Raw genomic sequence first — 83627 nt, forward strand, 5'->3', positions numbered from 1 at the left:
CACCCGTTGGACCGACAATGGCAATCTTCTGTCCAGCTTTGGCCTGGGCTGAGAAATCATGAATAATGGTCTGGTCCGGCTTGTAGCCAAAGAAGACCTCTTCAAAGGCAACATCCCCCTTGACAGTAGTAAGCTGCTGCTCTTTATGCTGGTCGTCCTCCATATCAGGCTCAGCTAGAAATTCAAAGACACGAACCAGTGCTGCACCAGCCTGCTGCAAGACTGCAATACCTTGGGCAATCTGTGATAAAGGCTGAGAGAAGGTCCGCACATAAACCATAAAGGCGACAATAATTCCGATGCTAATAGAGCCATTAATTGCCAGAGCAGCACCGACCAAAATAACCAGCACATAGGCAAAATTCCCCGTAAAGAACATGAGTGGCATCATCATGCTAGAGATAAATTGTGATTTCCAAATACTGTTATAGAGATTGTGATTGAGAACTGCAAAGCGCTCCTTAGACTTCTCAATGGCATTATAGCTGGTAACAACATTATGACCAGAGTACATCTCCTCCACATAACCGTTTACCGCAGCCAGATCGTTTTGCTGGGCGGTGAAATAGCCCTGAGACTTGCCCATGATGAGGCCGACAAAGACAAAGCCGACTACAGTAGCCAAGATGGTTACCAAGGCCAAGATCCAGTTCATGAAGAACATGGTCAAAACCACAGCCACCAAGAGCAGGCTGGCAGAGATAACATTCCCCAGACTCTGGTTGAGGGATTGGCCGACCGTATCCACGTCATTGGTCACGCGCGATAGTGTATCTCCCTGAGAATGACCATCGAAATAGCCCAGCGGCAGCTTGTTAATTTTCTCTGCAATGGCCGTCCGCAGCCGCTTGGAGAAATACTGGATAACCGTACTGATGATAAAGGACTGCCCGTAGTTGAGCAGAGCTCCGACTGCATAGAGCACGGTCAGCAGAAGGGCAATCTCAGACACAGCTTTTAAATCAATACTGGTAGCCAGACCATCAGAAATGAGATTGGTAATTTCTTTTAATTTATTTGGCCCATAGACCGTGATAATGTTTGACAAGACAGCTCCCACAAATGCCAAAGCAAGAGGAAGCTGGAAGCCTTTGAGATAAGGCCGTATCTGGCTAAATAATGAAGGCTTCTTATTTCCCATTTTCTAATTCCTCCTTGGATAATTGTGAGTAGGCAATTTCTTGATAGACTTCGTTGCTGGCCAAGAGCTCTCTGTGGGTCCCTTGACCGACCACCTTACCAGCATCCAAGACCAAGATTTGATCCGCATCCATGATAGTAGAAATCCGCTGTGCCACGATCAGCTTGGTCATATCCTGCGTCCGCTCAGCCAGTTCCTTGCGCAAAATGCGGTCTGTCTTATAGTCTAGCGCTGAGAAAGAGTCGTCAAAGATGAGGATTTCTGGCTTACGAGCCAAGGCTCTGGCAATGGCCAAACGCTGACGCTGGCCACCAGAGAAGTTGGTCCCGCTTTGAGCCACTTCTGCTTTCAGCCCCTTTTCCTTCTCTTGGACAAAGGGCTTAGCCTGTGCTAGGTCAAGAGCCTCCCACATTTTCTGCTCATCCAGCGGGCTTTCTTTGCTTTGACCGAAGTCCAGATTGCTCTCAATATCGCCAGAGAAAAGCACCGCCTTTTGCGGGATGTAGCCGACCTTATTATGCAGATCTTCCAGCTGGTAATCCTGAACATTGACACCATCTACCAGAATCTCTCCTTCAGTCACATCATAGAAACGAGGGATGAGATTGACTAGAGTGGATTTCCCTGAACCGGTTGAACCGATAAAGGCCACGGTATCACCAGCCTGCGCTGTAAAGCTCACATGCTCAATGACCGCTTCTGAATTATTGGAATAGCGGAAGGACACATCTCGAAAGACCACCTCTCCCTTGCTATCCGCTGCTGCCTTAGGCTGTTCCGGACTGGTGATAGAAGAATGCAGGTCCAGTACTTCATTAATCCGGCCAGCCGATACAATGGTCCGAGGCAGGACAATGAAGAGGGCACCCATGAGCAAGAATCCAATCACAATCTGCATAGCATAGGACATAAAGACGACCATATCACTGAAGAGTGGGAGACGCTCCTGCAGCCCAGCCTCCTGGATCAAATAAGCACCAATCCAGTAAATAGCCAGTGTCAATCCGCTGGAAATCCCCATCATAACTGGATTCATCATGGCCATCAGACGACCGATAAAAAGATTGAGCCGGGTTACTTCATCATTGGCCGCCGCAAATTTCTCATCCTGATAATCCTCAGCATTGTAAGCCCGGACCACGCGAATCCCAGTCAGACTCTCTCTAGTGACACTGTTTAGCTTATCGACCAAGCGTTGCGCAACTGACTGTTTGGGAAAGGCCAATGTCACCAAAACTACTGTCAGCAGGATATTGACTATAACAGCAATAAGAACTGCTATCAGCCAGTTCTCGGACTTGCCAATAATCTTGGTCATGGCCCAAATCGCCATAATCGGTCCCCTGGTCACCACCTGAAGCCCCATGGTAATTAAGGTCTGTACCTGGGTAATATCATTTGTCGTCCGAGTCAGCAGACTAGGGATTGAAAATTTCTTAATCTCCGTCTGCGAATAGTCTAGCACACGGTTGAAAATATCGCTCCGCAAGCTCTGGGTAAAGCTGGCTGCTATACGAGCGGCAAAAAAGCCAACCACAATAGCTGACAGCAAGCTAGCAAAAGACAGGCCGATCATTTTCAGACCTGGCTCCCACAAATCTGCCAAACCAGTCCCTGGTGTTTGCAGCAACTCTGTAATCGTCGAAATATAGGTTGGAACTTCTAATTCCAGATATACCGTTAGGAAGGTGAAGAGCACACTGAGAACAATCATGCTCACTTCCCTTACCGTCAGCCGTTTAAATAACTTAAACATCTTTCCCTCCATTTTCTAAACTTTCGATATTCTGATAAAACTTGGCCATGACTTGAGAAAAAATCAGCAGTTCCTGCTCAGAAACACCATTCAAAATAGAAAGGTTCATTTCATCAAAAAAGTCACGGATTTTTTTCATTCTTTCCTGCGACTGCGGAGTGAGACGGATATATTTAGCCCGCTTGTCTGTCTTGCTAGTTTCCAGTTGGATAAAGCCATTCTTCTCCATCCTTTTCATTAAGTTAGAGGCCACCGATTTGGAAATATCCAACTCCTGCTCAATATCCTTGATAAGGGTATCCTTCCCCTCTTCCATACGACAGGCGACAATATGCAAGACCTGCCCCTGAGGCCCAGCCATGGACTCAATCCCTTGCTCCTTGGCAAGCTTTTCCGCTATGAGATGAATCTTTCGTCCAAAACGCTTCAATTCCAGTAAAGGCTTATCCATACCTGTATCCTTTGTAAAAATAGTTTTCGTGAGAACTATTTTAACACAAGAAAAAAGAAAGTCAAGAAAAAAGTTTCCATGAGAACTATTTTTTCAACAAGAAAAAAAGCGAAGAAAATTTCTTCACCCTTCCTTTCAAACTGACAAACAGCCTAAAAATTGATTGGTCCCGCATTAAAATTTTGAAGAAGAAGCGAGGAATAGAGCCCCTCCAATGATAAGGAGAATGCCTGCAATCCAGCCTATAAATGGAATGGGCGCGATGTTGCTGCTTCCGACGATAAGGAGGACGCCCGCTGCGACACTGAAACGCATTTGACCTTTGTAATAAGCCAAGGAAGTAATTCCCAAGCCCAGAGCTGCCAATTTAATCACCGCTCCCAGTAAATTCAGGCCAGAATCACCTAGTAGGGCTGAAAAAGGAACAAAAAAGATATTCGAGAGCAGCAAAATAGTCCCTCCAATCAAACCAACCAGACCGCTTATCAGTGCTAAAGTTTTTGTTTTCATTTACATCTTGCCTCCTTCAATATTATTCTGCTAATTATCTCTAATTTTAGACATTTTTGCAATTTTGTCAAATTTTTCTAAATGATAATCCCTTCCAAATGATCCAATTCATGCTGGCAGATTTGGGCAGGCAGGCCTTTCAAGGTCATGGTCTGCTGCTGCCAATGTTTATCCAGATAATCAATTGTGATTTCCTGATAACGTTGGGTAGGACGGCTTCCAACCAAGGACAGGCAGCTCTCTTCTGTCTGATAAGGGCCTGACTTAGAGCGCAGCACCGGATTAAACATGACTACCGGCACCAAACCATATAGAAAGATAATGACTCGCTTACGGACGCCAATCATATTGGCTGCGAGTCCTATACAGTTTTCTTGATTTGCCTGCAGCGTATCCTGCAAGTCTTGAGCCAGATAAAGGTCTTCTCTGCTAGCCTGCTCTGATGGCTGCTGTAGGAAGAAAATATCTTTGACAATTGCTTTTTCCATTACTTTTCCTCATAGAGAAGGGCCTGATAAATCAGACCCTATAAACTTATTTTGCGTGGCGCTCACTAACTTCTTTAGCCAGTACAAAGTTGCCCAGCGTTGCGGAGCCATTTCCAGCCACAGCTGGTGTCACGATATAGTCACGAACATCGGGAACTGGCAAATAGCCATTCAGGAGAACTGTGAATTTCTCACGAACCCGATCCAGCATGTGCTGCTGAGCCATAACACCGCCACCAAAGACGATGACATCTGGACGGAAAGTCACTGTCGCCTGAATAGCCGCCTGAGCGATATAGTAAGCTTGAATATCCCAGACAGAACTATTGAGTTTAATATTTTCCCCACGAACTCCGGTCCGCGCCTCTAAGCTTGGTCCAGCCGCCAATCCTTCCAAACAGCCATTGTGGAAAGGACAAACACCATTGAACTCTTTTTCCGCATCCATAGGGTGCTTAGCTACATAATAATGCCCCATTTCCGGATGACCTGTTCCGCCGACAAACTCACCTCGCTGGATAGCACCAGCACCGATTCCTGTCCCAATCGTATAATAAACCAGATTTTCAATACGACCGCCAGCATTGTTGCGGGCTACCACTTCACCGTAAGCTGAGCTATTGACATCCGTCGTAAAGTAAATAGGCACATTGAGAGCACGGCGCAGAGCGCCAACAATGTCCACATTAGCCCAGTGCGGCTTAGGAGTAGTCGTAATAAAGCCGTAAGTCTTTGAGTTGGGATCAATATCAATCGGCCCGAAAGATCCAACAGCTAGACCAGCTAGATTGTCAAAACGAGAAAAGAACTCAATCGTCTTGTCTAGCGTTTCAATAGGCGTGGTCGTTGGAAACTGTGTCTTTTCAACAACTTCAAACCGTTCATCGCCTACAGCACAGACAAACTTAGTGCCGCCCGCTTCCAAACTTCCATACAATTTTGTCATTATAAATCCTCTTTTAACATTTGATTTTTACTCTATTCATTATAGCATATCTCTTGCAGACTTCTTGCTAAAAATAGTCTTTTTAAAGCTTTTTCAACAAGGCTGCAATTATGATATAAAAAACGAACAAAAGCTGATTTGTTCGTTTTCTAAATTCCATTAGGCTTTCACTTCGATAATTGCGTCTCCTTTCGCAACAGCTCCTTCTGCTACTGGAGTCACAGAAGCGTAGTCAGCTGTGTTGGTAACGATGACCATAGTCGTATCATCCAGACCAGCAGCTGCAATTTTCTCAGCTTCAAATATTCCCAGAACATCGCCAGCTTTGACCTTGTCACCTTGAGCAACCTTTTGGTCAAAACCTTCGCCGCCCATAGATACTGTGTCAATTCCGACGTGGATCAGAATTTCAGCACCATTGGCTGTCTTCAAACCATAAGCATGTCCTGTTTCAAAAGCAATAGTCACTTCAGCATCAGCCGGTGCATAAACCACACCCTCACTAGGCTTGATAGCAATTCCTTGTCCCATCGCTCCGCTAGAGAAAACAGGATCATCAACATCACTCAAAGCTACTGCCTGACCAACGATTGGAGAAACAATTGTTTCGTCTTGGAGGGAAGCTGGCACATTACCAGTTGTTTCTTCTTCGACCAGTTTTTCGGTTTCAGCTTTTTCTTCAGCAGTTTCTTCGTCTTTGTAACCAAACATATAAGTCAGAACAAAACTCAAACCAGTTGTCAAAACAACCATAAAGATATATTGCAACAATTGACCATTCAGGTAAAGGAGAGTACCTGGAATAATTGTGATACCGAAACTTGTACCTGCAAGCCCCATAATAGAAGCTAACCAACCACCAACGGCACCGGCACCCAGTCCAATTACAAAAGGTTTAACAAAGCGCAAGTTAACCCCGAAGATAGCTGGCTCAGTAATACCCAATCCTGCAGAAAGTGCTGCTGGGAAGGCAAGAGCCTTGAGTTTTTTAGATTTTGTCTTCACAGCTACAGCCAAAGTCGCACCAGCTTGAGCTGTCATAGCAGCAGTGATAATCGCATTAAATGGATCTTTCCCAGTTTGAGATACCAACTGAGATTCCAGTAAGTTGAAGATGTGATGAACACCAGTTACGACAATCAGCTGATGCACAGCACCGATAATCAATCCAGCAAGACCAAACGGAAGGCTAAGAAGGAACTCTGTTCCATTTAAAACATATGACTCTACAATGTGGAAGACTGGGCCAATCACAAAGAGTCCCAGAATAGACATGACAAGGAAAGTAAGGAATGGAACAAGAAGAAGATCCAAAACATCTGGAATTTTCTTGTGCAGCCATTTTTCAAATTTTGCACCAAACAAACCTACAAAGAAGGCTGGAAGCACAGAGTTTTGGTAGCCAACTACTGGAATAAAACCAAAGAAGTAAATTGGGTGAACTTTTGTTGCTGTAACTTCGCTGGTAAATTTCAAACTTCCTAGAACATCCATATTAGCAATTTTGTCTAAAATGTCCTTAGAAGGATCAACAGCAAATTTAGTAGCCTGACCAGCTACCTCCCAAGCATTTGGAAGTGCTGAGTTAACCATCATTAGACCAAGAACCAAACCAATGATTGGGTTTCCGCCAAAAACTCTAAAAGCCGACCAGCAAATCAAAGCCGGGAAGAAAGCAAAGGCAGTATCAGTTAAGACTACTGTATAAGTATAGAAGTCAGTTGCTTTAAATGCATCTGCTGTGGTACCAAATAAAGATAAAACTTGATCCTGAGCAATTGCTCCACGAACTCCCATGAAAAGTCCTGTCGCAACAATAGCCGGAAGAATTGGCACAAATACGTCACCAAATGTACGGATAGCACGTTGGAACCAATTTCCTTGCTTGGCAGCTTCTGCTTTCATGTCATCTTTTGATGAAGTTGGTAATCCTAAGGCTACAACTTCGTCATAGATTTTATTAACCGTACCGGTACCAAAGATAATCTGGTACTGGCCTGAGTTAAAGAAGGCACCTTGAACTTTTTCCAGATTTTCGACAGTATTTTTGTCGATTTTACCTTCATCTTTTACCATCACGCGCAAGCGAGTCGCACAGTGAGCCACACTGTTGACATTCTCACGTCCGCCAAGGGCTTCGATGACTTTTTTTGCAATTTCAGTATTATTCATTTGCAAAAATCTCCTTATAAATATTTTTAACTTTTTGAAAGCGATTTTATCGCCTTTACGAATATTATTTTACCATGATTCAAAAATATGTCAAGCGTTTTACAGAAAAAATATTTTTTCACAGTTAAATGTTGATTTTTCAGCAGAAAACGTTTACTATAGTAATAAGAAATAATATGATTCGGAGGACAAAAGATTGGCTTGGACGACTGAAAAACGCTACAAACGCTATGAAGACTGGACTCAGGAAGAGCTACAGCACATCAAAGAAAACATCGCTAAATCTCCTTGGCGGGCTAACTACCATGTGGAGCCTCAGACAGGTCTGCTCAATGATCCCAACGGTTTTTCCTATTTTGACGGCAAGTGGGTGGTTTTCTACCAAAACTTTCCTTTCGGAGCAGCTCACGGTCTCAAGTGCTGGGTCCAGATGGAAAGCAATGACCTAGTTCACTTCACGGAAACTGGTCTTCGGGTGCTGCCAGATACTCCTCTGGATAGCCACGGTGCCTACTCTGGCTCTGCCATGCAGTTTGACGACAAGCTCTTTCTCTTCTACACTGGCAATGTTCGTGATGAGAACTGGGTGCGTCATCCCTATCAGATTGGTGCCTTGTTAGATAAATCAGGCAAGCTGGAAAAAATTGACAAGGTCTTGATTGAGCAGCCTGCTGAAGCGACCGACCACTTCCGCGATCCGCAGATTTTCAACTACAAAGGGCAGTTCTATGCCATTGTTGGTGGGCAAAATCTAGACAAACAAGGCTATGTCAAGCTTTACAAGACAGTTGATAACGACTATACCAACTGGGAAGCCGTCGGCTATTTAGACTTTGCAAATGACAGGACAGCCTATATGATGGAGTGCCCTAATCTAGTCTTTATCAATGACCAACCAGTCCTGCTCTATTGCCCTCAAGGTTTGTCTAAGGACGTACTGGATTATGACAACATTTATCCAAATATGTATAAAATAGGTCAATCGTTTGACACAAGCAAAGCTGCTATGATTGATCCTAACCCTATCCAAAATCTGGACTACGGCTTCGACTGCTACGCGACACAAGCCTTTAATGCACCTGACGGTCGTGCACTGGCTGTCAGCTGGCTAGGCTTGCCTGATGTGGAATACCCATCTGACCGCTTCGACCATCAAGGGGCCTTCTCCCTCGTCAAGGAATTAACCCTGAAAGACGGCAAGCTCTACCAGTATCCAGTGCCTGCTATCAAGAATTTGCGAGCAGAAGAACAACCTTTCGCTAATTTGGCAGAAAGCAAGAACAGCTACGAACTAGAACTGAAGTTTGCTGCGGACACCGAACATGAAATCGTCCTCTTTGCAGACAAGGATGGCAAGGGGTTACGCATCAACTTCGACCTCAAGGCAGGTCAAGTGACCGTTGACCGCAGTCAAGCGGGTGAGCCATTCGCACTGGACTTTGGAACCAGCCGAAGCTGCAATATTGACAAAGAAACTACAAATGCTAGTATATTTATAGATAAATCAATTTTTGAAATTTTCATCAATAAAGGAGAAAAAGTATTTTCCGGCCGTGTCTTCCCGAGAGAAGACCAGACAGGCATTGCCATTACTAAGGGCAATCCAACCGGTACTTACTATGAATTAGATTATGGTCGCAAAGCTAACTGATGTAGCAAAACTAGCAGGAGTCAGCCCCACAACTGTTTCCCGCGTCATCAACAGAAAAGGCTACTTGTCTGACAAAACGATTTCGAAGGTTGAGGCAGCCATGAGAGAATTGGCCTACAAGCCTAACAATCTGGCACGCAGCCTACAAGGAAAATCAGCCAAGCTAATTGGACTCATTTTCCCTAATATCAGCAATGTCTTTTACGCAGAATTGATTGACAAGCTGGAGCACGAGCTCTTTAAACAGGGCTATAAAACCATCATCTGCAATAGTGAGCATGACTCAGACAAGGAGCGTGAATACCTTGAGATGCTGGAAGCCAATCAGGTGGACGGCATTATTTCCGGCAGCCACAATCTGGGCATCGAGGACTACAATCGCGTGACTGCGCCAATTATTGCCTTCGACCGTAATCTTTCGCCGGATATTCCTGTCGTCTCTTCAGACAACTACGGAGGCGGAGTGCTGGCAGCTCAGACCTTGGTCAAGGCTGGAGCGCAAAACATCATCATGATTACTGGCAATGACAATTCCAACTCACCGACCGGCCTGCGCCATGCTGGCTTTGCTTCCGTCCTGCCAGACGCACCGATTATCAATGTATCCAGTGATTTTTCTCCCGTCCGAAAGGAAATGGAAATCAAGCAAATTCTGACTCAGACCAAACCTGATGGCATTTTTACATCAGACGATCTGACAGCCATTTTAATTATGAAGGTCGCACAGGAGCTGAACATCCAGATCCCTGAAGATTTGAAAATCATTGGCTACGATGGCACCTACTTTGTGGAGAACTACTACCCACAGCTAGCAACGATCAAGCAGCCGATGAAAGATATCGCTCGTCTCTCTGTAGACCTGCTCCTCAAAAAAATTGCCGGCCAAGAAGTCCAAACAACTGGCTATTTCCTGCCAGTCAGCATCTTACCTGGTAAGAGTGTTTAACGCAGATATAAATAAAGACGACTCCATTGTGGAAGTCGTCTTTATTTAGCCATAGTCTAAAAAATTTCTCACAGGGCAATAATCAATTATTACTCTTTCTTTCTAAAGGTTAACAAACCGGCCAGGAAAGCAAGGAAGCCACCTAACAGTGCCAGCAGGGAAGTGCTTGTTCCGGTTTTTGGCAAGGCTTTTTCTGTTTGGCTAGCCGCTTCTTTTACTTCTGAAGCCTGAGTTTTTTGCCCATCCAAGGATAAAGCCTGAGGCTGAGCGTTGGCTGCAGAAGGGGCAGACAGCTGCTCTTTTTGAGCTACTGGAGCTTGAGATTTTTCTTCCTGAGCTGGGGTCACTTTTCGAAGTCGCAAAATAGTCGCTGTCAGCGGAGCTAGGGCTAAACCATTGCTGTTTCTGGTGACACCTGCTGGATCAGAAATGGCAGTCACTCCTGCGGTATTGCCATCTGCCACAACCTCTGCACCTGCTAGATGCTTGTAGGCTTCACCAAAGTTGAATTGTCGTTCCTTGGTGTCCGCATTGACAAAGACAGCATAAATATCGCCATTCGACGCAACCACTTGGTAGCCGAGAACAAGGTCTTCTTTCTCAACACCATCCTTGCCAGGCTGGGTGATGAGGGTCACATTTTGCTCCACTTCATCTTTGGAGCTGCGGGTAAAGGCATCCGTTGATTTCCGCAAGGCAATCAAGCCTTTCATATAGGCACGACTCTTGGCATTTTCAGGGAACTTCTCTGAATCAGTCGCCTTGGTCCAGTCAAAGTGGTTGACCGCGTCGCTCGAATCATAAGAATCATGAATGAAGTATGGATAGTCAAACGGCGTGCCGTCTTCATTGGTCAACAAATGAGCTTTGTTTGGAACCTTGTCTTCGGAGACAGGATATTTATAGGCAGGATCACGGAATTGCTTGGTCCGGCCGTACTCTTGACCAGAGTGGATAAATGGTGTTCCTTGCGAAGTCAGAATCATCAGATTTCCCAGACGCAGGCGGCGATGAATCTCCTGATAATTGGCAGCCACTGCCGGATCTTTCTTAATTGACTGGGCAATGATATCAAAGAGTGTCAGATTATCATGGGCTGCGATGTATTGAATCACATCCCCTGGGCTATCTGCCTCAAAATTGGTTGGCTGCGCCTTGATGTTTTTGAAGACATTTTCCACACTGCGTTTGCCATCGGTGATAAAGGCTGGTGTCCCCTCATTTGGATAACCTGATTTTAAGGTATTGCGAATATCATCTGAGAAGACCGCTACCGTGTCTGTTGACTTCATCCAAGATTGGTCAGCAGGCTGGACAGCTTTATTTTCATCACCTGCATAAGTCTTCCAGCCCTCACCCAGCATAATGAGATTTGGATTGAGCTTCTTGGCTTCTTCAAAGGCTTTTTGGATGGACTCAGCATCGTGATCCCCCATCATATCAAAGCGGAAACCATCTACCTTGTACTGCTCTGTCAGATACTTGATCGAATCCACCAAGACCCGTCTGCTCATATAGTGAGTAGTACCCAAGCGACCGCCGCCAAAGCTGGATCTCGGTGTACCATCCGCATCCATAAAGTGGTAGTAATTGGGCTCCAAATCCTCAAAGATAGAGGTTTTAGCCGTATGATTATAGACCACATCCAGGATAACACCCATGCCACGCTTGTGAATTTCGTTGACAAGGTTTTTGAATTCCTCAATGCGCTTGGCTGGATCTGTTGGTGTGCTGGAGTACATACCTGTCAGCGAGAAGTAGTTTTGCGGATCATAGCCCCAGTTATAGTTGCTGTTGCTAGAAGCGTACTTGTCCATGCGCTCAGCATTTTTCAGCTCATTTACAAAGTAATAACTCAGAACTGGCAAGAGCTGAACGTGGGTCACTCCCAAGTCTTTCAAATAATCCAATTTCTCAATGAAAGCTGAGAAAGTTCCAAATTGAGATTTCAAATCCTTTGAAATAGCTGGATCAGAGGTGAAATCACGAACATGCGCCTCATAAATCAAAGCATCTTCCCGCTTCTTAAAGTTCGGAATAGTAGCATAGGTCAGGTCTTTCGGTCCGTATTCACTTGGATCTACAAAGGCTGCCTTGGCAATCTTGTAAGCATCCCCCTTGTCCGCATCTTCACTGTTCCAAGCGGCTAAAGACTTGGCATAGGGATCCAGCACAAGAACCTTTTTGCCGCCGCGAGTAATTTCATAATGATAGAAATAGCCACGATAGTCAGAAATCCCCAGGCCGCTCTCAGGCGTTAAGCTGCTGGTCCATGTGCCAGACTCCCCTTTCTGCATAGCCAAGCGTCCAATAACCTTGTTCTGATCTTCTTTGTCATAGACCACCAAATCAACTTGGTCCGCACTTGGTGACCAGAAGGTTAGGTCCACTTGTTTGCCCGCTTGAGAAACACGTGCTCCCAAATCACCATCATACTTGTAGATACTATCCTTCAGCTGCCAGTTCATGCTGGTTTTGAATTGATCATTGCCATATTTGATAAGGTAAGGTGACTGGGCTTGGTTAAAATCACCAATGAATTTGGCGCTTTTAGTCTTAGGATCCAGAACTACATCTTTAACAACGACTTCATGGCCATCTTTGTCTGTAATCTTTAAGTTCTTTAAAATATCTTCTTTTTTAGCACTCTCTAGGGTAGAAAAGCTGGCTTCAATCTCGGTCAATCCTACATGCTGTGCTCCCGTCATACGAATATCGTTGACAAAGTAAGGGTTGGTATAAACTGTCGGATCCGCATCACGCAAGAAAATTTGGCTGTTTTTCTCCAAATTCGTGAAATTATAATCCTGATTTTGAATCTTCACATCGTCTCCTGATTTGCTTTCGTCTAGAAGTAAAAAGCCAATCATCTTAGTAGCATCTTTCAAGGGAACATCTACATAGCGACCGTATTTCCCAGTCTTCTCGAAGTCCACTCCGTCAGGCCAATTCTTGCTTGGATTTTGGACATCTCCCCAGAGCCAGAGCGACTTCTTATCATATTGCCCATCTGTACGATAGTAGTTGATTCGAACCATCCCTTTTTTCAAAGGCTCATAAGTATGAGGTTGATAGTCTGTGTCAAACCAAACCTCATTCATCTGAGGACTGAGCAGTTCAACTGTCTTGTCTCCGGTAATATTTTGACCAGCTGTATTATTGATGAGAAGGCTGATTTTGCTTCTTTTCTCAGCCATTTTAACATCAAGATAATAGCCGTAGTCATCTTCTTTAGCAGTCGCAAAACTAGTCGCTCCGGTCGGCCAACCTCCCTTTTGGCTAGAAGGCGTCTCAACATCATCCCAAGTCCACAGGCCCAAGCTGTCTAGATTCTGTGAGGGTAAAGTTTTGAAATGAAAGCGAATATTGCCTTCTTCAATAGCATCTTTCGCTGAAGCTTGCGGCTGACTAACTGGTTCTTGCTTGTCTTTTTCACTTGGATTCGCAGTTTCTTGACCTGCTTCTGAACCTGCACCAGCTGGAGCTTGATCTGCTTGCACACCAGTTGGAGCAGCCTGCTCTGAAGCACCCGCTCCTGAACCATCTGCCTCTCCAGTTTTTTCTTCATCTGCTGACTTAGGTTGGGCTGCCGCATTTGCATCAGAGACTGCTTCTGTTGCTGGGCTGGTAGCTGTGCTCGCCTCATCCGCTTGGACTAGCTGAGCATTCCCCAGTAGGAATCCTGAGGCAATGACAACAGAGGCTACTCCTACTTTTAAGCGACGGATGCCGAAATAATGACGCTTTTCCCCCATCCGAGACTGTAGGTGATAGTTATTTTTCATAAACAGAAAACTCCTTTATTTTTTCTTATAGAGAACATCTATGCAAACGTTTTCTGTATTTATTATACCGATTCTTTTTCAAGTTGTAAAGGCTTTCAATAAGAGTTTTTCTCACTCGGATATTTCATGTTCTCTGAGCGGATTTTAATAATTCGATAAGCTATTTGCGATTCAAACAACAATAGGCAAACAAAAAGGCCAAGACACTTATCTCGACCTTCATTTTATTCAACGATAAATTGACTCAAAATCCCATTAATGAACTTACTGGACTTTTCGTCAGAGAATTGCTTGGAAAGCTCGATGGCTTCGTTGACTGCTACCAGCTGTGGGGTGTCAAACTCTGTAATCTCAAAGATACCCAGACGCAGGATATTTTTTTCGACCAGCGTCAAACGATCCACAGTCCAGCCCTTTTTGAGGTGCTGGGCAATTTTCTTATCCAAGTCGTCCTTGGACTGGACCACACCGGAGACCAGATTGAGCAAGAAGGCTGGAATATCAGCTTCCGTTGCTTTGTCAGCCCCTTCGTCCTTATCATAAGAATAGGCAAAGCGACAAGCTTCTACAAGATCCCCTTCATACTCTAGGCTCATCAGGGCCTGAAAAGCCCGCTGGCGCAGACCTCTTCTGGATTCCAACAATATATCAGTCATTGAGGAAGTCCTCATCAAATAGATCTTTCAAGTCTGGCTTTGGTGCCTTTTCTGGAACAATGCCTGCCACATGGATATTGACCGCAGACAGCTCTACCTCAGCCATATCAAAAACAGCGCTTTTTACAGCTTTCTGGATAGCTACTGCAACAGTCGGAACACTGACACCGTATTCCAAATACAGATAGATGTCTACAGTCACATCACCTGTCTCATCGGTATGAAGCGATACTCCGCGACCGAGTGAGCGCATGGAAAGACTGTCTGACATACTCTTATTTGCGAAGGAATAAACACCTTCTACCTTTGCCGTTGCAATGGCAATGATTTTTTCCAAAACACGTGGCGCAATGACGATTTCACCTAATTGTTCAGCTACCATAGTTATTACCTCTTCTATATTATGCGCGAGAAACGTAAGTTCCTTCTGCAGTGTTGATGATTAATTTTTGTCCAACTTCGATGAAGTCTGGTACGTTGACAACAAGACCTGTCTCAAGTGTCGCTGGCTTACCAGATCCGGTAACAGTAGCTCCCTTGATAGAAGGCTGAGTATCTGTCACGACCAATTCAACTGTTGTCGGTACTGTCACACCAATCACTTCTGTTCCGTAGAACTGGATTTTCACATCAGAGTTTTCAAGGATGAATTTCAATTCTTCTTCTACATTGACTACTGGAATTTCATATTGATCGTAAGTCTCAGTATTCATGAAATAAGCAGTGTCATCCATTTGGTACAAGTATTGAGCTGGAACAGTTTCAATAATGGCTTGTTCAAATTTTTCTTCTGGACGGTAGCTGGTATCAAAGGTAGAGCCAGTACGAACATCGCGCAGTTTCATACGCATAATCGTATTTCCCTTACCTGGCTTGTGGTGGCTCGCTTCCAAAACACGGATGAGTTTTCCATCAGCTGTTTCGAAGGTCATTCCAGCTTTCAGCTTACTTGCTTCAATCATTCTATATTACCTCTTTTTAAAATTATATTTCTACTTATTCTATCATAAAGCCTGATAATTCTCAAATAACAATCAACTCTTTCGGCGCAAGAGTTAGGACTTCACAGCCTGTTTCTGTGATGAGGAGATCGTCTTCGATGCGGACGCCGTATTTGCCATCCAGATAGATACCTGGCTCATCAGTCAGGACCATGCCCGCCTCAATCGGCTCTTCCGACTTGCCGAAGTATGGAATTTCATGGATATCCAGACCGATACCGTGACCAATCCCGTGGCTAAAGTAAGGACCGTAACCAGCATCGTTAATAATCTGGCGCGGAATCCGGTCAAAATCAATTCGGCTAAGCCCAGCCTTAGCAGCTTCTATCAGGGCTTGGTTGCTGCGAAGGACAATATCATAGATTTCCCGCTCTTCATCTGTCACCTGTCCCACATGAACAGTCCGCGTCATATCGCTGACATAGTGATTGTAGTAGCAGCCAAAGTCCATGGTCAGGGTTTCCCCTTTTTGAATGACCTTGTCACTAGCCACGCCATGTGGCATAGCAGAGCGGTAACCCGAAGCGATGATGAAGTCAAAAGAGGCGCCTGAAGCACCTAGCTGCCGCATACGGGCATCTAAAAAGTTCATAACAGCCAGTTCTGTCGTCTCACCAGGCTTGATAAAATCCAGCACATCTAGGAAAGCTTGATCCGAAATCTGACAGGCCTTGCGAATAGTCGCGATTTCTTGCTCATCTTTAATCATGCGCAGATTTTCAATAAAGCCCGTCATGGGAACCAACTCGTAGGCAGAGAAGACACTTTCCAGCATTTTGAAGTAGGCATAGGAAATCTCATCCTCAAAACCGATTTTTTGCAGCTTGTCATCCGCAATAATCTTGACAATCTCTCCAATCGCGTCACGCGTTTCCACAATATCAAAACCTTGGACTACTCCCTTGGCAATCAGCGTATAGCGTGCATCCGTTAGAAAAATTCGACGATTCTTGCTGATGAAAACCGTCGCTTCTGTCCCGCTGAAACCAGTCAGATAGTAAATATTTTTCAGATTAGTTACTAAAACAGCATTGCAGTCTGTCTGAGCCAATGCTGCTTCAAACTTTTCAACTCTTGATAACATGAGGCACCTCCGTGAAATAACTAAGCTTATTATATCAAAAAACCAGTCAAATAGGACATTTTTTGACAAAACTTATCTAGGTCTTAGAATCCAACGAGCACTCTCTGACATGAAAAATCCCTGTTTTTAATATCTAACAGGGATTTGATGTATTATTTCACATGCAGCTTGCCTTTCAAGTACTGGCCGGTATAGCTGGCTGGATTGGCTGCGACTTCTTCTGGTGTACCCGTCGCAATAATCTTACCACCACCGACACCGCCTTCCGGTCCTAAGTCGATGATATGGTCAGCTGTCTTGATAACATCCAGATTGTGCTCGATAACGAGTACTGTATTGCCATCGTCCACAAAGCGTGATAGCACTTGAAGGAGCTTGGCAATGTCCTCAGAATGCAGACCCGTGGTCGGCTCATCCAAGATATAGAAGGACTTACCAGTCGAGCGCTTGTGAAGTTCGCTGGCCAGTTTCATCCGCTGAGCTTCACCACCTGACAAGGTCGTGGCTGGCTGCCCTAGAGTCACATAGCCCAGCCCTACGTCCTTGATAGTCTGGAGTTTGCGGGCAATCTTAGGAATATGCTGGAAGAATTCTACCGCATCATTGACTGTCATGTCCAGAACCTGAGCGATATTCTTCTCCTTGTAGTGGACTTCCAGAGTTTCACTATTATAGCGAGTGCCGTGGCAGACCTCGCAGGCCACATAGACGTCAGGCAGGAAGTGCATCTCAATCTTGATAATCCCATCACCCGAGCAGGCCTCACAGCGACCGCCCTTGACATTAAAGCTGAAACGGCCCTTCTTGTAGCCGCGAATCTTGGCTTCATTGGTCTTGGCAAAAAGATCGCGAATATCGTCAAAGACTCCAGTATAAGTAGCGGGATTAGAACGCGGTGTCCGACCAATTGGACTTTGATCAATATCAATCAGTCGATCCACATGCTCAATACCACTGATTTTCTTGAACTTACCTGGCTTAGCAGAATTGCGGTTGAGTTTTTGAGCAATGGCCTTTTTAAGAATCGAGTTGACCAGTGTTGACTTACCCGATCCAGAAACTCCTGTCACAGCGATGAATTTGCCCAAGGGGAATCTAGCCGTGATATTCTGCAAGTTATTTTCCTGAGCACCAGTCACTTCGATAAAGCGGCCATTGCCTACACGGCGTTCCAATGGTACTGGGATCTCGCGCTTACCTGACAAGTATTGGCCTGTGATAGATTTCTTGCTCTTGGCCACTTGTGTAGGAGTGCCGGCTGCGACGATTTTACCACCGAAAACACCGGCTCCTGGTCCCACATCAATCAGCCAGTCAGCCTCCCGCATGGTGTCCTCATCGTGCTCAACCACGATGAGGGTATTGCCTAGGTCGCGCATCTTCTTAAGGCTGGCAATCAAGCGGTCATTGTCACGCTGGTGCAAGCCAATAGAGGGCTCGTCCAGGATATAGAGGACGCCACTCAAGTTAGAACCAATCTGAGTCGCCAAGCGAATCCGCTGGCTCTCGCCTCCTGATAGAGTCCCAGCCGAGCGAGACAAAGTCAGGTAATTGAGACCAACGTTATTAAGGAAAGTCAGGCGGTCATGAATTTCTTTGAGAATAGGCCGCGCAATAGTAGCTTCATTGTCAGTCAAGCTAAGCTTGTCCAACTGAAGCAAATGATCTGCAATGGACAAGTCTGAAATTTCACCAATATGCAAGCCATCTTCGCCGCCAACCTTGACAGACAAGGCCTGGGGACTGAGTCGATAACCATGACAAGCTGCACAAGTCAGCTCATTCATATAAGCCCTCATCTGTGTCCGAGTAAAATCACTATTGGTTTCATGGTAGCGACGGTTGATATTGGTGACAACCCCCTCAAAGGGAATGTCAATATCGCGCACGCCGCCAAATTCATTTTCATAGTGGAAATGGAACTCCCGTCCATCTGAGCCAAAGAAAATCAGCTGTTTTTCTTCCTCAGTCAGTTCCTCAAAAGGCTTGTCCATATCAATACCAAAGGCTGCCATGGCCTGCTCCAGCATCTGCGGATAGTAGTTGGAGGAGATGGGATTCCAGGGTGCTAGCGCTCCTTCGCGCAAGGTCTTGCCAGCTTCTGGCACAACCACATCTAGATCCACCTCCAGCTTAACCCCCAGACCATCACAGTCCGGACAGGAGCCAAAAGGCGCATTGAAAGAGAAGAGGCGTGGCTCCAGTTCTGGGACTGTAAAGCCACAGACTGGACAGGCGTAGTGCTCAGAAAAGAGTAGCTCTTGACCATCCATAGTGTCAATCACCACATAGCCCTCAGCAATCCGCAGAGCTGCTTCGACCGAGTCAAAGAGGCGGCTGCGCATACCTTCCTTGAGAACAATTCTGTCTACCACGACCTCAATATCATGCTGCTTGCTCTTAGAAAGCTCTGGCCCTTCCGTCACATCGTAAATATCCCCATCCACGCGCACACGGACATAACCGTCTTTCTGAATCTTGTCAAAAACGGTCTTATGCTGACCTTTTTTCTTGCGGATGACTGGCGCTAAAATCTGTAACCGCTGACGCTCTGGCAATTCCAAGACCTTGTCAACAATCTGCTCAACAGACGAAGCCGTAATAGCTCCATGACCGTTGATACAGTATGGAGTTCCAACACGAGCATAGAGCAGGCGCAGGTAGTCATTGATTTCGGTAGCTGTTCCCACTGTTGAGCGGGGATTTTTACTGGTCGTCTTCTGGTCGATGGAAATAGCTGGACTGAGACCATCAATCGAGTCCACATCTGGCTTTTCCATATTGCCTAAAAACTGCCGAGCATAGGCCGACAGACTTTCCACATAGCGGCGCTGCCCTTCAGCATAGAGGGTATCAAAAGCTAGGCTGGACTTGCCCGAACCGGACAGCCCCGTCACCACAACCAGCTTGTCCCGTGGAATTTCTACATCAATATTTTTTAAATTATGAGCTCGCGCTCCATGAATCACAATTTTATCTTGCATCTTGACCTCGTTTCACTTATAAACCTTCTCCATTATAACAAATTTTTCTGCAAACTTTTGTCCCAAAAGCCCGAATTTGTAGTATAATAGTACGGTATGCAAAAAACACTCTGGAAAGGAAAAAGATCATGAAGCAAGTCTTTTTATCTACTACGACAGAATTCAAAGAGATTGATGCGCTCGAATCAGGCACCTGGATCAATCTTGTCAATCCTTCCCAGAGCGAATCAATCGAAATCGCCAACGCCTTTGGCATTGACATTACTGACCTGCGAGCGCCGCTCGATGCGGAAGAAATGTCTCGGGTCACCATCGAGGATGAATACACGCTGATTATCGTCGATGTGCCCATCACAGAGGAGCGGAATAACCAGACTTACTATGTCACGATCCCCCTTGGTATTATCATCACGGAAGAGGCGATTATCACCACTTGTTTGGAAAAATTACCTCTGCTGGATATCTTCATTCACCGGCGCCTGCGCAACTTCTATACTTTTATGAAGTCACGTTTTATCTTTCAGATTCTCTACCACAATGCCGAATTATATCTGACAGCCCTGCGCTCCATTGACCGTAAGAGTGAGCAGATTGAGAGCCAGCTGCACAAGTCCACGCGAAATGAAGAACTGATTGAGCTCATGGAGTTGGAAAAGACCATCGTCTATTTCAAAGCCTCTCTTAAGACAAATGAGCGCGTGATTAAAAAGCTGACCAGCTCCACCAGCAATATCAAGAAATATCTGGAAGATGAGGACTTGCTGGAAGACACCTTGATTGAGACCCAGCAGGCCATTGAGATGGCTGATATCTACGGCAACATTCTCCACAGTATGACAGAGACCTTCGCCTCTATCATTTCTAATAATCAGAACAATATCATGAAAGCCTTGGCTCTGGTGACCATCGTTATGTCTATCCCGACCATGATTTTCTCGGCCTATGGGATGAACTTCAAAAATAACGAACTGCCTCTCAACGGCGAACCACATGCTTTCTGGATTATCATGTTCATCGCCTTTGCCATGAGTGCTTCGGTCATGGCCTATCTCATGCACAAAAAACTATTTTAACCTTTAGAAAGAACGCCTATGTCACAAGTATCCCTCGACAAACTCAGCAAAAAAAACAAAGAATTTATCCATATCGCAACTAACCAGCTCTTACAAGACGGCAAATCCGACCAGGAAATCCAGACTATATTAGAAGGCATTCTGCCGGAAATCCTGGAAAATCAAACCAAGGGAATCACAGCTCGCGGCCTCTACGGAGCCCCAACTACTTGGGCAGCTTCTCTGACCGCAAAAGAGCGCTATGATGCCGAGCATCCAAAGGAAAATGACGATCCTAAATGGATGATGCTGGACTCTGTCCTCTTTATCTTTGGTTTCTTTACCCTCCTGACCTCTATCGTCAATCTGGCTTCCTCTCAGCCATCTGTCTATGGACTGACGACTCTCGTACTCGGAAGTATCGTCGGTGGCCTTTCTTTCTATGCGCTCTACCACTTTATCTACCGTTTCTACGGACCAGATAAGGACCGCAGCCAGCGCCCTAAACTACTCAAGTCCATCCTTACCATGGCAGCAGCTATTCTCCTCTGGAGCATGTCCATCGTCCTGACTAGTCTCCTACCTGAATTCCTCAACCCCCGCCTATCCAATATCGTAGTTGCTATTGTCGGCGCTATTACCCTAGCCCTGCGTTTTTATCTCAAAAAACGCTTCAACATCAAGAGCGCGACTATGGGGCCGACGAGATATTAATATCACACAAAAAGAGGTCAGTGACCTCTTTTTGATTTGTTTCGGAAATATTTCCAATAAAGAGAGTAGGGAATGGGCAAACTGAGAATCAAGCAAAAGCGATTGACAACAATGTCCGCCTTTCCTGCGCTGTTAAAATGAATGGGAACCTGCTCTGGCAGCAGGCAGATAATCAAAAATATGATTACTGCTAAGAGAAACAAAACGAATAAATCTTTCTTTTTCATTAGCCATGAACCTCCTTAAAATATCCTTGTTTTATTAAATGCCTATAAAGGACGGCTGTCAAAAGTAAAAGTCCAATAGCTGAGATTCGCAGCGAAATCTCCAAGTCCATACCAAATAGCAAGGATAAACAAAGAGGAAACACAAGAACCAAGATGCCAATTCCTCCAGACAAGATAGCCGAAAAACTTTGCTTAATAACAATCATTTCATTATCCCAGATGAACTTAGGATAATGAAAATTGACCACAAGTCCCTGAAGAGCTGTAAATAGAGAATAAGCCAGTGAAATAAGGACCAAATCCACTACTTGCAAGCCTCCTAGCGAGAAACGCCAAACCAGAACAGACAAGCCAAGCAGCAAGGCCGCGAAATGTAAGGACACCGTCAAGGCCAGCTTTGCCATCATTATCTGCCTCATAGAAACCGGGAGTGTCTGAAGCAGCCAAATCTCTTCCCCCTCCAAGGAAATACTGACAGCTGCAGGATTGGAAATACTGAGACAGCCAGCCAGTAATAGGGGTAAAAATTCTCGGCTATCTCTGAGTCCAATCGAAGAAAAGAGGACATCAGGAGTCATAAAACAAAGCGAGATGGCTAAAACGATGATTAAAATGGTTCCCAGTCCACTATTGAGCATATAAAGATAGGAAGTCATAAAATTCGAAATTTCTTTCCTATAAAGAGCCATAAAGGGAGACTTCTGCCGGCTTCTATAGACTTTGCTTTCTGACTTCACCCCTGTTATCATCTGATTTATTTTTAAATAATTTCTACTTAAATACCTTAGAAAAAGCCCTGTCAGCGCAAACGATATAAACATCAACAGAAGACTTGACCACAAAAAATGCTGAGGGTTAAAAAACAAGCTTGCCGGAGGATAGAGAGAAGTCAGTTGCTTGGTAAGTAAGAGACCAACATTTTCCGCTGACAGTCCAGCTCTCATAGCCCATATACTGCCTGTTGCCAGCCCCAAAAGCAAGAGGAGAGAAAAAAGGAAGGCAACTAGATTTTTATGAGGGGCCTTTGAGGCTATGTAGGCAACGCACAAGCCAAGTAAAGAGGCTAAACAGAGAGGTAAAAGAGGGACAAATCCCATTAAAAGCAGATAAAAAAGCAACTCCAACAAGGACGCACCATATCTAAACCAAACGAGGCCTGCTGGGAGCATGAGAAGGATGGCAAACACACTGTTCAAAAGATAAAGAAAAGCATATTTCTCATAGACGATTTCCCTAATACTGAGCGGTAATACGATGAGCCTGTCAAGTTCCTCTTGGTCAAACAAGATGCCATTTGACTGCATCAGACTGAAAAAGAAAATAATAAAACTAACCAAGGCAATCATATAGGCTGGAATCAAATTTGCCTGCCCCAACCTGACCAAATTCAAAGCCGTCAAAAGGTTATAGCCTGAAAATAGCAAAACAAACAAGAAGAGCAGACCAAGCTTAAAATACCTGCCCAACCCTCGTCCTTTCCTTAAATCATTAAGCGAAAATGTGCTGTATAATTGTACTTTTAAAAGCAAAAGAATATTAGTCATCTTCCTGTAACTCCATAAATACTTGTTCCAAACTGGATGCCCCCTTAACTTCAGAGGTCCTTCCATTAGCCACCAAACGTCCCTTTTGCAGAATTGCTACCTTATTGCAGAGTTCTTCCGCTACCTCTAAAACATGAGTAGAAAAGAAAATCGCATGCCCTTGACTGGCTAGCTCTCTCATGATCTGCTTAAAATAATATGCGCCTTTCGGATCTAAACCGACAAAAGGTTCATCTAAAATCAACAATTCTGGCTCATGCAAGAGGGCCGCTATTAGTGCCAATCGCTGCTTCATTCCATGTGAATAAGCCGATACCAACTGATCCAAAGACGTATCCAGCTCAAACATTTTAGAATACTTTTCTATAGCTGCTTGCCTCTTTTCCATAGAAACCCTATAAACGTCTGCTACAAAATCCAAAAACTGCTTTGCTGTCAGATTTTTATAAAGATCTGGGTTATCCGGCAGAAACGCCATCTTTTTCTTACAAAGCAAGGGCTCCTTCCTGATAGAGTGCCCACAGATATAAATCTCTCCTTTATCAAAATCATGAATCCCCACAATGGACTTAATGGTGGATGTCTTACCTGCTCCATTGGCGCCGATGAAGCCATAAATATCCCCATGCTCCACCATCAGACTAAGATCATCCACTGCCTTTTTACCATTGCTATATACTTTTGTTAAATGTTCTATTTTTAACATAAATTTCTCCTTTTATTTAAACTGACATCTTGTCAGTGTTGGCGTAAAATTTTTTAAATATCAGGATTAAAAGATTGAAGATTCGAACTGACATTTTGTCAGTGCAGTCTCTAAATAAAAGGCAGAAAACTGCCGATTATTCTAAAAAATAGATTCTTCTATTCCTAARCTTCTTTCTAGKATTGCCTGGAAGCTGGTGAGATAATCCTGCAAAGTCTCTGTTTTTTCCTGACTCATCTTGATATCATTGGACACAAAGACGTAGGCAGTCATGAGAAAAGAAGCCGTCTCATGCGGATACTTTAAATGAAAATCTCCAGATTTCTGACCTTCCTCCAAGATATGAGTAAAGAAAACAATCATCCGCTCGCAGAGTCTATGATAAAAGCGATCCAAGACATAACGATTTGTTTCTAAATTGACTGTTTCCTGCAAGACTTGATTTTCCTGTGTTCTGCTCTCTTCTGGAATAAGCGTTGCCTCAATAAAAGCTCTGATTTTTTCCTTGGCTCCGACATTTGGCTGATAGCTGATTTTTTCGAGCTTTCTCAGCAAGGGTTCAGAGTTCTTTTCAATCAGACAATAAAGAATATCTTCCTTATCCTTAAAATGATAGTAAAGCAGGCCTCGAGAAATTCTAAGCTTATCAATAATGTCTTGAGTTCTTGTCTTTAGATAGCCCTTTTGGGCAAAGAGCTGCAAGGCTGCAGACATAATCTCTGCCCGCCGCACCTCTACTTCCTTGACATCACGCATGATTTCTGCCTCCTTGTGGTCAGTATAGCACTCCACTGACATTTTGTCAATGATAAAATAAAAAAAAACAGCAAGCTAGAGCCTACTGTTAATCGAATTAGTCTTCATTTACGAAAGGCATCAAAGCCATTACGCGAGCGCGTTTGATAGCTGTTGTTACTTTACGTTGGTTTTTAGCTGAAGTTCCTGTTACACGACGAGGAAGGATTTTCCCACGTTCTGAAACGAAACGGCTAAGAAGCTCAGTATCTTTGTAATCAACATATTCAATTTTGTTCGCTGCGATGTAATCAACTTTTTTACGGCGTTTGAATCCGCCACGACGTTGTTGAGCCATGTGTTTTCTCCTTTATATTATAGTTAGGTTCGGTCCTTAGAAAGGTAGATCGTCGTCTGAGATATCCATCGGGTTAGAATTGCCAAATGGGCTCTCATCACGAGAAAAGTTCGGTACTTGGTTAGACGAGTCTGCACTGCCATAACTTGGAGCAGAGCTGCCGCCGAAGCTGTTTCCACCGTAACCGCCAGATGACTGACCTTCACGATTAGAGCGGCTTTCCAAGAGCTGGAAATTGTCCGCAACAACTTCTGTGACATAGACACGCTGGCCTTGCTGGTTCTCGTAGTTACGCGTTTGAATACGGCCTGTAATTCCGATCAGGGCTCCTTTTTTAGCCCAATTTGCAAGATTTTCTGCCTGCTGACGCCAGATGACAACATTGATAAAGTCTGCTTCTCGCTCGCCACTTTGATTTTTAAAGTTGCGATTGACAGCCAGAGTAAATGTTGCGACCGCTTGATTCTGCGGAGTATAGCGAAGCTCGGCATCACGGGTCATACGACCCACCAGTACAACGTTATTAATCATAGTCTACCTTCTTAAGCGTCAAGTTTGACGATCATGTGACGAAGAATGTCAGCGTTGATTTTTGAAAGACGGTCAAACTCTTTAAGAGCTGCATCGTCGTTTGCTTCAACGTTAACGATGTGGTAAAGTCCTTCACGGAAATCTTGGATTTCGTATGCAAGACGACGTTTTTCCCAGTCTTTTGATTCAACAACAGTTGCACCATTGTCAGTCAAGATAGAGTCAAAGCGTGCTACCAAAGCGTTTTTAGCTTCTTCTTCAATGTTTGGACGAATAATATAAAGAATTTCGTATTTAGCCATTGATTTTTCCTCCTTTTGGTCTAATGACCCCAAGACTTTGCAAGGGGTAAGTGAGGTTTGCTCACAAATAACTATTATAGCAGACTTCCAGCAGAATGGCAAGGGAAAGTTTTGATATAAAGAAAACTCTCCCTGTCACCAGAGAGAGTCCGAAAAATACGATTCGTTTTTAGAGAGGCTAGACGATTCTTCCTTGATCGACGACCAGCTTTCCAGCCTTGTAAACCTGATGGGTCAGGTTAGTCGCAAAGAAATAAAGTGGATAGTCGATATTCTTAGCGTCTAGGATAGTAATATCCGCCTGCTTGCCAGTATCAAAGCTGCCAATCTTATCTTGACGGTTAACTGAGTAGGCCGCATTGATGGTTACAGCGTTGAGAACTTCTACTGGCGTCAGACGCATCATAAAGCAGCCCAGCTGCATGACGAACTGCAGATTAGCTGTCGGACAAGAGCCTGGATTGCTGTCGGTGGTCAGGGTAATGGCCATCCCAGCTTCCAGCATCTTACGGGCGGGTGCATAGGTATCTTCCATCAGACTGAAGGTAGTCGCCGGCAGGAGATTGCCGATAACCTTGGCTTCTGCCATCTTGCGAATGCCCTCATCGGTCGCTACCATCAAGTGCTCTGCACTAGTTGCTCCCAGTTCAGCTGCTACATCTACTCCACCGATAGATTCGATTTCGTCAGCATGGATACGGAGCTTGAAGCCCATTTCTTTAGCCTTAGAAAGTAAGTAGCGTGACTCGTCAGCTGTAAAGACGCCTTTTTCACAGAAAATATCACAGAATTCAGCTAGATTTTCTGCTTTTACCCGAGGCAGCATTTCCTCGACGATGAGCTCCAGATATTCCTGAGAACGTCCCTTGTATTCTGGTGGAACGGCGTGGGCAGCCATAAAGGTAGAAACGAGGTCAATCTCGTGGTCACGGTCCAGAGCTCCAACGACATCCAGCTGGCGCTTCTCTGTTTCCCAGTCCAAACCATAGCCACTTTTGGCCTCAACTGTTGTCACCCCATGCAGCAGCATGTAGTCCAGCAGCCTCTTGGACTTATCATAGAGAGTGTCAAAAGAAGCTTCTCGCGTTGCTCGGACTGTACTGAGAATACCACCGCCTTGGGCAAGAATTTCCAGATAAGGGACACCAGCTAATTTCTTAGCAAATTCATGCTCCCGGCTGCCGCCATAGACCAAGTGAGTGTGACAGTCGATCAAGCCAGGTGTAGCAATCTTGCCTTCATAAGACTGAATCTTAGTATCTGGTCCAACCAGACTGGCATCCGGCTCTCCGCTGCCGACTGCTAGAATTTTGCCGTCTTTGACTGCAATGTAGCCGTCCTCCAAGACTTGAGCTTCCTTCATCTCCTCGCCAAAAAGGGGATGGCCGAGGTCCTTGGGACAGAAGACTTGATTAAAGTGAGTTAATAGTAAATCAGCAGTCATGCTTGTTCCTCCATTTCATTTTCCGACATATTTGCTTTTCATCATAATACACTATCGTCAAATTATAGTCAAAAGCTTATAAAAGATAGGAGCCTCACTTTTTTTACTGTTTTTGTCATTTTCTTGACTCTTTATGGACGGGAAGCTTATAGAATGTAGGAGAAAGATATTTTACACTTGACTAAAAGGAGGATTTTTCATGTCATACTTTAGCGAAAATGAAATTGCAGCAGCAATGACCGTCAAATTAGACGATGTACTGCCTGAAAAAACAGTTTTCCAAGAAGGCATCCGTCGAGCACCTGACCGGGGCTTCCGTTTGACTCAAGCTCAAACCGAAATTGCTCTTAAAAATGCCCTTCGCTATATTCCAAAGAGATTCCATGAGGAAGTGATTCCAGAATTTCTGGAAGAACTGAAAACTCGCGGACGGATTTATGGCTACCGCTGGCGTCCAAAAGAACGCATCTACGGCAAACCAATTGACGAGTACAAAGGGAACTGTACTGCAGCCAAAGCTATGCAGGTCATGATTGACAACAACCTGAGCTTTGAAATCGCTCTTTATCCTTATGAATTGGTTACTTACGGGGAAACTGGATCTGTCTGTGCTAACTGGATGCAGTACAACCTGATCAAGAAATACTTGGAAATCATGACCGACCATCAAACCTTGGTCGTGGAATCTGGCCATCCACTTGGACTCTTCAAATCCAAACCAGAAGCTCCGCGCGTTATTATCACCAATGGCCTCTTGGTCGGTGAATATGACAATATGAAGGACTGGGAAATTGCAGAAGAAATGGGCGTGACCAACTATGGTCAAATGACAGCCGGCGGCTGGATGTACATCGGTCCTCAAGGTATCGTCCATGGTACATTCAACACCCTCCTCAATGCTGGGCGCTTGAAACTAGGTGTAGCTGATGACGGTGACCTAACTGGCAAACTCTTTATCTCTTCTGGTCTGGGCGGCATGAGTGGAGCTCAAGGGAAAGCGGCCGAAATTGCTAAAGCCGTAGCAATCGTAGCTGAAGTAGACCAATCTCGGATTGAAACTCGTCATTCACAAGGCTGGATTAGCCAATTGGCTGAAAGTCCGAAGGAAGCTATCGACTTGGCTCAAAAAGCTCTGGAAGCTGGCGAATCAACTTCTATTGCCTATCACGGTAACATTGTAGATCTCTTGGAATATGTCAACGAGAATAACATCCATGTTGATTTGCTGTCTGACCAAACTTCTTGCCATAATGTCTATGACGGCGGCTACTGTCCAGCTGGTATCAGCTTTGAAGAGCGGACTCGCCTCTTGGCTGAAGACAAGGAAAGCTTTGCTAAGTTGGTTGACGAAACATTGGAACGTCACTTCAAGGCAATCAAGACCCTGACTAGCAACGGTACCTACTTCTTTGACTACGGTAATGCCTTTATGAAGGCAGTCTATGACTCTGGCATCAAGGAAATTTCTAAGAATGGCTTTGATGACAAAGACGGCTTCATCTGGCCATCCTATGTAGAAGATATCATGGGCCCAATGCTCTTTGACTATGGTTATGGTCCTTTCCGTTGGGTATGTCTGAGCGGCAAACACGAAGACCTAGTCGCTACTGACCATGCAGCTATGGAAGTAATCGACCCTAACCGCCGCTACCAAGACCGCGACAACTACAACTGGATCCGCGATGCAGAAAAGAACCAGTTGGTTGTTGGAACCCAAGCTCGGATTCTCTACCAAGACTGTATGGGACGCGTCAATATCGCCCTCAAGTTCAATGAATTAGTGCGCGAAGGCAAGATTGGTCCTGTCATGATCGGCCGTGACCACCACGACGTATCTGGTACTGACTCTCCATTCCGTGAAACTTCTAATATCAAGGACGGTTCTAATGTTACCTGCGACATGGCTGTGCAATGTTACGCTGGTAACGCAGCTCGCGGTATGAGTCTAGTAGCTCTCCACAACGGTGGCGGAACTGGTATCGGTAAAGCAATCAACGGTGGCTTTGGCTTGGTTTTAGACGGTAGTGAACGTATTGATGAAATCATCAAATCTGCTATCGCTTGGGATACGATCGGCGGAGTTGCACGTCGTAACTGGGCTCGCAATGAGCATGCTATTGAGACAGCTATCGAGTACAACCGCCTCCACCAAGGAACAGACCACATTACCATTCCATACTTAACTGACGAAGATTTGGTCAAAGAATCTGTTAAGAAGTTGTTCGAATAAGAAAAACTTGTCCCCCAACTTCCGACCTGAGCTAGGTGTGAGACCTAGCTCAGGAGGAGGTTCTGCTTTATTAAGTTCATATTATAAATTAAAATTATTGATATCACGAGGTAATATCTTATGGCAAAAATTGTTGAATGTATTCCTAACTTTTCTGAAGGCCGCAACCAAGCGGTCATTGACGGTCTAGTGGAAGTAGCTAAGAGCGTGCCAGGCGTAACACTTTTGGACCACTCTTCTGATGCCAGCCACAACCGCAGCGTCTTTACCTTGGTCGGCGATGATCAAAATATTCAGGAAGTTGCCTTTCGTTTGGTCAAATACGCTTCTGAAAATATTGACTTGACCAAGCACCAAGGAGAACACCCTCGTATGGGCGCAACTGATGTCCTGCCTTTTGTACCTATCAAGGACATCACAAGTGAGGAATGCGTCGAAATTGCGAAGACCGTATCTGAGCGGATCAACCGTGAACTCGGTATCCCTATCTTCCTCTATGAAGATGCAGCGACTCGTCCTGAGCGTAAGAACTTGGCTAAGGTTCGTAAAGGACAATTTGAAGGCATGCCAGAAAAACTCTTGGAACCTGACTGGGCACCTGACTATGGTGAAAGAAAGATTCACCCAACTGCTGGTGTTACTGCTGTCGGTGCTAGAATGCCGCTCATCGCCTACAACATCAACTTGGATACAGACAATCTGGAAATTGCCAACAATATTGCCAAAATCATCCGTGGATCAAGCGGTGGTTACAAGTACTGTAAAGCGATCGGCGTTATGCTGGAAGACCGCAACATTGCTCAGGTTTCTATCAACATGGTCAATCTGGAAAAATTCCCACTCTATCGTGTCTTTGAAACTGTTCGCTTTGAAGCCAAACGTTACGGAGTTGGAATCCTCGGCTCAGAAGTCATCGGTTTAGCTCCAGCCAAGGCTTTGATTGACGCAGCAGAATACTATCTGCAAATCGAAGACTTTGACTATGGCAAGCAAGTTCTGGAAAACCATTTGCTAGGCTAGGAGGACTGAAACCTATGAAATTAGTAGATTTAAGTTTGACAGAATTTGCCCAAGTCCTAGGCTCAGATGCGCCTGCACCAGGAGGCGGCTCTGCCGCTGCTCTTTCCGCAGCGAACGGTATTTCCCTGACCAAGATGGTCTGTGAATTGACCCTTGGCAAGAAAAAATACGCAGAATTTGAAGCAGAAATTGCTCAAGTGCACGCAGAAAGCGCCCGCCTGCAAGAAAGCTTGCTCGCAGCTATTGACAAGGACACTGAAGCCTTCAATCTGGTCTCTGCCGTCTTTGATATGCCTAAGGAAACGGAGGAAGACAAGGCTGCCCGTCGAGAAGCGATGCAACAAGCCCTCAAGGAAGCGACCCAGTCACCTTATGGCATGATGGAAGACATCTTGGCTGCCCTGCAAACAACTCAAAAGGCTGTTGGCAAGTCCAATACCAATGCTGCCAGCGACCTGGGAGTAGCAGCCCTCAACCTTAAGGCTGGCCTGCAAGGGGCTTGGCTCAATGTCCTCATCAACCTGTCAGGTGTCAAGGATGAAGCATTCGTCGCAGACTACCGCAGCAAGGGTGAAGATCTCCTGCAAAAAGGCTGCGTCCTAGCCGATGAAATTTATCAAGAGATTTTGAAAGTTGTCTAATAGATAAACGGAAGAGAAGTCCACTCTTTCCCATGAATGGACTTCCTCTTCTCAAGAGGTAACAATATGGTTTTATCAGATATTGAAATTGCGAATTCGGTTCAAATGAAGCCCATCAAAGAGGTGGCAGAAAAGCTAGGAATTGCTGAAGATGCCTTGTCTCTTTATGGAAATTACAAGGCAAAAATCAGTGCCGGCCAACTGGAAGCCTTAAAAGACAAGCCAGACGGCAAACTGATTCTCGTGACAGCTATTTCTCCGACACCAGCCGGAGAAGGCAAGACCACTACCTCTGTCGGATTGGTCGATGCTTTGGCTGCTATCGGTAAAAAAGCCGTTATCGCTCTGCGGGAGCCTTCTCTCGGACCTGTCTTTGGTATCAAGGGCGGAGCTGCTGGCGGTGGACACGCTCAGGTGGTACCCATGGAGGACATCAACCTCCACTTCACTGGTGACTTTCATGCCATCGGTGTTGCCAACAACCTGCTGGCGGCCCTCATTGACAATCACATCCATCATGGCAATGCCTTAGGCATCGACTCTCGCCGCATCACTTGGAAGCGGGCAGTGGATATGAATGACCGGCAACTGCGCCACATCGTAGACGGCTTGCAAGGTAAAGTCAACGGTGTTCCACGTGAAGATGGTTTTGACATTACAGTTGCTTCTGAGGTTATGGCTATTCTCTGTCTGTCAGAAAATATCACTGACCTCAAGAACCGTTTGGAAAAAATCATCATTGGCTACAGCTTTGAAGGTAAGCCAGTAACTGCCAAGGATCTGAAAGCTGGTGGCGCTATGGCTGCTGTGCTCAAAGACGCTATCCATCCAAACTTGGTTCAAACTCTGGAACATACGCCAGCCTTGATTCACGGTGGACCTTTTGCCAACATTGCCCATGGCTGTAACAGTGTCCTAGCTACCAAGCTGGCTCTCAAATATGCCGACTATGCAGTCACAGAAGCTGGTTTCGGTGCTGACCTCGGTGCTGAAAAATTCATCGATATCAAGTGTCGTACATCTGGACTTCGTCCATCGGCTGTAGTTCTGGTTGCTACTATCCGCGCTCTCAAGATGCATGGTGGTGTTGCTAAGAGCGACCTGGCTGAAGAAAATGTCCAAGCCGTTGTAGATGGTCTGCCAAACTTGGAAAAACATCTGGAAAACATTCAAGATGTTTATGGATTGCCAGCAGTCGTTGCCATCAATAAATTCCCGCTGGATACCGAAGCAGAATTGAAAGCAGTTTATGACGCCTGCCAAAAACGCGGCGTTGACGTCGTGATTTCTGACGTCTGGGCCAATGGCGGAGCTGGCGGTAAAGAGTTGGCTGAAAAAGTCGTTGAACTGGCCGAAGGAGACAATCACTTCCAATTTGTATATAATGAAGAGGACTCCATCGAGACTAAGCTGAACAAAATTGTTACTAAGGTCTATGGAGGCAAGGGCGTTCGCCTGACTCCTGCTGCTAAACGCGAGCTCAAACAACTGGAAGAGCTGGGCTTCTCCAACTATCCTATCTGTATGGCTAAGACTCAATACTCCTTCTCAGACGATGCTAAGAAACTGGGCGCACCTAAAGACTTTGTCGTGACTATCAGCCAGCTCAAAGTTTCTGCTGGTGCAGGCTTTATCGTTGCTCTGACTGGTGCAATCATGACCATGCCAGGACTGCCTAAAGTACCAGCCAGCGAAAAGATTGATGTTGACAAAGATGGCAATATCAGCGGTTTGTTCTAATAAATACCAAAAATGACAAATGTAACCCTTCTAAGAGTAAATGATTTTCAAGTTTCCGATTGGTCGGGGGGAAAGACAAAACAGCTTTATCTTTCCCCGCCAACTGGCCACTATGGCAAGCGGGACTTTGACTATCGGCTATCGACAGCGACTGTGGAGTTGGCTGAAAGTCAGTTTTCTGACCTCAGCGGCTTTCACCGCATTCTCATGAGCCTGGACCACACACTTCATCTCCACAATGCCAGCCGGCAGGAGGAAACGGTTCTAGCTCCCTTTACTCCCTATGTCTTTGAAGGGAGTGATTCTATCACAAGTCGTGGGACTTGTACCGACTTTAACTTAATCTACAGCGACCATTATCAGGGACAGATGATTGCCATCTCGAATGGGCAAGAGCTTAGCCAAGATGACGAAATTCAATTTATCTATGCCTTAGAGGATCTGACGGTGACGGTAACAACCCTGCCAGTGCTTAACCTAGAGGCAGAGCAGCTTCTGATAGTGGAAAAAGAGACTCAGGAAACTGAGCTGCATATAATGTTTTCGAGTAACCAGCCAAAGGGAACGCCCCTTGCTATATGGGCTGGTTTGACCCACATCCCTACTAAGTAAAGATACCATGATGCCTTGTCACCATTCTATCTTTACTTGGAAAGGATCCCATATCTCTAAAGGAGAAACATTATTATGGATGCAACTAAACTCACTGCACAAGAACAAGAACAGGAAAAAGCGAAATTCAGCTTTTCCGGTGCAACCCTCTACGGTATCAATGCCGTTATCGGATCAGGGATTTTCCTCCTACCGCAAAAGATTTATAAAGGACTTGGTCCTGCCTCTCTAGCTGTCATGCTTGGAACTGCCCTTCTCGTTATTCTCCTAGCCGTCTGCTTGGCAGAAACTGCTGGTTATTTTAATAAAAATGGCGGAGCCTTCCAATATTCCAAAGCAGCCTTTGGAGACTTTGTCGGCTTTAATGTAGGTTTCCTAGGCTGGGCGGTTACCATCATCGCTTGGGCCGCTATGGCAGCAGCATTTGCAAGACTTTTTGTCATCACTTTTAAAGCCTTTGAACCTTATGAACTTTTGCTCAGTGTGAGCCTGATTATTTTGCTCAGCTTGATGAATATATCTGGTCTTAAGACTTCAAAAATATTCACCTTGACTGCTACTGTAGCTAAACTCATTCCAATCGTTGCCTTTAGTTTATGCGCAATTTTCTTTATTAAATCGGGAATTGATAAAGGAAACTTCACTCCGTTTCTACAACTAGATCCTAAAGTAGATATCATGAAGGCTATCTCAAGCACAGCCATTTATATCTTCTATGGATTTATCGGATTTGAAACCATGTCTATCGTTGCTGGTGAAATGCGCAACCCAGAAAAGAATGTACCTCGGGCTATCTTGGGCTCTATCAGTATTGTCTCTGTTCTCTATATGCTGATTATCGCAGGAACTATCGCCATGTTAGGCAGCCGTATCCTGCAAACAGATGCTTCTGTACAAGACGCCTTTGTTGAGATGATTGGCCCTGCTGGTGCTTGGATTATTTCCATTGGAGCACTCATCTCTATCACTGGTCTTAATATCGGGGAGTCCGTCATGGTTCCGCGTTATGGTGCAGCTATCGCAAATGAAGGCCTGCTTCCTAAGAAAATTGCAGAAACCAACTCTAAAAATGCCCCTATAGTTGCCATTATTATTTCAGGAATCCTGGCCATCGCCCTGCTCTTCTCTGGTAAATTTGAAGAATTAGCAGCTCTCAGTGTGGTCTTCCGCTTCTTCCAATACATCCCAACTGCTCTAGCTGTACTAGTATTAAGAAAGAAATATCCGGATAAAAAAGTGGTCTTCCGTGTTCCATTTGGTCCAGTAATTCCAATTTTGGCGGTTCTAGTCAGCCTCGTCATGATTTGGGGTGAAAACCCAATGAACTATGTGTACGGCCTCATCGGTGTCCTTATCGCCAGCGCAGTATACTTTATCTATATAGTACTGATTTGTAAAAATAAAGTTCTTAAACAAGAAGGAGAATGAATCTTATGACACATGTAATCAATTTGGATGGCGAACACCTTACTTTAGAAGACGTCATCGCAGTAGCCCGTCATGGAGCCACCTGCGAAATTGACCAAGAAGCTAAAAAAGCAGTAGAAGCTTCCCGTAAAATCGTGGATGACATCGTCCGCGAAAAGCGGGTAGTCTACGGTGTTACAACCGGATTCGGCTCTCTCTGCAATGTCAGCATCTCACCAGAAGATACGACTCAACTGCAAGAAAACCTAATCCGTACGCACTCTTCAGGCTTTGGTGATCCCCTACCTGAAGATGCAGTCCGTGCGATTATGTTAATTCGGATTAATTCTTTGGTCAAGGGCTATTCTGGTATCCGTCTCTCTACTGTCGAAAAACTTCTGGAATTGCTCAATAAAGGCGTTGTCCCTTACATTCCGGAAAAAGGCTCTTTGGGAGCTTCTGGTGACTTGGCACCGCTGGCTCACATGGTTCTGCCTATGTTAGGACTTGGCCGCGCTTACTATCAAGGCCAATTGCTCTCTGGACAAGAAGCTTTGGACAAGGCCGGTATCGAGAAAATTGCTCTAGCAGCCAAGGAAGGGCTGGCGCTGATTAACGGAACAACTGTCCTGACAGGTATCGGAGCTCTGGCTACTTACGATGCCATCCAGTTACTTAAGCTATCAGACGTTGCAGGCGCTCTTTCCATGGAAGTGCACAATGGTATCACCAGTCCTTTCGAAGAAGACTTGCATACCATCCGACCTCAAAGCGGACAGCTGGCTACAGCACGCAATATCCGCAACCTTCTAGAAGGCAGTGGCAATACGACCGTAGCTACTCAACAGCGGGTCCAAGACCCTTACACCCTGCGTTGTATTCCGCAGATTCATGGTGCCAGCAAAGACTCTATCGCTTATGTCAAGACCAAGGTTGAGATTGAGATCAACTCTGTTACAGACAACCCTATCATCACCAAGGAAGGCCATGTTATCTCAGGCGGTAACTTCCACGGTGAACCAATGGCACAGCCATTTGACTTCCTCGGCATCGCTATTTCTGAAATCGGTAATGTATCCGAGCGTCGTGTAGAACGTCTGGTCAACAGCCAACTGAGCAAGCTACCATCCTTCTTGGTGAAACACCCAGGACTCAACTCTGGCTTTATGATTACCCAGTACGCTTGTGCTTCGCTTGCTTCTGAAAACAAGGTTCTATCTCATCCAGCCAGCGTAGACTCTATCCCATCTTGTGAGAACCAAGAAGACTTTGTCAGCATGGGAACTACTGCAGCACGCAAGGCAGCTGAAATTCTCAAGAATTCTCGCCGCATCGTGGCAACAGAAATCATGGCAGCCTGCCAAGCTCTGGATCTGAAACCAGAAAACCATGAACTGGGCAAAGGAACTAAGCCAGCCTACGACCTCTTCCGTCAGCATGTCCATTTTATCGAGTTTGACAAGGACATCGAAATCTACGAAGAGCTCAACAAGGCTTCTGAGCTGATTGAAAACGAAGAATTCCTAGCAGCCGTTGAAAAGGCTGTGGACTTAAGCATTCAGTTCTAAAGCTGGTGACTCTGTAAAAAAACTAACATAAGAAGCCCGCTCTCATGCAGCTGGGCTTCTTTTCCCGCCAAAAGTCATTGACAGGCTTGGCGGAAACTCTTATAATAAAGTCGCAAGTATCGTTATGGAAAAGGATAAAATCATGTTAGAAGATTACTATCAGCTAGATAACAGCTACTATCATAAGAGACTAGACGATGATTTATATGCTGCCAAATGGGGGATGGTTATTGAGTTTTTGGACTTAAATGACCCTAACTTAAAACCCTTTGATGGCGTCAACTTTGCCTTGATTGGCTTCAAGAGTGACAAAGGGGTTTATATCAACCATGGCCGAGTGGGCGCAGTCGAAGGTCCACAGGCTATCCGAACTCAACTGGCCAAGCTTCCTTGGCATCTGGGCAGAAACGTCCGCGTCTTTGATGTTGGCGATATTGACGGTCCTAACCGCTCTCTGGAGCAGCTGCAGCAAAGCTTGGCTCGGGCAGTCAAACGCCTGCGAGAGCTCAATCTCCGGCCTATTGTCCTAGGGGGCGGCCACGAAACAGCCTACGGTCACTATCTGGGACTTAAGTCGTCACTAGCTCCTGACCAAGACTTGGCCGTTATCAATATGGATGCCCACTTTGATTTGCGTCCCTATGACCAGACTGGTCCTAACTCTGGTACCGGTTTTCGCCAGATGTTCGATGACACTCTGGCTCAGAAGCAGGCCTTTAACTACCTCATTCTAGGGATTCAGGAGCACAATAACAATCTCTTTCTCTTTGACTTTGTGGCAAAATCCAAGGCTATCCAGTTCCTGACTGGAATGGATATGTACCAAATGGGTTACAAGGAAGTCTGCAAAGCGGTCGATGTCTTTCTGGCCGGCAAGGAGCAGGTCTATTTGACCATTGATATTGACTGCTTTGCAGCTGGTGCAGCGCCTGGTGTCAGTGCCATTCAGTCGTTAGGAGTAGACCCAAATCTAGCGGTTTTGGTCTTCCAGCATATCGCCGCGTCAGGCAAACTGATCGGCTTTGATATCGTCGAAGTCTCTCCACCTCACGATATAGACAACCATACGGCTAATCTGGCAGCCAGCTTTGTCTTTTACCTGACCCAAGTCTGGGCACAAGCACATGACTAAAATGGGCATTTAAAAACTTCATTACAAACATCAAAAGAGGATGAACATTGCTTTCATCCTCTCTTATTTTGTGTTTAATGCCTGAGATAAGCCTTGGCATAAGTTTTCTAATTCCTTTAGCTGATGACGATCCCGGTAGGGATTGAGCTGGCTTTTGGCCGTTTCATAGTAGGTCTCAAAGTCCTGATTCAGCAAGTCTTCAAAGTCTGCATTCTGCAAACTGCCAGTCAGCAGACGATACTTAATCACAGCCATCAGATAGTAGATCAGCCCCTTGTCCCGCGGATTTCCGTAGCGACTGATGAGACTATCCTTTTTCCGCAGCAGATCAAGCACAGGCTGGTAATCTCTCTTCTCACAGCCAATCAAGGCCAAATAAACTTCCAACTGGGTCTCTTTCCAAGGGAAGCTGAGAGATTTCAAGGCTGTTTTCGCCTTGAGGAAAATCCGCTCTGCCTGCTCATAATCTTTCAGCTGATAGTAAGTCATACCCAAGCCGATATAGAAAGCAAAAATCGAAGGCTCTGCTGTTTTATTTTCCGTCAGCTTAATGGCCTCTTTCTGATGAGCCAGAGATGCCGTGAAATTCCCGCGAATCTGCTCAATCTCTGCCAAATAGTCTAGAGCCGCCGCAATCTGAATCGAGTACTTAGAACGCAGCGAAGCCGTCAAGCTGAAACAATCAATAGACTGGTAGAGATGGTGAAGCGACTGTTCCTCATCTCCAATCATGAGATGATACAGCCCCTTGAGTCGGAGATTGATAGCAATGGCCTCGTGATTGTTGGCCTGGACCGAAGCATCCAGAGCCAGCTCCGTATAGTAGCGCATCTCAGGGATATTTTCCGTCTGGATGCAGTAGTAAATCATCTGCCGATAGCCTTCTAGGAGAAACTCCATCTGCTGCAGCTCCTTGGCAGAAGCAATCACCTGTTGGATATTGTCCATCCCTTGCTGGTAATTCCCTGTCCGGATGGCATAGCGCCCTTCTAGATAGAGAAAGCGGAGAACCAATAGCTGAAAATCCTTGTGATTCTGGTGTTTTCTCTCTAAGCCCTCTATCTCCCGACGGATACGGTCAAACTGGTCTAAAACCGCTGACTGATTGCTATCATCCGTCTTTTCAATAAAGCCAAACTCCCGCGAGTAAATCGGAAAGAGCTCGTGATGAAACTTCAGAGTAGCCTCGAGATAATGCAGCTCGTACTCCAGAGACTTAATGGGCTGCTTGGACATCTTGTAGTGATAAGCGATTTCATTGAGCAGCTGAGCATGATAGAGAGAGTCTCCCAACTGGTCTTCCATTCCTTGGGCAATCTGGTGATGCAGCATTCGCTTCTTGGCAAGTGACAGGCGGTCATAGACGTAGATTCTCAAAAGCTCCTGACTGAACCGCACTACCAAGTCCTCGCTCTGCTCCTCTTCCATCAAGAACTGCTTCTGTCCAAACTCCTCAGTGATTTCAACAACCTCTTCCATCGGTAGACCTAGCAGTCTGGCTAAGAGAGAAACCGAGGCAGGAGCCCTAAAGCAAGCCAGATAGTCCACCAACTCTTCCTCTTGGCTGCTCAGGTAATCCAACTTCAGAGACAGCTTGGCCTTGATGGCCGAAGTCAGCGGATGAAACTTTTCTCCTCGCAGGAGCTGCTCAGCGTATTCCGATAGGAAGAAAGGGATACCTTGACTGACCCGATAAATATCCTCAAGGCGTTCTTCAGGTATGGCTAACTGACCTGTCTGGGCTTGCAAGTAAGCCACACTATCTTTAAAATTCAGCGGCTGCAGCTCAATAAAGCCTAGCTTATTGCGTACCAGCAGGTGATTGAAAAAATGTTCCAAATAAGAAGGGGTGCTCAGATGCTTGGTCAGCACAAAGGCCACAGGATAGCCAGTCAAATGATTCATAACTTGCTCCAAGACAGCAACGCTAGACTCATCCATCCAGTGACAGTCCTCAATTAAGATTATCAAAGCTTTTTTCTTAGAAATCTTCTGCAGAATATCCACCACAAACTGAGCCAGCTTGTCCGCATCTAACTGACGACCAGAAGTGCCTCCTGTCAAAATGGGAAAATAACTCTCCAAAATGACCTGCCACTGGCTGATAGAAAGAATCTGGTGCTGAATAACCAAGTCCCCCAGGCCGTCCAGCAAACCGCGCCAAGGCTGGAGTTCTGTCTTCATCTCTTCCTTGAAGCACTCAGCCATGACAATCTGGAAATACTTGGTCTGATTGGCCAATACTTGACGAGTCACTGTCCGCTTTCCGATACCAGTACCACCAACTAGAACAAGAGCACGCGCCTCCTGAGTCTCTATCACCTTAGAAAAGTAAGATTCCAAACGCTTGATTTCATCGACCCGCCCGAAAAAGTGGTCTGTATTGCGCAGAAACTGCTTGGTCTTGCGCTCGCTACGGTCCTTGGCAAGCACTTCATGATATAGTTGCTGGATAGGTTCCGTAGGACTAATGCCCAGTTCCTTATCCAAAATATTGACCAATTTATAATAAGTCTCTATCACCTTGCCAGGCCGATCATGATCCTGATAGAGCTTCATGAGCAGATGGTAGTTCTTCTCATCAAACTCATCAATGCTGATCAAGCGACGCAAATTCCGCTCAGCCTCTTCCAAATCCAACTGCTCTTTTTCTGTTTCCAGCTGCTGGTAGCAGGCTTGGATATAAAGCTGCTCATATCGCGTCCGCATTTTGGACACCCAGTAATCAAAAGCCTCGCTGTCCTTGAGATAGAAGCTCTGCAGAAAATCACCCTGATAGAGCGACAGATGCTCCGCAGGATGGTCCGTGAAACGTTCTACATCACTTTCAATCATACACTCGGGATTAAGCGACAGCACAGTCCGGTTGGGAGCGACAATCCATTCCCCACCTAGTAACTTGTTAGCTTGATAAATGGTGTTGCGCAGATTCTTTTTGGCGGTCTGATTATCCTTGTTTTCCCAGAGGATTCCTGCAATCTCCTCCCGATTGACTGCTCCATTGATGTGGAGATAGTAAAGCAGAGCATTGATTTTAGCAAAAGGAAAAAAGACTTCCTCTTGATTGAGAAAGACACTCGGACTTCCCAGCAATTTCAACCTCAACTGATTTTTCGTCATGCAAACGCCTCCAAGAAACCTTATAGAACTAATATAAACAAAAAGAGACAGTTTGGCAAGTAAAGTATTATACTAGCCCTTAATTTCCAGTTTTTAAATTGGTTTTATTTAGGATTTTTTTGTTATACTAGGATGAAAATAAAATTTTAGAAAGTTACTTATGAAGAAAAATATTGTTCTTTTCATTTTTCTCCTTCTGAGCGCGATTGGCTTAGAATACGAGACACAAGCCTATACTACTGGCAGTATGTCAGGTACTTCCTATGGGATTGTCGGACTGTCAGCCCTCTTGGCCCTGCTCTATATCATCCCTGCCCTGCTCTTGATTCGCCAACTGGGCAAAAAATGGCAGACTCCTGCACTTAGCCTTGGGGTGGCTCTGCTAGGTGGCCTTTTCATTTCAGGCTGGACCTCTGGCTTGGCCAACACCTATATCCACGAGTGGGTCAGCACCAGCTTCCCAAACACCTTGCTCAGCGACCTAGAAAACGCCATCGCAGCTCCACTGGTTGAAGAACCGCTCAAGCTGTTAGCAGTTGCCTTCGCTGTCTATCTAGTCCCAGTCAAAAAGTTCAAATCCTTCTTGATGCTGGGGATTACAGCTGGCATGGGCTTTCAGATTAGCGAGGACTTCTCTTATATCCTCTCTGACCTGCCCGAAGGCTTCTCCTTCACTATCTCTGGTATCCTAGGCCGCATTACTGGCGGCGTCGCCTCTCACTGGCTCTACACCGCCCTGACCACTCTCGGTCTGGCTCTCATGCTGCGCTATGCCAAAACTCAGAAAAACTACTTCCGAGTGGGGCTCTTCTACTTCCTAGCAGCCTTTGTTCTCCACTTCTTCTGGAACTCACCGCTGACTGCTATCGAAACGGACATCCCAATCATCGTACCGGCTATGACCGCTGTGGCTGTCTTTATCTTTTACCAAGCTTACCGAACAGCCCATAAAATTGACCAAGAAGAATTGGAAGTGGAATAATGCAAAAAAACGACCGTTAGGGTCGTTTTTTTAGGTATTCAGGAATATATTTTCTTAACATTCTATATTTAAGACATACCAATCAATTGCAAAAATCGGAATGACCTATTTTTAGAGATATCTACATAACCACCTTGCCATACTCTAGCATTCATTTCGCAAAATTATCTCTAATCCTCTCCCCACCGGCATTTCTATCCTATTTTCCCCATGCTCTTTCCTTAAAGAAATGTTAACATTTTCTTAAAACTAACTTATATTAGGAATCTTTAAGCCGCAGTCTGTATACTTTCTACAAATCATCTAAGAAAGAGGTATGGATATGGATTATCTAGTGATTCCGGCCTATGAGCCTGATTATAATCTTATTAAGCTGATTAAAAAAATTCACCATAAAAGTGATTTTCATATCATTGTTATCGATGACGGCAGCTCTTCCAAATGCCAGATAGTCTTTGAGCAGGCAGAGCAGTACGCGACCGTGCTCCGTCATCAGGTCAATCAAGGCAAAGGGCAAGCGCTGAAAACTGCTTTCACCTTTATCCAAGCACTAAAGATCTATGGAACGGTTGTAACAGCAGATGCGGATGGCCAGCACAAGGCCTGGGATATTTTCCGCGTATCGAGCAAAGCTTCTGAAAATCCCAATCAGCTGATTCTGGGAGCGCGCGCCTTTACTGGCAAGGTGCCCCTGCGCAGCCGCTTCGGCAATAGTCTGACTCGAGCTCTCTTCAAAGCACAGACTGGGGTGGGTGTCTCCGATACTCAGACAGGCTTACGAGCCTTTACGACCAACATGATTCCATTTATGCTAAAGGTAGAGGGCCAGCGCTATGAGTATGAAATGAACATGCTCTTAGAAGCTAGCAAGGAATATCCCATTTGGGAAGTGCCCATTGAGACAGTCTATATCAATGACAATCAAGGCTCACACTTCCGGCCGATTCAGGATGGGCTCATGATTTATAAAAATATATTCAAATTTGCCCTGACTTCTCTCAGTAGCTTCGTCGTGGACTACATCGTCTACGCACTGGCTCTCTTGTTTTTAGCTGCTGTGCCGACCAGCCTGAGAATTCTTCTCGCAAACGGGATTGCTCGAGTGACCAGCTCAATCTTTAATTACTCGACCAATAAAAAGCTGGTCTTTAAGAACGACGACAGTATACTCAAGACAGGAACTGGCTATTTCAGCCTTGCTGTAGTGCTCTTTATCCTAGATACACTGCTGATTCGCCTCTTCTACGCTGTCTTTGGTATTAATCTTCTGATTGTCAAAATCATCGTCGGCACCTTGCTCTTCACCGTCTCCTGGATGGTCCAAAAAAGATTTATTTTTAAGGAAAGGACACACACCGCATCATGAAATTTTTAAAGAAACGCTATGTCTACGCCTCCATTTTCGGGCTGCTTCTGACAGCTTCTTTCAGCTACTCCATGCTGAAAACCTTTGTCATCGCAGAGACCATTTCTACGGTTTCAAGCGCAAGTTCATCGTCTAATGCCGAGGCTGCCAGCAAGGCTGCGGAAACAGCGACTGTGACGGATACCAGCTATTCAGACGACAACATCTCGGTCACGCTAACTGAAAAGACCGTCAGCAACACCCAAGTCTACATCGCTGATGTGACTGTCAGCTCATCGGAATACCTGAAAACAGCCTTTGCCCAAAACACTTACGGAAACAATGTCACCGCCAAGACCTCGGAAACGGCCGCCAACAACAATGCTATCCTAGCGGTTAACGGCGACTACTACGGGGCCAACACAACTGGCTATGTCATCCGCAATGGCGTCGTCTACCGCGATACCGTCCGAGAAGACTCCAGCAATGGTGATTTGGCTATTTACAAAGACGGCTCCTTCAAGATTATCTATGAAGACCAAGTCTCTGCTGATCAACTGGTCAAAGACGGCGTGGTCAATCTCTTGGCCTTCGGCCCATCTCTTGTAGAAAATGGTGAGATTGTCGTTGATACCAACTCCGAAGTCGGCCAGTCCATGTCTTCCAATCCTCGGACAGCTATCGGTATCATTGATGAAAACCACTACATCATCATCGTTTCAGACGGACGCACCTCAGAAAGCGAGGGGCTTTCCCTCTACCAGATGGCAGAAATCATGAAATCTTACGGTGTTAAGACCGCCTATAACCTTGATGGCGGCGGCTCCTCTACACTTTACTTTAACGGTCAGGTCATTAACAAACCTACAACCAACGGAAATACTATCTCAGAAAGGTCGGTGAGTGATATTGTCTACATCGGTTACTAATCCCAGCAAAAAACGTTTTAGAAAAACGGCCCTTATCTACGCACTATTAACTATTTTCTTCTTTGCTTTCAGCAGAATCTATGAATCTTTCAGTTTCGGCGAGACTTCTAGCCACATGCATTATCTCTTTGTCATTCCTCTAGCGGGCGGCATTTTCCTTCTACTCTTTATGAAGGTCATCCCTAACCTCTCTCGGCTCAGTCTCAACCTCTGGAACTCAGCTGTAGCCATTATGACAGCCGGCATGCTCTTCCGTGGCATCGTCAACCTATCTGGTCGCTCAACGACGCTGGATATGCCCTACTGGTACCTAGGAGCAGCCTTTGCGGCTCTGGCACTACTCTCCATGGTCTTTACTCGAAGTGAGTGGAATAAAGAAATCCAGGCACAGCCAATACCCAGCAAAAAAGAAGATACAAAACTAAGTCGTCGTGAAACCTACAGCCAAGTATAAACCAAAAAACCTCAGAAAAATCTGAGGTTTTTATTCTAGTGATAATCATTCTGAGTCTTCATTCACATTCATACACACTACCCGTCAGCGGGTCAATGACTTCTGCCAGCTTAAAGTGTCCCTGCTCATATTGGTAATGGCAGATGGCGCAGTTGCCAAAGCGCACCTTAGGATCCAGAGCTTGGGCTGCAATCTTGAGATAGAAGGCCCACATGGCACCGCCGTGGCTAACAGCTAAGACTGGCTCTGCTCCTGCCTGCTCCATGACCTCAGTCAGAGTGACCAGCATGCGCTCACCGACTTGGTCCACACCTTCTCCACCATAAGGGACAAAAAGGTCTTCAAAAGAGGTGGCTCCTGGTCGAAATTTCGGCTGCAGGTGTTCGGGCTGGGCTTCAAAAAGGCCAAAGTTCCATTCTTTAATGCCTTTAAGGCGAGTATAGTCGGTCCGACCGGAGACAAGTTCTAAAGTATCAGAAGCTCGCTCCTGGGTGGAGGAGTATAGCTGACCAAAACGAATACCCAGCTCTTTCAAATAAGCTCCTGCCTGCCGGGCTTGATTCTGCCCCAGTTCTGTCAAAGGAGAGTCGCAAGCTCCCTGTACCAAGCCTTCTTGATTGAAAAAAGTCTGACCGTGCCGCATCAAATATAAATCTTTCATTTTTCCTCCCAATCGCTAAAATCGTGACCAATAACCTATTCTAGGTAAAATTGGTCCTGTTCAAAAGTAAACTTTAAAATTCCGCAGTTAGTCATGTGACCAAGGTCATCCAGACGCCAGTTTTTCTGCCAAGCTCTGGCAAAATTGGCCATAGCTCCGCCATGGGAGACCATGAGCACAGACTGACCATCCGTCTCCTGCATGAGCTGAAGAATGGTCGTTGCCATACGCGCTTGTACCTGTTCCTGTGATTCACCGCCATAGGTCACAAAGAAATCTCCATAAGGTAGGGGTGGATTGAGGTCTTCGCTTTCCCCTTCAAAGGTGCCAAAGTTCCACTCCTTGAGCCCCTTGACACGCTTATAGGGAAGCTTACCGTCCGTTACCAATTCCAAGGTATCACAGGCCCGCTCTTGAGTAGAGCTATAAGCATCGTCAAAAGTAATTCCGGCATCCTTAAAATATTGCCCTGCCACCTTGGCCTGATAAATACCAAAATTAGTCAGAGGAGCATCACACCAGCCTTGTACCTTGTGGCGTAGGTTGAAAAGCGTCTGGCCATGCCGCATCAGATAAAGAGTTTTTGCCATCATTCACATCTCCTTTAGATGAGTTCTAACTTTTCAAAGGCCGTGTAGAGCCCGTCTTGTCTGACCGATTCTGTCACCATATTCGCCATGGCCTTGATTTCCGCTCCGCCATTTCCCATAGCAACTCCGACCTGACAATAGTCCAGCATAGGAATATCAACCTTGGCATCCCCGAAAGCCAGAGTATCTGCCCTGTCAGCATCCAGATGCTTCAGCAGAACCTCAATAGCATGCGCCTTGGTAATGTCTTTGACACCCAAATCACCAAAGAGAGCATACTCGCCCTTGCCTCCCCAAGTGCCCGCCTTGAGTTCAGGAAAAGCTGCCTTAGAGTCTAGATGGTCTTGGTAGCTCTTTAGAATGAAGCTGACTTTGTTCAGGTCGTCCCGGTAGAGCTCCCCACCATAAACCAGGCCGTGAAGAGCTTCTTCTGCCTCCATATTTACGACTTCTTCAGGCTTGGCGCCTTTGCCAAGAACATAGGTCCGAAGCACCGGTCGTGCTGCTTCGCGGAAGCCCCTGCTTGCAAAGAGACCGTTATTACTCTCCAGGTAAAACTCTAGCCCTCTCTCCTGAAGCCAGTCGACTAGCCTTTTAGCGACATCTCGCGGAATCAGCTGGTACAAAATAACCTGCCCCTCATGCTCCACATAGGAGCCGTTACCACCAATCATACCATCAAAGCCAATATCCCAAATTTCCGGCGGCATCTCAGCCTTGCTGCGACCTGTACATACATAAACCAAATGGCCCTTTTCCCGTGCCTTCCGAATGGCAACCACAGCAGACTCCGGTATATGATTATCATAGTCGATGATGGTACCGTCCACATCAAGAAAGATGATTTTTCTCGTCATAATGCTCCCTTCTTTCTCTTTTTTTCCTGGCATTTGCTGAATGCTTTCTTTATTTTTTACAAATTCTCCTATTCTGACCCAGATTTATTTTATAAAAGCTTCATCCTATTATATACCTTTTTGAAAGCCTTTTCCTATAGAATTATCAGATATAATGGTACTATCCTTTTTTCTCATAAAAAAACAAGAAGGACAGCTTTTAATCAGCTTGTTCCTTCTGCTCTTTTTATTTCTCATCTTATCTACTCATCCTCTGCTTCAAACAGCCAGAGTTTGGAATCAAAGTCATAGCTCAACTTTTGCCCAGAATCCTCTAAAAGCTGACCGCTGGAAGCATCCGTGGTAACCAGCCCAACTCGCATAAGCTCAGCCCCCGTATAGGCACGCCCCTCTATCCGATAGACCTTATCCGCAGCCAGTCCTTTCAGTTGCAAGCGCTGATGTGAGCAATTGACTTGATTGAGGACCTTGAAAGTGCCTAAAAGGGCAGTGTTCTGATCCTGACTGATAACCATCCAAGCTGTCTGTCCATCTCCCTTAAATGGCGACTGCAGTCGATAAAAAGTTCCATTATGAATCAGCTCTCGATGGCGCTTGTAAAAAGCTATCTGTTTCCTGACTTCAGCCAATTCTTCTGGGCTTAGCTGATTAAGATCCAGCTCATAGCCAAAGGAACCGAAAAAGGCGACATTGCCCCGCGTCTTCAACGGAGTCAGACGGTTGGTCTGGTGATTGGGCACGATGGAGACATGGGCTCCCATAGACGAAAGCGGATAGAGAAGGCTGGTCCCGTACTGGATTTTCAAGCGCTCAATCGCATCCGAATCATCGCTGGTCCAAGCTTGAGGAGCATAGTAGAGCATACCTGGATCAAAGCGGCCCCCACCTGAAGAGCACGATTCAAATAACAGTCTCGGATAGCGACTGATTAAACGCTCATACAAGTCATAAACGCCCAAGACATAGCGGTGAAAAATCTCTCCTTGCTGATCGGCTGGCCAGGCAGCCGAGAAGACATCCGTCAGAGGGCGATTCATATCCCATTTGATATAATCCAGCTGCGCTCCCTCAATAACCGCGGACAGACGCTCAAATATCTCATTCACTACTTCCGGCCGAGAATAGTCCAAAACAAACTGGTTCCGACCATGGTGGGGCTGTCTATCTGGCACTGCCAGCAGCCAGTCAGGATGAGTTCGGTAGAGTTGGCTGTCCTTATTGACCATTTCCGGCTCAAACCAAAGACCAAACTGCATGCCCAAACCGTGAATACGCTCTGCTAGCGAGCCCAGCCCCTTCGGCAGCCTTTCTGGATTGACAAACCAATCCCCCAGCCCAGCGCGATCGTTAGTCCGCTGGCCAAACCATCCGTCATCTAGCACAAAGAGCTCCACTCCTACATCTTGAGCCTTTTCAGCAAGCTCCAGCAGCTGATTCTCACTAAAGTCAAAATAGGTAGCTTCCCAGTTATTGATGAGAACAGGACGCGCTCGCTCGCGCCAGTAGCCCCTAGCTAGGCGTCGACGAAATAGCTGATGAAAGACTTGACTCATGCCGTTGAGGCCCCGCTCAGAATATACTAGCAGAGCTTCTGGACTGGTAAAGGACTGGCCTGCAGCCAGCTTCCACTCAAAACCAAAAGGATTGATGGCTAGCTGCAACCGGGTCACATCATAGGTATCCACCTCAGCCTGAATGAGAAAATTACCTGAATACACCAAGGCCGTTCCTAGTACTGGACCTGAAAATTCAGTCGTTTCCGGTCGCTTAAGAGCCACAAAAGGATTGTGGTGGGGACTGGAAATGCCGCGGGTTGACTCAATAGACTGAATCCCCTGCTGAAGCGGGCGCTCCTTGATATGGCGTTCCCGGGCCCATGCCCCTGATAACTGCAGCCAGTCATAATCAGCATCTGGCAGATCAAGCGACAGACTAGCTAGGGATTCCAAGTAGCAAGTTTCCCTGCCTTGATTAATCACTTTGCTGGAGCGAGTGATAACCGGCCAATCAGCAAAAATCGTATAAAACAGCTGAACTTCTACTTCTGTCACCTCATCTCGTAGGGTTAGAATAAGAGTCTTAGCCTCCGTTTGAGTCTCTGTATAAGTAGCGGGCAGCCCCTCTAAAGCAGGCTTACCATCTACTATCTGATGACTGACATAGACAAAATCAGTAATACGCGAGCCATTTTCCTGCCGCAGACAGATAGCGGAATGACGAAAATCTGTCGTGCCGTATTCTGGAAATTCCTGCCGCACATGCTCCAAAGAATAGCGTAAATCTCCTTCTTTCCGATAGGTCGTCATGGGCCGATGCTGCAGCTCCACCAAATAAGAATAATCCCGCTCTGGTACCACCGCTCCGTAGTAAAGCTGCAAGAGTTTACCATCCTCATAAACCCGAAAGATATAAGAAATCTCACCGTTAGTCAGATGAAATTGCCTGCACTCTTCGTTAAACCAAATACTCGCCTTATTCATGGTCTTCTCCTTTCACATTCTGCAGTCAAACTTCCACTTTCATTATAAAAAAGGCCACCCCTTTTGGTAAGCCTTTCTTTCTAGTATTATTTATCCAAATGTGACTTTTTACAGCTCCTGCCCCAGATGAGAGCTGGCCTTGCGAAAGTTCAAGGGCGACTGGCCACGCGCCTTTTTGAAGGCTTTTGAAAAGCTCTGTGTTCCGGCAAAGCCTGTCTTACTGGCAATCTCTTCCACCGAAAGCTGGCTGCCCGTCAGCAAATCAGCTGCCATATTGAGTCGCAAATCATTGCTGTACTCCTTGATCCCCTTGCCTACTTCATCCTTGAAAAGCCGAGATAGGTAGGAAGGGTGCAGAGCCAATTTCTGCGCCAACTCCTGCACAGATAAACTTTCTGGCAGATGGCTACTCAGCAACTCCAATACCTGCTGGACATAAGGATTGACTCGACGGCTTTCCGTGATTAAGGATGTCTGCTTAAGACGTTGAGACAAGAGTTCTAAAAAGCGATAAACTTGCCTTTGCAGAGCCAGTTCAGCTGTTATTCCACTGCCCTCATAAGCCAAACTTTCAAAGACCAAGGCCTTAAATTCCTGCAAAGAAGTCAGCTCAAAAGACCATTGGCCAGACTGTAAGCCCAGAGCCTGCAGATAAGGAGGCAAGAGATGCCCACCCAGTCCCATCCAAACATAAGACCAAGGCTCTTCTCCATCAGCCTGATAAAAGACCGATTGACCCGGTGGCACCACAAAGCCCTGCCCTTCCTGCAAATCATAGCGCTGATTGCCCACGGAGTAAGTCCCCCGTCCCTTCAGTACGATGTGAATGACATAAACATCCCGGACAGCCGGCCCAAAGCTATGATGGGCTTCCGTTTTTGAATAACCACAGAAGGCAAAAAAACAATCTTCTTGGCCAAACTGCATAGACTTAACCAAGGTCAGCGAATGCTCCATCAGCTTCTCCTTAGATTTGGATAATTTTTTTATCCTTATTATAAAACAAAAACCACTAAACAGCAAATGAAGCTGATTAGTGGTTTCTTCATTCATCTTAAAAAGATTGAACAGATGGATTATGATTAAAGAGGGCATGGGTAGCCTTATAGATATGGTAGGCTGTTGCAGCGTTATTCATAGTGTAAAGGTGTATGCCCGCTACATCCTGGGTCACCAAGTCAACAATTTGGTCCACAGCATAAGCCAGACCAGCTGCTCTCAGAGACTCTGGGTCATGTTCGTACTTATCCAGAATAGCCCGAAATTTTCTCGGCAGCTTGATATTCTCACAGGTCTTGAGCAGGCGGAGAGCCTGATTACGGTTGAGAATTGGCATAATCCCAGCATGGATTGGCACTTCAATACCCGCTAAAATGCACTTGTCCTGAAAGTCGTAAAAGCGCTCATTGTCAAAGAAAAGCTGGGTGACCAGACTAGAACAGCCAGCATCCACCTTTTTCTTCAGATTTTGAATATCCGAAATCTGATTTGGCGAATCTGGATGGCCCTCCGGATAGCAGGCTCCGATGATGTCAAAATGCGGTGCTTCTGTCTTGATGTATTCGATCAAGTCAGTCGCAAAGGTAAAATCATCCTTAGGTGCTACATCTGGAAAAATATCCCCTCGCAAAGCTAAAATCTGATGGACACCAACCCGATCCAAAGACTGCAATATATTGGACACCATGTCCTTGGTTAGATAGACCGCAGGTAGGTGAGCAATCGTCGGAATCTTGAGGTCGTTGGCGATGAACTCCGTCAAACGAACCGTCGTCTCCTCAATGTCAAACTTATTATTGCTGGCTGTCACACTGATAAAGTGAGGAGCCAGATCTTGCATCTCTCTCAACGCCTGAAAAATCTTATCATTGCCTACTGCCGGATTGGGAGGAAATACTTCAAATGAGAGACTGGGTGTGTGACGACGAACCATATAACAAAAAGTTCCTTTCAATGATGGTAGCGATAGCCGAGGACAATCCTACAAAAACAGCTCCTGCAGGATTGTCATCTCCGCTTCAATTTTGGTATGTTCCTCCATCAAGATCAACTGTTGAGGTTCTAGGAGGATTATTGCAAATGTTGTCTAGCTGCTTTGGCTGCTTCTACTAAGCGCTCCAAGCTAGCCTTAGTTTCTGGGATACCACGAGTTTTAAGACCACAGTCAGGGTTAATCCAGACCTTGCTGCTTGGCACCTTAGCCAAGATAGCTTCGATTGTATGGTCAATTTCCCCTTCATTTGGCACGCGCGGTGAGTGGATATCATAAACTCCAGGCCCCACTTCTGTCTGGAAGTTCTTAGCCTTGAGCTCGTCCAGGATTTCCAAGTTAGAGCGGCTAGCTTCAAAGGAAATAACGTCCGCATCCATGTTGTCGATAGCTGGGATGATATCTGTAAATTCTGAGTAACACATGTGAGTGTGGATTTGTGTGTCTGGCGCTACTGTAGAGTGTACCAAGCGGAAGGCTGGAATTGCCCAGTCAAGGTAATCTTCATACCAATCGCTGCGACGGAGTGGCAATTTCTCACGAAGAGCAGCCTCGTCGATCTGGATAATCTTCACGCCAGCAGCTTCAAGGTCAAGAACTTCATCCTTGATAGCAAGAGCGATTTGAAGGGTAGAATCCTTGATAGAGATGTCTTCACGCGGGAATGACCAGTTGAGGATGGTTACAGGTCCAGTCAGCATACCTTTGACAGGTTTGTCTGTACGGCTTTGTGCATAGCTAGACCATTTAACAGTGATTGGGTTGAGACGAGTAACATCACCCCAGATGATTGGTGGTTTGACTCCACGCATACCGTATGATTGTACCCAACCATTTTTAGAGAAGAGGTAGCCTGACAGGTTTTGACCGAAGTACTCAACCATGTCATTACGCTCGAACTCACCGTGCACCAGCACGTCAAAGCCGACTTCTTCTTGCCACTTGATCCATTCATCGATTTGCTCAGCCAAGAACTTGTCATAGTCTTCTGCCGACAGCTCACCCTTGCGGAAGGCCAAGCGCTTAGCACGGACTTCCTTGGTTTGAGGGAAGGATCCAATCGTGGTAGTTGGCAACGGTGGCAGATTGAGTGTCTTGTGCTGAATTTCCTCACGTTCTGCAAAGGCTGGCAAACGAGTGTAGTCAGCGTCAGTCAAACCAGCGATGCGCGCACGAAGTTCGGCATTTTCACCAACACGTTCAGTCGCAAAGAGTTCTTTGTTAGCAGCAAGTGCTTCTGCACCGCCGCCATTGCGGATAGCATCCAAGTCACGGATTTCATCCAATTTTTCCACCGCAAAGGCAAAGTGGTTCAAAATTGCTGGTTCAAAATCTTCATTAGCCGTTGTAAATGGCACATGGAGCAGTGAACATGAGCTTGTCAAGACGATGTTTTCAGCTGGGATTTGCTCAAGCACTGCCAAGCTCTTTTCGTAGTTGTTGCGCCAGATGTTTTTTCCGTTGACAATCCCTGCATAAAGAGTCTTATCAGCTGGAAAGCCACCTTTTACAAGCTCAAGTGTTTTCTTGCCTTCGACAAAGTCCAAACCAATAGCATCTACTGGCAACTCTACAAGGTCTGTATAGATGTCACGAACATCACCAAAGTAGGTTTGAACCAAGACTTCCAAGCCTTTCTTGTCCGCCAAAAGCTTCTTATAAAGGTCCAAGAAGAGAGCTTTTTCTTCTGCTGACAGGTCTTTGACCAGACTTGGCTCATCCAGCTGGATACGCTCTGCGCCCAGCTCTGCTAATTTTGCAAAAACTTCTTGATAAGCTGCAGCTAGGGCATCTACAAAGTCAGCCGGAGCCACACCGTCTTCAAAGTCAGATACTTGCAGGAGAGTGAATGGGCCAACCACAACTGGACGGGTTACCAAACCCAACTCTTTAGCTTCTGCAAATTCATCAAAAATCTTATGCCCAGCCAGCTTGACTTGGGTTTCTTTTTCAAATTTAGGAACGATATAATGGTAGTTAGTGTTGAACCATTTCTTCATCGGAAGGGCGCGGACATCTCCTTTTTCACCCTGATAGCCACGAGCCAAGGCAAAATAACGCTCCAAGTCAGTCAACTCCAAGCCTTGCACAGATGACGGCACCACGTTAAAGAGAAAGGCCGCATCCAATACATTGTCGTAGTGAGAAAAGTCATTTGACGGAATTTCTGAAATTCCTTTTTCCTTAACAATATTCCAGTGCTTAGCGCGCAGCTCTTTGGCCGCAGCCAGAAGCTCTTCTGCTGAGATTTCATGTCTAAAATATTTTTCAGTTGTAAATTTCAATTCACGGAATTCACCCAAACGTGGGAAACCAATGATAGTTGTTGACATATGCGTCCTCCAAAATTTTTCTTGATTTTATCTTATCAGAAAATCTCCCCTCTGTATAATTGGAATTTCCCAGAGTTTGATATAGCCTAAAACTATAACCTGGTTCTCTATACAACCATAAAAGCTTATTTTTCAACTTCCATTGATTAAGATTATTGTTTGCTATAGGTAGAAATTATGACCTTGGAAAAAGAAAAACCAGCGAGAATAAAATCTCGTTGGTTTCTTTTCATTCTTTTATTAACGCTTTTTTCTCTTCCTTCTCCACAACAAACTCTCTAACCAAGCGGTAGATAACTGCAAAGATAGGCGTGAAGAAAATCATGCCGACCAAGCCAAAGAGGTTGCCCCCAATCAGGGCGGCGGCTAGGGTAAAGAGAGTTGGGAGACCGACGGACTGGCCGACCACGCGCGGATAGATGACATTCCCCTCAATCAGCTGCACTCCCTGAAAGACTACGATTGAAAGAAGAGCTTTCCAAGGGCTGTCGGTGAAGATAAAGATAGCACCTAGAGCACAAGCTGAGAAGGGCCCGATGTAGGGAATGAAAGAGAGCACTCCGGCCAAAACTCCTGTCAAGGCAGCATAAGGCAGGCCTGTCAGAGAGTAGGCGATAAAGACTAAAATCCCAACAATGACGGCCTCTATCATCTGCCCCATCAGAAACTTATCATAGGTCTCAACAATGACAGAACCGACATAGGATAGGCGTTTCACAGCCTTCTCAGGAAGCAGGACCTGCAAGAGACGGCTAGTAATTGTCTGCAAATGCTCCTTGCTGCTCAAGAAAGCAAACATAAGAAAGATAGACATGATGACAGAGAAGAAATTGCCAAAAATGGCAGAGATATTGCCCGTCAGACTGCCCAGAAGAGAGATGGCTCGGTTGACAATGTCGCTGTTTTGCAGCTGCTTGGTCAAATCTTTCAGCTGGCTAGAGGAAAGCAAGCCAGACTGCTGCAGCCACTTGGCTACCTGAGGCGCTACCTTGCCGATTGTTGCGCTCAACTGATTGACCGCTGTGGTCAGAGTCGGTACGACGATAGAGACAATCCCTGTCATAATGAGAGCTAAAATCAGCACCTCTAAAACTAAGGCCAGGCTGCGCTGCAACTTCTGCGGGACTCGGCATTTGCCCAAGAATTCTTCCAGTTTTTTCATCGGAACGTTGAAGATAAAGGCTAGGACTCCACCCAATATAATGGGTGAAAAAACCGAAGTCAGACTCTGCAGGCCAGACCAGATGTTCCCGATATAGAGAACCAGAGCCAGAGCAAGCGCCGCAAAGACGATTAGTTTATAAGATTCATTTATTTTTTTCATAAGGTTTCCTTTTAAGGTTTTGTCATTTCCTTATTTTATCATAATTTTCAAGGCCTTTCGAGCAGGAGGAAATGGGTTAGTCAGCTTTGTCATTGCTCTTAATTTTTTGAAAATCTTGAAGATAGAAACTTCCTGAGATGAGAGCAAGAAGACCAGCCGCCTCTCCCAAAAATGGAATAACTCCTGCAAGGAAAGCAAAGGAGAGAAGCTTATGGCTCATCTTATTGACTCTTGAGTCTTCGCTATAATGAGCCATTCCAACAATAGAAAGCCCCAAAAACAGCAAGCTGATTAATACTATCAAGCCGCCCCAACCAGAGTTTTCAACCAGTTTGGGAACTAAAGCAACTATTTTCCAGTGCCACCGCTTAGAAGAAGCGTAAAGAATTAGGAGACCTCCTAAGATACTCACAATTCCATTTACCAATAACAATTTATTCGACTTCATACAAATCTCATTCTTTCTTTTTTAAACATAGTATACCTAGCCACTTTCTAATCTGTCAACCATTATAAAAGAATGATTGTCCATCCGATAAATCCGTTTTCATTCAAATTATCTTATGATAAAATAACTTTATGCACAAGAAAACGATTATTGATTTTAAGCAGTTGGGCCAACGCCTGATTTTTACGAATCCCATCAAGGAGCTAAAGACTCGCCGTCTTGACCAAGTGGAGGAACTTTTGGCAGAGATTGAGGGCTGGCAGGAGAAAGGATACTATGCTGTCGGCTATGTCAGCTATGAAGCAGCGCCAGCCTTCGAGGAAAAGTTTCAGGTTCATCAGGCTCCGCTCCAGAAGGAATATCTCCTCTACTTTACAATCCACGATAAGGCCGAGCAGGCTTCCATTCCCTTGACCTATAAGGAAGTGGAAATGCCAGCGGCTTGGCAGGGACTGACTTCTGAGCAAGAATACCAGAAGGCTATCGAGACCATTCATCATCATATCCGCCAGGGCGATACCTATCAGGTCAACTATACGGTGCAACTGTGCGCGGAGCTCAATCCTGAGGATAGCTTGGCTATTTACAACAGGCTAGTCGTTGAGCAGAATGCAGCCTACAATGCCTATGTAGAGCATGATGAGACCGCCATCTTATCCATCAGTCCCGAGCTCTTTTTCGAGGAGCATCGAGGTCAACTGACCACTCGTCCTATGAAAGGAACTACCAATCGAGGACTGACCTTAGAGCAGGATAGAGAGCAGTCTGCATGGCTGGCCCAGGATGTCAAAAACCGAGCAGAAAATATGATGATTGTCGATCTGCTGCGTAATGACATGAACCGCATTTCTCAGACGGGCAGTGAGCGGGTTGAGCGTCTCTGCAGTGTCGAGCAATACTCTACAGTCTGGCAGATGACCTCCACCATCAAAAGCCAGCTGCAGGAGGAAATCGGACTGGCAGAGCTTTTCAGAGCGCTCTTTCCTTGCGGATCCATCACAGGCGCACCTAAGATTTCGACCATGGCAATCATCAAGGCGACAGAAAAAGCTGCCCGCGGAGTCTACTGCGGCACAGTCGGCATCTGCCTACCAGACCAGAGACGGATTTTCAACGTCGCCATCCGCACCATTCAGCTAGAGGGAAGGAAAGCCATCTATGGCGTTGGCGGCGGCATCACTTGGGACAGCACGTGGAAATCTGAATACATCGAAACCCAGCAAAAATCTGCCGTCCTCTATCGGAAAAATCCGCGATTCGACCTGATTTCTACAGGAAAAGTAACGGACGGAAAGCTGACCTTGCAAGACCAACACCTGCAAAGACTGGCAGAAGCAGCCAGCTACTTCGCCTATCCTTTTGACCAAAGTAAGATAGAGCAGGAGCTAGAAGAAACCTGCGCTCAGCTGGATAAAGAGCAGGATTACAGGCTACGTATAGCTCTAAAAAAAGATGGCAGTATTGAGCTAGAAACGACTCCTCTACTGCCACTGACGGATACTTTCAGAAAGGCAAAACTGGTCGAGCAGACAGCCAATCTAGCCCAGCCTTTTACCTATTTCAAAACCAGTCATCGTCCTCATCTAACCTTGGAGCAGCAAGAACAGATTTACTACAATGCTCAAGGCCAGCTGCTGGAAACTTCTATCGGCAATCTGCTGCTGGAGCTAGACAGCAAGCTTTACACGCCTCCAGCTGAACTAGGCCTGCTCAAGGGTATCTACCGTCAGCAGCTACTGGATAATGGACAGGCTACTGAGAAAGTTTTAGTGCTGGCTGATCTGGCTCAAGCGAAGAAAATCTACGCCTGCAATGCAGTCAGGGGACTGTACGAGCTGGAGATTGAAGATTAAGAGTTCCACAATTTGCCACTTGCTTTTAATCCTCATCAAAAACTTTAGAAATATTTGAGAAATTCTTTATAAATATTTGAAGGTTTGGCGCTATACTAATTAATAAGAAGAGGAGTTTTCTCTCCTAGTATCATGAAAAGGAGACTTGACATGGAAAATGTTTTGATTTTACAGCAGGTCAGCAAGAAATTCGGCCGGCAGTACGCTCTGACCGATGTGAGTCTGACGATAAAAAAAGGAGATATTTACGGTTTAATTGGCAAGAACGGGGCCGGAAAGACCACTCTGATCAAGGTCATCACCCAGCTTTTGGAAGCAAGCAATGGTAATGTCTCCCTCTTTGGCTCTCAGAACTATCAAGAATGGACGCAGAGCCTCAAACGGGTCGGTTCGGTCATCGAAACACCGGTCGCTCACAACCACCTGACAGCCTATGAAAATCTCAGCTACTACTGCAAGCTCCGCCATATTCCCCATGCGGACAAGGTCATCCGTGAAACCTTAGAATACGTGGACTTGACAGATACGGGCAAGAAGAAATTCCGCGACTTCTCACTCGGAATGAAACAGCGGCTGGGTCTGGCTATCGCGCTTCTTACCAGACCTGACCTGATGATACTGGACGAGCCTATCAATGGCCTGGATCCGGTCGGCATCAAGGAATTCCGCCAGCTGGTTCAGCGGCTCAACGAGGAGTTGGGCATGACCTTTATCATCTCCAGCCATATCCTGTCTGAACTCTACTTGGTTGGTACCCAATTCGGCATTATTGAGGAGGGACGGCTGATTCGCGAGATTTCCAAGGCGGAGTTTGAAGAACAGAGCGAAGACTATATCGTGCTTAAAACGTCGCAGTTAGAAGAAGCCAGCCGACTGATTCACGACCAGCTCATGCATCGCATCAAGGTGGTCAATTCTTCTGACGAGATTCATATCTTTACCCATTCACATGAGATTAGCAAGATTGTCAAGGAACTTGCGGCTGCAGATATACCGGTGCAGGAGATTTACTATGCACGACAAAACCTAGAAAACTTCTTTACAGACTTGGTCGAATGAAAAAGGGAGGCTTATCATGATGGATTTCATTCGAGCCGATTTTTACCGGCTCATGCGCTCAAAAGGCTTTTGGATTACTGAGTTTTTATTATTCTGTGCGATTATCTCAACAACCTTCTTCCATGCAAATATTCATTTTGGAGCAAATATCTCCAGTAATGCGGCTGCTAGTCAATCTCTAGGAAAACTAACCGGCCTTCAAGCTCTAGACTATTTTGCAGGCAATACAGACAGTCTGCTCTTTTTCACTATTATTGGTATCAGTATGGTTCTTGGAGTGGACCTGTCTCGGAAACTTTATAAAAACTGTCTGAGCTACGGTATCTCTAAGCTCAGCTATTATTTCTCTAAATTCTTTGTCTGCGTTAGCATTGCAGCCTTTCACTTCCTGCTGATTTTATCTATCTCCTTTGTGACTGCTAGTCTGTCCAACGGAATTGGAAGTGCCCCCAGCTCTTTTTTGCCTCAGCTAGGAGCTGCTCTCTTCGTTCAATTTCTCAGCACGGTTACATGGATTGCCATCATTTCTTTTGTACTCTATGCCAGCCACTCGATTGTATCTAGCTTTCTGACCTATTTCCTTGGCGGTACCTTACTGACTATTCCCCTCATCTTTTACCCTGACAATGAATGGCTGCTCTATCTGACCATGCGTTTTAACACAGATATGGCAGCAGATAGCGGAGCTGTTATCAAAGCTATCCTGACAGTGGTAACGGTCACCTTGCTCTTTATGGGTGGCGGGCTGATGGTTTTCAAAAAGAAAAATTTATAAAAAGTAGGAACAATCTTAATCATTCAGAGGAGATTTCATGTTACATACCATTCAGGCGGAGCTCTACCAGCTTGTCCGCTCCAAGCTTTTTTGGCTAATAGAAGGGCTGCTCTTTTTTCTCATTTTCATCAGTTCTCTTGGTGAAAGAAACTTTAATTTTTATATCTCTACATCTTCTGATCCAGAAGAAATAGTCATCCAAGGTTGGACAGGATTTGAAGCTCTCGGGCAGCTTGCTAAAGACTTCCTGCCCTTTGTCATGATTACTATCCTTGTGCTCATCATCTTTCTGTTAGGTCGTGACCTGACTAGAAAACTATACAACAATATATTAGCTGGCGGGATTTCTCGGAAAGAATTTTACCTATCCAAAATAGCTGTTCTTATCACAATTATCATCTTGCAAATGGCGGCAGCTTTTGCCGCAGCCTTTATCTTTGGGAGCCTCTTCCATGGACTTGGGACTATGCCAAAGAACTTTTTCTGGAGCTTTTCCTTGTCTTTCTTTCGCTCCTTTCTCTTTATTATGACCTGCAGTTCCGTAGTTACCTGTCTCCTCTACCTGACCCACTCCACCCTAGCCAGCTATCTCGTCTTTTTCGCCCTGATCATGCTTCAGTCTAGCCTCGTCATCGTTTTCCCTCAGATAAATTCTGAACTATTTTTACTCTTTATCCTAGCTGGTTCTCTCTTAGGTGGTTACCAAGCCTTTCAGCACAGGGACTTATAAATCTAAGCAGTCAGCCCTTTGGCTGCTTTTTTATTGTTTTTAGATTGGTTCTGCATTTCTTTAGAAATATTTTAGAATTTCTTGAGAAATATTTGAAATCTAGCTTGTATACTAAAATCAAACCTAAGAAAGCGAGAATATACCATGCAAACTGTTTTAGAAGTAAAGCAAGTTACCAAACAATATGGCCAGCAATATGCCCTTGATCATGTGAGTCTTTCGATCCAGAAGGGCGAAATTTACGGTTTAATCGGCAAGAACGGAGCTGGCAAAACCACTCTTCTCAAGACCATTAGCCGGCTCATTCATACCAACAGCGGAACCGTTTCTGTCTTTGGTTCGCAGAACTCTAAGGAATGGAATGAAGGCCTGCGCAAGATAGGTACTGTCATCGAAACACCAGTTGCTTACAATCAGATGACTGCTTATCAAAACCTCAACTACTACTGCAAGGTCCACCAGATCGCCCAGCCCGACCAGCTCATCAAGGAAACCCTGGCCTATGTCGGATTGAGCAATACTGGTAAAAAGAAATTCCGCAACTTTTCGCTAGGAATGAAGCAGCGTCTGGGAATCGCTATTGCCCTTATCAGCAAGCCTGAACTCATGATTCTAGACGAGCCTATCAACGGCCTAGATCCGCTTGGCATCAAGGAATTTCGACTGATGATTCAGCGACTCAACCAAGAATTGGGAATCACTTTTATCATTTCCAGCCACATCTTGTCTGAGCTTTATCTGGTAGCCACCAAGTTTGGCGTGATTGACCAAGGACGGCTTGTTGCAGAATTCACCAAAGACGATTTTGACCAAGCCAGCGAAGATTATATCGTCCTCAAAACCAGCGATAGAGATCAGGCTGCCAACCTCATCCAAGGCAAGCTCCACTATCAGCTCAAGGAAGCTGATAAATCTGACGAGTTGCACATTGTCGCCCAAGAACAGGAACTAAATGACATCAACAGGGAGTTGGTCCTATCCAACATTCATGTCAATGGTATCTATGCAGCTCACAAAGATTTAGAAAAATACTTTACAGATTTAGTCCAGTAAGGAGAAAAAAACATGTTACATACTTTTCAAGCAGATTTTTACCGTTTCTTTCGTTCCAAGGCTGTTTGGATTACCGAATTCATCTTTCTACTGACGACCTTGAGCGCAGTCTTTGGAAAATTAAATGCCGTCCAGCTTATACAAGCGGTGTCCAACGCTATCGGTAATAATACTTTTATCATCATTATCCTCTCTATGGTCGTCATCGGGACAGATCTGAACAAGCAGCTTTACAAGAATACATTAACCAGCGGCGTTTCCCGTACCAGTTTCTTCGTCTCTAAAGCCCTAGTCATGGTCTGCGTAACGTTCCTGCAGTTGGCTCTCTATTATAGCATCAACTTTATCCTAGCAGCTATTCTAAACGGTATCGGTGATTTATCCGCTACCTTCCTGCTTCAGTTTATTCTTCTATTCTTTGTGCAGTGCCTGACTGTCATTGCTTGGACAGCTATTATTTCCTTTATTCTTTATCTGAGTAAATCTATGATTGCTGCTCTGGGAGGTTACCTTTTCTGCGCATCCTTAACCGGAGCTCTTGCTCAATTTTATCCCAAATCTCTATGGCTGCAGCATTTCACCATGAGCTTTGACTTTGAGACGCTCCAAAGCAACGGTGTAACCTTAAGAATTATTCTAATCGCCTTGGTCTTAGGAACAATCTTCACCGCAGCAAGTCTTTATACTTTCCACAAAAAGGATTTATAGTAGAAAATGAGCTGGTTCTTGACTGGCTCATTTTAATTTTTTCAATTTTAAATTTCTTTAGAAATATTTTAGAATTTCTTGAGAAATATTTGAAATTTAGTTTGTATACTAAAAGTATAAACAAAGTAATTAAAGGAGAAACATCATGCAAAATGTTTTAGAAGTGAAAGGACTCACTAAAAAATACGGTGATCAATATGCTCTGAAAGATGTCAGTCTTTCCATCAAGAAAGGAGAGATCTACGGTCTCATCGGAAAAAACGGTGCTGGTAAGACCACACTGATCAAAATCATCACTCAAGTCATCTATCCTAGCGGAGGGTCCGTGTCTGTCCTGGGCTCTCAGAACCAACAAGAATGGACCAGAGCCCTCAGCCATACTGGATCTGTCATCGAATCCCCTGTAGCTCATGCCCACATGTCGGCCTATGAAAATCTGCGCTACTACTGTACCGATCGGGGCATTCCAAATGCTGACAAAGTCATCAAAGAAACCCTGCAATATGTCGGCCTGACCGATACTGGAAAGAAGAAATTCCGTAATTTCTCTCTGGGGATGAAACAGCGGTTGGGCATTGCCATTGCCATTTTGGGGCGTCCCGACTTGCTCATCTTGGACGAGCCCATCAATGGTTTAGACCCAGTTGGGATTCAGGAATTTAGAGAAATGGTCAAGCGCCTCAATCAAGAATTAGGCATCACCATCATCATTTCCAGCCATATCCTGTCCGAGCTTTATCTAGTCGCAACTCGCTTTGGTTTTATCAATCAAGGGCATTTCATCAAGGAGCTGTCTAAGGAAGAATTTGACCGAGAAAGCGGCGACTATATCATCCTCAAAACGGATAATATCAAGCAAGCTGCTCATTTAGTGCAAGACAAGCTAGGCTACCAGCTCAGACCGACCAACAAGGAAGATGAGCTGCATATTTCCGGTAAGGTACAAGAAATTCGCAAGATTGCCAAGGAACTAGTCCTAGCCGACATCCCAATCGGGGAAATCTACTACGCCCACAAAGACTTAGAAAAATACTTTACAGACTTAATCAACCAACAAGGAGGAAACACTCATGTTTAATAGTATCAAGGCGGATTACTACCGTCTCTTCCGCTCCGTAGGATTCTGGGGAGTGCAGGCTTTCTGCATCTTTGGAATTCTCCTCGCCATTTTCACTTCCAAAGTTGTCAGTTCCGACAACGGTATCTTTTTTGCCATAGATGTCGTCTCCTACAACAGCGGCATGCTCTTTATTGCCTGCAATGTCATGACTAGCTTGCTTCTCGGTGTTGATCTCAATGACAAACTTTATCACAATAACCTGACTACAGGCAAGACTCGGACCCAGTATTACTTCTCTAAATCACTGGTTATCGGTAGCTTACTGCCTATGCAGTTCATACTGCTCTACATTTTAGGTATTGTCATCGAATTTGTCCGAACCGGCGGTAATATGGGAACCCTGCCAGCTAATTTCTGGGGACAATTCGCAATACTCTTTGTCATGCAGGTCATCTGTACCTATGCTTGGTACTGCATTACCAGCTTTGTCCTCTACTTGACTCGAAACTATAGTGTCGTCTTTATCACCTATATCATGACCTACATCTTACTCGGCCTCCCTAGTCAAATGGTTGATGCCAATAATGAATGGTTCAAGGCTATCAAGATGGAGTTCGTCTACGGAGACGCTTCAATACCAGGTGTCATCATCAAAACAGCTATCTTTGCTCTCAGTCTGATCACGGTCTTTAGCTTAGCAGGACTGGCTACACTGAAGAAGAGAGATTTGTAAAATAAAAACTCAGCTAATCACTAAATTAGCTGAGTTTTTTTGAGCGGATTTTAATTGGATGATGAGCGGATTTCACCCTTTCTGGTCTAGCCCTCTTTATCGGCTTTCTTTCACTGCTTCCAATCTTGCTTTTTCAAGAACAGACTGATGCAGACTCCTAGGATAAGGTAGAAAGTGACAAAGGTAAGACTAGCTGCCAAACTGGTCGGATATGGAAAGATCTTGCCCATAGGAAAAAGAACATTAGATAGAAATCCAAGGGGAACAAAAAGCAAGAATAAAATCAAGGCTAGCTTAACCTGAAAAGAAGGTCTTACCTCGGATAGATTGCGGCCCGTTCCCCACACCAGCAGCCCTACTCCCTGAACGATCAGCACCGGCGTTAGCAAGACACTGATCTTGAGAAAATCAGCTAGGATAATGGAGAGGATGATGCCCAGACCGACCAAGCCAAGAGAGAGCTGATAGCAAATATTGCTGGCTATTCTCCTGTGCTTGATTGACTGTTCTTCCTCTTTCTGGACTACAGGCTCAATTCCCTTGAGCAGATAGTCTGTGGTCACCTCAAAATAGTCACTCATGGAAATGATCTTATCCAAATCAGGCATACTCTGCTCGCTCTCCCACTTGGAAACGGCCTGTCTGGACACACCGAGTTGGTCGGCCAGCCCCTCCTGAGAAATGCCCCGCGCTTTTCGCAGGTACTGGATTCTGTCTGATAGATTCATGGATTGTTTTACCTATTCTTTCTTATTTTTTATACTTTCTTTCATTGACACTTATTATAGCACAAGGTGGAGAGACTGCAAAGTCTGCTTGTCACCTCTTCATACAATGCTAGATTTCTTCTTTAGACGGAAGTGCTTTTTCCTCCCTATCCGTCCGATACCAGAGATAGATACTATAAAGTGTCAGGAGAATCACACCTCCAAAGTAAAAGAAGGGATTGACTTGAGAGAAATCCAATTGATTGTTAGCTTGAGCTATGCCAACAAAAGTCGGGATGAGGGTGTTGGAGAGCGCATGAAAGATGTTACAAGCAAGGGCAGACTGGGTCTTCTTATAAAGTGCAGCAAGCCAGAAAGAGAGAAAGATACTGAAAATGATAAAAACTGAGAAAAGATCATGGCTTCGATCATAAAAGCGATCGTAAAACCAGAGAGGAATATGCCAGATGGCCCAAATAATACCGGTCATCAAGGTAGAGACAAAAAAAGAAAACTTTTTCTCCAAGGCCGGCTGTAGAAAGCCGCGCCAGCCGAATTCTTCAATCCCGCCCGATAGGACAATACAATAGATAAAAAACCAAGGAAAGCTTACTAAAGCGCCGTCTACCAGCTTGCCGCCAGAAGCTAGGGCATAGAAGGCAGCCAGACCGCCACCATAGATTAGCAAGTAGAGCCAGGTCTCTTTCTTGCCTGAAAAGAGATAGGAGCAAATGGCCTTGAAGCCTTTCTTTTTCAGTACGATCAGGCTGGCTAGCATAGGCCCAAACATAGCAATACCATTTAGAATAGCTTCAAGAGCTAGATAGGCTGTAGGTGGACTGTCTGGCCAAAGGTTTTTGAGGATAATGTCCAATAGCCAGAATCCCCATGTCCAGCCGAAGTTCCAAGCTAGGAACGGCAAAATTAGTTTTGGTTGTGGTTTGATAGTTGTTTCTGTATTCATGAGAATACCTCCTTATAATATAATTAAACTCAAGTTTTTGATCCAAATCTTCAAAGACAGCGACTCGTTCATTCCGAAATCAAAAACTTGGTTTCTGCTTTCAGATTAACAAAAAAGCCAGTTGCCTTTCTAGCGACTGGACTTGGAATAAAGAAAAAATCTAGTTGCTTTTTGAGTGATTGAACTTGGAATCATTGTCAACTGTCAGTTGCAAGTCAGTTATATCAAGGGTTTAGATCAGTTGGCCGATTTTTCACTTTGACTGGTAAAATGACCTCGCTAATATGACTTGCTTTTCAAATCACAAAACAAAAAGGCATCTTTATCATGCCTTTCTTCGACTTAATTTAAAAATAAACCTCCGCCAATTCAAAAATTAACTGAGGTTTTTGAGCGGATTTTGAGACTAGCTGATAGAGCTGAGCCTTCCTTGTTCTGATTTTTTAAGTCTTTTTTACAAAGTCACAACCAGTTCAAACCAGTCGTCCTCGGCTTTCATTGTCAAGTCCCCGCCTAGGATTTCGACTAACTGCTGGGTGATGTAGAGCCCCAACCCTGAAGACTCCTCGCTGCTGGATAGGTTTTCTGAGTAAAAGCGATTGGTCAGCTTATCCAGATATTGGATAGGCTGCTGGACGATATTTTTGACGGTAAAGATACAATGCTCGCCCTCTTTTTTCAGAGAAATGCTGGCAGCCTTACGACCGTGCTTGAGGACATTGCTTATCATATTCTGAACAATGCGCTCTAGAATTTCTGGGTCTGTCTCTAGCTCTAGACCTTCAGCTAACTCTACCTGCAGGTCAATCTGGGCTTTCTGAAAGGCGTCATAATAAGTAAAAAGCTGCTGGGTTACCAGCTGGGATATATCTGTCGGCTGGACATTGGCCCGAATGGCTCCCTCCATCAGCCGGCGGTACTCCATCAAGGCTTCCAGCCGTTTGGATACCATTCCCAGACTATCTGCAATTTTGACTAGCTGCTGACTTTCCTGACTATCATCCTTCAGCAGCTGCTGGGTGTAGCCACTGGCAATGGTCAGAGGAGTGCGGATATCATGGGCAATATTACTGATAGCCATATCCAGCGTCTTCTTTTCCTGCTGGACGACAAAGGTCGTCTTATCTAGTTCCGCAAAGAGCAGCTCTGCTTCCTCTGTCAGCTCCAAAATACTGGGGGCATGAGCAGCAGGAGTCAGACGATTCTGGCTCCCTGTCTGCCGCTTCAGACGAATCTGCTGTGCCACATCCTTAACCGCCAGATGATAGCGTATGAAACCAATGGCCAGAAACAGACTGATAAGGGCAAATAAAATGACTAACACCAACATATCAGTCCTCCTTGAGCCGGACACCTAGTCCCCAAACAGTCTCTATGTATTCCTCTGTTGGGTCCAACTGAGCTAGTTTCTTGCGCAGATTACTGAGGTGGGTATTCAAGGTATTATCCCCAGGCAGATAGCTCTCTTCCCAGACCTGCTCAAAGAGCTCTTCCTTTGTGTAGATCTTCTTGGGATGACGGAGCAAGAGCTGGAGGATATGATATTCTTTCTTGCTCAAACGGACGCTTTTCTCTCCACAGACCGCCTCAAAGGTAGCCTTGAGCAGGCGGATATTTTTAAAGGACTGGCCTTCTTCCTCGCCGGTCAAAGCCTGCTGGCTGCGCAGCTGCACGGTAATACGGGCAAAAACCTCATCCAGATTGAAAGGTTTGACAATATAATCATTAGCACCATTCAGCAGGTACTGGCTAACCAGCGCTTTCTCCCCAAGAGCCGTCAGCATAACCACTGGCACCGTAGCATTGCTGCTGCGAATTTCCTTCAACACTTCATCGCCATTCTTACCCGGCAGCATGATGTCCAGAAGGACCAAATCAATCTCCTCCCGCTCAAACAGAGAAATGCCCTCCGTCCCCGAATAGGCAGAATAAACCGTGTGTTCCTTCTGAAAAAGTTCTTTTAGAATTTCATGAATATCACTATTGTCTTCGATGAGTAAAATATGAGCCATAAACACTCGCCTCCAGAAATTTCCTATCACTAGTGTAGCAAGGATAAGAGGCTAAGTCAATAAAAGATGGACTATTCGAAAAACTTTAGAAATATTTTAGAATTACTTGAAGGATATTTGAGAATCGAACTTTAAAATAGAAAGAAATAAGAAATGCATGTGCTATAAAAAGGAGGCTCAGAATGTTTAAAATTTTTTGCAAAATCGTTTTTAGAAGTATTACTTTCGCCCTTGAGGGCTAAGGAAAAAAGGAGAGCCGCATGAAAAAATCATTTATTCTAACGCTTCTAACCATTATAACTCTAGGACTCTTCCAGCCAGCTACTGCGCTGGCAGAGGAGACTCAAAAGCTACCATCTGGCATCGAACGTGACCAGATCGGCCAGAAAATCCAAGACTATGTCAAGGAACATGAAAAGACAACAGCCGGCATGGCAACAGCGGTATTTGACAAGGACGGTACCATTTATCAAGGCAACTTTGGATACATGGATAAGGAAAAAGGGGTCAAGGCCGATGATGATAGCGTCTTTGAATGGGGCTCCGTGACTAAGCTGACCGTCTGGATCTCTGTCATGCAGCTCTGGGAGCAAGGTAAGATTAACCTAGAAGAAGACATCCGCACCTATCTGCCAAAAGGCTTCCTCAAAAATCTCCGCTATGATAAGCCTATCACCATGCTGGATCTGATGGACCATCAGGCAGGATTTGATGAGACTACCTTCTACATGCGAAGTGACAAAAGTATCGAAGAAATCCTTAAAGAACAACAACCTATCCAGTCTTTTGAACCCGGTACAGTCACAGCTTATTCAAATTACGGTGCCGGCTTGGCTGCTCTGATTGTCGAGCGGATCTCCGGTCAGACCTTTGCCGACTATGCTCATGAGCATATTTTCAAACCACTGGGCATGGATAAAACGGCTATTTTGCCGGACCTATCAGACAATTCCTACGTTCAGAAAAAGCGTCAAGAAACCAAGGGTTACGACACTAAAGGAAACTTGCTGAACAAGGACCATTTCATCACTAGCATCTATCCTACCGGAGCGGCTACTGGCACCTTGAAAGACTTGGAGAAGTTCGCCCAAGCCCTGCTGGCTCGCAAGACGCTCTTTAATCGCCCAGAGACCTGGAACACCCTCTATACTGTCAGTTCCACCTACCCTGACACGGATATCATCCGCAATGCTCATGGCTTTTGGGCCAACGAATACGGTACTACTGTGTTGGGCCACGGCGGAAATACAGCTGGCTCTACTTCACGGATAATGTTGGACTTGGAGCATGGTATCGGCTATATTGTCATGACCAATCAAGGTACAGAGCAAAATTATAATTTCCAAATGCCAGAGCTCGTCTTTGGGCCACGTAAAACGGCCAGCAAGAAAACCCAAGAGCAGTTCAGTCCAGGCTATTATCGCACTCTGCGCAACTTTAATCAAGGACCGCTGGCTATCTTTAAAATGATTCCAGCCTCCGCAGACTACTTACAGGAACCATCTGACGATCAGCGATTGCCAAACAACTTCTGGACCATTTATCAGAGCCAAGGCAAGACCCGTATCGCAGTGGCCGTTGCAGACTATGAGAAAGTCTCTGAGTTTGATTTCTATAAAGACTTTATCGTTCTTGGCTCTGGTGGACTTGGTATCATCTACGCCCTCGGTCTACTCCTCATTAGTCTGATTCTAGGAGCCTATCGACTCATCTTCCGTAAAAAACAAGAACAGCCAGACCACGTATGGAAAGTCTGGAACATTCTAACAGCTGTTGGTATTTTGGCTGTTCCAATCAATCTCTTTCTGCTATTCATGTCAGCAACTTCAGGAGATTTCAGCGAACTCGCTCAGTGGCGCTACATGCTCTTTGCTGCCTTGGGACTCCTGCTAACCGTATCCGCTCTGTTACCTCTCTTCAGAAAGTCCAGAGAAAAGCTCAGTAAAGGCCGCCTCTTCCTAACAGCCGTGACCAGCCTATCTGCTTTAGCAGTGGCCGCTAATATCCTCTATTGGTCCCTCTGTCAGTGGTGGGTATTCTAATATGAAAGGAGCCAGCTATGAAAAAAACATTTTCCCTAATCCTTTTAACTCTGTTGACTCTAGGACTCTTTCGGCCGATTACCGCACTGGCTGAAGAACAGAAACTCCCATCTGGTATCGAACGTGACCAGATCGGCCAGAAAATCCAAGACTATGTCAAGGAGCATGAAAAGACGACTGCCGCTATGGAAACGGCAGTATTTGACAAGGATAGCACCATTTACCAAGGCAACTTCGGTTATATGGATAAAGAAAAAGGCATCAAAGCTGACAACAGCAGCGTCTTTGATTGGGGCTCTGTGACCAAGCTGACCGTCTGGATAGCTGTCATGCAACTCTGGGAACAAGGAAAGATTGACCTAGAGGAAGATATCAAGACCTATCTACCAGAGAATTTTCTTAAAAATCTGCACTTCGACAAAGCTATCACGATGCTGGATCTCATGAATCATCAGACAGGATTTGATGAATCTCTGTCTTACACAAAAGGTGATAAAAATATAGAGGAAAATCTACGCATGCTCCAGCCTGTCCAGTCCTTTGAACCTGGAACAGTAACCTCTTATTCCAACTATGGTGCTGGGCTCGCTTCTATGATTGTCGAGCGGATTTCCGGCCAGACCTTTGCTGACTATACCCACGAGCATATCTTCCAGCCGCTTGGCATGGACAAGACAGCTCTCCTACCGGACTTATCTGATAATCCCTATGTTCAGAAAAAACGGCAAGAATCTAAGGCCTATGATACAAAGGGAAATTCACTAGGGACAGCTTTTTATGAATATGGTCTCTACTCAATTGGCCAAGCAGCCGGTACCTTGGAGGATTTACAGAAATTTGCTCAGGCTCTGCTGGGGCGCAAGACTCTCTTTGACCGTCCAGAAACTTGGAATACTCTCTACAATCCCACTTCGACCTATCCAGGTACAGACATCGCCCGCAATGCCCACGGTTTCTGGATTAATGAATACGGAGTCAGCATCATTGGCCACGGCGGCAATACTGATGGTTTCAGCTCTCGTCTCATGCTAGACTTGGAAAGTGGCATCGGCTACATAGTCATGACCAATCAAAGCATGGAAGAGAATTACAACTACCAAATGCCTGAACTGGTTTTCGGAAAACGTAAAACAGCTGACGAAGATACCCAAAAGCAGTTTACACCAGGCTACTACCGTTCTCCACGTACCTTTCTCCATGGTCCCTTGTCCTTTCTAAGACTCATGATGCCCTCAATAGAAAAGATTGACAATCCTGCTCAGAACCGAATCTTGAGTACCAATTTTTGGACCATCTATAAGAGCAAGGGAAAGATTACAATTCCCGTCGCTGTGGTAGACTATGAGAAAATCTCTGCTTTTGACTTCTATAAAGACTATATCATCTTAGGATTAGGCATCCTTGGAATTGTCTATAGTTTTGGAACGATCATCACCAACCTTTTATTAGGAGTTTATCGCTTGATTTCCCGAAAAACGGTTGAGCCCACAGACCGCACTTGGAAGGTCTGGAATCTACTGACTTCTCTTGGTATTCTGGCTGTTCCCCTAAACCTGCTAATGATTATGATACCTTTGATGTCAGATGATCTCAATTCTCTAGCTCCCTGGCGCTACATGCTCTTTGCTGCCTTGGGGCTCCTGCTAACCTCTGCTGCTCTGCTGCCGCTCTTCAGAAAATCCAGAGAAAAGCTCAGCAAGGGCCGCCTCTTCCTGACGGCCATGACCAGTCTATCTGCTTTGGCAGTGGTCGCTAACATCCTTTACTGGTCTCTTTACCAGTGGTGGGTGCTTTGATAAATGAGGTGTTGTTATGTTCAAACTGATTTCTGTTTGGTTAAAAATCTGGATTCCCATTCTCTTTGCTATGGGAATCGGTATTCTCTTATATCTTATCACAAATTGGACCACACTAGATGCTGGAAGCAGATTTGTCGCTATAATCTATGTCATGCTCCCTTTGCACTGTCTAGAGGAATGGAGATTTCCTGGCGGTTTTCATTATAACTACAACATGCTTCGGCGCTCTCGAAAGCCCGATCGCTATCCTATGAATCAATTTTCTGATATGCTGACTATCATGTTAGCTGAATTAATTGGTATTGTCTGTCTCTTCTACGGTGTCAATCAGATCATTGTCATCTGGAATCTTATCTTTTGCTTTTTTGAAATGATTGGGCACCTGATTTTTGGGTTCAGTATGTACCGACGTTTTCGTACAGTAGGAAAAAGAACCATTTATAACCCAGGTTTTGCGACTGCGGTTGTCTTTACGCTTCATGCTCTCTACTATGTTCTGAGCCAGTATCCTACAAATCTCCCCAGTTTGCCAATAATCATTTTAGCCATTATCAGTGGAACAGTTCTTGTAAGTAGTGTCGTTCTTATCCCTGAGCAACTGTTCAAATCAAAAGAGACCCCTTATCCTTTTGATAGCAATCGTTATTATGAAAAATATATCGCAAGAGAAAATAACTGAGTTCTCTTCCTTTTTTCATAATCTTCTTCAAAAATTCTATGAGACGTCGAAGGCATAACTGAGTGACTAATGCTCACCGAAAATCAAAAAGTGGCCTAGTTCTATTCTGCTATTTTAAGTTTGGCCTTGCGGCCAACCAGACATATCTAATGTTTGTTAGCTGTTATTTCCAACTCTATCGCGACAGAAACAATATAGATACACCTGACCAGTCTATCTGCTTTGGCAGTGGTGGGGGCTCTAAGGCAAATTTTATATATCAGTCCCTCTGGCTTTCTATTTTTTGACCACTAAATTGTATTTAGTTTTTTCTTGATTTTTTATATTTTATTTATTACAATATGAACAAGTTCATAAAATGAACGTATTCATATTTTGAAAAGGGATTTAAAAATGAAAGTAAGTAAAAAAGAAAAAAATCGTCAAGCTATTTTAGAAGTGGCAGGGGAGTTGTTTCGCTCTAAGGGCTTTGGAGCAGTTTCTATGCGAGAGATTGCAGAAGTCTGTGATATAGCTACCGGAACTCTATATAATTATTTTAAAAGCAAGGGGCAAATTTTTATTGAAATAGTTATCCAGAAGAAGTTTAAATTGACTACAAAATTTGATGAAAATGCTAAGACTTATACAGAGCTTGTGGCAAGTATTAAAAAGCAGATTATATCTGATGTTGGAACTATAACTGAAGTTGAGAAGTCCGACTGGCAGAGCATTTTTCAAATCCTCACCTCTGATGCTGATTCCAGTCAATATTTGAGCAACTTGCTGTATCTTGATAGTCAATATCTTCAATCAATTAAGACTTACTTGGAAAGCAAGGCCCATCTACTGCCGGAAAACTACCCAATCGACCTCCTGCTGGAAATACTTTATAACAGTTTAGGGCTTTTGGTAATCCGATATCTTTATACAGATATGCCATCATCACTTTTAATGGAAAAAGGATTGGAACAGATAGAATTTATCCTGGGACAGGGAGGAGTAAAATATTGAGAGATATTTGTACACCTAAGTTTTTACAGGAACTATTTGGACGGAAAACTAGCCTAATAACCATAGCTATAACGATGACCTTCTCTTTTCTGGTAACTGGATTACTCTGGCGCCTTTCCTTGCCAGATCAGAATTGGCCATTGTGGCAAATCATCACTTTTTGCCTCTTATCTGTAGATATCAGCGGCGGAGTGATTGCTAATTTATCTCAAGGGACTAATCATTATTATCAGGAGTCTGTAAAGCGACGATGTGTTTTCCTACTGATTCATATTCAGCCCTTACTTCTAGCTCTACTTTTTAATCAATCTTTACTAACCTGTACTATGGTCTGGCTTGGTGCGATGATAGGCGCTCTGTTTGTAAGCGAACTACTGAAAGATTGCAGGGAGCAAGCATTAACTGGTGCTTCTATGGCGGGGTTGGGTTGCATTCTTCTTATTAGTTACAGTAAATTGCCAATCAGTATGACAGCTCTTTTATCACTTTACCTGATTAAACTTCTATTCGCTTTTAGCGTAAATCACGATATGACCGCTTGGAGTAAAGATTATAAATAAAAGTATGCGAGTCTAAAATATGATGAACAGAAAGGAATCCCTATGTTGAAAAGAATCTTTATATTTATCCTTAAAACAATCACTTGGCTGGTAGGACTCTTAGCTCTGGCCTTATTGGCTATCTTTCTCTATCACCGCTTTCAAATAGCTCAGGAAAGCAAACTCATTGAGAAGCCGATTGGCCAACTGGTCGAGGTAGAGGGTAAGAAGCTCAATGTCTACACTGCTGGCAAGGGCAAGAAGACCTTGGTTTTCCTAGCAGGTCTGGGCACCAATGCTCCGGTTCTGGATTTCAAAGCTCTTTATTCCAAGCTGGAGGATGATTATCGTATCGTCGTGGTAGAACGTCTGGGCTATGGTTACAGCGATGATGGAAACGATGACCGCTCATTGGATAGACAAGTGGAGCAGACACGTAAGGCCCTCAAAGCTGCTAAGATATCCGGTCCTTATGTCCTGGTACCACATTCGATTGCCGGTTTAGAAACGATTCACTGGGCCAATCATTACCCAGAAGAAGTAGAAGCTATTATCGGGCTGGATATGACCATGCCTCATACAGAGGTGGCCGACCAGCAGAAATTTTATGGCTCTTATCAGACTATCCAGCTGGGGAGAATGCTAGGCTTGGCTCGCCTGCCGATTTTCTTTGATGAAAATAGCAGCCCGGCCATAAAGTCTGGGGCTCTCAATGATCAGGAAAAAGCTGTCTTTAAAGCTTTGTTCCACCAGCGGTCAATCACCCAGGCGGTCATGAACGAAGTCAAGAATCGGAAGAAAAATGTTGAAACAATTAACAAAGAACCCGTGCCCCAGATTCCAACTCTTATCTTTGCGGCTGTCCAGAAAGGCGGAGAAACTCCTAAGTTGGAAGAAGAGTTTGTAGCGCAGAATGCCCAAGCCAAACTTGTGACATTAGAAAGCTCCCACTATATCCATGACGAAAAGCCAGAGGAAATCGCCCAGCAAATAAAGGAATTCTTGAAATAATAAATCTTGTAAAGTATTTAAATTTCAGTTAGACTAAAGTTCCTATTAAAAATACATCCTTAAAAAAAGCTGAGACATTCATATCTCAGCATTTTTCTTATTTCACAGATGCTCCATTAGTCGCGATGACTTCCTTGTACCAATCAAAGGATTTCTTCTTGGAGCGCTTGAGAGTTCCCTTGCCTTCATTGTCCCGATCCACGTAGATAAAGCCGTAGCGCTTCTTCATCTCGCCAGTGCCGGCTGATACTAGATCAATACAGCCCCAGGTCGTGTAGCCCCACAGAACCACACCGTCTTCATTGATGGCTTCTCGCATGGCCTTGACATGGGCCGCCAGGTAGTCAATCCGGTAATCATCAGCCACATAGCCATTTTCATCCGGAGTGTCCACTGCGCCCAGACCATTTTCCACGATAAACATGGGCTTTTGATAACGATCCCAGATGGTATTTAGCGTAATGCGCAAGCCCAGAGGATCAATCTGCCAGCCCCAATCAGAGCTTTCCAAATAAGGGTTCTTGAGAGAAGCAAAGATATTGCCCTCCGTCAGCTCATTGACCTTAGGATCGCCCGAAGCTACCCGGCTAGAGTAGTATGAGAAGGAAATGAAGTCCACCGTATGCTCCTTGAGCAGCTGCAGGTCTTCTTCTGTCATTTCGACAGTGATGCCCTCGCGCTCCCAAGCTTTCTTGGCATAGTTGGGATATTCACCACGCGCCTGCACGTCGATGAAGAAATAGTTTTTTCTGTCTTCCTCCATGCCAGCCCATACATCGCGTGGATGGCAGGTGTTAGGATAATTTTGTCCTGCTGCCAGCATACAGCCGACCTTATTTTCTGGATCAATCTCATGAGCCAGCTTGGTGGCAATGGCTGACGCGACCAGCTCATGATGGGCCGCTTGGTACTTGACCTGTTCTTCATTTTCGCCTTCTTCAAAGCAAAGCCCCGCCCCCATAAATGGTGCATGGAGGATCATATTAATTTCATTGAAGGTCAGCCAGTACTTGACCAAGCCCTTGTAGCGGGTAAAGAGAGTTCGGCAGAGACGCTCGTAAAATTCCAGCATGCGACGATTTCGCCAACCACCATATTGCTCAATCAAGTGCATGGGACAGTCAAAGTGAGTAATGGTCACCAAGGGCTCAATGCCATACTTATGGCATTCCTTAAAGAGGTCTTCGTAAAATTTCAGGCCAGCTTCATTGGGCTCCATCTCATCCCCCTTAGGGAAAATCCGACTCCAAGCAATGGACAGACGATAGGTCTTAAAACCCATCTCGCCAAAGAGGGCAATGTCCTCCTTAAAGCGATGGTACATGTCAATAGCTTCCTTTGCCGGGTAGAAATAGCCTTCCTCAAAGTCAAACATCTTTTTCTTACCCGTGATGATGGCCAGACGATCCTCACCAATCGGCACCACATCTACATTGGCTAGCCCGCGACCATCCGCATCATAAGCGCCTTCGCACTGGTTGGCAGCTGTCGCTCCGCCCCACAAGAAACCATCAGGAAAAGTCAGTTTTTTAGTCATATCTTCCTCCTTAGTAAGATAAAAGATTTTCTATACTTTATAGTATAACAAAGTAAAATCTAAAAAACTTATAACATAATGTCGAATAATAATATTATTCTATGACCGATTGATTTCACAGCTGAAATAACAAACCCCCAATCTAGCATTTCTCTTCAGAACAGTGATAGATTTTCCTTATCAGTGCGATAAAAAATACATATTACTAAAGGTCTGTTATCTATGCTAAACTAGGAACATCAAGTGTTTAAGGAGTGAGAGCCGTGAACTGGGACATCGTCAGTGATTACTATCCCCTCTATCAAGAGGCCTTTCTTTTAACCATGTTCATAGCCTTTTGGGGAATTTTGGGATCAATTGCTGTCGGATTCTTAGTCAGTCTGATTCGCTTTTACAAGATTCCAATTTTGAAGTCGCTAGCAACCGCCTATATCGAGTTTTCCCGCAATACGCCGCTGTTGCTGCAGCTTTTCTTTCTCTACTTCGGCCTGCCTCGTGTTGGACTCGTTCTATCCTCTGAGGCTTGTGCGACGATTGGGCTAATCTTTCTGGGCGGTTCCTATATGGCTGAGTCTTTCCGAAGCGGCCTTGAAGCAGTCAGCCGAACGCAGAGGGAAGTCGGACTCTCTATCGGCCTACGACCAGTACAAGTCTTCTACTATGTCATCCTGCCTCAGGCTGCAGCTATTGCCCTGCCTTCCTTTAGTGCCAATGTCATCTTTTTAATCAAGGAAACCTCAGTATTTTCAGCTGTTGCCTTGGCAGACCTAATGTTTGTAGCTAAGGACTTGATTGGCCTTTACTACGAGACAGATACGGCTCTGCTCATGTTAGTCATCGCTTATCTGATTATTTTGCTGCCAATTTCACTTGGCTTTAGCTGGATAGAAAGGAGGCTGCGGCGTGCAGGATTTGGGCATTCAAGTTCTCTTTCAGGGGAATAATTTCTTACGTATCTTACAGGGGCTGGGCGTTACCATTGGCGTTTCCATCCTCTCGGTCATCATCTCCCTTATCTTGGGGACTTTTTTTGGCATCATTATGACCTCGCACTCAAAGATTGTGCGCTTTCTGTCCAGAGCCTATCTAGAGTTTATCCGCGTCATGCCCCAGCTGGTTCTGCTCTTTCTGGTTTACTTTGGCCTAGCCAGAAATTTCGACATCAATATCTCTGGTGAGCTTTCAGCCATTATCGTCTTCTCTCTTTGGGGAACGGCGGAAATGGGTGACTTGGTACGGGGTGCCATTACTTCCCTGCCCAAGCATCAGTTTGAAAGCGGTCAGGCATTGGGACTGTCGCAGCGCCAGCTCTATATCTACATTATCATCCCGCAGGTACTGCGACGGCTTTTGCCGCAGGCGATTAATCTAATCACGCGGATGATTAAGACAACCTCACTCATCGTCCTTATCGGAGTCATCGAGGTCGTCAAGGTCGGCCAGCAGATCATTGACAGCAATCGTCTGTCTATCCCTTCTGCTGCTTTTTGGATTTATGGCTGCATTCTGCTGCTTTACTTCGCAGTCTGCTTTCCTATTTCTAAGCTGTCCTCTTATTTGGAAACCATCTGGAAGGAGTAACGGACATCATGTCGGAAATCATTTTAGAATTACGGGACATTCGCAAGTCTTTCGGCAGCAATGCCATCCTTAAAGGCCTGTCTCTCTCTGTCCAAAAAGGAGAGGTTGTGGTCATCCTAGGATCATCTGGCTGCGGAAAGTCGACCCTGCTTCGCTGCATCAACGGTCTTGAAAGCATCCAGTCTGGTGATATTTTGCTGGATGGCCAATCCATCCTCAGCCAGAAAAAGGACTTCCATCTTGTTCGTCAGAAGATTGGCATGGTCTTTCAAAGCTATGAGCTCTTCCCCCATCTGGATGTCCTGCAAAATCTGATTCTTGCTCCCATAAAGGCTCAGGGGCGCAAGAAGGACGAGGTCATCAAGGAAGCTGAAAGCCTGCTGGAACGAGTCGGCCTGGCGGATAAAAAGCACAGTTTTGCTCGCCAACTGTCTGGCGGCCAAAAGCAGCGGGTGGCGATCGTCCGTTCGCTCCTCATGCACCCAGAAATCATCCTTTTTGATGAAGTAACTGCTTCGCTAGATCCCGAAATGGTCCGCGAAGTGCTAGAGCTCATTAATGACCTAGCCGAGGAAGGCCGGACCATGTTGATTGTGACCCACGAAATGCAGTTCGCCCGCGCCATTGCCGATCGGATCATCTTCATGGACCAAGGTGGTATCCTCGAGGAAAATACCGCCCAGCAGTTCTTCAGCCAACCCAAAACCCAGCGAGCCCAGGAATTTCTCAATGTCTTTGACTTCAGCCATCTAGGCTGACAGTGATGCCTACCCCACCACTGATGTTGCTGCTCTTTGGTATCTCTGTGTTTTCTTCACATTCTCTTATCTTATAAAGGAGTCTCTTATGAAATTATCTAAAACAATCTTTGCTTTAACAACCCTTACTCTGGCTTTCTTCCTTGTCGCTTGCGGCAGTTCCAGCAAGAAAGATGCTGGTAACAAAGACGCAGCTTCCAGCAAAACGGTCAAGGCCCGCAGCCTTGAGGAAATTAAAAAGAGCGGTAAGCTTCGTATCGCGGTTTTCAGCGACAAGAAACCGTTCGGCTATGTAGATAACAACGGCAAATATCAAGGATATGACATTTATCTGGGCGACCAACTCGCTAAAGATTTAGGTGTTAAGCCAGAGTATGTGCCTGTAGATGCTGCTAACCGGGCTGAATACTTAATCTCCAACAAGGTCGATATTACCCTAGCCAACTTCACCGTCACAGACGAGCGGAAAAAACAAGTTGACTTCGCCCTGCCCTATATGAAGGTATCTCTCGGAGTCGTATCACCAAAGGGCTCAGTTATCACCAAGCCTGAGCAGTTGGAAGGTAAGACCCTGATCATCACCAAGGGAACCACAGCTGAAACCTACTTTGAAAAGAACTATCCGAATATCAAGCTGCAAAAGTATGATCAGTACAGCGATGCTTACCAAGCCCTGCTGGACGGCCGCGGCGACGCCTTTTCTACAGACAATACTGAAGTCCTAGCTTGGGCGCTGGAAAACAAAGGCTTTGAAGTCGGCATCACTTCGCTAGGTGATCCAGATACCATTGCCCCAGCTGTGCAGAAAGGCAATACCGAGCTACTCAACTATATCAACGACGAAATCAAGAAACTCGGCAAAGAAAACTTCTTCCACAAGGCCTATGAAGAAACTCTCCACCCAACATACGGCGAAGCTGCTAAGGCTGACGACCTAGTTGTTGAAGGCGGGGAAGTTAAATAAACCTGCTGATATAGAGCAAGAAGTTGGAAAAACTCAATTTCTATCCGAAATATAAGAACAGTTCACATAAAAACGCATAAAATCAACACTTTTGTAATCAGTTGATTTTATGCGTTTTTTCTATTTTAACAGACCTATTTCATTCGATAAAAATCAATCACTAGACCAGCAGGGCCTTTAACTAGCAGCGATTCCGTACCCCAATCAGTTACAGCTGGGCCGTGTAAAATCTCAGCACCAAGCTCTTTCAACCGCTGGTAATTCTGGTCTACATCCTCAATCTCGATATGAAGAATGATTCCTGTCTGGAAATTTTCCAAAGGAATCAAATGATTTTGGGACAACATGAGACAGTGACTGCCAATCGTGAACTGTGCAAAACTGTCGTCAACATAGTCTGTCTTTTTATCCAAAATACGCTCCAAGTCAGCACAGACTTGGGGAACATTTGAAACAATAATATCTAATTGATTTAAATTCATTTACTATCCTCCATAAAAAGACCGGATTGCTCCGATCTTTTCAAGTTCGACTCTAAGAAAATCAAGTTATAAACAAGACATCGAAGCGCAGGCAGTACTGCTATGCGGCAAGGTGAAGATGACACAGTTTACATTTGATTTTCAGCGAGAGGAATTATTTAATTGCGCGTGATTGCAAGCCTTCTTCTTCCAAGAAGAGACGGAATGGTACGAGTTCTTCTGCTTCGTATTTTTCCTTGAAGGCTTTGATTGCTTCTTCTGAGTGAAGTTTTGGATCTAGTTCAAGTACTTCTACTGGAAGCGGACGGTGTTGAGTGATGCGAGCATCGATAACAACAGTTTTACCTTCTTTATTCAATTTAACAGCTTCTGCAACGACTGCGTCAATGTCTTCGATGCGGTCTACTGTAAATCCAACAGCGCCTTGCGCTTCAGCGATTTTAGCATAGTCAGCGTTTGTGAAGTCTACACCAAACAAGTGTTTGTTGGTGTCTTCGTATTTGTTTTTGATGAAGCCGTACTCAGCATTTGAGAAGACAAGGTTGATAACTGGAAGGTCGTATTGAACATTTGTGATAACGTCTGGGTAGCACATGTTGAATGCACCGTCGCCCATGATGTTCCATACTTGGCGGTCTGGATTGTCTTTCTTAGCAGCGATACCACCAGGAAGGGCAATACCCATTGTCGCAAAGAGTGGAGAGGTACGCCACATGTTCTTAGGTGTCATGTGAAGGTGACGAGTAGATGTTTGAGTTGTGTTACCTACGTCGATTGAGTAGATAGCATCTTGGTCAGCGTATTTGTTCACTGCGTTGTATACTTGGTACAATTGCAATTCACCCTCAGTTTTACCTTCGAGTTTGTTCATGTAATCACGCCAGTTTTGGTTGTTCTTCACATTCGCACGCCACCATGGAGTAGATTCAACTGGGTTTACTTTGTCAAGAATCGCTTTAGCTGCTTGACCTGCATCTCCAAGGATTGAAGCGTCAAGGGCATGGCGTTTACCAAGTTTGTAAGGGTCGATATCGACTTGGATGAATTTTTCAGTGTTCTTGAAGGCTTCATAAACTTCAGCAAATGGGAAGTTTGAGCCAAGGAAAAGAACGGTGTCTGCTTCGAAAACCACTTCGTTGGCTGGTTTCCAACCAACACGGTAAGCAGAACCTGTCAAACCTTCGTAGTTCCACTCAAAGGCTTCAAAGTTTTTACCAGTTGTGATGATTGGTGCTTTAATTTTACGTGACAATTCAGTGATGACTTCACCAGCTTTAACACCACCAAATCCAGCATAGATCACTGGGCGCTCAGCCTTGTTCAAGATTTCAACAGCTTTGTCAATTTCAGTTTCGTTCAAAGCAGGAGCGATGAATGAGCGTTCGTATGAACCTGAACCATAGTATGAGTTTTCGTCGATTTCTTGGAAACCGAAGTTTACTGGGATTTCAACAACAGCTGGACCTTTTTTAGAAACTGCAGCACGGCACGCTTCGTCAATTACTTTTGGCAATTGCTCAGCGTAAGCAACACGTTTGTTGTAGACAGCGATACCGTTGTACATTGGGTTTTGGTTAAGTTCTTGGAAGGCATCCATGTTGAGTTCGTTGACTGGACGTGATCCAAGGATAGCAAGGAATGGAGTGTTATCCATAGCTGCATCGTAAACACCGTTAATCAAGTGAGTCGCACCTGGACCACCTGAACCAACTGCAACCCCGATTGAGCCGCCAAATTTAGCTTGCATCACCGCAGCAAGAGCACCAGTTTCTTCGTGGCGAACTTGCAAGAAACGGATATCTTTGTCTTCAGCCAAAGCATCCATGAGTGAGCTGAGTGTTCCTGATGGGATACCGTAGATGGTATCTACGCCCCATGTTTTCAATACGTTGAGCATTGCTGCTGATGCAGTAATTTTTCCTTGAGTCATAATAATAACTCCCCTTCAATAAAATAAATTTTCAGTTATTGAAAACATTTCCACTTGTGAATGAAAACGCTTCAAGCAACTTTACTCTATCAATTTATCATGTTTTTTAGCTCTTGTATAAGAATATGCTCATAGATGAGATAGAACTATTACATAACACAAAGTCCTAAATTTTTTCACAAAGTCCAATGTGTTTTATAATAATTTTCATAATCCCTTTGAAATCAAGCATCATTCACAGAAAAACTTTGTAAGTTTAAGAAAATAAAAAAGGCTCTGTTCTGGAAAAACAGAGCTGTATTTTTTCGAAGAAACTACAAATATTCCTGCAAGGCCTTGGACAGGGCTCCATAGCCAGAAATGGTCAGATGGAGGCCGTCAGTTGTGTAGTCTGGGCGCAGCTGGCCTTTCTCGTCCAGAAAAGCATCGTAGAGATCGATAAATTGGACATTCATGTAGGCCTTAGCCAGCTGGCGATAGGCCTGATTGAGGGCCTGAATCTTTTCATTGCTGCGGACATAGACTGTGCTCTTGTAGGCTGGAGCTTCATTGACCGGCAGGACCGACAGCAACTGGATCTGAGCTAGAGGATAGTCACGAGAAATCTCCTGAATAACGGCTTCTAAATTGGCCAGCGTTTCTGTCTTAGGCATCTCCTTGCCAATGTCATTGGTACCTATCAGGATAAAGACCTTATCCAAAGCCTGCCCAAAGAGATGGGCATCCAGATTTTCTAAAAGCAAATCAGTCTTATAGCCCCGAATGCCGCGGTTGACCAGTCTTTTATCCGTCTGCAATAGTTCCTGCAATGGATAGTATTCTACGATAGAATCTCCGATAAAGATGATGTCTGGATCCTTGACGGAGAGTTGATTGAGTTCTCTGTAGTTTTGCTGCAATTTTGCCTGCTCCTTGAGAAGCCATTCTTCTAGTAATTGTACTGCCATTATTCTTTTTCCTCTTCTAAGTATTGCTCCATCACCTGTAGAACACCGGCTTCTGTATTGGCCGGTGCTAGGTAGTCTGCTACCTTTTTGACTCGCTCATCACCATTTTCCATAGCGTAAGAAATACCAGCTAATTCAAGCATTTCTATGTCATTTTCACTATCCCCAAAAGCCATGATTTCCGAGCTTTGAATCTGCCACTTAGCCATCAGCTGCTGCAAGCCCCAAGCCTTGTGCATCCCATCTTGGAGGATGTCAACGGCTCCATAACCGCTGGCAACAGCGCTCAATCGGCCTGCAAAATGCTGATTAATCAGACGAGCATGCTCTGCTGCTGCAGCCTCTTCTACCATCATACTCATTTTCAAGACCTTGTCAAAGGGATAATCCTGAAGTCTTGGCACAAAGTTCATCCGCTTGTGAAAAAGCTGAGCCATTTCCTTAGTCATAACCTTTTCAATCAAGGGAAACTCTGTTCCCTCCTGAACAAGGCCGCCTCTTTCAGAGGTCACAACCAGCTGAAGCTCCCTTTCACGACCGGAAAAATAAGCCAACGCATCCCTAATCAATCCAGGTTTCCAGAAACTGCTCATGCTTAGCTGATCTTTTCAAAAATCCTCGCTCCGTTGGCGACTACCAAGGTCATTCGTTCTACCAAATCTCCCAATAGCAGACGCATCCGTGGAATTTCATTGCCAGTAGCCACCACAAAGCGAATGTCTCTCTTCTCCAGCTCATCTAAAATAGTAGCCAGACGCGGCAAATCCAGCTGTCCCTGTCCGTCCAGCAAGGTTCCATCCATGTCTGAAAAGAAAAGTTGATTTTTTAATTTATGATACTGTTCTGAGTTTATAATAACTTTATATTCTTATTCAATCATTATTTCCTACTCCAAATATAATTATTTTAAAACATGAGAACTATATAAATTCTAACTTTCCGGTAGTGCGTGATTTTCTTTCTAAAATGTGTAATAAAATAGAGGCAAGTACTAAAAACATAAAGCTTAATGTTAACTCCTCAAAAATAAGATTATAATGAGTTGAAAGTGGCTTACCCGCTATTAAACCTTTAGCAATTTTAATAGATCTTGTTAATGGCAAAATTCCAGAAAAACACTGTAAAATATATGGTAACTTACTTATTGGAAAATTTGCCCCAGTAAAAATTAATAGTATTCGACTAATTAAATTTAATACTAAATTTGTTTCACTTGTTATTAAAATAAGACATGAAAAAATATATCCAAAACTTACTGATRCAAATGTAGCCACTAAGAGAACGATAATAAACGAAAAAATTAAATTACTTGTCCAACTAACATTTAAAATCATACTAACAACAACTAGTCCAATAACAATTGAAATAATAGTCATAATCATGGAGCCAATTGCACTTGATAATAAAATGGACCTCAATCTTGTTTTTGAAGCAATTAACAAACTAAGTGTTCCATTATATTTTTCTACTATTAATTGCGCTCCTACACCAAACAATGAATTAAACGAAGCAATTAATAATGCATTCCCTATCATCCATTTTTGGATATATTCAACCCCATAAATATAACTCGCAATCAATGAAAAAAATAGAGTTTGAGAAATCGGAGGTATAAGATCAAACAAAAAGTATGCTTTCCAATCAGATATGAGCGAAGTTTGTTT

General features: G+C 45.0%; 74 protein-coding genes and 1 pseudogene (1 of these 75 only partly in view). 34 read left to right on the top strand and 41 right to left on the bottom strand.

Translation table 11 applies throughout. The features are described 5' to 3' along the window. From K4H96_RS03705 to K4H96_RS03735, 7 genes are all read right to left on the bottom strand, one after another. On the bottom strand, positions 1–1141 hold the 5' portion of the coding sequence (locus K4H96_RS03705) for an ABC transporter ATP-binding protein (RefSeq protein WP_223337399.1). 617 nt of this gene lie to the left of the window's left edge; the window shows 1141 of its 1758 coding nt (coding positions 1–1141); the start codon lies at positions 1139–1141; its stop codon lies beyond the left edge, outside the window. Next, positions 1131–2897 (bottom strand): ABC transporter ATP-binding protein, encoded by a 1767-nt coding sequence (locus K4H96_RS03710; RefSeq protein ID WP_061592191.1) that lies wholly within the window; start codon positions 2895–2897, stop codon positions 1131–1133. Before K4H96_RS03710 ends, K4H96_RS03705 begins: the two co-directional genes overlap by 11 nt. After that, positions 2890–3348, bottom strand: a complete 459-nt coding sequence (locus K4H96_RS03715; protein ID WP_002934875.1) for a MarR family winged helix-turn-helix transcriptional regulator — start codon at positions 3346–3348, stop codon at positions 2890–2892. The genes K4H96_RS03710 and K4H96_RS03715 overlap by 8 nt, the downstream gene beginning before the upstream one ends. Positions 3349–3522: 174 nt before the next feature. Next, positions 3523–3858: a hypothetical protein gene (locus K4H96_RS03720; RefSeq protein WP_002903845.1), complete on the bottom strand. Its 336-nt coding sequence runs from the start codon at positions 3856–3858 to the stop codon at positions 3523–3525. Positions 3859–3935: 77 nt separating this feature from the next. Continuing rightward, positions 3936–4346 carry a peptide deformylase gene (locus K4H96_RS03725; RefSeq protein ID WP_002925821.1) on the bottom strand — a complete coding sequence of 137 codons (411 nt, stop codon included), beginning with the start codon at positions 4344–4346 and terminating at the stop codon, positions 3936–3938. Positions 4347–4392: 46 nt separating this feature from the next. Beyond that, positions 4393–5292 carry a fructokinase ScrK gene (gene scrK / locus K4H96_RS03730; protein ID WP_002925822.1) on the bottom strand — a complete coding sequence of 300 codons (900 nt, stop codon included), beginning with the start codon at positions 5290–5292 and terminating at the stop codon, positions 4393–4395. A gap of 159 nt (positions 5293–5451) precedes the next feature. Beyond that, positions 5452–7464, bottom strand: coding sequence for a sucrose-specific PTS transporter subunit IIBC (locus tag K4H96_RS03735; RefSeq protein WP_223337398.1), 2013 nt, complete (start codon positions 7462–7464; stop codon positions 5452–5454). A gap of 196 nt (positions 7465–7660) precedes the next feature. Between K4H96_RS03735 and K4H96_RS03740 the strand changes: the two genes are divergently transcribed. Continuing rightward, a complete protein-coding gene (locus K4H96_RS03740; protein ID WP_223337397.1) occupies positions 7661–9115 on the top strand; it encodes a sucrose-6-phosphate hydrolase in 1455 nt (484 codons plus the stop codon). Next, positions 9096–10061: a LacI family DNA-binding transcriptional regulator gene (locus K4H96_RS03745; protein ID WP_223337396.1), complete on the top strand. Its 966-nt coding sequence runs from the start codon at positions 9096–9098 to the stop codon at positions 10059–10061. The genes K4H96_RS03740 and K4H96_RS03745 overlap by 20 nt, the downstream gene beginning before the upstream one ends. Positions 10062–10150: 89 nt before the next feature. On the opposite strand, the gene K4H96_RS03750 is transcribed toward K4H96_RS03745, so the two are convergent. The 6 genes from K4H96_RS03750 to uvrA all read right to left on the bottom strand — a co-directional run bounded on the left by K4H96_RS03750 (position 10151) and on the right by uvrA (position 19571). After that, positions 10151–13846, bottom strand: a complete 3696-nt coding sequence (locus tag K4H96_RS03750; protein ID WP_223337395.1) for a pullulanase — start codon at positions 13844–13846, stop codon at positions 10151–10153. A 224-nt stretch (positions 13847–14070) separates the two neighbouring features. Further along, a complete protein-coding gene (gene nusB / locus K4H96_RS03755; RefSeq protein WP_004188227.1) occupies positions 14071–14502 on the bottom strand; it encodes a transcription antitermination factor NusB in 432 nt (143 codons plus the stop codon). Then, positions 14495–14884 carry an Asp23/Gls24 family envelope stress response protein gene (locus K4H96_RS03760; RefSeq protein WP_223337394.1) on the bottom strand — a complete coding sequence of 130 codons (390 nt, stop codon included), beginning with the start codon at positions 14882–14884 and terminating at the stop codon, positions 14495–14497. Before K4H96_RS03760 ends, nusB begins: the two co-directional genes overlap by 8 nt. A gap of 19 nt (positions 14885–14903) precedes the next feature. Then, entirely contained in the window at positions 14904–15464 is a 561-nt protein-coding gene (efp, locus tag K4H96_RS03765) for an elongation factor P (RefSeq protein WP_002896485.1), read from the bottom strand. A gap of 61 nt (positions 15465–15525) precedes the next feature. Then, a complete protein-coding gene (locus K4H96_RS03770; protein WP_223337393.1) occupies positions 15526–16587 on the bottom strand; it encodes a M24 family metallopeptidase in 1062 nt (353 codons plus the stop codon). Positions 16588–16739: 152 nt separating this feature from the next. Then, positions 16740–19571 carry an excinuclease ABC subunit UvrA gene (gene uvrA, locus K4H96_RS03775; protein ID WP_223337392.1) on the bottom strand — a complete coding sequence of 944 codons (2832 nt, stop codon included), beginning with the start codon at positions 19569–19571 and terminating at the stop codon, positions 16740–16742. Positions 19572–19699: 128 nt separating this feature from the next. On the opposite strand from uvrA, the gene K4H96_RS03780 reads away from it, so the two are divergent. Together K4H96_RS03780 and K4H96_RS03785 are read left to right on the top strand one after the other, a co-directional pair. Then, positions 19700–20644, top strand: a complete 945-nt coding sequence (locus tag K4H96_RS03780) for a magnesium transporter CorA family protein (RefSeq protein ID WP_002896489.1) — start codon at positions 19700–19702, stop codon at positions 20642–20644. A gap of 18 nt (positions 20645–20662) precedes the next feature. After that, positions 20663–21337 carry a DUF1129 domain-containing protein gene (locus K4H96_RS03785; protein ID WP_002919618.1) on the top strand — a complete coding sequence of 225 codons (675 nt, stop codon included), beginning with the start codon at positions 20663–20665 and terminating at the stop codon, positions 21335–21337. Between the two features lie 17 nt (positions 21338–21354). Here K4H96_RS03785 and K4H96_RS03790 read toward each other — a convergent pair whose 3' ends face one another. The 8 genes from K4H96_RS03790 to hutI all read right to left on the bottom strand — a co-directional run bounded on the left by K4H96_RS03790 (position 21355) and on the right by hutI (position 27184). Beyond that, positions 21355–21564: a DUF1648 domain-containing protein gene (locus K4H96_RS03790; protein ID WP_223337391.1), complete on the bottom strand. Its 210-nt coding sequence runs from the start codon at positions 21562–21564 to the stop codon at positions 21355–21357. After that, positions 21564–23174 carry an ABC transporter permease gene (locus K4H96_RS03795; protein WP_223337390.1) on the bottom strand — a complete coding sequence of 537 codons (1611 nt, stop codon included), beginning with the start codon at positions 23172–23174 and terminating at the stop codon, positions 21564–21566. The genes K4H96_RS03790 and K4H96_RS03795 overlap by 1 nt, the downstream gene beginning before the upstream one ends. Next, positions 23101–23814, bottom strand: a complete 714-nt coding sequence (locus K4H96_RS03800) for an ABC transporter ATP-binding protein (protein WP_125340404.1) — start codon at positions 23812–23814, stop codon at positions 23101–23103. Before K4H96_RS03800 ends, K4H96_RS03795 begins: the two co-directional genes overlap by 74 nt. A gap of 141 nt (positions 23815–23955) precedes the next feature. Further along, positions 23956–24612 carry a TetR/AcrR family transcriptional regulator gene (locus tag K4H96_RS03805; protein ID WP_223337389.1) on the bottom strand — a complete coding sequence of 219 codons (657 nt, stop codon included), beginning with the start codon at positions 24610–24612 and terminating at the stop codon, positions 23956–23958. 55 nt (positions 24613–24667) lie between these two features. Further along, positions 24668–24907, bottom strand: coding sequence for a 30S ribosomal protein S18 (gene rpsR / locus K4H96_RS03810; protein ID WP_000068664.1), 240 nt, complete (start codon positions 24905–24907; stop codon positions 24668–24670). Between the two features lie 36 nt (positions 24908–24943). Beyond that, a complete protein-coding gene (locus K4H96_RS03815) occupies positions 24944–25438 on the bottom strand; it encodes a single-stranded DNA-binding protein (RefSeq protein WP_002896496.1) in 495 nt (164 codons plus the stop codon). Between the two features lie 11 nt (positions 25439–25449). After that, complete coding sequence (gene rpsF / locus K4H96_RS03820) at positions 25450–25740, bottom strand: 30S ribosomal protein S6 (protein WP_002896497.1); 291 nt, start codon at positions 25738–25740, stop codon at positions 25450–25452. 178 nt (positions 25741–25918) lie between these two features. Next, positions 25919–27184, bottom strand: coding sequence for an imidazolonepropionase (hutI, locus tag K4H96_RS03825; protein ID WP_002896498.1), 1266 nt, complete (start codon positions 27182–27184; stop codon positions 25919–25921). A gap of 199 nt (positions 27185–27383) precedes the next feature. Here hutI and K4H96_RS03830 point away from each other — a divergent pair, with 199 nt between their 5' ends. From K4H96_RS03830 to hutG, 8 genes are all read left to right on the top strand, one after another. After that, a complete protein-coding gene (locus tag K4H96_RS03830; protein ID WP_223337388.1) occupies positions 27384–29414 on the top strand; it encodes a urocanate hydratase in 2031 nt (676 codons plus the stop codon). 120 nt (positions 29415–29534) lie between these two features. Beyond that, on the top strand, positions 29535–30434 hold the full coding sequence (gene ftcD, locus K4H96_RS03835) for a glutamate formimidoyltransferase (protein ID WP_002903832.1): 900 nt from the start codon (positions 29535–29537) through the stop codon (positions 30432–30434). Between the two features lie 14 nt (positions 30435–30448). Then, a complete protein-coding gene (locus K4H96_RS03840; RefSeq protein WP_223337387.1) occupies positions 30449–31075 on the top strand; it encodes a cyclodeaminase/cyclohydrolase family protein in 627 nt (208 codons plus the stop codon). A 66-nt stretch (positions 31076–31141) separates the two neighbouring features. Then, entirely contained in the window at positions 31142–32815 is a 1674-nt protein-coding gene (locus tag K4H96_RS03845; RefSeq protein ID WP_223337386.1) for a formate--tetrahydrofolate ligase, read from the top strand. A 12-nt stretch (positions 32816–32827) separates the two neighbouring features. Further along, a complete protein-coding gene (locus K4H96_RS03850) occupies positions 32828–33427 on the top strand; it encodes a HutD/Ves family protein (RefSeq protein ID WP_002901402.1) in 600 nt (199 codons plus the stop codon). A gap of 75 nt (positions 33428–33502) precedes the next feature. Beyond that, positions 33503–34855: an APC family permease gene (locus tag K4H96_RS03855; RefSeq protein WP_002896504.1), complete on the top strand. Its 1353-nt coding sequence runs from the start codon at positions 33503–33505 to the stop codon at positions 34853–34855. A 5-nt stretch (positions 34856–34860) separates the two neighbouring features. Beyond that, complete coding sequence (gene hutH / locus K4H96_RS03860) at positions 34861–36402, top strand: histidine ammonia-lyase (RefSeq protein WP_223337385.1); 1542 nt, start codon at positions 34861–34863, stop codon at positions 36400–36402. Between the two features lie 142 nt (positions 36403–36544). After that, positions 36545–37534, top strand: coding sequence for a formimidoylglutamase (gene hutG / locus K4H96_RS03865; RefSeq protein WP_317627997.1), 990 nt, complete (start codon positions 36545–36547; stop codon positions 37532–37534). Between the two features lie 63 nt (positions 37535–37597). Here the strand turns inward: hutG and K4H96_RS03870 are convergent, their stop codons facing one another. Next, entirely contained in the window at positions 37598–40654 is a 3057-nt protein-coding gene (locus K4H96_RS03870) for an AAA family ATPase (protein WP_223337383.1), read from the bottom strand. A 160-nt stretch (positions 40655–40814) separates the two neighbouring features. Between K4H96_RS03870 and K4H96_RS03875 the strand changes: the two genes are divergently transcribed. The 4 genes from K4H96_RS03875 (at position 40815) to K4H96_RS03890 (ending at position 44364) form a co-directional block, all read left to right on the top strand. Then, on the top strand, positions 40815–41636 hold the full coding sequence (locus K4H96_RS03875) for a PrsW family intramembrane metalloprotease (protein WP_004189920.1): 822 nt from the start codon (positions 40815–40817) through the stop codon (positions 41634–41636). Between the two features lie 316 nt (positions 41637–41952). Beyond that, entirely contained in the window at positions 41953–43002 is a 1050-nt protein-coding gene (locus tag K4H96_RS03880) for a bifunctional glycosyltransferase family 2/GtrA family protein (RefSeq protein WP_223337382.1), read from the top strand. Further along, complete coding sequence (locus tag K4H96_RS03885; RefSeq protein WP_002910604.1) at positions 42999–43910, top strand: phosphodiester glycosidase family protein; 912 nt, start codon at positions 42999–43001, stop codon at positions 43908–43910. Before K4H96_RS03880 ends, K4H96_RS03885 begins: the two co-directional genes overlap by 4 nt. Next, complete coding sequence (locus K4H96_RS03890; protein WP_002910605.1) at positions 43891–44364, top strand: hypothetical protein; 474 nt, start codon at positions 43891–43893, stop codon at positions 44362–44364. Before K4H96_RS03885 ends, K4H96_RS03890 begins: the two co-directional genes overlap by 20 nt. Positions 44365–44422: 58 nt before the next feature. Here K4H96_RS03890 and K4H96_RS03895 read toward each other — a convergent pair whose 3' ends face one another. The 9 genes from K4H96_RS03895 to K4H96_RS03935 all read right to left on the bottom strand — a co-directional run bounded on the left by K4H96_RS03895 (position 44423) and on the right by K4H96_RS03935 (position 55047). Then, the gene (locus tag K4H96_RS03895) at positions 44423–45025 is read right to left on the bottom strand and encodes a histidine phosphatase family protein (RefSeq protein ID WP_223310914.1); all 603 of its coding nucleotides are present in this window, start codon (positions 45023–45025) and stop codon (positions 44423–44425) included. 35 nt (positions 45026–45060) lie between these two features. Then, a complete protein-coding gene (locus K4H96_RS03900; RefSeq protein ID WP_223337381.1) occupies positions 45061–45618 on the bottom strand; it encodes a histidine phosphatase family protein in 558 nt (185 codons plus the stop codon). 11 nt (positions 45619–45629) lie between these two features. After that, positions 45630–46472 (bottom strand): HAD family hydrolase, encoded by an 843-nt coding sequence (locus K4H96_RS03905; RefSeq protein ID WP_223337380.1) that lies wholly within the window; start codon positions 46470–46472, stop codon positions 45630–45632. Between the two features lie 242 nt (positions 46473–46714). Then, a complete protein-coding gene (locus tag K4H96_RS03910) occupies positions 46715–48952 on the bottom strand; it encodes an alpha-galactosidase (protein ID WP_223337379.1) in 2238 nt (745 codons plus the stop codon). Between the two features lie 108 nt (positions 48953–49060). Then, positions 49061–50005, bottom strand: coding sequence for an AraC family transcriptional regulator (locus K4H96_RS03915; protein WP_223337378.1), 945 nt, complete (start codon positions 50003–50005; stop codon positions 49061–49063). Position 50006: 1 nt separating this feature from the next. Continuing rightward, a complete protein-coding gene (metF, locus tag K4H96_RS03920; RefSeq protein ID WP_002918110.1) occupies positions 50007–50885 on the bottom strand; it encodes a methylenetetrahydrofolate reductase [NAD(P)H] in 879 nt (292 codons plus the stop codon). Positions 50886–51022: 137 nt separating this feature from the next. Then, positions 51023–53275, bottom strand: a complete 2253-nt coding sequence (gene metE, locus K4H96_RS03925; protein WP_223337377.1) for a 5-methyltetrahydropteroyltriglutamate--homocysteine S-methyltransferase — start codon at positions 53273–53275, stop codon at positions 51023–51025. Between the two features lie 229 nt (positions 53276–53504). Beyond that, on the bottom strand, positions 53505–54599 hold the full coding sequence (locus K4H96_RS03930; protein WP_223337376.1) for an AI-2E family transporter: 1095 nt from the start codon (positions 54597–54599) through the stop codon (positions 53505–53507). A gap of 76 nt (positions 54600–54675) precedes the next feature. Then, positions 54676–55047, bottom strand: a complete 372-nt coding sequence (locus K4H96_RS03935; protein ID WP_223337375.1) for an insulin activator factor — start codon at positions 55045–55047, stop codon at positions 54676–54678. 131 nt (positions 55048–55178) lie between these two features. On the opposite strand from K4H96_RS03935, the gene pabB reads away from it, so the two are divergent. From pabB to K4H96_RS03975, 8 genes are all read left to right on the top strand, one after another. After that, complete coding sequence (gene pabB / locus K4H96_RS03940) at positions 55179–56900, top strand: aminodeoxychorismate synthase component I (RefSeq protein ID WP_223337374.1); 1722 nt, start codon at positions 55179–55181, stop codon at positions 56898–56900. A gap of 150 nt (positions 56901–57050) precedes the next feature. After that, entirely contained in the window at positions 57051–57959 is a 909-nt protein-coding gene (locus tag K4H96_RS03945; protein WP_223337373.1) for an ATP-binding cassette domain-containing protein, read from the top strand. Between the two features lie 16 nt (positions 57960–57975). Then, positions 57976–58734, top strand: coding sequence for an ABC transporter permease (locus tag K4H96_RS03950; RefSeq protein WP_223337372.1), 759 nt, complete (start codon positions 57976–57978; stop codon positions 58732–58734). Positions 58735–58771: 37 nt separating this feature from the next. Continuing rightward, a complete protein-coding gene (locus tag K4H96_RS03955; RefSeq protein ID WP_223337371.1) occupies positions 58772–59464 on the top strand; it encodes an ABC transporter permease in 693 nt (230 codons plus the stop codon). A gap of 144 nt (positions 59465–59608) precedes the next feature. Next, the gene (locus K4H96_RS03960; RefSeq protein WP_223337370.1) at positions 59609–60517 is read left to right on the top strand and encodes an ABC transporter ATP-binding protein; all 909 of its coding nucleotides are present in this window, start codon (positions 59609–59611) and stop codon (positions 60515–60517) included. Between the two features lie 12 nt (positions 60518–60529). Further along, positions 60530–61225, top strand: a complete 696-nt coding sequence (locus K4H96_RS03965; protein WP_223337369.1) for an ABC transporter permease — start codon at positions 60530–60532, stop codon at positions 61223–61225. A gap of 145 nt (positions 61226–61370) precedes the next feature. Beyond that, the gene (locus tag K4H96_RS03970; RefSeq protein WP_002914381.1) at positions 61371–62303 is read left to right on the top strand and encodes an ABC transporter ATP-binding protein; all 933 of its coding nucleotides are present in this window, start codon (positions 61371–61373) and stop codon (positions 62301–62303) included. Further along, complete coding sequence (locus tag K4H96_RS03975) at positions 62296–63018, top strand: lantibiotic ABC transporter permease (RefSeq protein ID WP_223337368.1); 723 nt, start codon at positions 62296–62298, stop codon at positions 63016–63018. Before K4H96_RS03970 ends, K4H96_RS03975 begins: the two co-directional genes overlap by 8 nt. A gap of 110 nt (positions 63019–63128) precedes the next feature. Here the strand turns inward: K4H96_RS03975 and K4H96_RS03980 are convergent, their stop codons facing one another. The 4 genes from K4H96_RS03980 to K4H96_RS03995 form a co-directional block, all read right to left on the bottom strand. Further along, complete coding sequence (locus K4H96_RS03980; protein WP_223337367.1) at positions 63129–63746, bottom strand: helix-turn-helix domain-containing protein; 618 nt, start codon at positions 63744–63746, stop codon at positions 63129–63131. 109 nt (positions 63747–63855) lie between these two features. Next, complete coding sequence (locus K4H96_RS03985; protein WP_223337366.1) at positions 63856–64689, bottom strand: CPBP family intramembrane glutamic endopeptidase; 834 nt, start codon at positions 64687–64689, stop codon at positions 63856–63858. Positions 64690–65143: 454 nt separating this feature from the next. Then, the gene (locus K4H96_RS03990) at positions 65144–66019 is read right to left on the bottom strand and encodes a sensor histidine kinase (RefSeq protein ID WP_223337365.1); all 876 of its coding nucleotides are present in this window, start codon (positions 66017–66019) and stop codon (positions 65144–65146) included. 1 nt (position 66020) lies between these two features. Further along, on the bottom strand, positions 66021–66701 hold the full coding sequence (locus tag K4H96_RS03995; RefSeq protein ID WP_002903793.1) for a response regulator transcription factor: 681 nt from the start codon (positions 66699–66701) through the stop codon (positions 66021–66023). Between the two features lie 260 nt (positions 66702–66961). Between K4H96_RS03995 and K4H96_RS04000 the strand changes: the two genes are divergently transcribed. From K4H96_RS04000 to K4H96_RS04025, 6 genes are all read left to right on the top strand, one after another. After that, positions 66962–68743 (top strand): serine hydrolase domain-containing protein, encoded by a 1782-nt coding sequence (locus K4H96_RS04000; RefSeq protein WP_223337364.1) that lies wholly within the window; start codon positions 66962–66964, stop codon positions 68741–68743. 17 nt (positions 68744–68760) lie between these two features. Then, positions 68761–70539, top strand: coding sequence for a serine hydrolase domain-containing protein (locus K4H96_RS04005; RefSeq protein WP_223337363.1), 1779 nt, complete (start codon positions 68761–68763; stop codon positions 70537–70539). Positions 70540–70555: 16 nt separating this feature from the next. Beyond that, entirely contained in the window at positions 70556–71221 is a 666-nt protein-coding gene (locus K4H96_RS04010) for an HXXEE domain-containing protein (protein ID WP_223337362.1), read from the top strand. A 393-nt stretch (positions 71222–71614) separates the two neighbouring features. After that, positions 71615–72214 carry a TetR/AcrR family transcriptional regulator gene (locus K4H96_RS04015; protein WP_223337361.1) on the top strand — a complete coding sequence of 200 codons (600 nt, stop codon included), beginning with the start codon at positions 71615–71617 and terminating at the stop codon, positions 72212–72214. Then, positions 72211–72774: a hypothetical protein gene (locus K4H96_RS04020; protein WP_227956347.1), complete on the top strand. Its 564-nt coding sequence runs from the start codon at positions 72211–72213 to the stop codon at positions 72772–72774. The genes K4H96_RS04015 and K4H96_RS04020 overlap by 4 nt, the downstream gene beginning before the upstream one ends. A gap of 42 nt (positions 72775–72816) precedes the next feature. After that, entirely contained in the window at positions 72817–73764 is a 948-nt protein-coding gene (locus K4H96_RS04025; RefSeq protein WP_223337359.1) for an alpha/beta fold hydrolase, read from the top strand. Positions 73765–73861: 97 nt separating this feature from the next. Here the strand turns inward: K4H96_RS04025 and K4H96_RS04030 are convergent, their stop codons facing one another. Further along, positions 73862–75301, bottom strand: a complete 1440-nt coding sequence (locus K4H96_RS04030; protein ID WP_223337358.1) for a 6-phospho-beta-glucosidase — start codon at positions 75299–75301, stop codon at positions 73862–73864. 263 nt (positions 75302–75564) lie between these two features. Here K4H96_RS04030 and K4H96_RS04035 point away from each other — a divergent pair, with 263 nt between their 5' ends. The 4 genes from K4H96_RS04035 (at position 75565) to K4H96_RS04050 (ending at position 78604) form a co-directional block, all read left to right on the top strand. Further along, on the top strand, positions 75565–76245 hold the full coding sequence (locus tag K4H96_RS04035; protein ID WP_002932070.1) for an amino acid ABC transporter permease: 681 nt from the start codon (positions 75565–75567) through the stop codon (positions 76243–76245). After that, on the top strand, positions 76205–76882 hold the full coding sequence (locus K4H96_RS04040; protein ID WP_223337357.1) for an amino acid ABC transporter permease: 678 nt from the start codon (positions 76205–76207) through the stop codon (positions 76880–76882). The genes K4H96_RS04035 and K4H96_RS04040 overlap by 41 nt, the downstream gene beginning before the upstream one ends. A gap of 8 nt (positions 76883–76890) precedes the next feature. Continuing rightward, entirely contained in the window at positions 76891–77640 is a 750-nt protein-coding gene (locus K4H96_RS04045) for an amino acid ABC transporter ATP-binding protein (protein ID WP_125406049.1), read from the top strand. 88 nt (positions 77641–77728) lie between these two features. Then, a complete protein-coding gene (locus tag K4H96_RS04050; protein ID WP_002901451.1) occupies positions 77729–78604 on the top strand; it encodes a cysteine ABC transporter substrate-binding protein in 876 nt (291 codons plus the stop codon). Positions 78605–78738: 134 nt separating this feature from the next. Here K4H96_RS04050 and K4H96_RS04055 read toward each other — a convergent pair whose 3' ends face one another. The 5 genes and pseudogenes from K4H96_RS04055 to K4H96_RS04075 form a co-directional block, all read right to left on the bottom strand. Beyond that, a complete protein-coding gene (locus K4H96_RS04055; RefSeq protein ID WP_125352291.1) occupies positions 78739–79086 on the bottom strand; it encodes a VOC family protein in 348 nt (115 codons plus the stop codon). A gap of 154 nt (positions 79087–79240) precedes the next feature. Then, a complete protein-coding gene (gene spxB / locus K4H96_RS04060; protein WP_002919671.1) occupies positions 79241–81016 on the bottom strand; it encodes a pyruvate oxidase in 1776 nt (591 codons plus the stop codon). Positions 81017–81330: 314 nt separating this feature from the next. Next, entirely contained in the window at positions 81331–81963 is a 633-nt protein-coding gene (locus K4H96_RS04065; RefSeq protein ID WP_223337356.1) for an SGNH/GDSL hydrolase family protein, read from the bottom strand. Beyond that, positions 81963–82765: pseudogene (locus tag K4H96_RS04070) on the bottom strand (Cof-type HAD-IIB family hydrolase). Before K4H96_RS04070 ends, K4H96_RS04065 begins: the two are co-directional and overlap by 1 nt. A gap of 118 nt (positions 82766–82883) precedes the next feature. Further along, positions 82884–83627 (bottom strand): ABC transporter permease (locus tag K4H96_RS04075; protein ID WP_227956349.1); only part of this gene is annotated, 744 nt, incomplete at its 5' end.

Source organism: Streptococcus sanguinis, from assembly GCF_020729765.1.
GTDB classification, from domain to species: domain Bacteria; phylum Bacillota; class Bacilli; order Lactobacillales; family Streptococcaceae; genus Streptococcus; species Streptococcus sanguinis_Q.

Bases quoted from the DNA above. Each gene is read 5' to 3' on its own strand.
- K4H96_RS04000 (WP_223337364.1), top strand. From the start codon at position 66,962: ATGAAAAAATCATTTATTCTAACGCTTCTAACCATTATAACTCTAGGA.
- K4H96_RS03790 (WP_223337391.1), bottom strand. From the start codon at position 21,564: ATGAAAAAGAAAGATTTATTCGTTTTGTTTCTCTTAGCAGTAATCATA.
- K4H96_RS03715 (WP_002934875.1), bottom strand. From the start codon at position 3,348: ATGGATAAGCCTTTACTGGAATTGAAGCGTTTTGGACGAAAGATTCAT.
- hutH (WP_223337385.1), top strand. From the start codon at position 34,861: ATGACACATGTAATCAATTTGGATGGCGAACACCTTACTTTAGAAGAC.
- K4H96_RS03850 (WP_002901402.1), top strand. From the start codon at position 32,828: ATGACAAATGTAACCCTTCTAAGAGTAAATGATTTTCAAGTTTCCGAT.
- rpsR (WP_000068664.1), bottom strand. From the start codon at position 24,907: ATGGCTCAACAACGTCGTGGCGGATTCAAACGCCGTAAAAAAGTTGAT.
- pabB (WP_223337374.1), top strand. From the start codon at position 55,179: ATGCACAAGAAAACGATTATTGATTTTAAGCAGTTGGGCCAACGCCTG.
- metF (WP_002918110.1), bottom strand. From the start codon at position 50,885: ATGGTTCGTCGTCACACACCCAGTCTCTCATTTGAAGTATTTCCTCCC.
- K4H96_RS03960 (WP_223337370.1), top strand. From the start codon at position 59,609: ATGCAAACTGTTTTAGAAGTAAAGCAAGTTACCAAACAATATGGCCAG.
- K4H96_RS03830 (WP_223337388.1), top strand. From the start codon at position 27,384: ATGTCATACTTTAGCGAAAATGAAATTGCAGCAGCAATGACCGTCAAA.
- K4H96_RS03840 (WP_223337387.1), top strand. From the start codon at position 30,449: ATGAAATTAGTAGATTTAAGTTTGACAGAATTTGCCCAAGTCCTAGGC.
- K4H96_RS03935 (WP_223337375.1), bottom strand. From the start codon at position 55,047: ATGAAGTCGAATAAATTGTTATTGGTAAATGGAATTGTGAGTATCTTA.
- K4H96_RS03955 (WP_223337371.1), top strand. From the start codon at position 58,772: ATGTTACATACCATTCAGGCGGAGCTCTACCAGCTTGTCCGCTCCAAG.
- K4H96_RS03980 (WP_223337367.1), bottom strand. From the start codon at position 63,746: ATGAATCTATCAGACAGAATCCAGTACCTGCGAAAAGCGCGGGGCATT.
- efp (WP_002896485.1), bottom strand. From the start codon at position 15,464: ATGATTGAAGCAAGTAAGCTGAAAGCTGGAATGACCTTCGAAACAGCT.
- K4H96_RS03985 (WP_223337366.1), bottom strand. From the start codon at position 64,689: ATGAATACAGAAACAACTATCAAACCACAACCAAAACTAATTTTGCCG.
- K4H96_RS04045 (WP_125406049.1), top strand. From the start codon at position 76,891: ATGTCGGAAATCATTTTAGAATTACGGGACATTCGCAAGTCTTTCGGC.
- K4H96_RS03815 (WP_002896496.1), bottom strand. From the start codon at position 25,438: ATGATTAATAACGTTGTACTGGTGGGTCGTATGACCCGTGATGCCGAG.
- K4H96_RS04015 (WP_223337361.1), top strand. From the start codon at position 71,615: ATGAAAGTAAGTAAAAAAGAAAAAAATCGTCAAGCTATTTTAGAAGTG.
- K4H96_RS04065 (WP_223337356.1), bottom strand. From the start codon at position 81,963: ATGGCAGTACAATTACTAGAAGAATGGCTTCTCAAGGAGCAGGCAAAA.
- K4H96_RS03895 (WP_223310914.1), bottom strand. From the start codon at position 45,025: ATGAAAGATTTATATTTGATGCGGCACGGTCAGACTTTTTTCAATCAA.
- K4H96_RS03900 (WP_223337381.1), bottom strand. From the start codon at position 45,618: ATGATGGCAAAAACTCTTTATCTGATGCGGCATGGCCAGACGCTTTTC.
- K4H96_RS03995 (WP_002903793.1), bottom strand. From the start codon at position 66,701: ATGGCTCATATTTTACTCATCGAAGACAATAGTGATATTCATGAAATT.
- K4H96_RS04010 (WP_223337362.1), top strand. From the start codon at position 70,556: ATGTTCAAACTGATTTCTGTTTGGTTAAAAATCTGGATTCCCATTCTC.
- K4H96_RS03945 (WP_223337373.1), top strand. From the start codon at position 57,051: ATGGAAAATGTTTTGATTTTACAGCAGGTCAGCAAGAAATTCGGCCGG.
- K4H96_RS04050 (WP_002901451.1), top strand. From the start codon at position 77,729: ATGAAATTATCTAAAACAATCTTTGCTTTAACAACCCTTACTCTGGCT.
- K4H96_RS03720 (WP_002903845.1), bottom strand. From the start codon at position 3,858: ATGAAAACAAAAACTTTAGCACTGATAAGCGGTCTGGTTGGTTTGATT.
- K4H96_RS04030 (WP_223337358.1), bottom strand. From the start codon at position 75,301: ATGACTAAAAAACTGACTTTTCCTGATGGTTTCTTGTGGGGCGGAGCG.
- K4H96_RS03870 (WP_223337383.1), bottom strand. From the start codon at position 40,654: ATGACGAAAAATCAGTTGAGGTTGAAATTGCTGGGAAGTCCGAGTGTC.
- K4H96_RS03910 (WP_223337379.1), bottom strand. From the start codon at position 48,952: ATGAATAAGGCGAGTATTTGGTTTAACGAAGAGTGCAGGCAATTTCAT.
- K4H96_RS03795 (WP_223337390.1), bottom strand. From the start codon at position 23,174: ATGGAAGGACCTCTGAAGTTAAGGGGGCATCCAGTTTGGAACAAGTAT.
- K4H96_RS03845 (WP_223337386.1), top strand. From the start codon at position 31,142: ATGGTTTTATCAGATATTGAAATTGCGAATTCGGTTCAAATGAAGCCC.
- K4H96_RS03990 (WP_223337365.1), bottom strand. From the start codon at position 66,019: ATGTTGGTGTTAGTCATTTTATTTGCCCTTATCAGTCTGTTTCTGGCC.
- K4H96_RS04005 (WP_223337363.1), top strand. From the start codon at position 68,761: ATGAAAAAAACATTTTCCCTAATCCTTTTAACTCTGTTGACTCTAGGA.
- K4H96_RS03880 (WP_223337382.1), top strand. From the start codon at position 41,953: ATGGATATGGATTATCTAGTGATTCCGGCCTATGAGCCTGATTATAAT.
- K4H96_RS03725 (WP_002925821.1), bottom strand. From the start codon at position 4,346: ATGGAAAAAGCAATTGTCAAAGATATTTTCTTCCTACAGCAGCCATCA.
- K4H96_RS03950 (WP_223337372.1), top strand. From the start codon at position 57,976: ATGATGGATTTCATTCGAGCCGATTTTTACCGGCTCATGCGCTCAAAA.
- K4H96_RS03970 (WP_002914381.1), top strand. From the start codon at position 61,371: ATGCAAAATGTTTTAGAAGTGAAAGGACTCACTAAAAAATACGGTGAT.
- K4H96_RS03745 (WP_223337396.1), top strand. From the start codon at position 9,096: ATGGTCGCAAAGCTAACTGATGTAGCAAAACTAGCAGGAGTCAGCCCC.
- K4H96_RS03975 (WP_223337368.1), top strand. From the start codon at position 62,296: ATGTTTAATAGTATCAAGGCGGATTACTACCGTCTCTTCCGCTCCGTA.
- hutI (WP_002896498.1), bottom strand. From the start codon at position 27,184: ATGACTGCTGATTTACTATTAACTCACTTTAATCAAGTCTTCTGTCCC.
- uvrA (WP_223337392.1), bottom strand. From the start codon at position 19,571: ATGCAAGATAAAATTGTGATTCATGGAGCGCGAGCTCATAATTTAAAA.
- metE (WP_223337377.1), bottom strand. From the start codon at position 53,275: ATGTCAACAACTATCATTGGTTTCCCACGTTTGGGTGAATTCCGTGAA.
- nusB (WP_004188227.1), bottom strand. From the start codon at position 14,502: ATGACTGATATATTGTTGGAATCCAGAAGAGGTCTGCGCCAGCGGGCT.
- ftcD (WP_002903832.1), top strand. From the start codon at position 29,535: ATGGCAAAAATTGTTGAATGTATTCCTAACTTTTCTGAAGGCCGCAAC.
- K4H96_RS03905 (WP_223337380.1), bottom strand. From the start codon at position 46,472: ATGACGAGAAAAATCATCTTTCTTGATGTGGACGGTACCATCATCGAC.
- K4H96_RS04025 (WP_223337359.1), top strand. From the start codon at position 72,817: ATGTTGAAAAGAATCTTTATATTTATCCTTAAAACAATCACTTGGCTG.
- K4H96_RS03735 (WP_223337398.1), bottom strand. From the start codon at position 7,464: ATGAATAATACTGAAATTGCAAAAAAAGTCATCGAAGCCCTTGGCGGA.
- K4H96_RS03965 (WP_223337369.1), top strand. From the start codon at position 60,530: ATGTTACATACTTTTCAAGCAGATTTTTACCGTTTCTTTCGTTCCAAG.
- K4H96_RS03875 (WP_004189920.1), top strand. From the start codon at position 40,815: ATGAAGAAAAATATTGTTCTTTTCATTTTTCTCCTTCTGAGCGCGATT.
- K4H96_RS03915 (WP_223337378.1), bottom strand. From the start codon at position 50,005: ATGAATGAAGAAACCACTAATCAGCTTCATTTGCTGTTTAGTGGTTTT.
- scrK (WP_002925822.1), bottom strand. From the start codon at position 5,292: ATGACAAAATTGTATGGAAGTTTGGAAGCGGGCGGCACTAAGTTTGTC.
- rpsF (WP_002896497.1), bottom strand. From the start codon at position 25,740: ATGGCTAAATACGAAATTCTTTATATTATTCGTCCAAACATTGAAGAA.
- K4H96_RS03885 (WP_002910604.1), top strand. From the start codon at position 42,999: ATGAAATTTTTAAAGAAACGCTATGTCTACGCCTCCATTTTCGGGCTG.
- hutG (WP_317627997.1), top strand. From the start codon at position 36,545: ATGTTAGAAGATTACTATCAGCTAGATAACAGCTACTATCATAAGAGA.
- K4H96_RS03930 (WP_223337376.1), bottom strand. From the start codon at position 54,599: ATGAAAAAAATAAATGAATCTTATAAACTAATCGTCTTTGCGGCGCTT.
- K4H96_RS03760 (WP_223337394.1), bottom strand. From the start codon at position 14,884: ATGGTAGCTGAACAATTAGGTGAAATCGTCATTGCGCCACGTGTTTTG.
- K4H96_RS03785 (WP_002919618.1), top strand. From the start codon at position 20,663: ATGTCACAAGTATCCCTCGACAAACTCAGCAAAAAAAACAAAGAATTT.
- K4H96_RS03780 (WP_002896489.1), top strand. From the start codon at position 19,700: ATGAAGCAAGTCTTTTTATCTACTACGACAGAATTCAAAGAGATTGAT.
- K4H96_RS03710 (WP_061592191.1), bottom strand. From the start codon at position 2,897: ATGTTTAAGTTATTTAAACGGCTGACGGTAAGGGAAGTGAGCATGATT.
- K4H96_RS03800 (WP_125340404.1), bottom strand. From the start codon at position 23,814: ATGTTAAAAATAGAACATTTAACAAAAGTATATAGCAATGGTAAAAAG.
- K4H96_RS03770 (WP_223337393.1), bottom strand. From the start codon at position 16,587: ATGTTATCAAGAGTTGAAAAGTTTGAAGCAGCATTGGCTCAGACAGAC.
- K4H96_RS04055 (WP_125352291.1), bottom strand. From the start codon at position 79,086: ATGAATTTAAATCAATTAGATATTATTGTTTCAAATGTTCCCCAAGTC.
- K4H96_RS03750 (WP_223337395.1), bottom strand. From the start codon at position 13,846: ATGAAAAATAACTATCACCTACAGTCTCGGATGGGGGAAAAGCGTCAT.
- K4H96_RS03855 (WP_002896504.1), top strand. From the start codon at position 33,503: ATGGATGCAACTAAACTCACTGCACAAGAACAAGAACAGGAAAAAGCG.
- spxB (WP_002919671.1), bottom strand. From the start codon at position 81,016: ATGACTCAAGGAAAAATTACTGCATCAGCAGCAATGCTCAACGTATTG.